General features: G+C 68.7%; 101 protein-coding genes, 1 tRNA gene and 2 pseudogenes (2 of these 104 running past the window's edge). 36 read left to right on the top strand and 68 right to left on the bottom strand.

The window, feature by feature from the left end; genetic code table 11:
* The 8 genes from BW730_RS04270 to BW730_RS17995 form a co-directional block, all read left to right on the top strand.
* A protein-coding gene (locus BW730_RS04270; protein WP_158522469.1) for an RNA polymerase sigma factor crosses the window boundary here: on the top strand, positions 1 to 179 show its end. It extends 370 nt beyond the left edge of the window; only the last 179 of its 549 coding nucleotides appear in the window; the start codon falls outside the window, past its left edge; the stop codon is at positions 177 to 179.
* Entirely contained in the window at positions 172 to 2,211 is a 2,040-nt protein-coding gene (locus tag BW730_RS04265) for a beta-propeller domain-containing protein (protein ID WP_077685174.1), read from the top strand. Before BW730_RS04270 ends, BW730_RS04265 begins: the two co-directional genes overlap by 8 nt.
* A 46-nt stretch (positions 2,212 to 2,257) precedes the next feature.
* Positions 2,258 to 3,247: a Gfo/Idh/MocA family protein gene (locus tag BW730_RS04260; RefSeq protein WP_077685173.1), complete on the top strand. Its 990-nt coding sequence runs from the start codon at positions 2,258 to 2,260 to the stop codon at positions 3,245 to 3,247.
* A 298-nt stretch (positions 3,248 to 3,545) separates the two neighbouring features.
* Entirely contained in the window at positions 3,546 to 4,268 is a 723-nt protein-coding gene (locus BW730_RS04255; RefSeq protein ID WP_077687513.1) for an ATP-binding cassette domain-containing protein, read from the top strand.
* Positions 4,261 to 5,520, top strand: coding sequence for a hypothetical protein (locus BW730_RS04250; RefSeq protein WP_077685172.1), 1,260 nt, complete (start codon positions 4,261 to 4,263; stop codon positions 5,518 to 5,520). Before BW730_RS04255 ends, BW730_RS04250 begins: the two co-directional genes overlap by 8 nt.
* On the top strand, positions 5,517 to 5,927 hold the full coding sequence (locus tag BW730_RS04245) for a hypothetical protein (RefSeq protein ID WP_077685171.1): 411 nt from the start codon (positions 5,517 to 5,519) through the stop codon (positions 5,925 to 5,927). The genes BW730_RS04250 and BW730_RS04245 overlap by 4 nt, the downstream gene beginning before the upstream one ends.
* A complete protein-coding gene (locus tag BW730_RS04240; RefSeq protein WP_077685170.1) occupies positions 5,927 to 6,136 on the top strand; it encodes a hypothetical protein in 210 nt (69 codons plus the stop codon). Before BW730_RS04245 ends, BW730_RS04240 begins: the two co-directional genes overlap by 1 nt.
* 871 nt (positions 6,137 to 7,007) lie before the next feature.
* Positions 7,008 to 9,821, top strand: coding sequence for a tetratricopeptide repeat protein (locus tag BW730_RS17995; protein WP_158522468.1), 2,814 nt, complete (start codon positions 7,008 to 7,010; stop codon positions 9,819 to 9,821).
* 289 nt (positions 9,822 to 10,110) lie between these two features.
* Here BW730_RS17995 and BW730_RS04225 read toward each other — a convergent pair whose 3' ends face one another.
* Both BW730_RS04225 and BW730_RS04220 read right to left on the bottom strand, forming a co-directional pair.
* Positions 10,111 to 12,408 carry a ComEC/Rec2 family competence protein gene (locus tag BW730_RS04225; RefSeq protein WP_077685167.1) on the bottom strand — a complete coding sequence of 766 codons (2,298 nt, stop codon included), beginning with the start codon at positions 12,406 to 12,408 and terminating at the stop codon, positions 10,111 to 10,113.
* A complete protein-coding gene (locus BW730_RS04220) occupies positions 12,405 to 13,277 on the bottom strand; it encodes a ComEA family DNA-binding protein (RefSeq protein WP_077685166.1) in 873 nt (290 codons plus the stop codon). The genes BW730_RS04225 and BW730_RS04220 overlap by 4 nt, the downstream gene beginning before the upstream one ends.
* 640 nt (positions 13,278 to 13,917) lie before the next feature.
* Between BW730_RS04220 and BW730_RS04210 the strand changes: the two genes are divergently transcribed.
* The 3 genes from BW730_RS04210 to BW730_RS04200 all read left to right on the top strand — a co-directional run bounded on the left by BW730_RS04210 (position 13,918) and on the right by BW730_RS04200 (position 20,074).
* Positions 13,918 to 17,925 (top strand): YobI family P-loop NTPase, encoded by a 4,008-nt coding sequence (locus BW730_RS04210; protein ID WP_145952718.1) that lies wholly within the window; start codon positions 13,918 to 13,920, stop codon positions 17,923 to 17,925.
* 327 nt (positions 17,926 to 18,252) lie between these two features.
* Positions 18,253 to 19,563 carry an ISL3 family transposase gene (locus BW730_RS04205; RefSeq protein WP_145952651.1) on the top strand — a complete coding sequence of 437 codons (1,311 nt, stop codon included), beginning with the start codon at positions 18,253 to 18,255 and terminating at the stop codon, positions 19,561 to 19,563.
* Positions 19,564 to 19,789: 226 nt separating this feature from the next.
* Positions 19,790 to 20,074: a hypothetical protein gene (locus tag BW730_RS04200; protein ID WP_077685163.1), complete on the top strand. Its 285-nt coding sequence runs from the start codon at positions 19,790 to 19,792 to the stop codon at positions 20,072 to 20,074.
* 141 nt (positions 20,075 to 20,215) lie between these two features.
* On the opposite strand, the gene leuS is transcribed toward BW730_RS04200, so the two are convergent.
* The 3 genes from leuS to BW730_RS04185 all read right to left on the bottom strand — a co-directional run bounded on the left by leuS (position 20,216) and on the right by BW730_RS04185 (position 24,647).
* A complete protein-coding gene (leuS, locus tag BW730_RS04195; RefSeq protein WP_077685162.1) occupies positions 20,216 to 22,684 on the bottom strand; it encodes a leucine--tRNA ligase in 2,469 nt (822 codons plus the stop codon).
* A gap of 101 nt (positions 22,685 to 22,785) precedes the next feature.
* Complete coding sequence (locus BW730_RS04190) at positions 22,786 to 23,706, bottom strand: carbohydrate kinase family protein (RefSeq protein ID WP_158522467.1); 921 nt, start codon at positions 23,704 to 23,706, stop codon at positions 22,786 to 22,788.
* A 50-nt stretch (positions 23,707 to 23,756) separates the two neighbouring features.
* Complete coding sequence (locus BW730_RS04185) at positions 23,757 to 24,647, bottom strand: DUF4192 family protein (protein WP_077685160.1); 891 nt, start codon at positions 24,645 to 24,647, stop codon at positions 23,757 to 23,759.
* An 83-nt stretch (positions 24,648 to 24,730) separates the two neighbouring features.
* Between BW730_RS04185 and BW730_RS04180 the strand changes: the two genes are divergently transcribed.
* Positions 24,731 to 25,363, top strand: a complete 633-nt coding sequence (locus tag BW730_RS04180; RefSeq protein WP_077685159.1) for a hypothetical protein — start codon at positions 24,731 to 24,733, stop codon at positions 25,361 to 25,363.
* Here the strand turns inward: BW730_RS04180 and BW730_RS04175 are convergent.
* The 4 genes from BW730_RS04175 to BW730_RS04160 form a co-directional block, all read right to left on the bottom strand.
* Positions 25,360 to 26,301 carry a hypothetical protein gene (locus BW730_RS04175; protein WP_077685158.1) on the bottom strand — a complete coding sequence of 314 codons (942 nt, stop codon included), beginning with the start codon at positions 26,299 to 26,301 and terminating at the stop codon, positions 25,360 to 25,362. The two genes, BW730_RS04180 and BW730_RS04175, sit on opposite strands and share 4 nt — an antisense overlap.
* A gap of 116 nt (positions 26,302 to 26,417) precedes the next feature.
* Positions 26,418 to 27,587, bottom strand: a complete 1,170-nt coding sequence (locus tag BW730_RS04170; RefSeq protein ID WP_226997064.1) for a L,D-transpeptidase family protein — start codon at positions 27,585 to 27,587, stop codon at positions 26,418 to 26,420.
* Positions 27,588 to 27,713: 126 nt separating this feature from the next.
* Complete coding sequence (locus BW730_RS04165) at positions 27,714 to 28,610, bottom strand: 3-methyladenine DNA glycosylase (RefSeq protein WP_145952717.1); 897 nt, start codon at positions 28,608 to 28,610, stop codon at positions 27,714 to 27,716.
* Complete coding sequence (locus BW730_RS04160; protein WP_077685156.1) at positions 28,607 to 29,299, bottom strand: M48 family metallopeptidase; 693 nt, start codon at positions 29,297 to 29,299, stop codon at positions 28,607 to 28,609. The genes BW730_RS04165 and BW730_RS04160 overlap by 4 nt, the downstream gene beginning before the upstream one ends.
* Positions 29,300 to 29,427: 128 nt before the next feature.
* Between BW730_RS04160 and BW730_RS04155 the strand changes: the two genes are divergently transcribed.
* The gene (locus BW730_RS04155; protein ID WP_145952716.1) at positions 29,428 to 30,675 is read left to right on the top strand and encodes an inorganic phosphate transporter; all 1,248 of its coding nucleotides are present in this window, start codon (positions 29,428 to 29,430) and stop codon (positions 30,673 to 30,675) included.
* On the top strand, positions 30,672 to 30,968 hold the full coding sequence (locus tag BW730_RS04150) for a hypothetical protein (RefSeq protein ID WP_077685155.1): 297 nt from the start codon (positions 30,672 to 30,674) through the stop codon (positions 30,966 to 30,968). Before BW730_RS04155 ends, BW730_RS04150 begins: the two co-directional genes overlap by 4 nt.
* 1 nt (position 30,969) lies before the next feature.
* Here the strand turns inward: BW730_RS04150 and BW730_RS04145 are convergent, their stop codons facing one another.
* Positions 30,970 to 31,854: a LysR family transcriptional regulator gene (locus BW730_RS04145; protein WP_077685154.1), complete on the bottom strand. Its 885-nt coding sequence runs from the start codon at positions 31,852 to 31,854 to the stop codon at positions 30,970 to 30,972.
* 98 nt (positions 31,855 to 31,952) lie between these two features.
* Here BW730_RS04145 and BW730_RS04140 point away from each other — a divergent pair, with 98 nt between their 5' ends.
* Positions 31,953 to 32,921, top strand: a complete 969-nt coding sequence (locus BW730_RS04140) for a YeiH family protein (RefSeq protein WP_226997063.1) — start codon at positions 31,953 to 31,955, stop codon at positions 32,919 to 32,921.
* On the opposite strand, the gene BW730_RS04135 is transcribed toward BW730_RS04140, so the two are convergent.
* Entirely contained in the window at positions 32,907 to 34,613 is a 1,707-nt protein-coding gene (locus tag BW730_RS04135) for a cation:proton antiporter (RefSeq protein WP_077685153.1), read from the bottom strand. The genes BW730_RS04140 and BW730_RS04135 overlap by 15 nt on opposite strands.
* A 149-nt stretch (positions 34,614 to 34,762) precedes the next feature.
* Between BW730_RS04135 and BW730_RS04130 the strand changes: the two genes are divergently transcribed.
* Together BW730_RS04130 and BW730_RS04125 are read left to right on the top strand one after the other, a co-directional pair.
* Positions 34,763 to 35,137, top strand: a complete 375-nt coding sequence (locus BW730_RS04130; RefSeq protein WP_077685152.1) for a Fur family transcriptional regulator — start codon at positions 34,763 to 34,765, stop codon at positions 35,135 to 35,137.
* A gap of 5 nt (positions 35,138 to 35,142) precedes the next feature.
* Complete coding sequence (locus tag BW730_RS04125) at positions 35,143 to 35,376, top strand: YgaP-like transmembrane domain (protein ID WP_077685151.1); 234 nt, start codon at positions 35,143 to 35,145, stop codon at positions 35,374 to 35,376.
* Between the two features lie 64 nt (positions 35,377 to 35,440).
* Here BW730_RS04125 and BW730_RS04120 read toward each other — a convergent pair whose 3' ends face one another.
* Positions 35,441 to 36,085 (bottom strand): NAD(P)-dependent oxidoreductase, encoded by a 645-nt coding sequence (locus BW730_RS04120; protein WP_077685150.1) that lies wholly within the window; start codon positions 36,083 to 36,085, stop codon positions 35,441 to 35,443.
* Between the two features lie 130 nt (positions 36,086 to 36,215).
* On the opposite strand from BW730_RS04120, the gene BW730_RS04115 reads away from it, so the two are divergent.
* Genes BW730_RS04115 through BW730_RS04090 form a run of 6 tightly spaced genes read left to right on the top strand, consistent with a single transcriptional unit; the run spans position 36,216 to position 41,230 of the window.
* Positions 36,216 to 36,575 (top strand): winged helix-turn-helix transcriptional regulator, encoded by a 360-nt coding sequence (locus tag BW730_RS04115; protein WP_077685149.1) that lies wholly within the window; start codon positions 36,216 to 36,218, stop codon positions 36,573 to 36,575.
* A gap of 2 nt (positions 36,576 to 36,577) precedes the next feature.
* Positions 36,578 to 37,396, top strand: coding sequence for an ATP-grasp domain-containing protein (locus BW730_RS04110; protein ID WP_077685148.1), 819 nt, complete (start codon positions 36,578 to 36,580; stop codon positions 37,394 to 37,396).
* 60 nt (positions 37,397 to 37,456) lie between these two features.
* Positions 37,457 to 37,828 (top strand): ArsR/SmtB family transcription factor, encoded by a 372-nt coding sequence (locus BW730_RS04105; protein ID WP_077685147.1) that lies wholly within the window; start codon positions 37,457 to 37,459, stop codon positions 37,826 to 37,828.
* On the top strand, positions 37,825 to 39,465 hold the full coding sequence (locus BW730_RS04100) for a SulP family inorganic anion transporter (RefSeq protein WP_077685146.1): 1,641 nt from the start codon (positions 37,825 to 37,827) through the stop codon (positions 39,463 to 39,465). Before BW730_RS04105 ends, BW730_RS04100 begins: the two co-directional genes overlap by 4 nt.
* A 17-nt stretch (positions 39,466 to 39,482) precedes the next feature.
* A complete protein-coding gene (locus BW730_RS04095) occupies positions 39,483 to 40,220 on the top strand; it encodes a DUF2332 family protein (protein ID WP_077685145.1) in 738 nt (245 codons plus the stop codon).
* Positions 40,217 to 41,230 carry an NAD(P)H-dependent flavin oxidoreductase gene (locus BW730_RS04090; protein WP_077685144.1) on the top strand — a complete coding sequence of 338 codons (1,014 nt, stop codon included), beginning with the start codon at positions 40,217 to 40,219 and terminating at the stop codon, positions 41,228 to 41,230. The genes BW730_RS04095 and BW730_RS04090 overlap by 4 nt, the downstream gene beginning before the upstream one ends.
* Before the next feature lie 40 nt (positions 41,231 to 41,270).
* Here BW730_RS04090 and BW730_RS04085 read toward each other — a convergent pair whose 3' ends face one another.
* The 12 genes from BW730_RS04085 to BW730_RS04020 form a co-directional block, all read right to left on the bottom strand.
* Positions 41,271 to 41,690: a hypothetical protein gene (locus BW730_RS04085; protein ID WP_145952715.1), complete on the bottom strand. Its 420-nt coding sequence runs from the start codon at positions 41,688 to 41,690 to the stop codon at positions 41,271 to 41,273.
* Positions 41,691 to 43,088: 1,398 nt separating this feature from the next.
* A complete protein-coding gene (locus tag BW730_RS17990) occupies positions 43,089 to 43,667 on the bottom strand; it encodes a hypothetical protein (protein WP_145952714.1) in 579 nt (192 codons plus the stop codon).
* 1,311 nt (positions 43,668 to 44,978) lie between these two features.
* The gene (locus BW730_RS04070; protein WP_077685140.1) at positions 44,979 to 45,254 is read right to left on the bottom strand and encodes a metal-sensitive transcriptional regulator; all 276 of its coding nucleotides are present in this window, start codon (positions 45,252 to 45,254) and stop codon (positions 44,979 to 44,981) included.
* An 8-nt stretch (positions 45,255 to 45,262) separates the two neighbouring features.
* Positions 45,263 to 46,927 (bottom strand): FAD-dependent oxidoreductase, encoded by a 1,665-nt coding sequence (locus BW730_RS04065; RefSeq protein WP_237267986.1) that lies wholly within the window; start codon positions 46,925 to 46,927, stop codon positions 45,263 to 45,265.
* 32 nt (positions 46,928 to 46,959) lie between these two features.
* Positions 46,960 to 47,343 (bottom strand): thioredoxin family protein, encoded by a 384-nt coding sequence (locus BW730_RS04060; protein ID WP_077685138.1) that lies wholly within the window; start codon positions 47,341 to 47,343, stop codon positions 46,960 to 46,962.
* Positions 47,344 to 47,413: 70 nt separating this feature from the next.
* Positions 47,414 to 48,079 carry an AroM family protein gene (locus BW730_RS04055; RefSeq protein ID WP_077685137.1) on the bottom strand — a complete coding sequence of 222 codons (666 nt, stop codon included), beginning with the start codon at positions 48,077 to 48,079 and terminating at the stop codon, positions 47,414 to 47,416.
* Entirely contained in the window at positions 48,076 to 48,924 is an 849-nt protein-coding gene (locus tag BW730_RS04050) for an ABC transporter ATP-binding protein (RefSeq protein ID WP_077685136.1), read from the bottom strand. Before BW730_RS04050 ends, BW730_RS04055 begins: the two co-directional genes overlap by 4 nt.
* Positions 48,921 to 49,760, bottom strand: coding sequence for an ABC transporter ATP-binding protein (locus BW730_RS04045; protein ID WP_077685135.1), 840 nt, complete (start codon positions 49,758 to 49,760; stop codon positions 48,921 to 48,923). The genes BW730_RS04050 and BW730_RS04045 overlap by 4 nt, the downstream gene beginning before the upstream one ends.
* Before the next feature lie 3 nt (positions 49,761 to 49,763).
* Positions 49,764 to 50,705 (bottom strand): DUF1177 domain-containing protein, encoded by a 942-nt coding sequence (locus BW730_RS04040; protein WP_077685134.1) that lies wholly within the window; start codon positions 50,703 to 50,705, stop codon positions 49,764 to 49,766.
* Positions 50,706 to 50,722: 17 nt separating this feature from the next.
* The gene (locus BW730_RS04035; protein ID WP_077685133.1) at positions 50,723 to 52,003 is read right to left on the bottom strand and encodes a M20 family metallopeptidase; all 1,281 of its coding nucleotides are present in this window, start codon (positions 52,001 to 52,003) and stop codon (positions 50,723 to 50,725) included.
* Positions 52,004 to 52,040: 37 nt separating this feature from the next.
* Positions 52,041 to 54,551 carry an ABC transporter substrate-binding protein gene (locus tag BW730_RS19055; RefSeq protein ID WP_226997062.1) on the bottom strand — a complete coding sequence of 837 codons (2,511 nt, stop codon included), beginning with the start codon at positions 54,549 to 54,551 and terminating at the stop codon, positions 52,041 to 52,043.
* Positions 54,544 to 55,551, bottom strand: a complete 1,008-nt coding sequence (locus tag BW730_RS04020) for an ABC transporter permease (RefSeq protein WP_226997061.1) — start codon at positions 55,549 to 55,551, stop codon at positions 54,544 to 54,546. The genes BW730_RS19055 and BW730_RS04020 overlap by 8 nt, the downstream gene beginning before the upstream one ends.
* Before the next feature lie 205 nt (positions 55,552 to 55,756).
* Between BW730_RS04020 and BW730_RS04015 the strand changes: the two genes are divergently transcribed.
* The gene (locus BW730_RS04015; RefSeq protein WP_226997060.1) at positions 55,757 to 56,587 is read left to right on the top strand and encodes an IclR family transcriptional regulator; all 831 of its coding nucleotides are present in this window, start codon (positions 55,757 to 55,759) and stop codon (positions 56,585 to 56,587) included.
* A 249-nt stretch (positions 56,588 to 56,836) separates the two neighbouring features.
* Here BW730_RS04015 and BW730_RS04010 read toward each other — a convergent pair whose 3' ends face one another.
* Positions 56,837 to 57,097 (bottom strand): hypothetical protein, encoded by a 261-nt coding sequence (locus BW730_RS04010; protein WP_077685129.1) that lies wholly within the window; start codon positions 57,095 to 57,097, stop codon positions 56,837 to 56,839.
* 1,100 nt (positions 57,098 to 58,197) lie between these two features.
* Here BW730_RS04010 and BW730_RS04005 point away from each other — a divergent pair.
* Positions 58,198 to 59,421: an HNH endonuclease signature motif containing protein gene (locus tag BW730_RS04005; RefSeq protein ID WP_077685128.1), complete on the top strand. Its 1,224-nt coding sequence runs from the start codon at positions 58,198 to 58,200 to the stop codon at positions 59,419 to 59,421.
* 197 nt (positions 59,422 to 59,618) lie between these two features.
* Here the strand turns inward: BW730_RS04005 and BW730_RS04000 are convergent, their stop codons facing one another.
* The 10 genes and pseudogenes from BW730_RS04000 to hemE all read right to left on the bottom strand — a co-directional run bounded on the left by BW730_RS04000 (position 59,619) and on the right by hemE (position 70,056).
* Positions 59,619 to 60,434 carry a GIY-YIG nuclease family protein gene (locus tag BW730_RS04000; RefSeq protein WP_077685127.1) on the bottom strand — a complete coding sequence of 272 codons (816 nt, stop codon included), beginning with the start codon at positions 60,432 to 60,434 and terminating at the stop codon, positions 59,619 to 59,621.
* A 119-nt stretch (positions 60,435 to 60,553) separates the two neighbouring features.
* Positions 60,554 to 61,510, bottom strand: coding sequence for a DUF6884 domain-containing protein (locus tag BW730_RS03995; RefSeq protein ID WP_335340881.1), 957 nt, complete (start codon positions 61,508 to 61,510; stop codon positions 60,554 to 60,556).
* A 459-nt stretch (positions 61,511 to 61,969) separates the two neighbouring features.
* Positions 61,970 to 62,045: transfer RNA gene (locus tag BW730_RS03990), tRNA-Ala, on the bottom strand.
* A gap of 102 nt (positions 62,046 to 62,147) precedes the next feature.
* Positions 62,148 to 63,818, bottom strand: coding sequence for a hydroxymethylbilane synthase (gene hemC, locus BW730_RS03985; RefSeq protein WP_158522466.1), 1,671 nt, complete (start codon positions 63,816 to 63,818; stop codon positions 62,148 to 62,150).
* A 34-nt stretch (positions 63,819 to 63,852) separates the two neighbouring features.
* Complete coding sequence (hemL, locus tag BW730_RS03980; protein ID WP_077685125.1) at positions 63,853 to 65,166, bottom strand: glutamate-1-semialdehyde 2,1-aminomutase; 1,314 nt, start codon at positions 65,164 to 65,166, stop codon at positions 63,853 to 63,855.
* The gene (hemB, locus tag BW730_RS03975; protein ID WP_077685124.1) at positions 65,154 to 66,119 is read right to left on the bottom strand and encodes a porphobilinogen synthase; all 966 of its coding nucleotides are present in this window, start codon (positions 66,117 to 66,119) and stop codon (positions 65,154 to 65,156) included. Before hemB ends, hemL begins: the two co-directional genes overlap by 13 nt.
* Before the next feature lie 28 nt (positions 66,120 to 66,147).
* On the bottom strand, positions 66,148 to 66,765 hold the full coding sequence (locus BW730_RS19050) for a uroporphyrinogen-III synthase (RefSeq protein WP_237268016.1): 618 nt from the start codon (positions 66,763 to 66,765) through the stop codon (positions 66,148 to 66,150).
* Between the two features lie 123 nt (positions 66,766 to 66,888).
* Positions 66,889 to 67,773, bottom strand: a pseudogene (gene hemC, locus BW730_RS19045) (hydroxymethylbilane synthase); the annotation flags it as partial.
* Positions 67,770 to 69,053 (bottom strand): protoporphyrinogen/coproporphyrinogen oxidase, encoded by a 1,284-nt coding sequence (locus BW730_RS03965; RefSeq protein WP_077685122.1) that lies wholly within the window; start codon positions 69,051 to 69,053, stop codon positions 67,770 to 67,772. The pseudogene hemC (BW730_RS19045) and the gene BW730_RS03965, both read right to left, overlap by 4 nt.
* A pseudogene (gene hemE / locus BW730_RS03960) lies at positions 69,050 to 70,056 on the bottom strand (uroporphyrinogen decarboxylase). The gene BW730_RS03965 and the pseudogene hemE overlap by 4 nt, the downstream one beginning before the upstream one ends.
* A gap of 35 nt (positions 70,057 to 70,091) precedes the next feature.
* Here hemE and BW730_RS03955 point away from each other — a divergent pair.
* The 4 genes from BW730_RS03955 to BW730_RS03940 are packed head-to-tail and all read left to right on the top strand — an operon-like array spanning position 70,092 to position 73,909.
* Complete coding sequence (locus tag BW730_RS03955) at positions 70,092 to 71,381, top strand: glutamyl-tRNA reductase (protein WP_145952713.1); 1,290 nt, start codon at positions 70,092 to 70,094, stop codon at positions 71,379 to 71,381.
* On the top strand, positions 71,378 to 72,424 hold the full coding sequence (locus BW730_RS03950) for a ferrochelatase (protein WP_226997058.1): 1,047 nt from the start codon (positions 71,378 to 71,380) through the stop codon (positions 72,422 to 72,424). The genes BW730_RS03955 and BW730_RS03950 overlap by 4 nt, the downstream gene beginning before the upstream one ends.
* On the top strand, positions 72,421 to 73,140 hold the full coding sequence (gene hemQ / locus BW730_RS03945; protein ID WP_077685119.1) for a hydrogen peroxide-dependent heme synthase: 720 nt from the start codon (positions 72,421 to 72,423) through the stop codon (positions 73,138 to 73,140). The genes BW730_RS03950 and hemQ overlap by 4 nt, the downstream gene beginning before the upstream one ends.
* Before the next feature lie 25 nt (positions 73,141 to 73,165).
* A complete protein-coding gene (locus BW730_RS03940; protein WP_077685118.1) occupies positions 73,166 to 73,909 on the top strand; it encodes a hypothetical protein in 744 nt (247 codons plus the stop codon).
* 24 nt (positions 73,910 to 73,933) lie between these two features.
* Here BW730_RS03940 and BW730_RS03935 read toward each other — a convergent pair whose 3' ends face one another.
* From BW730_RS03935 to BW730_RS03890, 11 genes are all read right to left on the bottom strand, one after another.
* On the bottom strand, positions 73,934 to 74,533 hold the full coding sequence (locus BW730_RS03935; protein WP_077685117.1) for a histidine phosphatase family protein: 600 nt from the start codon (positions 74,531 to 74,533) through the stop codon (positions 73,934 to 73,936).
* 4 nt (positions 74,534 to 74,537) lie between these two features.
* On the bottom strand, positions 74,538 to 74,921 hold the full coding sequence (gene rsfS, locus BW730_RS03930) for a ribosome silencing factor (protein WP_077685116.1): 384 nt from the start codon (positions 74,919 to 74,921) through the stop codon (positions 74,538 to 74,540).
* Complete coding sequence (gene nadD, locus BW730_RS03925; RefSeq protein ID WP_077685115.1) at positions 74,908 to 75,576, bottom strand: nicotinate-nucleotide adenylyltransferase; 669 nt, start codon at positions 75,574 to 75,576, stop codon at positions 74,908 to 74,910. The genes rsfS and nadD overlap by 14 nt, the downstream gene beginning before the upstream one ends.
* The gene (locus BW730_RS20045; RefSeq protein WP_257787354.1) at positions 75,573 to 75,701 is read right to left on the bottom strand and encodes a hypothetical protein; all 129 of its coding nucleotides are present in this window, start codon (positions 75,699 to 75,701) and stop codon (positions 75,573 to 75,575) included. The genes nadD and BW730_RS20045 overlap by 4 nt, the downstream gene beginning before the upstream one ends.
* A 46-nt stretch (positions 75,702 to 75,747) precedes the next feature.
* Positions 75,748 to 76,989, bottom strand: coding sequence for a glutamate-5-semialdehyde dehydrogenase (locus tag BW730_RS03920; RefSeq protein WP_077685114.1), 1,242 nt, complete (start codon positions 76,987 to 76,989; stop codon positions 75,748 to 75,750).
* Between the two features lie 51 nt (positions 76,990 to 77,040).
* A complete protein-coding gene (locus tag BW730_RS03915) occupies positions 77,041 to 77,637 on the bottom strand; it encodes a PQ-loop repeat-containing protein (protein ID WP_077685113.1) in 597 nt (198 codons plus the stop codon).
* A 57-nt stretch (positions 77,638 to 77,694) separates the two neighbouring features.
* Positions 77,695 to 78,789 carry a glutamate 5-kinase gene (gene proB / locus BW730_RS03910; protein WP_077685112.1) on the bottom strand — a complete coding sequence of 365 codons (1,095 nt, stop codon included), beginning with the start codon at positions 78,787 to 78,789 and terminating at the stop codon, positions 77,695 to 77,697.
* On the bottom strand, positions 78,779 to 80,296 hold the full coding sequence (gene obgE / locus BW730_RS03905; protein WP_077685111.1) for a GTPase ObgE: 1,518 nt from the start codon (positions 80,294 to 80,296) through the stop codon (positions 78,779 to 78,781). Before obgE ends, proB begins: the two co-directional genes overlap by 11 nt.
* 104 nt (positions 80,297 to 80,400) lie before the next feature.
* Positions 80,401 to 80,652, bottom strand: a complete 252-nt coding sequence (gene rpmA / locus BW730_RS03900) for a 50S ribosomal protein L27 (protein WP_077685110.1) — start codon at positions 80,650 to 80,652, stop codon at positions 80,401 to 80,403.
* Between the two features lie 12 nt (positions 80,653 to 80,664).
* The gene (gene rplU / locus BW730_RS03895) at positions 80,665 to 80,973 is read right to left on the bottom strand and encodes a 50S ribosomal protein L21 (protein ID WP_077685109.1); all 309 of its coding nucleotides are present in this window, start codon (positions 80,971 to 80,973) and stop codon (positions 80,665 to 80,667) included.
* A 126-nt stretch (positions 80,974 to 81,099) separates the two neighbouring features.
* Positions 81,100 to 82,776, bottom strand: coding sequence for a ribonuclease J (locus BW730_RS03890; protein WP_077685108.1), 1,677 nt, complete (start codon positions 82,774 to 82,776; stop codon positions 81,100 to 81,102).
* A 30-nt stretch (positions 82,777 to 82,806) separates the two neighbouring features.
* On the opposite strand from BW730_RS03890, the gene BW730_RS03885 reads away from it, so the two are divergent.
* Complete coding sequence (locus tag BW730_RS03885) at positions 82,807 to 83,331, top strand: GNAT family N-acetyltransferase (protein WP_077685107.1); 525 nt, start codon at positions 82,807 to 82,809, stop codon at positions 83,329 to 83,331.
* Here the strand turns inward: BW730_RS03885 and BW730_RS03880 are convergent.
* Genes BW730_RS03880 through BW730_RS03865 form a run of 5 tightly spaced genes read right to left on the bottom strand, consistent with a single transcriptional unit; the run spans position 83,328 to position 87,116 of the window.
* Positions 83,328 to 84,776: an NAD-dependent succinate-semialdehyde dehydrogenase gene (locus tag BW730_RS03880; protein ID WP_077685106.1), complete on the bottom strand. Its 1,449-nt coding sequence runs from the start codon at positions 84,774 to 84,776 to the stop codon at positions 83,328 to 83,330. The genes BW730_RS03885 and BW730_RS03880 overlap by 4 nt on opposite strands.
* Positions 84,773 to 85,273: a zinc-binding dehydrogenase gene (locus BW730_RS19040; RefSeq protein WP_226997057.1), complete on the bottom strand. Its 501-nt coding sequence runs from the start codon at positions 85,271 to 85,273 to the stop codon at positions 84,773 to 84,775. Before BW730_RS19040 ends, BW730_RS03880 begins: the two co-directional genes overlap by 4 nt.
* Positions 85,228 to 85,902, bottom strand: a complete 675-nt coding sequence (locus BW730_RS19035) for an alcohol dehydrogenase catalytic domain-containing protein (RefSeq protein ID WP_226997056.1) — start codon at positions 85,900 to 85,902, stop codon at positions 85,228 to 85,230. The genes BW730_RS19040 and BW730_RS19035 overlap by 46 nt, the downstream gene beginning before the upstream one ends.
* Positions 85,899 to 86,291: a transcriptional regulator gene (locus BW730_RS03870; protein WP_077685105.1), complete on the bottom strand. Its 393-nt coding sequence runs from the start codon at positions 86,289 to 86,291 to the stop codon at positions 85,899 to 85,901. Before BW730_RS03870 ends, BW730_RS19035 begins: the two co-directional genes overlap by 4 nt.
* Positions 86,292 to 86,300: 9 nt before the next feature.
* Positions 86,301 to 87,116 (bottom strand): N-acyl homoserine lactonase family protein, encoded by an 816-nt coding sequence (locus BW730_RS03865; RefSeq protein WP_077685104.1) that lies wholly within the window; start codon positions 87,114 to 87,116, stop codon positions 86,301 to 86,303.
* A 113-nt stretch (positions 87,117 to 87,229) separates the two neighbouring features.
* On the opposite strand from BW730_RS03865, the gene BW730_RS03860 reads away from it, so the two are divergent.
* Positions 87,230 to 89,035: a helix-turn-helix domain-containing protein gene (locus BW730_RS03860; RefSeq protein ID WP_077685103.1), complete on the top strand. Its 1,806-nt coding sequence runs from the start codon at positions 87,230 to 87,232 to the stop codon at positions 89,033 to 89,035.
* Here the strand turns inward: BW730_RS03860 and dapB are convergent.
* The 5 genes from dapB to BW730_RS03835 form a co-directional block, all read right to left on the bottom strand.
* On the bottom strand, positions 89,032 to 89,772 hold the full coding sequence (gene dapB, locus BW730_RS03855) for a 4-hydroxy-tetrahydrodipicolinate reductase (protein ID WP_077685102.1): 741 nt from the start codon (positions 89,770 to 89,772) through the stop codon (positions 89,032 to 89,034). The two genes, BW730_RS03860 and dapB, sit on opposite strands and share 4 nt — an antisense overlap.
* Positions 89,773 to 89,846: 74 nt before the next feature.
* Positions 89,847 to 90,824, bottom strand: coding sequence for an ABC transporter permease subunit (locus BW730_RS03850; protein ID WP_077685101.1), 978 nt, complete (start codon positions 90,822 to 90,824; stop codon positions 89,847 to 89,849).
* Positions 90,824 to 92,359, bottom strand: a complete 1,536-nt coding sequence (locus BW730_RS03845; protein WP_077685100.1) for a sugar ABC transporter ATP-binding protein — start codon at positions 92,357 to 92,359, stop codon at positions 90,824 to 90,826. Before BW730_RS03845 ends, BW730_RS03850 begins: the two co-directional genes overlap by 1 nt.
* Positions 92,360 to 92,384: 25 nt before the next feature.
* On the bottom strand, positions 92,385 to 93,353 hold the full coding sequence (locus BW730_RS03840; protein ID WP_077685099.1) for a substrate-binding domain-containing protein: 969 nt from the start codon (positions 93,351 to 93,353) through the stop codon (positions 92,385 to 92,387).
* 176 nt (positions 93,354 to 93,529) lie between these two features.
* Complete coding sequence (locus BW730_RS03835; RefSeq protein WP_077685098.1) at positions 93,530 to 94,084, bottom strand: D-alanyl-D-alanine carboxypeptidase family protein; 555 nt, start codon at positions 94,082 to 94,084, stop codon at positions 93,530 to 93,532.
* A 133-nt stretch (positions 94,085 to 94,217) separates the two neighbouring features.
* Here BW730_RS03835 and BW730_RS03830 point away from each other — a divergent pair, with 133 nt between their 5' ends.
* Positions 94,218 to 95,372 carry a sensor histidine kinase gene (locus tag BW730_RS03830; RefSeq protein WP_145952711.1) on the top strand — a complete coding sequence of 385 codons (1,155 nt, stop codon included), beginning with the start codon at positions 94,218 to 94,220 and terminating at the stop codon, positions 95,370 to 95,372.
* The gene (locus tag BW730_RS03825) at positions 95,369 to 96,031 is read left to right on the top strand and encodes a response regulator (RefSeq protein ID WP_077685096.1); all 663 of its coding nucleotides are present in this window, start codon (positions 95,369 to 95,371) and stop codon (positions 96,029 to 96,031) included. The genes BW730_RS03830 and BW730_RS03825 overlap by 4 nt, the downstream gene beginning before the upstream one ends.
* Positions 96,032 to 96,103: 72 nt before the next feature.
* Here BW730_RS03825 and BW730_RS03820 read toward each other — a convergent pair whose 3' ends face one another.
* Complete coding sequence (locus BW730_RS03820) at positions 96,104 to 98,308, bottom strand: polyribonucleotide nucleotidyltransferase (protein ID WP_077685095.1); 2,205 nt, start codon at positions 98,306 to 98,308, stop codon at positions 96,104 to 96,106.
* A gap of 241 nt (positions 98,309 to 98,549) precedes the next feature.
* Here BW730_RS03820 and BW730_RS03815 point away from each other — a divergent pair, with 241 nt between their 5' ends.
* Positions 98,550 to 101,891, top strand: a complete 3,342-nt coding sequence (locus BW730_RS03815; protein ID WP_077685094.1) for a bifunctional proline dehydrogenase/L-glutamate gamma-semialdehyde dehydrogenase — start codon at positions 98,550 to 98,552, stop codon at positions 101,889 to 101,891.
* Between the two features lie 18 nt (positions 101,892 to 101,909).
* Here the strand turns inward: BW730_RS03815 and yjfF are convergent, their stop codons facing one another.
* The 5 genes from yjfF to rpsO form a co-directional block, all read right to left on the bottom strand.
* The gene (gene yjfF, locus BW730_RS03810) at positions 101,910 to 102,902 is read right to left on the bottom strand and encodes a galactofuranose ABC transporter, permease protein YjfF (protein ID WP_077685093.1); all 993 of its coding nucleotides are present in this window, start codon (positions 102,900 to 102,902) and stop codon (positions 101,910 to 101,912) included.
* Entirely contained in the window at positions 102,899 to 103,966 is a 1,068-nt protein-coding gene (locus BW730_RS03805) for an ABC transporter permease (RefSeq protein WP_077685092.1), read from the bottom strand. Before BW730_RS03805 ends, yjfF begins: the two co-directional genes overlap by 4 nt.
* The gene (locus tag BW730_RS03800; RefSeq protein WP_077685091.1) at positions 103,963 to 105,501 is read right to left on the bottom strand and encodes a sugar ABC transporter ATP-binding protein; all 1,539 of its coding nucleotides are present in this window, start codon (positions 105,499 to 105,501) and stop codon (positions 103,963 to 103,965) included. The genes BW730_RS03805 and BW730_RS03800 overlap by 4 nt, the downstream gene beginning before the upstream one ends.
* 32 nt (positions 105,502 to 105,533) lie before the next feature.
* Positions 105,534 to 106,553: an ABC transporter substrate-binding protein gene (locus tag BW730_RS03795; RefSeq protein WP_077685090.1), complete on the bottom strand. Its 1,020-nt coding sequence runs from the start codon at positions 106,551 to 106,553 to the stop codon at positions 105,534 to 105,536.
* Between the two features lie 218 nt (positions 106,554 to 106,771).
* A complete protein-coding gene (gene rpsO / locus BW730_RS03790) occupies positions 106,772 to 107,035 on the bottom strand; it encodes a 30S ribosomal protein S15 (RefSeq protein WP_077685089.1) in 264 nt (87 codons plus the stop codon).
* Between the two features lie 229 nt (positions 107,036 to 107,264).
* On the opposite strand from rpsO, the gene BW730_RS03785 reads away from it, so the two are divergent.
* A complete protein-coding gene (locus tag BW730_RS03785) occupies positions 107,265 to 107,744 on the top strand; it encodes a GNAT family N-acetyltransferase (protein ID WP_158522465.1) in 480 nt (159 codons plus the stop codon).
* A gap of 1 nt (position 107,745) precedes the next feature.
* Here the strand turns inward: BW730_RS03785 and BW730_RS03780 are convergent, their stop codons facing one another.
* The 5 genes from BW730_RS03780 to BW730_RS20255 all read right to left on the bottom strand — a co-directional run bounded on the left by BW730_RS03780 (position 107,746) and on the right by BW730_RS20255 (position 113,295).
* Positions 107,746 to 108,672 carry a bifunctional riboflavin kinase/FAD synthetase gene (locus tag BW730_RS03780; RefSeq protein ID WP_193432361.1) on the bottom strand — a complete coding sequence of 309 codons (927 nt, stop codon included), beginning with the start codon at positions 108,670 to 108,672 and terminating at the stop codon, positions 107,746 to 107,748.
* On the bottom strand, positions 108,669 to 109,532 hold the full coding sequence (truB, locus tag BW730_RS03775; RefSeq protein WP_077685086.1) for a tRNA pseudouridine(55) synthase TruB: 864 nt from the start codon (positions 109,530 to 109,532) through the stop codon (positions 108,669 to 108,671). The genes BW730_RS03780 and truB overlap by 4 nt, the downstream gene beginning before the upstream one ends.
* Positions 109,529 to 109,966 (bottom strand): 30S ribosome-binding factor RbfA, encoded by a 438-nt coding sequence (gene rbfA / locus BW730_RS03770; RefSeq protein WP_145952710.1) that lies wholly within the window; start codon positions 109,964 to 109,966, stop codon positions 109,529 to 109,531. The genes truB and rbfA overlap by 4 nt, the downstream gene beginning before the upstream one ends.
* The gene (gene infB / locus BW730_RS03765; protein ID WP_077685084.1) at positions 109,966 to 112,776 is read right to left on the bottom strand and encodes a translation initiation factor IF-2; all 2,811 of its coding nucleotides are present in this window, start codon (positions 112,774 to 112,776) and stop codon (positions 109,966 to 109,968) included. Before infB ends, rbfA begins: the two co-directional genes overlap by 1 nt.
* Before the next feature lie 156 nt (positions 112,777 to 112,932).
* Complete coding sequence (locus tag BW730_RS20255) at positions 112,933 to 113,295, bottom strand: YlxR family protein (RefSeq protein ID WP_077685083.1); 363 nt, start codon at positions 113,293 to 113,295, stop codon at positions 112,933 to 112,935.
* A gap of 2 nt (positions 113,296 to 113,297) precedes the next feature.
* On the opposite strand from BW730_RS20255, the gene BW730_RS03755 reads away from it, so the two are divergent.
* Positions 113,298 to 113,867, top strand: coding sequence for a hypothetical protein (locus tag BW730_RS03755; protein WP_226997055.1), 570 nt, complete (start codon positions 113,298 to 113,300; stop codon positions 113,865 to 113,867).
* Positions 113,868 to 113,937: 70 nt separating this feature from the next.
* On the opposite strand, the gene BW730_RS03750 is transcribed toward BW730_RS03755, so the two are convergent.
* Positions 113,938 to 115,343, bottom strand: partial view of an LTA synthase family protein gene (locus tag BW730_RS03750; protein ID WP_077685082.1) — the 3' portion only. Its footprint extends 469 nt past the window's final position; the window shows 1,406 of its 1,875 coding nt (coding positions 470-1,875); the start codon falls outside the window, past its right edge — the gene reads right to left on this strand; the stop codon is at positions 113,938 to 113,940.

Raw genomic sequence — 115,343 nt, 5'->3', positions numbered from 1 at the left:
CGATCCGGGCGCTTCCCGAGACGCTGCGCAGTGTCGTGTACCTGTTCTACTTCGAGGATCTGAGCGTCGCGCGGATCGCGGAACTGCTGGGGGTGGAGCAGGGCGCCGTCCGGGTGCGCCTCTCCCGCGGCAGGGCGCGACTGCGCGACCAACTGCTGGGAGGGCTGTTCGATGAATGACGACATCTTTCGCGAGATCAAGGACCAACTGCGCCCGTCGCCCGAGGTGCGGGCCGCGCTGTCGGCGCAACTCGACGCCGAGCAGGCCGAAGCGGTCGCGCCCCGCCCGCGTCGCCGCTGGGCCTGGGTGGCGGGCGCCGCGGCCGTCGCGATGGTCGCAGGGGTCGCCGTCGGGGCGGGCCTGACCCGGCGCGAGAGCGACCACTCCGATCCCCCGTCGCTGCTGCCGAGCGCCGCGCCGATCCCCTCGAAGGTGCAGATCCGCGACGCGTCCGACTATGCGCCCGTGTTCGCCGCCATCGAGCGATCCCTGACTGCGGCCCGGGACAGCGGCCAGTGGACCGACGTCGGCGGGCCGCTGCCCGTCGCCGCCCCGGCCGACGGCGCCGCCTCCGAGTCGGGATCCTCGCCGCAGGGCGGCTACTCGGCCGAGGGCACCTGGCGGACCAACGCGCAGGTCGCGGGCATCGACGAGGGCGACATCGTCAAGAGCGACGGCAGGACCATCTTCACCGCCTCGGGCGGTGACGTGGTCCTGGTCAGTGCCGACGGGGCCGACACAACCCAGGTCGCCCGGATCGACACCACCGCCTCCGAGACAGGCGCCACCGAGGGCGCCGTGCAGGGCCCCGTCGTCGATCTGATGCTGCATGGCACCACGCTTATCGCCCTCGTCACGGAGTACACCCCGCGGCTGTCCGAGTTGCCGCCGAGCGAGCCGTTCGCCTATGTCCCCTACGACGCCACCCAGACAAGGGCGCTGCAGTACGACGTGTCCGACCCGACCCGCCCGCGGTTCGTGAGCAGCCTCGGGCAGAGCGGCGCCTACGTCACCTCGCGGCTCTCCGACGGCATCGTCTACCTGGTCACCGACTACACGCTCGCCGACCCCAACGCCGTCGACGCGGAGGATCCCGCGACCTTCGTGCCGCAGGTGTGGAGCGGCGACGACGCCGCGCCGGTCAAGGCAACCGACTGCTGGTTGATGCCTGGCCCGACGGGACCCCGCTATTCGGTGCTGAGCAGCATCGACCTCGCCTCGGGCGGCCGCATCGACACGCAGAGCGTGCTCGGCGGCTCGGACGCCGTCTACATGGGAACCGACGCGCTCTACCTCGCTGGCGCCACCTACGAGGGCTTCGACGCGGTCCCCGCCGATCTGGACCAGGCGATCGGGCTGCAGAGGGTCGACCAGACGACCCACCTCGTCCGGGTCGCCACCGACAAGGGCTCGCTCGAGGCCACGGCCGAGGGCTCGGTCCCCGGCGCGGTGCTCAACCAGTTCGCGCTCGACTCCTACGAGGGGCACCTCCGGATCGCCGTCACCATGAACGGCAGCACCGCAGGCGGGGGCTGGGGCAGCTACCCCGGCCTGTTCGTCCTCGATTCCTCGCTGAAGATCGTCGGGTCGCTCTCCCGGCTTGCGGTCGACGAGTCGATCCAGTCGGTGCGCTTCGACGGGCCCGTCGGCTACGTTGTGTCGTTCCGCCAGGTCGACCCGCTGTTCGCCATCGACCTCTCCGACCCGCAGCACCCCATGGTGATGAGCGCCCTGAAGATCCCGGGCTTCAGCACCTACCTGCATCCGTGGTCGGAAACCCGCCTGCTCGGCCTCGGGATGGACGCCGGCGAGGACGGCATCGTCAGGGGCATGAAGCTCACGATGTTCGACACCTCCGACCCGTACGACGTCACCGAAGCGACCACCATCCGGGTCCCGTTCGACGACGCGGAGGCGCTGCGCAACCACAAGGCGGTCTTCGTCGACGTCGCGCGGGGGCTGATCGGGTTCGACGCCACCACGATGGACGCGAAGGGGAGGCAGACCCATCGCTACGTGATGTACCGCTACGACGGCAAGGAGTTCGCCCTCCTCGACAAGCTCGACGTCCACCAGCCTCCGGTCGACCGGCAGGGCGGCGCGCGCGGACTGAGTATCGGGGAGTTCCTGTACGTCGTCACGGGTGCCGGGATCGACGTCTACTCTGCGGATTCGCTCGACGAGGTGACGGGCCGCGAGTTCGGCCGCTGACCGACCCCCTAGACTTCCTGCGAGCCATCAAACTCAAAGGAGAGCCATGTCCAGCCCACTTCGTTTCGGCATCCTGGGTGCCGCAGGCATCACCCCGTCGTCCCTCATCGCGCCCGCCGCGCTGAACCCCGACGTGGAACTGGTCGCCGTCGCGGCGCGCGATCGTTCCCGCGCGGAGGCGTTCGCGGCCGAGCACGGCATCGGGCGGGTCGAGGACAGCTACGAGTCACTGCTGGCCGCTGACGACATCGACGCGATCTACATCCCGCTGCCCAACTCGGAGCACGGCCGCTGGACGAAGGCCGCCGTCGACGCGGGTAAGCACGTGCTGGTGGAGAAGCCCTTCGCCTCGAACGGCACCGAGGCTGAGGAGGTCGCGGCGCACGTCGCCGGCAGCGGCCTGGTGGTGATGGAGGCCTTCCACTACCGCTACCACGCGCTGATGTCCGAGGCGATCGCGCTGGTCCGGGACGGCAAGGTCGGCGACCTGGTCGACGTGAGCGCCACGTTCGACGTCAATCTGCCTGACCGCAGCAACATCCGCTACATCTACGACCTGGCTGGCGGCGCGACGATGGACCTGGGCTGCTACAGCCTGCACTTCGTGCGCAGCATCGTCGGCGAGGAGCCGGAGGTCGTCTCCGCGACGTACCGCCCCTCCACCGACGACCGGATCGACGAGGCCCTGACCGCGGAGCTTCGCTTCCCCAGCGGCGTCACCTCGACGGTGTCGAGTTCGCTGCTCGAGGACGTGGAGTGCCAGTCAGCAACCATCGTCGGCACCGAGGGCGTGCTGAAGGTGGAGGGCTTCGTGAAGCCGCAGGAGGGCAACTCCCTGACGCTGTACACCGACGCGGACGGCGCGACCGAGATCGAGGTCCCGGAGCGTCCGACCAGCTACGACTGCCAGTTGGACATCTTCGTCGCGGCGGTCCGCGAGGGCCTTCCGGTGATCACCGACGCCGCGGACGCGGTGAAGATGATGCACGCCATCGACGCCATGTACGTGGCCGCGGGGCTACAGCCGCGCGAGTAGGCCGCGACCCCCGAAGCCGGAGATCGGACAGGTCGGCGGACCGGCCCCCGTGCGGCAGAGGGAGATGAGCGAGATGATGCCTTCGGGCTGCGCGGCTGTCAATCAGACCGGTCGATTGATACCCAAAAGGTACTTCTCGTGGGATAGGTCCTTGCCAAGGGGTGGTTAGGCTGCTTGGATCTGCCCATGATCCGACGAACCCGACGCGGCGTTCCATCACGGGTGCCGCCATCACCGTGATCTTCCTGGCCCTCGCTAACATCCGCTCGGGTTGGTCGAACTCGAGGTCAGACTCCTGGTGACGCGACCATCCGTGTCTCTGGTCGATGTGACCAGGGCCTATCCGGCCTTCACGCTCGGTCCCGTCTCGACAACATTCACGCAAGGTGTCACCGCCCTGCTCGGCGCGAACGGGGCAGGCAAGTCGACGCTCATGCGCCGGATCGTGGGTGCCGAGAGTGGTGGGGGAACCGTGACCGACGAGGAAGGTCACGAGCCCTCCCCCGGTTACCTTCCGCAGGACTTCACCGCGCCGAAGCAACTGACGGCAACCGACTACCTGCGCTTCGTGGCCTGGTGCCGGTCGACGCGGCGTCGACCACTCGGGAGGGCCGATGTCGGGCGCGCCCTCGAGTCCGTGGATCTCACATCGAAGGCGCGCTCGAAGGTTGGTGCGCTGTCCGGAGGCATGCTCCGTCGCCTTGGCGTCGCACAGGCCTTGATCGGTGGCTCGAGGATCCTCGTCCTGGATGAGCCGACGGTGGGTCTGGATCCCATCCAGCGCGGCGAGCTACGCAGGCTCCTCAAAGTCCTCGGCCGCACCCACGTCGTGATCGTCTCGACCCATCTCAGCGAGGATGTCGCGGCGGTTGCGGAGTCGGTGTCCGTGTTGAGCGGCGGCAGGCTCGTGTTCGACGGGGACCTGGCCGGGCTCGTCCAGATCGCGGGCCGGACGGACGTGACCGCCGAATCGGTCGATCTGGCCTTCTCACGCGTGGTCGACAGCGGCGTCGATGCGTAGCGCCCTCCTGTCGTGGCTGTTCCTGGTCCGACTCTCCGCCCTGCGTGGACTGGGCCTTGTCTCCGCCTGCTCCGTGGCCGCTGCCGTCTTCGCGACGACCCAGCGCGGGGCGCCTTGGCGCGGCGACCTGGTGTGGACGATCGACTGGCTCTCGGTCGGGTTCGTCATCTGCGGCCCTCTCGTGGCCGGCGCTGCTGCCCTTGACGTCGGGCGGATGGCCCGCAGCACCCTGCATCTGGAGGGCATCTGGCCCTGGCGGTCACCTGGCCTGGGGGTCGCGATCGGGCACGCGAGCCTGGCGTGCATCGGTCACTTGGTCGGGCTCGCGGCGGCCCTGATCATGAGCCTGCCTCCGGTCGGGGACCCCTTCGCTTGGCTCGCCGTCCTGGTTCAGCTCCTCCTGCTGGTCCTGTTCGTCAGCCTCGGCGCGGCGGTTGGTCGGCTGACCCAACCCGTCCTTGCTGGGCTCGTGGCGTCCTCCGCTGTGCTGTTGCTCATCTACTTCTTCGGATCGCCGAGCGACCAGATCACGATCCTCAATATGGGCCAAGCGACTCTTCCACGCATCGGGTACGCGTACCACTGGACCTATCTCGCCGCTCAGGCCGTCATCATCGTCGTCCTGATCGTCGCGTTGTGGATCCTCCGCCCCGCGTCGCCGACCGGTTCCCGGCACGTTGGCTGGGGCCGGATGCTGGTATCGGTCGTGCTCGTCGTGGCCTCGGTGGGCCTCGGCCTGGCCACCACCCTGAGTCGGCTCGTCCCCACGGGTCGACCGCCCACCTACTGCGGCGCCGTTCAGACCCGACCGGTGTGCTACTACCCGGAGCATGCCCGGGTGAGCGACGGGTTCAGCGAGACACTCTGGGCGATCGTCGAGATGACGGAGCACAGCGACTACCGGGGCCTGCTGCCGCAACGGTTCGCCGAGGTGAGCCAAACCTGGGCGCCCACCGACCCGGAGACGGCCCCTTTCGTACTCGGCGACGAGCAGTTGACGGGAGGCCCACCCGACGTGACCGCCATCCTGCAAGGCATCGTCGAGCCCGTGCACTGTGCGCAACTGGCCACCGACGCCTTACCCTCCGAGCGCTACGGAGTGGACCTGCAAGGGCTCGTCAGCACCTGGGAGTCGGTGGTGACAGAAGACACCTCAATGCTCGTCGGAGACCCCATGTCGGCCGAGGAGGCACTTGCGCTGCGGGACCAGTTCGCCACGTGCAGCTACCCGTACTTCACAGAGCCCTCGTGAGCTACCTGCTGGCAGGGTCGGGATTCCGGGCCACCTACCCGCCCCTCCTCGCGGCCCTGATCATCACCGCCGCGTTCCCCCACGGAACCATCAGCCAGATCGGCCCCTTCCCGCTGCAGCCCGAACTGCGGGTCCTGCTCAGCGTCCCCATCCTGTGTGCCCTTGCGACGGCAATCAGTCACAACATGACCGGCTCACGAGTCATCCGTCACTCCGCGCGCGTGCACCTGTTGCGGCTCCTGTCGATCCTCCTGGCGGCCACCGTGTCCGGATCGATTCTCGCGGCTGGCACCTACCTTGGCGGTCTTGAGGTGGGCGGGGCCCTGCTGCGCAACTACCTGTGGTTGTCCGGTGTCGCGATGGCGACGTCGGCACTGTTTGGCGTCGTGTATGCCTGGTTCCCCTGATGGGAGCGTTCGGGTTGGCACTGGTGTTCCCGGCCGACACCAGCGACTGGAGCCTCTACGGGTTCCTGTTCCGCGAGACTGCAACGTTCGCACAGGTGGGCGTGGCCGCTGCGTTGTTCATGGTCGGTGCGGGTCTGCTTGTGGCGAACCCGCGCCATCACGGCTACCTGCCAGGACGCAGACGCGCCGGTGAAGACTTCCGAGCTTGACTGCTCGCCCCGGTCCCCCGATCCGATCCTGACGACCAGGCCACAGGCGACCTGACGTCAGAGCGACCACGGTAGCTCAAGCGAGAGATGCATCTGACTGTCGCGATCCGCGCTTTCCGCTGCCTCTCCCCCAGGAGGCCTTGCTGGGCCCAAGCGGGGCTCTGGCCAACACGGCATCACCCTGCCGTCAGGGCGCCAGCGCTGCAGCCGAGCGCGGCGGAGTTCCCACCAAGTTGGTGCGGCGGGCGACTGCCCAACCCTGCGCCAGGTCGCGGCATCGTTCTGACGCAAGGGACGGACGGGTGTGCATGGAGGCTCTCGCGCGACGAATGCAGGGCCGCGAAGGCAACGTCAGGATCATGATCGCGCCCCTTCTCTGCCGGGAGCCGTCTCGGTCAGCCATCGCGGTGTTATGTCACGCGTCACAGGGATCGAACCCAGTGGCGTGACAGACGAATCTTGGTGACACGAGAAGACGCCGCTGGCGCAAATGAGAAAGGTACTTGGCCATGCCAAACAACAACAGCATCCCGAAAGAGGGGCGAGACTTCGTGTCGCTGCAGCGTATGGGTCGCAAGGGGCCTGCGAAGTGTCCATCGCAAAAGCGTCGCTTTCGCGACCATGATGAAGCGACTGCAGTGCTTCACAAAGCCAAGAATGCACGCACGATCGCAAGACTTGATCAAACCGACACACGACGCAGGGAGCAACGCAGCTACGAGTGTGCCCGGTGCCAGGGATGGCACGTCACTTCGCAGAGCACTTGGACAAGGGACGTGGGTAACTGATCATGAAGGTTCTGTACCTTATGCTGAGGTCGGCGTGGCAGGCATGTGCCGATGTGATGCTCTGTCGGAAAGGTCAAATGGCGATGGATCAGAAGAGTGCCATCTCAGCGTGGTGGACGGCACTTCTAGCCCACGAAGGTCCAAGCCTTCAGGGGCTTGCCGAGAAACTGGAGGCACAGGCGTGGCGCCTCGGTGCTTCTGAGGTGCCCAAGGTGGAGCGCAACCATGTCGCGAACTGGCAGAAGAGGGGCACCTTTCCCCCTTCGAGTCAGTACCTCCAAGCAGCGGCCCGCCATATGATGAACGAGATGGCGCAGGCGCAAGGGGCCCCCGAGGATGCTGGTGAGTGGAATGACGTTGACCGCCTCTACCACTCATGGCAGATGGCCAAAGACCGCAGAGCTACTGCAGCGAGTCCACGCACTGCCGAGGCAAACAGCCGAAAGGCGAGCCGTCTTGAGGAGGTGTTGAGCGGGCCGGTCAGCCAGTTGGTGGGCGATGCATCTGCCCCCGACGGACTCAAGGAGGGGTTTCGGCAAGGCTCATGGCTGACTGGCGGCGAGACGCCCGAGTACGCACCCAGGGCCGTCGATGCGTATCTGGATGAACGGCTCAGCGTCTCTTCCGGCGGAGCGTTCGTCGTGATTGTGGGGCCCCCTAAGTCGGGCAAGACACGCACCCTGCTCGAGGCTCTGCGACGGAATGTACCGCACAGGCTGCTGTGGCAGTTGCGTCCGGTCGAGGGCGCGCTGGCGGCCGTCATGAAATCAGTGGAGACCGACGGTGGGCGTGAGGGCCTCCACCGGCCAGAGGACATCACTCTCTTGATAGACGATATGCAGCGCCATGATTTTCGTGTCGAACTCACTGCAAAAGCTCTTTCGGACGCGGTCCGCGCAGGCCTTCTTGTCGTCGCAACACTTCACGACAGCACGCTCGCCAATATGCGCTCCGAACTCGAGGGCTTCACATTCCCGGACGGAGTCCGGCTCGGCGCGAACCTCCATTTGCTCGAGTTGCTTGATGAATCAAGCATTCGCCTCGAACCCGAGTTGAACGAAGAAGAGGCGCTATCCCTCCCAATGGATCTAGCGCTCCAAGCTGTCGTCCATGAGATTCCGACCGAGAAGATCGCTCGACTGCCAGAACTCCTGGCGGCCGTTGATGCGCTCATTGCCCGCACCCTTCAGGGTTTCCACGACAAGCAGCACCCTGAGCGGGCAGCTCTAGTTATTGCCGCAATCGATGCTCACCACATCTACCGCGAGGGCGCATCACAACTACAACTTCTTGAACTGATGCAGTTGGCCTTCACGTTCTTGCATCCCACCAAGTTGTGGCATGATCACCTCTTCCCTCCTGCATTTGATTGGGCGACCGATCCTATTGGAGGACACGGGTCAGTGCATGCCATCCTGGAGCGAGCTCGCACGCCACCAGAAACCTTTGCAATGTTTGATGCTGCCATCGAGAAACTGTCTGATCAGATCTGGGACTCAAGGCACTTGCTGACGCATGCCAACCATTTGGAGGGACATGCATGCCTCGCTCTCGCCCGCTCCACTCCGGAGTCCTCGGTAAAGTTCACATGGTTGCGGCGCGCGCTTACCCTTGGTGAGCCAGCCGCAGCTTTCGAAGTCGCACTTTCACCAAGATTTCGCGGCCTTGAAGAACAAGAAGCTGTAGAGCTGACCAAGCAGGCCCTCTTGGCTGGGGAGGCCCACGGTCCAGTCTCGCTGAGCATCCTCTTCGGAGACAGACACAAGCCCGAAAAGCAGATCACCTGGCTACTGAAGGCAGCCGAACATGGACTGCTCGGGGCTCTGGTGAGTGCGGCTCGGCTGCTCATCGATTTGGGGCGACCTGATGAGGCGGAGCACTGGTTGGCGCTCGGGGCTCGGGCGGGTTCGGCAGTGTGCGCCAACGCACTGATCGGTGTTCTGACAAGGCGCGGAGCCCTCGATCCGGGTGGACGATGGCACCGGCTCTGCGTTCGCGAAGGATTGGCCACGGCCACACTAGCCAAGATCGCAATAGCAGGGCTTCAAGACCTATCGGCCGATGAGTTTGCGACCCACGAGGAGCTAGTCGTTAGTGCTGCGAAGTTCGGACACGTGGAAGCTCTCCGCTGCGCAATCCATCATCTTGAGCAGCGAGGCGACTTGCTAGCTTCGAATGAGTTGCGAACCCAGCATGACGATACGGTAACACCCGAGCGTCAATTTGAGCGCGGTGCCTACTACTTCCACGAGGGACGCCTGACCGAAGCCGAAGACTGGCTGAGTCGTGCTGCCCAACAGGGTCAACCAGATGCAATGCTCATGCTGGCCCAGATGTCGGCTCAGCGTGGGGATGAAGCGGGGTGGATGCACTGGACCTCTGCTGCCGCAGATCTCGAAGACCCGCAGGCTATGTGTGCGCTCGGTATCGCCAAGCAACACAGTGATCCCACTGAGTCGCAGCGTTTGCTTGCCTCATCGGCGGACCGTGGAATACCAACGGCAATGACCGCAGTCGCCCTCGGACAGTACGTCCGACATGAGTTTGAAGAGGCCAAGGACCTGTGGATCGAGGCGGCCAGATGCTTTGATCGCGAGGCATACTTCTGGCTAGGAATCCTTGCCTCAGAGCAAGGCAACACAGACGAGGCCCAGGACTGGTACCTCAGAGCCGCCAACGCTGGAGACCCTCAAAGCATGCTCTACCTCGCTCGTACTTTGGGCCGTGAGCGTCCCAGTTTGGCGCGCCACTGGGCCAAAATGGGGGCAACCGCCGAAGGCCGTCAGATGACGCCTGAGTTCGCCGATTTCCTTGGAGAGATCTATCTCGTCTTGGAAGATCAAGAGAGTGCAGATAAGTGGGCAAAGAGAGCCCACGAACTTCGCAAGGAGGACTGACAACACAGCCAATCTCACAAAGTCTTGCTTGGAGTGGTTGTGGATGGGTTGCATCATCTGGCGCTGAAACGCTCGAAAGCCCCGCGACCCCACCGACGGGTCCACCCTCGTCATCAGAGCACACATTTTCTTCGACGGACAAAGCATCTGGGGCTATGCGAACGTCTCAGGGGCTCATAGCTCGCTTGGTGTGATCCCAGTCATCCTGCTCGAGGCCGGAGATCGCGGTCGTCGACGGACTCTTGTCACGCTGTGCACGGTGTGGCGGGCGGCGCGGCGTCTTCCCTAGTCATCGGGGCCTCACTATCGGCGCAATGGTCAACGAATCCCCTCTGCGGCCGAGCGCGATGGTGCCCTGCGTGTCGGTACGGGCGACAGACATGCCCAACCCGGTCGCCAGGTCGAGGGCTGCCTTCGCCGGGTGGCCGTAGTCGTTGTCCTCGCCCGCGCTCGCGACGGCCATCCGGGCGGCGGAGGCCTCGAAGAAGCGAGGCTCCTGCCTGGCCGAACCGTGGTGCGGCAGTTTCAGGACGTCGACCGCCAGGGGCAGCCCTGCCGCGCGGGCCGAGCGCAGCGCCTCGCGCTGCCCAGCCGGCTCGGCGTCGCCTGCCAGCAGCACCCGGACGCCACCCGAGGTGGCAACCCCGACGACGGACGCGTCATTCTCCGCAGACCCCTCGCCCTCGGGGTCGGACGCGACGGGAGCGGACGGCACCGAGACGCTCACCCACTGCGCCTCCCCCAGCGCGATCCGCTCCCCCTCGATGGCGGAACGGACCCGTCCGCCAGCGCGCCCTGCCGCCTCGGCCAGCCACGGCGGGACTGGGCCCTCTCGGACGAGGATCAGGCCGGGCCGGAAGCGTCGGATCACCTCCTCGGCGCCGCCCACGTGGTCGGCGTGGTAGTGCGTGAGGACAAGCAGGGGCAGGCGGTCGACGCCGAGCGAATCGAGGCACGCCAGCGTCGGGCCGGGCTCGGGGCCGGCATCGACGAGCATCGCGGCGTCCGGACCGGCACGGATCGCCGTCGCGTCCCCCTGCCCCACGTCGCAGAACGCCACACTCCACTCCCCCGGCCAGCCGAGCGGCACCGGGCGGACGGCGCTGGCGACCACCAGGATCACCGCGAAGGCGACGCCGCCCCACGGCGAGCGGAGCAGACGTACCAGCACGACGGCCACGGCCGCAGAGGCCAGCGCCACCAGGGCGACGCCAAGGAGGCTCGAACTCCACTCCCAGGTGGCCGACGGCAGTGCCGCGCCTGCCGAGGCGATCCACACGATGGGTTGGCTGCACCAGCCCGCGACCCAGCCAGGAACGGTCGCGACCGCGCCCAGCGGGCTGAGCACCGCGGCGAGGAGGCCGAGCACCGTCGTCGGCCCGACGAACGGGGCCGCGAGCACGTTGGTCGCGACCGCGACGACGGAGACCTGCTCGCTGATCGCCGTCACGATCGGCTGGGTCGCCAACTGGGCGGCGAGCGACACGGCAACCGCCTCTGCCACCCATCGGGGGCACCAGCGAAGCAGCGCGTCGCGGAACCGGGGGCCGAGCAGCACGATCCCGGCGCAGGCGGCCACCGACAGCGCGAAGCCGACAGAGCGCGACAGCCACGGGTCGAGCCAGATCAGCACGGCCACCGCGAGGCACAGCGCCCGGATGCTGCGCCTGCCCCGCCCCGACCCGATGGAGGCCAGGGCGACCAGGCCCATCGCGGCGGCCCGGAGCACCGAGGGCTCCTGCCCGCAGACCAGGATGAAGAACCCCACGCCGGCGACGGCGCAGCCCCGCACCCACCAACCGCGCACCCCGATGACCCGCACCGTCGGCACCAGGACCCCGACCAGGAGAGACAGGTTCGCCCCGGAGACCGCCATCAGGTGGGTGAGCCCGGTGGCGCGGAAGTCCTGGCGCATCCGGTCGTTGACCCGGGAGGTGTCCCCGACCACGAGTGAGGGCACCAGCGCAGCCTGATCGGGCGGAGAATGCGACACAGCCTCCCGCAGCCCAGCGCGCATCGCGTTGGCTAGGGCCTGGAGCGGGCCTGGTGCCTCGATGCGGGCGCCGAGTTCGCGGACACTCAGCAGCGCGGCGGCTGGGTCGTCCGGCTCGGCGGGCGCGAGTCGGACGCGGGCGGGATGCACGGCCCCTGGCTCGGCGCGGAGCAGCGCCTCGCCTACATCCCCCGTTGCGAACAGCACCACGGGCACCGACGTCGTTACCTCCCGGGAACGGGCCCGCAGGCTCAAGAGGTCCGCCGAGGCGACCACGACCTCTGCGCGGCGCAACGGCTCGGAGGTCAGGCGCACCTCGGCCGTGCCCGCGGCTCGGTCGGCCGCCACCTCGGCCACGGCGGAGTGGTTCCGCTGCCAGACGCGCACCCCGGCCGTCAGCGCCGTCACCACGACGACCAGCACGACGACAGCGGCCCAACCGCGGCCGGCGCGGACACACAGCAGGGCGACGAGGCCCAGCCCCGCGAGCAACGCGAAGACCGCCTGCGCCCCCGGTTCCCACCCGGACGTGGCGATCAGGCTGGAGCCCCACACCGCGACTGCGACGGGAAGCAGGCGCCAGTCGTTCCTCATGTCGTCACCAGTGGCGCCAACCGCTGATACGTCTTCGGGCCGACGCCGTCGATCTCCTGCAGTTCCTCGACCGCCGTGAACCTGCCGTGCTCTTCGCGCCAGGCGATGATCGCCGAGGCCATCACCGGCCCGACGCCCGGCAGATCCTCGAGTTGCGCCTGCGACGCGGCATTCAGGTCGAGCGGGCCTCCCGGTGTCGCCGATGATCCGGCGCCTTCAGTGGTGGCGCCGTCGTTGACCTCGCCGAGGGGATGGCTGGTCGTGCCGATCCTGATCTGCATCCCGTCGGTAACCGGTGCCGCGAGGTTCAGGTCGGCCGGATCCGCGTCGGCCGTGAGTCCGCCCGCCGCGGCGATCGCCTCCTGCACGATGGTTCCGTCGCGCACCCTCACCACGCCCGGGCTGGCGACGGCCCCCGCGACGTGCACCCGCAGCACCGCAGGCGTCGGGCTCGGCGTGGGACCGGCCTGGGCGCTGGGCGGGGGCGTCGTTGCCGCCGGGGTGCTGGGCAACAGCGGAACCTCGGTCGCGGCGCTCCTGCCGAGCGCGATGAGCGTCACCGCCACGGCGGCGACCAGCAGCAGGGCGACCACGATCAGGTGCTTGCCGGTCACCGTCGGCAGGGCTCCGCCGAGCCGGAACCGTGAGGCGGCGGCCCCTTCCGCCGCGGGAGCATCAGCCTCCGAGACGGCGTCGGCGCGCTCTGCCTGCCCGGCTTGCGCGACCTGTTCCTCCTTGGGTTGCTCGCCCTGCCCGCCCGGCCCGGACTGCTCGGTCTGCCGGGCTGCCCTGCGCGCGCCACCGAGCGTCGGCTGGCCCGCGCTGATGTAGGCCAACCGCGCCCGCGCGACCTCGGAGAAGCGTTCCATGCCCCGTTCTTCGCCGCGCCGAAGCGTCCTTGTCACCCGGAACGGCACCTGTGGACGGCTAGGAACGGCATCAGCGGGATCGGCAACCGATCTGGATGTCCTTGTCGAGCCTGCTACTTGCGGCGCGAATCTAGTTCCCGTTTCATACCAACCCACCGAGGTCGTGTCTGAAGGAGTCGATGTCCTCTCGCATCTCGGCTACTGGGCTGTACTGATATGTCACCATCCGGATGCTTGACCCTTCAGTCCGGCTGTGGAAGTAGCTCGTGTACTGCGCCGTCTCTGGAGCCGTGCGCAGTTGCACAAACTGCCTGAGCCGCAGCGGGGACTGCGAACCGTCCTTCACGAGGTACAGTTCCCCTCCAGCATCAGATCACCCACAGCGAATGTGCTCGTCGCAAACGGGGAACGTGTGCCCATTGCTACCTCGGCCTGTTGCCGGAGCCCATCGGGTTTGCGACTGATCACACTCACCCAGTAGCGGGCTCCGCTTCTACCCACTCATGAGGCCCTCGGCCCAAGGCGTGGAGATGCATGACGAACCGGCTTCTGCAGGCACACCGGCAGGCTCGCTACGACGACCTGAGGGGAACGCTCAGAGACGCCATCGCATGTCTGACGCTTCCGCCATACTGTGCCTGTGTCAGAGACCACCACCAGCGCCGCCTCGTCACCTTCTACTCTCGGCGACGAGCAGACCAACGAGCCAGTTGTCAGTGATTCTGCGTCGCCAGATCACGTTGCATCTGAGTCGCTTGAGGCTCTACAAGCAGTCGACGGTGCCAGGTCGAAAGTCCCAGAAGGAGTCGCGGCAAGGGATTTCGAGCTCAGGACGTTGGGATCAACCTTCGACAAGGGTGAGCATCGCCTCTACGTCGACCTGCTTGAGCGGGCTGTCACTGGACCCAAGAACCTGAACATCGCCCTCACAGGCCGCTACGGCACCGGCAAGTCCAGCGTGCTGGACCAGTTCGTCGTTAACCACCAGGACGACACAGTCCGGATCAGCATCAACACGCTCGGACCCGATCCGTCACAGGACCGGACGAACCGCATCCAGAAGGAGTTGGTCAAGCAACTGGTCTACCTGCCCAAACGGGGCACAATCCGAACATCACGCTTTGCCCGCCCGCCACTGCCCCAGCTGTGGAAGGACGTCGTACTGGTTGTCATTGCCGCGCTGCTAGTGACCGGCACCCTGTGGTTGTTCGGTGTTCGACCGACCCTATGGTCTGATGGCACGTCCTGGCTCACTGGCCATCTCTGGGGACTGCTAGCCATGTTCGTCCTGTCGATCATCGCCGCCGCGTTGGCTCGATGGATGATTGGGGATCGGGCAATCGTCGAAGTTAGTGCCGCAGGGGCCGCTGTTGCTCTGGGCAAAAAGTCCGACAGCTACTTCGACGAGTACTTGGACGAGATCGTCACCTTCTTCGAAGTGAAGAGCCCAAGGTACGTTGTGTTCGAGGACCTCGACCGGTTCGAGGATCCACAGATTTTTGACTCCCTGCGTGAGTTGAACACCCTGATCAACACCCGCCCCAGATCATTGATCACCCGTGCCCGCATCAAGCTTATTCGCCGACGACTGAAGAGCCGTACTAAAGGCGAAAGGCTCACGCTCAAGGCACTCATGGCTCCTGAGCCGATCCGTTTCATCTACGCGATCAAGGACAGCCTGTTCGAGAAGCTTGGAACGACACCGAAGCGTCTACCCGCCGGCACGGAGCAGGCTGACACGGCAGAACGCGCAAGCGATGGCAAGCCATCTCTCGAAAACGACGCTGCAACTCCAAAGCAAGGCGGCGACAACACCGCAGGCAGCCGGGACACGTCCCACACGACCAACAGTGGCGCTGAAGACCTTGCACGCGTCGAAGTGGAGCGCGCCAACCGGACCAAGTTCTTCGAGATCGTGATTCCGATGGTCCCATTCATCACTCACGTCAACGCCCGCGACCATCTCGTGTCGGCGCTGGAAGAACACGGTCTGCCAAGAGACACCGTGAGCCGCGGCCTACTCGACCTTCTTGGTAGTCACACCACCGACATGAGGCTGCTGCTCAACATCTGCAACGAGTTCGTCGTCTTCGCCTACAGGCTCCTCTGGACGCCCACCCCAGCGCCCGGCATGACGGAAGATCACCTGTTCGCACTTGTCGCGTACAAGAACTTCCATCTCACCGATTTCGAGCGCATCCCACAGCAGACCAGCACCCTCGACGTGCTGGTCATGAAGCACCGCGAATCAGTCGACACGATGGTCAAGGACCTCCTCAGTCAACGGCAAAATCTGGATGCGGACAATTCTCTCAGCCGCAAACAGGCCTCTCTGGCCAGAAGTTGGGGGGACCGTCTCCATGCATTCCTGAAGGCGGACGCGCGGCAGTCCACCTACGTACTAGCAGCGGTCGTCAACGGAGTTCATTACAATGCCGATGAGTTCCGGGGGGTTTCTATGTGGCGAGCTGCTGCCGACCCGGACGGGGCGGGAGTCAGTGTCGGGCGCGCAGGATTCACGAAGGAACAGCTCGAGGCGATCTTTCCTCACAGCACCGATCCTCAGACCTGGCGCGATATCCATGTGGAGGAACTCGAGGCTGAACGTCGCCAGATCGATCGAAAAGTAGAAGTGATCCGCGCGGCTGATTTCAAAGACTTGATCGACCTAACATCAAGCGAGTCTCCGTCGCACGGTTTCGACCAGATCATCGAAGAGGTCCTTCAGTCTGACCTCGCCCGCCAACTGGTGCGCCGCGGGTACATCACCAAGTTGTTCGCGGTATATGCGGCGAAGTTCTACCATGGTTTCTCGGGGGCCGACGTTGCCGACTACTACAACCGCCATGTGATACCGGGGACGATGGACCTAAACCACGTGTTCACCACACAGAACGCCATCACGCACCTTCTTGAACAGGTGCCTGAGCACTTCACGAGCACACCGAGCGTGCTCCACGTGGACATCGTCACTCACCTAGTCCGGGAGGACGTCCATGAGACTGAGACCCCGGATCGCGTGTCGGGTGCTTCCGAGGTCGCGGCCTACATCGCGTCAAACCCGAGCGAGGACGCCAAGCAGTTCCTCTACAGGTTCTTCCTGAGCGACTCAACGCCCAGAAGCGACTTCGTCGGCCTCCTAGCTGAAGTGCCCTGGGCCGGACTGTTCGATTACCTCGCCACGTCCGACGAAGCCACGATGCGGAACCCGGCCGCTGAGGTTGCTGCCCAACAGATCCTGGGCCTCGACACGAGGCGGTGGTTGCTCAGCCACGCCCTCCTCGTTGCGCACGCTCCGAAGCGTTACGCACTCAATGACGAGACCCGCGCGTTCCTCAAGGAGTCGTATCCCGGCATCGAGGCATTCACTCAAGATCAAGGGGATGCCACGGATGTGGTGTTCTCCTTCGCCCGGGACGCCGGGATTGTCGCGTTCGACCTGGGCGTCCTGAGTGTGCCCATGAGAGAACTCTTCGTCGACGCACAGATGTACGAACTGACAGTCAGCAACCTCAACCTGGCACTCGGCACCGGGGACGACCCGACCCTGGACAACGTCGAGACCTCGGCGGCTGTGCGCTCGTACGTCCACGAGCACATCAGCGAGTACCTCGATGTCATGGCTCGGGAAGCCCCCGGAAGTTGGGTGCTGGAGAGTTCGGATCTACTCGCAGCGCTTCTCGAGGAACACCTGACAGACTGGATGCCAGAACAGTTTGCTCGACTTCTGGAACGTGTCAGCTCCGAAGCCGCGCTGCCGGACATCACCTCTGTCGATATGCAGACCTGGCCCTGGCTCCTGTCCGCGCGGGCTGTCACCCCCACTCCCGCCAATGTCGCAACGTACTGCGCCAAACGGGGAGCCGACGACGCACTGGCAGCCTTCCTGGTGGACGGCGAATCGACGATTGCGTGGGCAACGCCTGACGATCCGAAAGACGGCCTCACCGCTGACGAGACCACCGACCTGGCGATCAGCATCTTGAACGCTCAGCTGACGACATCGCACATGGTCCAGCTTGTCTCAACCCTCAGACCACACACTCCGCTGCCGGTGGAACGGATGGAGGGGGGCGAGGATGATCTGTACTCGATGCTTTTGACTGCAGGCCTCATCGAGGACACGGCTCAGTCCTTCGCACACTTCCTCGCGACGGGCTGGGCATCCGTATCCGAAGCCGTCAGAGCCCACCCAGGGGTTGCCAAGTTCATCAGTCCGACCCTCGTCAGCGCGCACCTTGTCGACATGCTGGCAGACGAGAACCTTCCAAGGAACGTCGGTGAGTCCGTGGTCGCCGGCATGGCTGAGTATGCCCAGTCGAACGAGGCGATCCGAGCTGTCGGACGGTACGCGTTCACCAACAAGATTCCGGTCCCCTCCGACCAGCTCGGGCGGCTCGCAGCTGCGCTTGACTTCACCGACCATGCCCTTTACCAGTTCGATCTCAACGACTCGCTACCGCCCGACGAACTCGTAAGCCTCCTGATCTCAGTTGGGGAGCCGTTCAGTAATCTTGGCACCCCAGACACAGAGTTCGCGATGCCGGCCGGGCAGTGGGCGCGCAAACTCATGATCGCCTCCGGAAGGCTGGACGTGTACGTGTGGTCAGCCGAGCTAGACAAGAGTTCGTCAAGGTTCTGCCTCTGAGTGAACAGGAGTAGTCCGCCTTCGCCCCGCTCCTTCAGTCCTCGTTCGCGACACACGACGGCTCGGAACTGACTGCGGCGGAGCCGTCAGCCAGGCCGGTGTGGTTCGCCCGCTGGGCCTCGGCACCCCAGTGTGTCAAGACGCTTGAGGCTCTCCTGTCGGGCGATCGGCTGGACGGGAACCTGCAATGGCATGGCGAGTCGTGGCCGGAAAGCGGCTCTTCCCAATTGAGGGTGTAGGTAGGGGTTCCGGCGTGGCGGCTGGATAGAGGGGTCGAGGCCTCCCGAAGATGGAAGTTCCTAAGCTGTCCATCTGGAAGACCTCGACGTGTTCAACGCTACCTTCACCGCGCCTGATCTGACGACCTTCTGCCGCCTCGACGAGCTCGGGTTGGAGGTGACTGGCCAACACGTGACCGCGCGCCGGGCGGTGCTGGAGTGCCGCGTCACGGATGCTGATGACTGGTGCCACAACTGTGGCGGGCGCGGTTTGGTGCGTGACACGGTAATCCGAGGCCTGGCTCACGAGCCCTTCGGTTGGAGACCCACTGTGCTGCGGGTGCGGCTGCGCAGGTACCGGTGTGTCGAATGCGGTCATGTGTGGCGCCAGAGCATGGACCGGGCCGCTGAACCGAGGGCTCGGCTGTCGCGGCGTGGGGTGCGGTGGGCGCTCGAAGCTATCGTGTGTCAGCACCTCACCGTGGCGAGGGTCGCCGAAGGGCTGGCGGTGGCGTGGGACACCGCCAACGATGCGATCATCGCCGAGGGTCGTCGGGTGTTGATCGATGATCCGTCCCGGTTCGACCAGGTCACCGTGCTCGGGGTCGATGAGCATTGCTGGCGTCACACCCGTGCCGGGGACAAGTTCGTCACCGTGATCATCGACCTGACCCCGGTAGCGGCTGGGACTGGCCCGGCACGGCTGCTCGACATGGTCGAGGGCCGCTCGAAACAGGTGTTCAAACGCTGGCTCGCTGCCCGTCCAGCCGCCTGGCGGGCCGGCGTGGAAGTCGTGGCGATGGACGGGTTCACCGGCTTCAAAACCGCCGCCGCCGAGGAACTCCCCGACGCAGCTGCGGTGATGGACCCGTTCCACGTCGTGCGCCTGGCCGGGGAGGCTGTCGACAAATGCCGCCAACGCGTCCAACAAGCCACCATGGGGCATCGAGGCCGCCGCGGGGACCCGCTCTATCAAGCCCGCCGCACCCTACTCACCGGCGCCGATCTACTCACCGACAAACAAGTCACACGGCTCGAAGACCTGTTCGGCGACCAGAACCACGTCGAGGTCGAAGCCACGTGGGGCATCTACCAGCGCCTCGTCCAGGCCTACCGCTGCAAAGACCGCACACTCGGCCGCCACCTCATGGCCAGCGTGATCGATGCGATCGCCACCGGCGTCCCCGCTGAGCTGACTGAACTGGTCCGCCTGGGTCACACCCTGAAACGCCGCGCGATCGATGTGTTGAACTTCTTCGACCGGCCCGGCACCAGCAATGGTCCCACAGAAGCCCTCAACGGCCGCCTCGAACACCTCCGCGGCTCCGCTCTCGGGTTCCGCAACCTGACCCACTACATCGCCCGCTGCCTCCTCGAAGCCGGCGGATTCAGACCCCGCCTACACCCTCAAATCGGATGAGCCCGGAAAGCTGAAGGGCAACATGGCCGTGGCTGTGGGTCGCACTGCCTGGCTCTGCGTGCCGAACGCACCCGACGCGTCAGAGCACGAGTCTCGCTGGTTCAAGACGGAAGGCGTCGACTTTCCGGCCTTTGGAGCAACACGTCCGCTCTTCTGGCTTCAGGGAGCAATCTCAGCGAACTCGGGACCCGACGGGGCAATCGTTGGCCTACTGTCCCACGATGCGGTGATCGCGAACGTGACCGATGAAGCCCCAGAGGCGCTTGAAGAGGGCTGGCTCATGATCAGGAACATGCTGGGGCCAGAAGCAATGAATGCGATTGGCTATGAGGTGCGCCTTGATTCACTGGGGAGGATCGCGTCGGCGAAGATCGAGGTGAGAGCCGGCGATCCTAGTGCGTACGAGTACACCTACCCGCTGGAGCCAGTGCGGATCACCCCACCTGACACCCAGGCCGGCGAAGAGAGCCTGCAGGCCCTCTTTGCAGATCTCGATGGCCAGGATGTCTGACCGTCTACTAGTACAGGTCACCGCGGGCTCGTGGACGAGAAGCTTGCGAACCTCGGTGGGCTGACCCGCTGAGCGACCGCCCTTGCGACAAGACAGCGACGCCCGGATCGGCAACCGATCCGGGCGTCCCTGTCTAGCGCACTACTTGCCGGGCACGAGGCTCAGCATCTTGGGCAGCCGGGCGATCACCTTGATGACCTCCCGGCCGTCGAGCGAGCGCTGCACGCCGTCGTCGGCGAGCGCCAACTCGAGCGCGGCCTCCTCCGTGATGTCGGCGGCCACCTCCAGCTTTGCGCGGATCTTGCCCTGGATCTGGACGACCATGGTCGCCGTGTCGTCGACCGTCAGGGACGCGTCGGCGACCGGCCACTGGCTGTTGGCGATCGACGGGGGCAGGCCGATGGCCGCCCACATCTCTTCGGCCACGTACGGGGCGACCAGGCTGAGCGACTGCGCCACAAACATGACGGCCTCGCGCACGGCCGGGTCGGCGGCGCCTGCAGCGCCGTCGATGGTCTTGCGCGCGGCGTTGACAAGTTCCATGGTGCGGGCGACCGCCACGTTGAAGCGGCCGGAGTCGAGCAGCGTCGACACCTCGGTGATCGCCTTGTGCGTGGCCTTGCGCAGGTCCTTATCGCCGGAAGCGAAGTCGATCCCGACCGGGGAGGCCACGTCGGAGGCCAGCCGGTAGGCGCGCTGCAGGAACTTCAGGCTCGACGCGGGCGACATGTCCGCCCAGTCGATGTCATCCTCCGGCGGTCCGGCGAAGATCATCGTGAGCCGGACGGCATCGACGCCGAACTCGTCGATCTGCTTGCCGAGGTCGACGCCGTTGCCGAGCGACTTACTCATGGCCTTGCCCTGGTTGATGACCTGGCCCTGGTTGAGAAGCCGCAGCATCGGCTCGTCGAAGTCGACCATGCCGAGGTCGCGCAGCACCTTCGTGAAGAAGCGCATGTACAGCAGGTGCAGGATCGCGTGCTCGACGCCGCCGACGTACTGGTCGACGGGCATCCAGCGGGCCACGGCCGCGGAGTCGAACGGGCCGCCCTCGAAGCCGGGCGAGCAGTAGCGGAAGAAGTACCACGACGAGTCGACGAAGGTGTCCATCGTGTCGGTGTCTCGGCGCGCGGGCCCGCCGCACTTGGGGCAGGTGGTCTGCACCCAGTCGGTCGCCGAAGCCAGCGGCGAGGTGCCCTTGGGCGCCAACTCCTGGCCGCGCAGCATCGGCAGTCGCACCGGCAACTGGTCGTCGGGAACCGGGACCTCGCCGTCGACGTCGCAGTGCACGATCGGGATCGGGCAGCCCCAGTAGCGCTGGCGCGACAGCAGCCAGTCGCGCAGCCTGAACTGCACCGTTCCGGTGCCGCGGCCCTCGGACTCCAACTGGCCGGTGATCTTGGCGACGCCGGAGGCCTTGTCGCTGAGCCCGTCGAGCAGGCCCGAGTTGACGTAGGCGCCGTCGCCGCTGGTCGCGACGCCGGTCTCCGCGGGGTCGGTGCCGTCGACGTCGATGACCATCCGGACGGGAAGGTCGTAGGCGCGGGCGAAATCCAGGTCGCGCTGGTCGTGCGCAGGCACCGCCATGATGGCGCCGGTGCCGTAGTCGGCCAGCACGTAGTCGGCGGCCCAGATCGGGATCTGTTCGCCGTTGACGGGGTTCGTGGCGGAGCGGCCGAGCCACACGCCCGTCTTGACGTGTTCGGTCGACTGGCGCTCGATCTCGGTGGTCTTCTTAACCTCGGTCAGGTAGGCGTCGAAGGCCTCACGCTGCTCGTCGCTGACCAGTTCCTGGGCCAGGTCGGAGTCGGGGGCGACCACCATGAAGGTCGCGCCGAACAGCGTGTCGGGGCGGGTCGTGAAGACCGTGATGGGCTCTTCGCGACCCTGGACGGTGAAGTCGACGTGCGCGCCCTCGGAGCGGCCGATCCAGTTGCGCTGCATCGCGAGCACGTGCTCTGGCCAGCCGCCCTCCAGTTGCGACATGTCGTCGAGCAACTGCTGGGCGTAGTCGGTGATCTTGAAGTACCACTGGTTGAGCTTGCGCTTGGTCACCTCGGCGCCGCAGCGCTCGCAGTGCCCGTTGACGACCTGCTCGTTGGCCAGCACCGTCTGGTCCTGCGGGCACCAGTTGACGTAGGAGTCCTTGCGGTAGGCAAGGCCACGCTCAAAGAACCGCAGGAACAGCCACTGCGTCCAGCGGTAGTAGTCCTCGTCGGACGTGTGCAGGCGGCGCGACCAGTCGAGGCTCAGGCCGTAGCGCTTGAAGGAGCGCACCTGGGTCTCGATGTTGGCGTAGGTCCAGTCGGACGGGTGGCTGTCTGCGCGGATCGCGGCGTTCTCGGCGGGCAGGCCGAAGGAGTCCCAGCCGATCGGGTGCATCACGTCGTAGCCCTTGAGGCGCCAGTAGCGGGCGAGCACGTCGCCCATCGCGTAAGCCTCGGCGTGGCCCATGTGAAGGTCGCCGGACGGGTACGGGAACATGTCGAGGACGTAGCGACGCTCGCGGCTGCCGTCGTCAAGCGGCCGGAAGGTCTCGTCCTTCTCCCAGAAGGCCTGCCACTTCTCCTGCGCCTGGACCTTGTCGTACTGACCCGGCTCTTGGCTCACTTAGATCTCCTGCTTTCGCACTCGTCCGCGCGCACACATGCGCACGAAGGCCCAAATATAGCGCTGGCGCGCCGTGTCGCCCCCATGCCGGGGCGGGCGTCTCACCCGAGGAAGGCGTCGACCTCGGCGCGCGTCGGGGGCTTCGCGCCCTGCCGGGTCACGACGATCGCGGCGGCCGCCACGCCCCTGTTCAGGGCCGCCTCGAGATCCGAGGGATCCTCGGCGTAGGCGGACAGGAAACCAGCCATGAACGTGTCTCCGGCGCCGACGGTGTCGACGACCTCGACCTTGTGTCCCGGGACCTGCGCGATGCGGCCGTCGGGGCGCACCGCCGCGACGCCGTCGCCGCCGAGGGTGACGATGAACATCGCGAGCCCGTACTCCTCGGCCCACGCCTGCGCGTAGCCGAGCGGGTTCTCCTCGTCGTCGACGAGCCACGCGATGTCCTCGTCGCTGGCCTTGACGATGCCCCCGCCGCGGCCGACCGCGGCCATCAGGTCGGAGACGAGCGCGAAGTAGTTCGCCCTGTCGGGAAGCGTCGACGGGCGCACGTTGATGTCAAAGCTCGTGGCGGCGTCGGTGCGTGAGACGAAGTCGAGAACGTGCTTGGCGCCGGGACCGATCACGGAGCCGATCGAGCCGAAGTGCAGCCAGTCGCCCTCCTCGAGTTGCGGGAACTCGGCGGCCTGCCAGTTGAAGTTCGAGGTGCCGTCGAAGTGGAAGTTGTAGCTGGCCTTGCCCTCGTCGTCGAGCGACACCACGGCGACCGAGGTGGGCTCGTCCGTGGTCACCGAGAGGTCGGTGTTGACGCCGGCCGCCTCGAGATGGCTGCGGAGCTGACGCCCGAACGCATCGGTGCTGAGCCTGCCGAGGAAGTGGGAGTCCTCTCCCAGCTTGGCAAGGGCGGCCGCCGTGTTCAGCGGGCCACCTCCGGATCGGGCGATCCAACGGCTCTCCTCGGGGGAGATGCTCTCTTCCGGCATCAGGTCGATCAGGGCCTCGCCGCACACCACAAAACGCATGGGCCAAACCTTACGGCACCGCTGACAGGCCGCGACGCCACCCCGACGGCTCATCCGTCCCACAGCCTGGGAGGGACCCCGTCGCGGTGCAGCCGGAACAGCAGCCCGAGGACTGGATGGTCGGGCGACCTGCGCGCCAACTGTTCGAGACACGACGCATGCGCCGCTCCCCTGCCGGAGAGCCAGGAGGCGAGCGCCAGGAGCGCGAGCAGGTTCGGCTCGTGGCGCTCCGGGCAGACCGAGCGGGCCTCCACGAGTCGCTCCCAGTAGGCGTCGGCGGAGCTCATGGTCAGTTGCGTCAGCACCGCCGAGAACCGGTCCTCATCGGCCAGCAGCACGGCGAGTTGCAGCGCGTCGGGGTCAGAAAGCGGGCCTCCCTCGGCAAGCGCCTGGAGCCTCCGCAGCCCCCGCGCGCTCGACAGCCGCGCCACCGAGCGCTCCGCCGACAGCACCACATGCTCAGCCGGAGGTGCAGAGGCCCGGACGGGGACGAGGGCCTCGTCGCGGTCGTCGCACACGACGAGGCCCTCGTAGACGGCTTGGGCCGCGACTGAACTGGTGTCGAAGCGGTAGCGGACCGGCTCACCCGGCGAGGTCAGGCTCCAGTAACTCCTGCCGTCCGTGAGCAGCGCCTCGATGACGTTGTGCGGCCCGATCACGTCGACCAGTTCGGACACCGCGATCGAGGCGAGATCCGGGTCGCCGTAACCGAGCACCACGAACTCGCCCGCGCCCACGTTCTCGGCGGAGGTGAGGATCTGGTCGGCGATCCGTTCGAAGGCCGTGGAGAACCAGTCCAGGTCGGCGCGGGCGCAGAACTTGACGCGTGCGCCGTCCAGGGCAAGGACGACGCACGAGTCGTGCGGGTGGAAGCCGAGCATGATGGCGGGCAGCGCGAGCAGGTCGGCGCGGCTGGTGCCGCGGATCAGTGGTGTCGTCATGCCTCTTTCTCCGGCGCCACCGCCGGAAAGTTCCAAGCCATTGTCAGGCTGTGGACAACCGCGCTGGGTAGGCTTGCCTCATCATGAGCAACTCGCAGTGGCCGCAGAACAACTCGCCGTGGGCGTCGCAGGATCCCAACTGGCGCCCCACCGAGTTCCAGGACGCCCAGGGCCGCGACCCGCGTGCCCCGTTCGGGCAGCAGCCGACGCCTCCGCCGTCGTACCAGGACCTCGAACCGCCGAAGCGTCCGAGTTCGTCGCTGTGGATCGTGCTGGGCGCGGTCGCCATCGTCGCGGCGATCATCGGCGGGATGCTGCTGCTCGGCGGCGGCGACCCCGAGGCGACGGCGAGCCCGACGCCCACGGCGCAGTCGTCGGTCGCGCCGAGCCCCGAGCGCACCGGCAACTGGATCCCGTTCGAGGGCAACGGCAACGGCACCTTCGAGATCGTGAGCTACTCCTGGTCGGGCGACGTCCTCACCGCGAAGATCAGGGTGGACGTGCAGGACGGGGAGTACGGGTTCAGCCTCTTCGCGTTCGCCAACGGCACCCGGGCCAGCTACGACCCCGACGATCCGAGCGGGTTCACCGTGCGCTCAGGCAGCCCGTACGAGGGCGAGGTCTCGTTCCACATGCCCAACGCCGATTCGACGATCGTGCTCGCGACCCCGTCGGGTCGCACCGCGCTGAACGCGCTGCCGATCAAGGCAGGCTAGGAGCCGCTGGCCCCGGTTGCCTCGGCGGTCGCGGAGGCCCGCTCGCGCTCCTCGACGGCGTCGGGGTGTTCCTTCGAGAGAATCACGACGCCTGCCACGGCCACCGCGCCCGTCACGGCCATCCCGAGCATCGGCCAAGGCCCCATGGCGCCGCCCTCGCCGAGCACGATCAGCCCGAACAAGACGGCGACAAAGGGGTCGACGGTGGTCATGGTGCCGACGGTGATCTCGGCCGGGCCAGAGGCATAACCCTGCTGAATCATCCAGACACCCAGCCCGTAGCAGGCAAGCATCATCGCGACCGAGGCGATGAACGTCCAACTCGTCAACTGGTGGTTGTGCTTCTGCACCAGGTCCATCGCGTGCTTCATGAGGCCAGATGCCAGCCCGTAGAACGTGGCACCGACGGCAGACCAGAGCATCGCCTTCGCCCACGGGGCCGCCCTGGTGGCGAAGAAGGACAGCACGGCGCAGACGGCGCACACGACCAGGAAGGAGATCAGCACCGGCTGGAACGTCACCTCGCGGTCACCCTTGGCGAACAGCGACGAGAAGACGGTGAAGCCGATCACGCCCGCGACCGTGATACCGACGGCGATCCAGACCTTGTGGCTGACCTTGTGCTTGTGGATGCGCGCCGCGAGCAGCACCGACCACGGCACCGCCAGGATGCCGACCGGCTGCACCACCGACACGGGCGCGAAGCTGAGCGCGGTCAGGTGGATCGCGGCGCCGAGGAACACGAACAGCAGGCCTAGCAGCCACTTGCGGATCTTGAAGAGGCTGAGCAACCCCTTGATGGAGAGCTGGTTCGACGAGGCCACCGCGTTCGGATCGAACGTCGACTTCACGCCGAGACTCTGGAGGATCGCACCACTGGCGAAGAGGAACGAGCCAACCACCTGCATGGCGATGGCGAGCGCGATTTCGAACGTCACTGACGGTCCCTTTCCGGTCGTTTCGGGAGTGAGCTTAACCCAGTCAGGTGGCCAAGCTCATGGGACCGGGGTCGCGATCCTTATCGCCCTCTGGTGGGGGTGAACCCCTAGCGGGCCTAGCCGGTGTAGACCACGACCTTGTCTCCAACACTGACCGCGTCGAACAGCGCCGCGACCTTCTCCTTGTTGCGGACGTTGACGCAGCCGTGGGAGGAACCGTTGTAGCCGCGGGCCGCGAAGTCGGACGAGTAGTGCACGGCCTGGCCGCCGCTGAAGAACAGCGCGTACGGCATCTTCGAGCCGTACAGCTTGGACACGTGGTTGCGGGACTTCCACCCGACGGAGAAGACACCGTTGCGGGTAGGCGTCAGCTCCGAGCCGAAGCGCACGTCCATCGACATCTGGATCGTGCCGTCGACCACGAGCGCCAGCTTGCGCTGCTTCTTCGAGATGCACACGACGCGGCCCTGCAGGCAGCGGTCGTCGAGGTTCATCGACGAGGGCTTGGGCTTTGCGACCACGTTGTTGAGTTCGTCGGTGGTTGGCTTGCGGGTCATGGCAGTGAGGCGGTCAAGCGTTCGCTGGTCGACCTCGCCCGTGACGGGGATCTCGCGCTTGCCCTGGAACCCCTTGACAGCGGAGACGGTCTTGGCGCCGTAGACGCCGTCGATCTTCGGCTCGTACCAGTCGAGTTGCTTGAGGCGCGCCTGCAGGTCCTTGACCTTGTCGCCCTTGTCGCCGGAGGACAGCAGCGCGGGGCCGGCCGTGAGCACGTTGTGCATCTCGTCCTTGGTCGGCTGGCGCGTCATCGAGACCAACTTGTCCCAGGTGGCCTTGTCGACCTCGCCGGTGGCCTTCATCCCGCGCTTGGCCTGGAAGCCCTCGACGGCGAGCCGGGTCTGGTCGCCGTAGCTGCTGGTGATCTTGCCCTCGAACCACTCCAACTGGAGGAGCCGGTGCTGCAGTTCGCGGACCTGCTCGGTGTCGTCGCCCTGCTTCATCATGGCGGGCGCGGCCGGCTCGGCCTCGGGGGTCTCCGACTCGACCGGCTGTGCGGGATCGTCGGGGATCTCCTCGGCGGACGGCTCGACGCTCGGTTCGGGCGTCGGCTGTTCCGCGGGTGCCTCAGTGGGGGTCACCTCGGGCGTCGCGACGCTCGGCACCTCGGTCGGCTTCGGCTGATCGGCCGGCGCGGCGCCGATGTTCTGGGGTGCGCAGGCGGCCAACGCGAGCGACGCGACGGCGACGATCGCGACGAGCCCACGACGGGCGGTCGAAGAATTCACGTGTGACCTCACAGGGGGAAGGGCGGTGACAGGCCTAGGGCAGCATACGACGCTATCGCACGCGTCCCGTGTTCCTGCGTCGGGGTGTCGCTTCATGGCCTGACCTTTCGATTGGTGTGACACCCCCTATACGCCGCGAGACGCCGGAATGGTTGCGTCGGATCGGGCGACGAGCGCGTCGACGACGCCGATCAGGGCCGCGCGGAGCGGCGCCGCGCGCTCCGCAAATCTCCGCTGGCTAGCCGCGTAACTGGCCCGCCCCTCGGAAGTCTCGACGCGGATCGGCTCGAGCCCCCAAGAGGTCAGGTCGTAGGCGGAGGCCGCCATGTCGACCTCGCGGATGTCGCGGGCGAGCAGGAAGGTGTCGAAGAGCAGTTCCGACGGCACGGCCGGCGACAGCTTCCCCGCCCACCGATAGAGATCCATGTTGACGTGTAGGCAGCCGGGCTGGTCAAGGTCGGGCTGGGTCTCCCGCGTCGGGGTCAGCAGGTTCAGCGGACGCGCGGCGGGGGTGAAGAAGCGGAAGGCGTCGAAGTGCGAGCAGCGGCAGCCGACCTCCTCGACGATCGCGGCCAGTTCATCGGGCGGGAAGCGGAGCTTCAGGTAGGGGTGCCGCGTCTCGCCCTGCTCCAACCGGTAGACCATCGCCCACTCGTGCATTCCGAAGCAGCCGAACCTGGGGGTCGCGGCCGCGCTCGCCCTGAGCAACCGCTCGGCGGTCGCGACCGTGCGACCCCGCTTGGCCATGAACCCCGCGACGTCAAGCGTGACCGACCCGTCTCCGTGGGCCGCGTGGAACGGGTGGCCGAGCAAGGCCTCGCCTGCGTCGACGGCGTGCCCGACGCCCGGGTGCCACTGCAGGAGGTGGCTGGGGCGCAGGGTGTAGTAGTGGAACAGGAAGTCGTCGATCGGATGCTTGATGCCCCGGTCACGGCGGGCGATGACGTCGGCAAGTTCCGGCTCAACCCTCGCGCGGTGCCGCGCCGCCCTCTCGCGCCACTCGGACTCGCGCAGCACGTTCACGGCTGCCCCCGCAGCGCGGCGCGGCGCCTGCGCCAGTCGGGAAGGTGCCTGTCCATCACGGCGGTGAACCGCGGGCCATGGCCGCGCTCCCACAAGTGGGCCAGTTCGTGCACGAGCACGTACTCCAGGGCGCTCGGGTCGTGCTCGGCGAGCGCCACGTTGAGGGTGATGGCGCGGCTGCGCGTGTTGCAGGTTCCCCACCGCGACGTCATCCGGCGCAGCTTCACCTCGCTGGCCTCCTTGCCCATCCGCGCCTGCCAGTCGGTCGCCAGGTCGGGAAGCCGATCGCGCAGTTCGCGGCGGTACAGGGCGTCAAGCGCTCGCGCCAGGCCGTCGTCGTCGGGGCCGGTCAGGGAGATCACCTGCCCGTCGAGCCGGGCCGACGCACGCGGCCCGTCCGTGACCCGCAGTTCGCGCCACTGGCCCCACAGCCGCGCCCTGCCGCCGTCGACCAGTGGCTCCTTGACGGGACTCGCCATCCGGACCCGCTGCTGCGACCGGGCGATCCACGCGGAGTTGGCCTCGATGAACGCCTTGACGCTTCGCTCGTCGACGTGTCGGGGCACCGAGATCGCAAGCCTCCCGTCGGGAGCGAGCACCCTGAGACGCAGGTTCTTGACGTCCTTGTAGGTCACCTCGACGGCATGACCACCATGGCTCAGCAGGTACGAAGTGGGACGGCGGCGCATGCACGAAATGGTAGACGCGCCGGGTGACACTCTGCCCCACCCCTTGTCAGGGGCATTGTGATCGTTCGAATCGCTGAAGTCCGACCCCGATGATGAGATTTTGCCCAACACAGAGCAAACTAGTGCCCGTGCCCCCCGAACTGGTCGTGCTTTGTCTCGTCGTCGTCACCGCACTGGTGTTCGACTTCACCAATGGATTCCATGACACCGGTAACGCGATGGCTACCTCCATCGCCACCGGTGCCCTCAAACCCAAGGCCGCAGTCGCACTGTCGGCAGGCCTGAACCTCATCGGAGCGTTCCTGTCGGTGGAGGTCGCCCTGACCGTCACCAACGCGGTCGTCCGCATCCAGGACTCGACGGGGGCGCCGAGGCCTGAGTTGCTTGCCGACGGAGGGCAGGCCTTGCTGCTGATCGTGCTCGCTGGCCTGGTCGGCGCGATCCTGTGGAATCTCCTGACCTGGCTGTTGGGCCTTCCCTCCAGCTCGTCCCACGCGTTGTTCGGCGGCCTGATCGGCGCCACGATGGCCGGCCTCGGCCCCGCGGGCGTCAAGTGGGTCGGCGACGGCACCAAGCTCGACGGCGTCGTCGGCAAGGTCATCCTCCCCGCGCTGCTCTCCCCCGCGATCGCCATCGCGGTCGCCGCGGTCGGCACCTGGCTGATCTACAAGATCACCAACAATGTGGCGGCCAAGTACCGCGACTCCGGCTTCCGCTGGGGCCAGATCGGCTCGGCATCGCTGGTCTCCCTCGCCCACGGCACCAACGACGCGCAGAAGACGATGGGCGTCATCACCCTCGCTCTCATCGCCACCGGTTCCTGGACGAACCTGCATCAGGTCCCGTTCTGGGTGAAGCTCTGCTGCGCGCTTGCCATCGCGCTCGGCACCTATATCGGCGGCTGGCGCATCATCCGCACGCTCGGCAAGGGTCTCGTCGAGATCAGTTCCCCGCAGGGCATGGCCGCCGAGTCGTCCTCAGCCGCGGTCATCCTGGCCTCCAGCCACCTCGGCTTCGCCCTGTCCACGACACACGTCGCGACCGGCTCGATCCTCGGTAGCGGCCTCGGCAAGCGCGGCGCGAAGGTCAACTGGAGCGTCGCGGTGCGGATGCTGATCGCCTGGGGCGTGACACTGCCCGCCGCCGCTGCGGTCGGCGCGCTGACCTGGTTCATCGGCCACACCATCGGCGGCCTGGCCGGCCCCATCGTGATCTTCCTGATCCTGGTTGCGCTCTCCTCCTGGATGTACGTGCATTCGCGTCGCAAGCCGGTCGACTCGAGCAACGTCAACGACGAGTGGGTCGAGGACGTCACCAACCGGACGCTGCCCGAGCCCGTCGGAGCAGGGGTCAAGGCCTCCAGGAGCAAGCGATGAACAACCTGTGGCTCGCCCTCGAGGGCGCATGGCACGTGCTGCTTGCCGGGCTGCTGCTCGGCGCTGGCCTGCCAACCATCTTCGCGCTGGGCGTGCGCGCGCTCTCTTACGGCGTCGGGGCCGACGTCGACGCCACCGACCACACGCCGCATCCGGTCGGCAAGGTGCTCGCCGGGGTCTGCTTCGGCATCGTGATCCTCGCCATCGTGGTCGGCATCGGCACGATCGTCGCGAGCGGTCTCGGCATGCGCGTCGTCTTCGACGGCATCATCCCGACCTTCCAGACGAAGTGACTCAGCCGAGGGCGACCCTGAGCAGGGCCCGCGCGGCGGGCGACGGGCGCCGCTCGCGCCACACCGCGCACAGTTGACGATCCAGATTCAGCCCGGGCACCCGGACGGCGACCAGGCCTCCACGCACGAGCGAGGAGGCGACGGCCAGTTCGCTCAGCACCGCAGGCTCGGACCCGGTCAACGCGCCCGCCCTCACCGCGGCGTTGCTTCCCAACTCGAGCGCCGGTCGCACCGGGTGCAGGTCGGCGAGCGCCTCGTCGAGCGTGATGCGCGTCCCGGAGCCGGGCTCCCGCACCAGCAGCGGGGTGGCAGCGAGCTCCTCCGCCTCAACGAAGCCGCGGGCGGCCCACGGATGCTGCGGCGCGACCACCACAACCAACCGGTCGACCGCGACCGGCCGCGACCTCAGGCCGTGCCTGATGGTCGGGGTCTCCACGAACCCGAGCGCGCAGCGTCCGGTGGCCACCTCGTCGAAGACCTCTTCGCTGTTGCGCACCCGCAGGCTGATCTCCAACTCGGGATGCTGCCGTCGGGCCGTCGCGAGCCAGGCGGGCAGCAGGTGTTCGGCGATCGTCATGGACGCCGCGACATCCAGGTGGGTGCGCAACTCGGAGTTGATGCTGGACGCCTCCGCCAGGAAGGCCTCCGCCGAGGAGAGTACGTCGCGCGCCCTGTCCACAAGGCCCTCCGCCTCGGGCGTGAGGCTCGAACCACGGGGGTGCCGGATCAGCAACCGGACGCCGAGCCTCGCCTCAAGCGCCGTCAGGGCACGGCTCGCGTTGGGCTGGGCCATGTCGACGGCCCGGGCGCCCGCCCCGATGCCGCCGTGGTCGGCGACTGCCACGAGCAGGTTCAGGGTCTCGAGATCGGGCCATGTGGTGTGCATATCGAAATGATATGTCCTGATGCGGAAGTGCCGTCTACTGCGAGCGTGAGAGATCGGGAAGGGTGGTCATCATGACGACGACCGCCACGAGAACCCGCATGCCAACCCACCTGCTCCCCGGCCTCGCGCTGGCGGCATCGGCCGTGGTGGTGTCCTGGTTCATGAGCAGGCTGGGCGTCAGCGCCCTGCTGGTGGCGATCGTGCTCGGCGTGATTGTCGGAAACGCGGTCCGGCTTCCCGCCTCGCTCGAGCCTGGCATCGCGTTCGCCTCGAAACGCCTCCTCCGGGCAGGCATCGTGGTGCTTGGCCTGCAACTGACACTCGGCGACATCTGGGCGCTCGGGCCGGGCATGATCGCAGTGGTGATCGCGGTGGTCACGATCGGGATCCTGAGCACCTTGTGGATCGGGCGCAGGCTCGGCGTCTCGCCGACCCAGACGCTACTGATCGCCTGCGGCTTCTCGATCTGCGGCGCCGCGGCGGTGGCCGCCATCGACGGGGTGATCGACGCCGACGACGACGAGGTCGTCACCGCGGTGGGCCTCGTGGTCGCGTTCGGGACCGCAATGATCGGGCTCGTCCCGCTGCTGGCCGGCCTGGTCGGCCTCTCCCCCGCCCAGACCGGCCTGTGGGCGGGCGCCTCGATCCACGAGGTTGCCCAGGTGGTCGCGGTCGGCGGGTCGCTTGGCGCAGCGGCGCTCAGCGCGGCCGTGATCGTCAAACTGGCCCGCGTGCTGCTGCTTGCTCCGGTGATGGCCGTGATCAGCGTGCGGCGCCGCCGGCAGGGCTCGACGACCGGCAAGCGCCCGCCGATCATCCCGCTGTTCGTGGCAGGCTTCCTCGCGATGGTCATCCTGCGCTCGGTCGGCCTGGTCCCGGACGTCGTGGTCGGGGCGGCCTCGACGGTGCAGACCGTGCTGCTCTCGGCCGCGATGTTTGCCCTCGGCACCGGCGCCCGGTTCGCGGCGTTCCGCAAACTAGGCGCGGGTCCGTTCGTGCTCGCCGCCATCTCGACGGTGATCGTCGGGGCCGTCGGGCTCACGGGAACGCTGCTAGTGGGCGCCTAACTGGCCGTCGAAGCGGGCCGCGTTGATGTCGAGCAGGTGCTGGGCACGGTTGATGGTCGAGGACCGGTAGGTGCCCGAGGCCCGCGCGTCGAGCAGGGCCGCCTGTTCGGCGTCGACGATCAGCCGCTGCAGTTCCAACCCCTCGCGGAACCTGCGCGGGGCTGCCTCCCAGTCGCGTTCCTCCTCGTCGCCGATCTGGGCTAGCGCGATCGCCCGCACCGTTGCGATCACCTCAGGATCGAAGGGGGTCCCGTCGTGCTGGTGCAGGGTGGCGCTGTCGAGGACATCGGAGGCCGACTCGCGCAGTTCCTGCAGCAGGATGCCGAGTTCGCGGGCCTCCTCCTCCCTGCTCGTGCCGCGCACGCCGAGCGCCCCGATCAGCCACGGCAGGGTCGCGCCCTGGCCGACCAGCGTGATGATCGCCACCGTGAAGGCCACCAGCATCAGCGCAGACCGGTTGGGCACGTCGTGCGGGAGCGACTGTGCGGCGGCCAGCGTGACCGCACCGCGCATTCCTGACCAGGCGATCACGGCGCCGCCGCGCCATCCGAGCCCCTCGTTGGCGTAGAAGGTGGCGTCGGCGTGCCTGCGACGCAGGAAGCGCTCCGCGTTGCCCTTGCGCCTGTCATCGCCGAAGTCGCGCTCCTCGAGTCGCTGCATGGCGTCCTCCAGGTGGTGGACGCGCTCGCGCCCCTTACGCTGCGAGCGCTTCAACGAGGCGATCACCGGCACGACGAACACGACGCGCACGACGATGAGCACCACGGTCGCCAACAGGCCCAGCCCGATGGCGTGCCAGACGTCGAGATCGGCATCGATGACGTCGTCGAGCAGCACGTGGAGTTGGTAGCCCATCAGCAGGAACACGCCGCTCTCGAGCAAGTGCTGGATCGTGCGCCAGTTCGTTCGATCCGTCATCCGATCGTGGGGGGTGAACCGCTTTGCACCCTTCGCGCCGGTGATCAGTCCCGCCACCACGACCGCAAGCACACCGGAGGCGTGCAGTTCCTCGGCCGGAATGTAGGAGGCGAACGGCACCACGAAAGAGATCGACGTCGTGAGCACAGGCTGGTCGACCTTCGCGCGCAGCCACACGCTCGCCAGCCCCATGACCGCGCCGATCGCGATGCCCACCGCGACCGCGTAGAGGAAGTCACCCGCGACGCCGAGCACCGAGATCCCGGCGGTGGCGCCGAGGGCGGTGCGCAGCAGTACGAGCGCGGTGGCGTCGTTGACGAGGCCCTCGCCCTCGAGGATCGTGACGAGCCGGTTCGGCAGGCCGAGCCGCTTCCCGACCGAGGTCGCCGCCACCGCGTCGGGCGGGCTGATCACCGCACCGAGGGCGAGGGCGGTCGGCAGGCCGATGTCGGGGAGGATCCAGTAGATCACCAGGCCGCTGACCAGGGCCGAGACCACCACCAGGCCGACGGAGAGTGCCCCGATGGTGCGGAAGTCGCGCCTGAAGTCCATGGTCGGCATCGCGACCGCCGCCGAGTAGAGCAGGGGCGGGAGCACGATCATGAGGAACCATTCGGGTTCGATCTCGATGACCGGCATCCCGGGGATGTAGCTGCACCCCACGCCGACGAGCACCATCAGCACCGGCGACGCGACGCCGATCCTGGGGGCGAGACTCGAGACCAGCACGATCACCAGGACTGCAGCCACCACAAGCAACGCCGCATCACCCATGCGTTCACCTCACTCCGACTAGGGGCTCCATCTTGCCTCGCCGGACAGCCTCCGCACTGTCGTGACCGACAGGTAGGCTCCAATCAGCGTCAAGACTTAGCAAATGTGAACGATTGACGTATGTGAATTATTTACTCTAAGGTGGAGCCATGGCCACGATCCAGACCCGGACGGTCCTCGAGGCGCTCGCGCGGCTGCAGCACGCGACGAACCTCGAGCTCCATGCGGCGCTTGAATCGCAGCTACCTGAGCTGTCCCTCACCTCACTGCACCGCATCACGGCGCGACTCCTTGAGCGCGGCGAGATCGGAGCAGTGCCGACGGACGCGCGCCAGGCGGTGCTCGACACCCGACCGGAGACGCACGACCACTTCGTCTGCACTCACTGCGGCGGCATCGTCGACGTCACCCTGCCGGCGAGCGCCCTGGACGCGATCCAGGAACAACTCGGGACCCACCTGGCCGAGGACGGCTTGGTAATCCGTGGCCGGTGCGCCCAGTGCCGCGCCAAACCTGAGGAGTGATTCAGATGCGTTTCGCCCAGTTCATGTCATCCACCGCGGGCCGTGCCCTGCGGATCGTCGCAGGCGTCGCCCTGCTCGCCGCAGGCATCACGATCCTGGTCGCCGGAGGCTCGATCGCCCTCGGCGTGGTCCTGCTCGCCGTCGGCGCGCTGTTCACGGTGGTCGGCGCGCTCAACGTCTGCCTGCTCGCCCCGATCTTCGGGGCCTCCTTCGATGGCAGGAAGGTCGCGGGCAGCTAGTCGGGGATGTCGCGACCGGGGCGACCAATTGGGGGGCGTCCCGGCCGTGACCCTCTCCCCCCCGTCAGTACGCGACGCCGAAGCGCGCGCGCCGGTGCGCCGGCTCCTCGATCTCGTCGACGACGGCCTTTGCGAAGTCGGCCCCGGAGATATTGGAGATACCGTGCTCGTCGCTGAGCAGCACGTCACCGCCGATCCTGTAGGACCCCGTCCGCTCGCCCGCGTTAGCGCCGCCGAAGTTCGCGGCAGGGCTCACGTAGAACCAGTCCAGTGCCTCGTCGGAGGCGCGCAGGTCGCCGAGGACGTCGCCCATCTCCCTCGCCTCGGCGAGGAAGGCGTCGGGGAACCCAGGGGTCTCCGACAGGGCTGGCCCCTCGGGTGCGACCAGCAGCGACCCGGCTCCCCCGACCACTCCCAGCCTCTTCCCGGCCCGCTGGGCGACCTCGGCGAGGCGCCGCACGACGCCACGCAGTTCGCCCGCGAGCGGGCCTCGGGGCGCAAGGGCCTCGACCACGACGTCCGCGCCGTCGACAGCGCTCGCGAGGGTCGCCTCGTCGGCGACGTCACCGGTGACGTAGCGAACGCCGGCAAGGCTCTCCCGCGGCACATGTCGGGCCACCACCGTCACGTCGTGCCCGCGGGAGGCCGCCTCGCGCGCGATGTTGGAGCCCGCGTATCCGGTGCCGCCGAGAACGGTGATGCGTGTCATATCTCAGTTCCTCTCCTGAAGAATCGCTTCCATCCGAAGCCGTTGACACTTACTCTAGGTAAGTAACGATGCGTTGTGAAGTACGCACCACAAGGTAAGCAGCTTTCCGTTTGGTGCCTGAGGAGGACCGATGCAGTGGAACCCCTATGACCGCAACTGCCCGAGCCGGCGACTGCTCGACCGGATCGGCGACCGCTGGACGGTGCTGATCGTCGGCATCCTCGCCGAGGACGGCCCCCTGCGCTTCGGCGAACTGGCCAGGCGCGTCGACGGGATCTCGCAGAAGATGCTCACCCAGACGCTGCGCCACCTGGAACGCGACGGGCTGGTCAAGCGCACGCTCTACCCACAGGTGCCCCCGCGGGTCGACTACGAACTCACCGCCGCCGGGCACTCGCTGCGCGTCCCGCTGCAGGCGCTGGAGGACTGGGCGATCGCCAACATGCACCACGTCGAGGCGGCACGCGACAGCTACGACAAGGCGGGATGAGGATGCGGTTCGTCTACCCCAACTCCCTGCTGAACCCCAAGGCCGTCGACGAGTTCTTCGCCGACGAGGCCGCCGCCGTCGACGGGCCGAGGGTCGCGCTGTGGGACGCCGCAGAGGGCCGACTCCTGGAGCGCCAACTCCCCGTCGCGGGCGAGACGATCGCCTACCGGGGCTGGATCCTGGGCAAGGACGGCTACCGCAGGCTCGCCGACGCGATCGAGGCCAAGGGCGCTACCCCCTGGGTGAGCGCCGACGGCTACGCCCGGTCACAGTTCCTCGACGGCTGGATCGACGCGATGGAGGGTGTGACCCCGCGCTCCGTTGTGGCACCCCTCGACATCCCGGACGAGAGGCTCGCCGACATGGTGGCGGACCGCCTCGGCGACGGGCGTTACGTCGTGAAGGGCCTGAGCAAGTCGGCCAAGGACGACTGGGCCAACGCGATGTACGTCAGTTCCCCCCTCGACCTGCCACGGGTTGTCGGGAACTTGCGCGAGCGGATCTCCGGAGAGGAGGACGCGCTCGTGGTGCGGGAGTTCGTGCCGCTGCTGGCCGACGAATTGCGGCTCTGGTGGGTTGAGGGCGCCTGCGTGCAGACCCGCAACCACCCGCAGAGCAGGCCGGACGTCCTGGACACCACGGAGCTTGACGGTTTCGTCCGGGTGCTCGGCGAACGCGTCGCCGACCTGGCGGTGCCCTTCGTGACCACCGATGTCACGCGCGACCAGGATGGACGGTGGTGGCTGGTCGAGGTCGGCTCCGGCTGCGTCAGCGAGATGCCTGCCGGCATGGGCGTCGACGACCTGTTCGCCCCACGCTAAGCCTGCCTGCGGTCGCCCGACGGCTTCACGATATGATGAAATCAACATATCGGAGGTGTCGTGGAGAACTACCTTGGGGCGCAGCGGCCGCTGTACGAGGTCAAGGCCAACCTGTTCAAGGGCCTGTCGCATCCGCTGCGGGTGCGGATCCTCGAGGTGCTCGCAGGCGACGACGAGGTCGGCGTCACCCGACTGCTCGCCGACACCGGACTCGAGCCGTCGCACCTGTCCCAGCATCTTTCGGTGCTGCGTCGGCACCGCCTCGTCGCGTCCGAGCGCCGCGGTAGCCAGGTCTTCTACCGGCTCGCGTACCCCCAGATCGCCGACCTGTTGAGCGTCGCCCGGACCCTGCTCGGCGAGGTGCTGCACGACACCGCACGCCAACTCAGCGCCACCGCCGAACTGCCCCTGACCCCGGCCGCCGACCGGTGAGCGCCGTCCTCGCCAGGGCGGCCGCACTGCTGCCGAACTGGCGCGACTACCGTGACGTGCCCCGGACCTGGCGGCGGGACCTCCTCGCGGGCGTGACGGTTGGCATCGTCGCGCTCCCCCTCGCCCTCGCGTTCGGCGTCAGTTCCGGCGCGGGCGCGGAGGCGGGCCTCGTCACCGCGATCGTCGCAGGCGTCGTCGCGGCGGTGTTCGGCGGGTCCAACGTGCAGGTGTCCGGACCCACAGGGGCGATGGTCGTGGTGCTCGGGCCGATCGTCGCCTCGCACGGCGTGGGTGCCCTGACGGTGGTGAGCGTGCTCGCCGGCGTCTTCGTCATCGTGGCCGGGGTGCTCCGTCTCGGCCAGTCGGTGGCGCTGATCCCCTGGCCCGTGATCGAGGGCTTCACGCTCGGCATCGCCGTGATCATCTTCCTGCAGCAGGTGCCAGCCGCCGTCGGAGTCTCCCCGACCGGCGGCGAGAACGCGTTCCTGGGCGCGGTGTCGGCGATCGCCTCGGCGGGTCCTGCGGCCCTCGTTCCGCTCGCGCTCGTCGCTGTGGTGGCCGCCGTCATGACGCTCGCGCCGCGGCTGCACCCGTCCATCCCCGGCTCGATCGTGGCCATCGTCGTCGCGACGCTGGTCGCCGTGCTGCTGAGGCTCGACGTGGCCGACATCGGCGCCCTTCCCAACTCGCTGCCTGCGCCCAGGCTGCCGGAGGCGTCGCTGCAGACGTTGCAGGCCCTGGTCGGCCCGGCGCTGACGGTGGCCGCGCTGGCCGCCATCGAGTCGCTGCTCTCGGCCCGGGTCGCCTCGGCCGTCTCCGACACCGGCGCCTACGACGCCGACCGGGAACTGGTCGGACAGGGCCTCGCCTCGGTCGCCGCGGGGCTGTTCGGTGGCATGCCAGCCACCGGCGCGATCGCCCGCACCGCCGTCAACATCCGCTCCGGGGCACGCACCCGGCTCGCGGCGCTCGTGCACGCCGCGCTGCTGCTCGGGGTCGTCTATCTGGCAAGCGGGGCCGTGTCGACGATTCCGCTCGCCGCCCTGTCCGGAGTGTTGATGGTGACGGCGGCGAAGATGGTGCCGCTTCGCACCGTCGCGATCATCCTCCGGTCGAACCGGTCGACGGCCGCGATCTTCGTGCTGACGGCGCTCGTGACCGTGAGCGTCGACCTCATCTACGCGGTGCTGATCGGCGTAGTGGTGGCCGCCTTCTTCGCGCTGCGGGCCATGGCGCGCACCTGTGGCGTGCACCGGCAGGCCCTTCCCTCCCCTGCCGTTTCTGGGGATGAGCGGATCGCGCTGCTGCGGCTCGACGGGGCGCTGTTCTTCGGCGCAGCCGAGCGGGTCCTGAGCCGCGTCGAGGCCGTCGACGGCGTGAGCGTGGTGATCCTGCGGATGTCGCAGATCCAGTACCTGGACGCCACGGGGGCCCAGGCGCTGACCGAACTCGTCGGCCATCTGGAGCGGCGGGGCATCACCGTCCTCATCAAGGGCATCCGCGCGACCCAACTCCGCCTCGCGGACAGGGTCGGCGTGATCGGCTCGCTGCGCACCGGCAAGCACCTGTTCGAGGACCTCGACGCCGCCGTCGAGCACGCCCGTAGTCACGTCTACCGGGAGTCCCTGGCGGCGTGAGGCGCTAGCGTCGGGGCATGCAGGAGCAGCTGGGCCGCGTCGCACCCCTGGCGCCGCTGGTCGCGGAGGCCGCGCGTCGGTTGGGGGTCGACAGGGTCGCGCTGATCGATGTGAGTCGCCCGGCGGGGTTGAACCTGGTCGTCGACCTGGCGCGCGTCGACTACTCCACGGGTGTGAGCCTCGGGTCGCCCGGATCGCCGGTGCGAATCACCGCCGACGTCATCAGGCGCGCCGCGCCGCCATCGACGGCCCTGCCAACGGTGGTGCGGCGCATCGTCCTGGCGCGCTCCCCACTCGACCTTGGCTCCGCCTCGGATCGGTTGTTGGCCGTCGAATCGTCGCCGGTTGAGCGGCGGGAGGTCGCGAGGGCGCAGGTCGACCTGCTGTCCGGCCACGACGTCGTCAGCGTCCCTGGAGACCCCATCGAGATGCTTCCTTCCGCCGTCGCCGCCCTGCCCGCCGGCGTGGCACCCATCGTCATGACGACCTGGGCCGTCTCCGCGCTGGCGGCGTCACGGCGGGCCGCGCTGCTTGCCGCGGTCGCCTCACTCGCCCGGGAGCGCCGGATCGCGTGGGTCTCGGTCGAGGGTGTGGGCGTGGCGCCGTCGATTCCCACGTTCGGCGACCGTCCCGCCTCCGGGCACAGCATCCTTGGAGTGGCGGTGTCGTCGGGCGGGCAACTGCGCTTCGACGCCGTCGGACGGTGCTGGCAGCGCGGGGCGAAAGTGGCCTGGCTCGGAGAGGATGTGCGATGAACGGGATCTTGGGGACGCGGTTGCCGGTGGTTGCCGCGCCGATGGCCGGAGGCGCGACAACGGTGGCGCTGAGCCGCGCCGTGCTCGGCGCCGGTGGGTTTCCGTTCCTGGCGGGCGGCTACAAGAGCGTCGGGGCGATGGCCGCGGAGATCGACGCACTGCGCGGCGAGCGGTTCGGCGTCAACCTGTTCGTGCCCGGGACCCGGCCTGCCGATCCGGCGGCGGTCGAGGCTTACGCGGCGCGACTCCGCCCGGAGGCCGATGCTCTCGGCGTCGCGCTCGGCGTGCCGCCCGAAGCCGATGACGACGGGTGGGACGCGAAGATCGGCTTCCTGGTGTCGCACCCGGTGCCCGTGGTGTCGTTCACGTTCGGGCTTCCGTCGGGCGAGGTCGTGGCGGCGCTACGGTCGGCCGGGTCTCGCGTGGTTGCCTCGGTGACCAGCGCCGACGAGGCGCGGCAGGCGTCCGCCGTCGGGGTGGACGGCGTGGTCGCCCAGGGCGTCGGAGCGGGCGGGCACAGCGCGATCTTCGACCCCCTGAACGGGGTGCCCGGCACGGCGACCGAGGACCTGGTTCGGGAGATGCGCGCGGCGGTCGACCTACCGGTGATCGCAGCGGGCGGGGTCGACGGCCCGGATGCGGTGCGTCGACTACTGGACGCCGGAGCCGAGGCGGTCGCCGTCGGGACCTTGCTGCTGCGCACCCCGGAGGCGGGCACGTCGGCGACGCACCGCGCGGCGCTTGCCGACCCGCGGTGCTCGGAGACGACGCTGACCCGGGCGTTCACAGGGCGCCCCGCGCGGGCGCTGCGCAACGAGTTCATCGACAGGCACGACGCTCACGCGCCGGACGCCTACCCCGCGGTGCATCACCTGACCTCGCCGCTGCGGAAGGCGGCGTCGGCGGCCGGCGACGCGGAGCGCGTCCACCTGTGGGCGGGCACGGGATGGCGCAGCGCCCCGGATCGCCCGGCGGCCGAGGTGATTGCCTGGCTCGCCGGAGCCGGGTAGCGGGACCGGGTCTCGGGTGGGTTGCTCAAGTGGTCGGGGGTCAGCGCTGGGTGACGACCGACTGCATCTCGCCGATCAGCACGTCCGCCTCACGGGTCAGCGAGAACGGAAGGCTTCCCGACTCTCCGCCGCCTGACCAGTCGACCGCCCAACGGGAGGTCACCGCGACGGTGTATCGGCCGTCCTCGCCATACACGTAACCGCAATCGGGCGACGCGACGTTGCGACCGCCTGTAGCAGCCTCCGACCAGGGCGTGCCACGACCGCACGAGACCACGTCACCGGTCCCCATGTCCCACTCCACGCCGGTCACCGTCGCCGTCAGGGTCACGGTCACCCCGCGCTCCGCGATCGAGTCCGTGATCGGCCCCCACTGCCCCTCCGATGTCACGGCCGCCCACATCCAAGCGTTCCAGCCGACGTAACCCATCCGCTCCGTCGAGTCGCCTCTGGGAAACATCCCGATCTCCGGAGCCTCAAACTCGATCGAAGCAAGAAGCCGCAGCGCCAACTCCTCCGGATCAGGCGGAGCCAACTCCGGAGGACCAGGCAACCACCGCAACACCGTCTCCCCGGGATTCGCAATGTCACCGTAGATCGCCCTCGTGCAGGCATAGATCGCGCCAGAGTCCCTTCCCGCCCAAATCGGATCAGATCGTGGAGGTTGTGGGTCAGCAAGCCGGCACCAAGCGCTTGTTGAGTCGCTCCAGTCCCCGAGCGCAGTCAGGCACGGGACCGACCGCCCGTCGTGGCTGCACTGCCTGGGGGCCGAAGCCTCCTCCTCAGTACCCAAACTCGTCCCTTGTCCGCCGGCTGAGTCACCGGGCGAACTTGCCGAGGACGTTCCCTGTAGCGTCACCCCCAGGCGGCACTCCCCACTCACCTGAACAACCACGCACCCTGGCAGCTCGGCACTTGCGGGCTCAGGAAGAGCAAAGGTCAGCATCACACTGACGAGCAGCATTCCGAGCAGCCGTCTCAACACTGAGTGGACTCGCTTCGGATCTGTTCCACTCGCCATGAGTGGTCCGGCATCTTCCGCAGGGTCACTTTCTCGCGAAGCTCACCGGAACGAGTGAGGCGGTCCCCCGTCGTTGTGTCAAACACACGTAGCGAGGACAAGTCGACGCAGTAGGCGATAGTTGCGTTGTCTGAGCCGACGATGTCGACCGCTACGTCACGAAATTGTCTTCCGCCCTCACTCCGGATTCCCTCGGCTCTGAGTTGCTCGATTGTTGCGAGGATCCCGTTGGACTCCTCCCCTGTGGTCACGTGTTGAGTCTCCGTCAGTTCGGTCAAGGACGGGTCGGCGACGAATTTCTCATACACACGCCAATACGCCTGCCACCCCTCGATGATGGCAGCCGACTCAGCATCGCCCGTCGGCAGATCCGCCGGGAAAGAGGCAGGAGCCGACGGCGCCACACTCGCACTCGGTGTCGGCGACGGGGTGGGAGCGGCCGTTATCGACGGAGACGGACCCTCACCACTGGACTTCACCGGAGTCGGCGACTGCCCGCCACCCGGACTGCAAGCCACCAGCAGCAGCACCGCCACCGTCGCACCCAAGAACCGCATCCCCCCACCTCCCTTGGCCGAGACAAGCACCCATTACACCAAGTCAAAGAGCATTCGGGTAGCTGGAGTCGCGAATGTGTGGATAACTCGATACTGCGGTCGAACCGGATCGACACATTGGAGCACCGCGGAGTGGGGAGGATCGCCGGTGCGCAGGGCCGGCGGACTCACCCGGTCGCACTATGGGCAGGTCCGTCTGGCTGAGCGAACTCAGCGGCGCCCTTCCAGCCCGCGAGGAGCACTGCCGCAATGCCCAGGAGCACCTTCAGACATGGCTTGCCTAACACTGAACCTGCTCATTGCGTATCTGCGCGACCCTCCAGATGTTGTCCAGACCTCGCTCCAAGCGAGCGTGTTCAAGAAGGGTCCCTGAACGAGGGAACGGCTCCCCGCTGTCGACCCGCACGACCCGCACCGAGGCAAGGTCGATGCAGTAGTCGAGCTTCGCCTTGCCTTCCTCCGTGACGTCGACAACGATGTCGCGAAACACAAAGCCTCCTTCACTGCGAAGGCCGGACTGACGAATTGAGGCAATGGCATCAAGAATGCCGTTGGCCTCCTCACCTGTGGTCACGTATTGCGTCTCGGTGAGGTCAGTCAGGGACGGGTCGGCAGCGAACTTCTCATACACACGCCAATACGCTTGCCAACCCTCGATGATGGCAGCCGACTCAGCATCGCCCGTCGGCAGATCCGCCGGGAAAGAGGCAGGAGCCGACGGCGCCACACTCGCGCTCGGTGTCGGCGACGGGGTGGGAGCGGCCGTTATCGACGGAGACGGACCCTCACCACTGGACTTCACCGGAGTCGGCGACTGCCCGCCACCCGGACTGCAAGCCACCAGCAGCAGCACCGCCACCGTCGCACCCAAGAACCGCATCCCTCACCCCCATGGCCGAGACAAGCACCCATTACACCAAGCCGACAAGCACTTTGACAGGAAGAGACCCGAATCTGTGGATAACTCGCAGAACAGAATCGGGCTGTGAGGTGCATAGAACGAACGCAGATGCACTGGACCGACTTGGCGGTAGGTCGCGAGAGATTTCGACGCGGGCTGCGGCCGCCGCGCGGCGCACCCGGCTCCATCGGAAGGCGGCACCACCTGACCGCATCGGAGTCCCCGTCAGGTGCTGGCGGACCCAAGTCCCTGGTGATCTCACGAGGATTTCGACGCGGGCGGCGGCCGCTTCGCGGCGCACCCGGCTCAATCAACGCGACACGCGCACCCGGACCATTCAGCAAGGGTGGCCACGCCACCAGCCGAACGCGACGGACAGGAAATACGGCCGTGAGCCCACGTCGCCCCGACCGCGCAGCACGCCCACCCCGACCAGGCAGGAACTGGCCTCACGCCTAGACCAACGCGACCCGCGCGGGGCGACCGGGCGGCGCGCGCCGCGGTCGCGAAACCCGCGGTGCACAACACCCGACCACAGCGCGACCACCCAGGCGGGCAGACGGGGACGGGAGACGGGCGGCCTCAGCAACCCGCCCCGCACCAGAACGTGCACGACGAACAACCCCCGACGACAACGCAGCCCGACTCCCGGCACCGGCTGACCGCACCGACAGGCCAGCCATGATGGCCGAGACCCTGGAGATCTCACGAAGATTTCGACACGGGCAGCGGCCGCTACGCGGCGCACCCGGCTCAATCAACGCGACACGGGCAGCGGCCGCTGCGCGGCGCACCCAGCTCAACCAGCAGCCGCACCGGCTGACGGCACCCCCACAAGAAGTCCCCAGCAATCTCACGAAGATTTCGACGCGGGCAGCGGCCGCTGCGCGGCGCACCCGGCTCAATCAACAAAGAAGAAGGAGCCGGGCGACCACGCCGCCCGGCTCCAACGATGATCGATCTGAGGTCAGCGACCGAAGATCTTGCCCAGCAGTCCACCGGACGAGGGCGCCTTAGCGTGGCCAGGGCACCACTTGCCCGCGGGCACCGTGGCTTTGACGGCGTCGATGTGCTGGCCACAGCCAGCCCAAGTGGTCTTTCCGCAGGTCCTGCAAGCAACGGGACGGCACATGATGGTTCTCCTTCAAGATGGTGATGCTCAAACGGTGATGAGGTTGGTCCGCCGACTCTGCGACGGTGGGCTCATGGAGCCCGTGACCGGACATTCCGGCCGATCGGGGCCGCCAGGGATACTGGCGAGCCGGTGGTTCAGGCCAAGGTCAGGAAGAGCTTCTCCAACTCCTCGGTGGTGATGTCATCGCTGCGGTTGACACCCTCAGGGTCGACGACGCAGTCCCGCATCGCCGTCGCGATGATCGCGAAGCCCGCCTTATCCAGAGCCGACGACACCGCCGACAACTGGGTCACGACGTCGCGGCACGAGCCCTCGCCCTCGACCGACTCGATGACGGCGTTGAGCTGCCCGCGAGCCCTCTTCAGGCGGTTGAGGATCCGCTTGCGCGCGGCCTCGTCAGTGGTGGCCATATCTACTCCTACTTCGTCAGGACGGTGTCGGCCCGGTCGTACTTCGTCAGGACGCTGTCGGCCCGATCGCCCAGCGCGGCCTTCAGGGTGAGGATGCCTCCCGACAGCGACGCGGAGTCGAAGCCGGACTGGGTGAGGACGCGGTGTGCGATGGCCGAGCGGACCCCGGAGGCGCACAGCACCCGCACCGGGCGACCTGCCGCAGCCTCGCGGACCTCGTCGAGCCGGTCCCGCAGTTCGGTGTGGGCGATGTTCAGTGATCCGGGGATGTGCCCCGTCTCGTACTCCTGCACGCTACGCGCGTCCAGGATCAGAGCCTCGGCCCCGACATCGTCGAGGTCCTCGGCGTACCACAGCCTGAGCGTGTCATCGAGCACGTTTGCGGCGACCATGCCAGCCAGGTTGACGCCGTCCTTGGCCTGGCCGTAGGGCGGCGAGTAGGCGAGGTCCAGGTCGATCAGTTCGGGAGCGGTCATCCCTGCCCGGATCGCGGTGGCGAGCACGTCGATCCGCTTGTCGACGCCGTCGAGGCCGACGGCCTGGGCGCCGAGCAGCCGGCCGTCACCCGCCGCGATGTGCAGCACCAGCCGCACCTGGCTCGCGCCCGGGAAGTAGCCGGCGTGCTGGTTCGGGTGCAGGTGCAGCGTGCGGTAGCCGATCCCGGCGGAGTCGAGCGCCACGCGGTTGGCGCCCGTCATCGCGGCGGTCAGCGAGCCGACCCGCACGATCGCCGTGCCGACAGGCGTGGGGATGGGGCGCGCCGACCCCGGGCGGACGATGTCGTCGGCGACCAGGCGACCCGCGCGGTTCGCGGGGCCGGCCAGCGGCACCGGGCGTCGGATGCCGGTGACGGCATCGGTGGACACGACGGCGTCGCCGACGGCCCACACGCCAGGGGCGGAGGTACGACCGTGCTCGTCGACGACGATCGCGCCGCGCTCGCACTCGATGCCAGCGGCCTCGAACGGGGCGGTGTCGGGGCGCACGCCGACCGACAGCACGATGAGGTCTGCGGGGATCCGGGTCCCGTCACCCAGCACGACCACGTCCTCGTCGGCGCCGCGCTCGATGGCGGTGGCCGCGACGCCGTCCCTGACGGTGATGCCCATGGCGCGCAGTTCCTGCGTGACGAGGTAGGCGAGCTCGGCCTCCAACGGGGGAAGCACGTGCGGGGCGAGTTCCACGACGGTGGTCTCGAGCCCGCGGATCGCGAGCGCCTCCGCGGCCTCCAGACCGATGAACCCGGCGCCGAGCACGACCGCCCGGCGGGCACCATCGTCGACGGAGGACTTCATGGAGACGGCGTCGTCGACGGTGCGCAGCGTGGTCACGCGCGGCGAGTCGAGCCCCTCGATGTCGGGGCGGATCGCCTTGGCGCCGGGCGACAGCACGAGCGCGTCGTAGCCGATCTCCTGCTCGCCGTCGGCGGTCCTGGCCTTGACGACGCGGCGCCCGGTGTCGATCGCGGTGACATCGTGGCCGGTGCGGACGTCGAGATTGAGGGCCGCCTTCAGCGAGGCGGGGGTCTGAACGAGCAACTTGTCTGCGTCGACGATCTCTCCGCCGACGTGGTAGGGCAGCCCGCAGTTGGCGAACGAGACGTGCTCGCCGCGCTCGAGGACGATGATCTCGGCGGACTCGTCGAGCCGCCTGGCGCGCGCGGCGGCGCTCATGCCACCCGCGACTCCTCCGACGACGACGAGCCTCACAGGTCGGCTCCGTCAACGGCGAGTTGCTGCTGCGCGATCTGGGCGTGGACCTCGTCCATGTCGAGTTCCTTGACGGCGGTGATGAGTTCCTCGAGGTCGGGGCCGCGGAGGGCGCCGGGCTGCGCGAAGACGATGATCCCCTCGCGGAAGGCCATCAGCGTGGGGATCGAGGTGATCTCGAAGGCGGCGGCGAGTTCGCGCTGCGCCTCGGTGTCGACCTTCCCGAACACGATGTCGGGGTGCTTCTCGGAGGCCTTCTCGAAGATGGGGGCGAAGGAGACGCATGGGCGGCACCAGCCGGCCCAGAAGTCGAGCAGGACGATGTCGTTGTCGGACACGGTGTCAGTGAGTGTGTCCTTGGTGATTTCTCGGGTTGCCATGACAACCACGATATACCCCCGGGGGTATATCGCCAATTCGGCTTCGCCGTGGGCGCAACGGCCAAGTCAGTCAGGCGTCCAGGACCCTGCTCACCGCCAACGAACGCGCGGTGTAGACCGGCAGGTCGGTGGCCGTCGACATCAACTGCGCCATCCTCTCGGAGTAGCCGACGCAGTCCAGGAACAGCGCATCGGCGCCCTGTGCGCCCGCCACGATCGCCGCCGCCACCAGTTCCCCGAGGCTCGCCGTGTAGGGGTTCGCATCGACGACGATCACGTCGAGGCCGTGGTCGGCAAGCCACCTCTCCCGGATCGGACCGCGCTGCGACGACTCGGGGACCACCACGCCGAGGCGCGAGAGCCGCGCCAGGTCGCGCGCCGCCGCCCGGGCCAGGTCCTCGGCCGTGTGCAGCTGCACCGTGGAGGTCAGCCCCGGAAGCCGCCCCGTGCACATCAGCAGGACGGTGTCGGCGCCCTCACCAACGGCCCTGTCGATCGCCCGCTGGACGTGCGGAAGGACCCGGGACTCCCCCATCGTCGCGCACGATCCGTCACGCAACCGGGACACGACGGTGTGCTCGCCCTCTCCGGGGCCGAGCGCCGCGATCTGGTCGGCGTCCAGGTCGTCGAGGGCGCCGTGCTCGATGACACGGTGCCCCTTGAGCAGGTCGAGGACGTCGGCCGAGATGTCGACCCGGGGCGCCTGCCCGATGGTCACCAGCGCGATGGTGCTCATGCGTGTCCCTCCAAGCCTGCGGCGATGACCGCGCGACGCTGGGCGCGGTTGACGTTGACGGACGGGTCGGGGATCGGGACGGCGGCGATCAACGCCCGGGTGTACGGGTCCTGCGGGTCGCCGATCACCTGGCCGCACGACCCGGCCTCGACGACGCGTCCGGTGTTCATCACGATCACGTCGTCGGCCATGAACTCGACCACCGCGATGTCGTGTGAGATGAACAGGTAGCTGAGCCCCAGGTCGTCCTGCAGGTCCTTCATCAGGTTGAGCACCTGCGCCTGCACGGACACGTCGAGCGCGGAGACGGGTTCGTCGCACACGATCAGCCTGGGCCGCAGCATCAGCGCCCGGGCGATCCCGATGCGCTGGCGCTGGCCACCCGAGAACTCGTGCGGGTACCGGTCGGCGTGCGCGGCCTCCAGGCCGACCCGTTCGAGGATGTCGCCGACGCGGGAGGTGATCTCGGCCCGGGACAGGTTCTCGTGGGCGAGCAGCGACTCCGCAAGCAGTCGTCCGACGTTCCAGCGCGGGTCGAGCGAGGCGTAGGTGTCCTGGAAGACGATCTGCATGTGGCGACGCTGGCGGCGCAGTTCTGCGGGCGAGGCGGCCGTGATGTCGACGCCGTCGTAGACGACGCTGCCTGCGGTCGGCTCGATCAGACGCAGCACGCAGCGACCGGTGGTCGACTTGCCGGAGCCTGACTCGCCGACGATGGCGAGCGTCCGGCCCACCTCCAGGTCGAAGGACACGTCGTCGACGGCCCGGAACGGCTCGGCTCCCCGGCGCGAGCCGCGGCGGTGGAACTCCTTGACGAGCCCCTTGACGCTGAGCAGTGCATTCATGTCGACAGTCCTGAGTCCGAGATGACGGGCAGCCGATCCTTGCCGGCGTTGCGGGTCGGCATCGATTCGAGCAGCGCCCGGGTATAGGGGTGCGACGGGGAGTCGAACAGCGCGTGGACTCCGCGCCTCTCGACGACCTCGCCGCGGCGCATCACGACGACCCGGTCGCACGACTGCGCGACCACGCCCAGGTCGTGCGTGACGAGCAGGATCCCCATGCCCTGGCGGTCCTGCAGGTCCTGCATCAGGTCGAGGATCTGCGCCTGCGTCGTCACGTCGAGGGCGGTGGTCGGCTCGTCGGCGATCAGCAGGTCGGGCTTGCACGACATCGCGATGGCGATCATCGCGCGCTGCCGCATGCCGCCGGAGAGATGATGCGGGTAGGAGGCGGCGATCTCGGCGGCGCGTCGGATCCCGACCATCTCCAGGAGTTCGATGACGCGGCCCTTCGCCTCGGAGCGCCCCAGCCTCAGGTGTCGTCGGAGAGGCTCGGCGATCTGGTAGCCGATCGTGAAGGCCGGGTTGAGCGCCGTCATCGGTTCCTGGAAGATCGTGCCGATCCGCCGCCCCCGCACCTCGCGCATCCGCTTGGGGCTGAAGCCTGCCATGTCCTCGTTGCCGAGCAGGATCCGCCCGCCGACCATCGAGACGGCCCTCGTCGGGAGGAGTTGGATGATCGACATCGCCGTCAGCGACTTGCCCGATCCCGACTCCCCCACCACGCCGACCGTCTCGCCTCGCGCGATGTCGAACGAGACCCCGTCGACGGGGAGGCTGGTGCCGCGTCGCGAACGCACCTCAACCTGCAGGTCCTCGACCCGGAGCAGCGTGCTCATGGCTCAGCCCGCCCCGAGCGTCTGCAGATGGGTCGCCTCGCCGTAGAGCGTGACGAGGTGGTCGAACTGGCCCTCGTCGTAGAAGGCGACCTGGCCGGTGCCGTAGTACTTGGCGGTCTCGACGGCGAGCCTGGCAGCCAGTTCGATGTCGGTGGCGTGGCTGGCGCCGGTGGCGCAGCCCGCGACGGGCACCTGCGTGGTGATCGCGACCCCGACGACGGGCACCGCGGCGGCGACCGCTGGCTGCAGGATGGAGTTGAGGTGGTGCAGGTCGTTGCCGTACGGGGTGATGTCCTGGGTCGCCAGCGCGAACACGACGGCAGGCACCCCCGTGACGGTCTCGACCATGGCGATCAGGTCCTCGCTCGCCCGGAGGATGTAGCCCTGCTTGACGGTCGGGGAGATCGCGATGCCTCGATGGTTGATGCTCCGGTTGCCCTTGGTGGTGTCGATCGAGAGGATCGCGTCCATCCTCGGGTCGACCTCGTGGCTGTTCATGGTGACCATGTCGACCGGCGACCCCATGAACGGCACCGGGTCGTGGGGCTCGGTGGGCGCCCAGCCGGTGACGTGGGTTGCGACGATCACGTCGCCCGCGAGCCGGTCGCCCCTCGCCGCCATCCGCAGCAACTTGGCCGCGGCGGTCAGCGCGGCGGCCGCGCCGTCGCCGTCGGAGACGAAGCCGAGCCGCTCGGGCCGCGCGCCCGCGCCGCCGAGCCTCCCGATGATGCCGAGCGTCGGGGCGTCTCCCCCGCCGGCGGCCCCGCGGAGCCCGGGGACGAGCACCCGGACGAAGTCGGTGGAGAGGTCGTCCCTGCCGGGCACGTTGACGACCGTGATCTCCGCGCCGGGCGCGCCCTGGGCCCGCAGATAGTCGGCGAGCGCCTCGCCGGAGGTCGTCGGCGAGTCGAGCAGATCGACGACGTCGAGCACGTGGTTGAGCATCTGGGAGTTCTCCTTGTTCAGTCGGTGAGGCCGAGGTAGCGCACGACGGTCAGCGCGTACACCTTGGCGGCGAGCACGATGTCGTCGACGTGGGCGCGCTCGTCGAAGCCGTGGATGGTGTGCGGGTCTGCGGGCCCGTACTGCAGCACCGGGATGTGGTGGGCGCGGAAGGTGCGGGCGTCGGAGGAGGCCCACTGCAGCACGCCCTCCGCCTCCGGGTCGTGCAGTTCGCGCAGCACCCCGACGAGCGTCGCAACGATGGGGTCGTCGGTGCCCGTCCAGTTCGCCTCGCTCGCGAAGCCGAGCGGCTCGACGTCGGCCTCGATGCCCTCCTCCGCGAGGATCGCCCGGACCTTGTCGAAGACCTGTTCACGGGTGAGCCCGATGGGCACGCGGGAGTCGCAGTCGACGACGCAGGTGTCGGCCACGACGTTGGTCGAGGTGCCGCCCCGGACGGTGCCGATGTTGAGGCTGACGCGCTCGAAGATCTCGCCGACGCCCGCGCCGAAGCCCTCCCGCTCCTCCGCGTACCGCTTGGAACTCTCGATCAGCGGGCGGACGTCCTCGGGAGCGTTGGGGGTGAGCTCCCACAGGCGTTGCAGCGCGACGATGGCGCGCGCGGCCAGCAGGTTGGCGCTGGTGCCGTGCAGCGGTTGGAGGCTGCCGTGCCCCGGGCGACCGTGGATGGTCAGCCGAAACCAACTGCTGCCCTTCTGCCCGATGGTCGGGTGGGCCCTCTCGGAGGGTTCGGCGATGATCGCCCCGGTCGCCCCGTCGACGACACCCCTGGCGAGCAGCCAGTCGGCCCCGCGGTCGCCGCCGGTCTCCTCGTCGGGGACCGCCGTCAGCGACAGCCGACCGCGGAGCGGAACGCCGAGCCGGTGGAGCAGCACGTAGACGTGGATCAGGCCTGCCAGGCCCGCCTTCATGTCGCTGGCGCCGCGTCCGCGGAGCCATCCGTCGACGACGTCACCGGCGAACGGCGGGAAGCTCCACCTGGTGACGTCTCCGACGGGGACGACGTCGTGGTGGCCGGCGAGGACGAGGTGCCGCTCGCCCTCGCCGACGGTTCCGGAGTGGGCGACCACGCTGACCCGCCCGTCGCCCGCGTCGTGGCTCTCGTTGGAGAGCCCGGCGTCGGCGAGGTGCCCGGCGATGACCGCAGCTACGTCGGTGCAGTCACCGTCGGGGTTCTCGCTGGGGGTGCGGATCAGGAGCCCTGCCAGGTCGAGGAGTTCGTGGCTCGTCTCGTCGATGCCCGCAAGGATCCGCTGCTCCCAGTCTTGGGGGGTGGTCATGTGATCGCCTTTCGCGTCGGTGTTGCCTGCGTGGGTGCTACTTGGTGGTGCTCAACTGGAAGAACCGGATGAGACCGTCCGGGTAGGACGTGTAGCCCTGGATGTCGTCGCGGTGTGCGACGGCGATGTTGTATTCGTAGAGGTAGGCCCATGGCGCGTCGGCGCTGATCAACTGCTGCATCTCGCCGTACATCTCGTTGCGCTTGTCGACGTCGGGTTCGGCGGCGGCCGACTTCCACAGTTCGTCGACGCGCGGGTTGTTGTAGTTGGCGTAGTTGCTGGTGCCGCCGGAGCTGAGCAGCAGGCCGAGGTGGTATCCGGGGTCGTTGACGAAGGACGTCCAGCGGGTGATGTAGGACTGCACGTTCTTGCCCGCGAGGGCCTCGAGGAACTGGGCGCGGGCCATGTTCTGGATGTTCATGGTGACGCCGATCTTGGCGAGCTCGGCCTGGATCAGGACCGCGTCGTCGTTCCAGTCGGAGAAGCCGGAGCCGAGGGTGAAGTCGAACTCGAAGCCGTCGGGATAGCCCGCCTCGACGAGCAGCGCCTTTGCCTTGTCGAGGTCGTGGGTCGCCTGGTAGCCCTCGTCGGTGAACCCGGGCGTCGAACTGGCGACCGCGGAGCGCAGCGGGCTGGCCTGGCCCTTCATCACGTCGGTGATGAGCTTGTCGTATGGCACCGCATAGGTGATCGCCTGGCGCACCTTCGGGTTGTCGAACGGGGCGACGTTGGAGTTCATGGCGAAGAACAGGATCTTGTTGCTCGGGCGGGAGTCGACGACGATGCCGTCGGTGCCGTCGAGGCCCTCCAGGTCCTTCGGCGCGATCTCCAGAGCGACGTCGACCGAGCCCTTCTGGAGCAGTTGCAGCCGGTTGGACGCGTCGGCGATGAACTTCATGTTGACGACGCCGACGGGCGGGGCCTCGCCCCAGTAGTCCTCGTTGCGGGTCAGCTTGGCCGAGGTCGCCGGGTCCCAGTCCTCGATGACGTAGGGGCCGGAGCCCGCGGTGTTCTTCGAGAGCCACTCTGCGCCGCCGTTGCTCTCCACGAGGTCCATGTCCATGATCGAGAACGAGTACATGGGAAGGATCTGCAGGAACAGGTGGTTCGGGGAGGTGAGGGTGATCACGACGGTGCCTGGCTCACCCTCGGCGACGGACTTGATGCCCGCCATGCCGTAGAGGAAGCTGGCCGACGCGGACGAGGCGATGTGCTCGAAGCTCTTCACGACGTCGGTGGTGGTCAGCTTCTTGCCGGACTGGAACGTGATGTCGTCGCGGATGGTGAAGGTGTAGACGGTGTTGGTGTCGTCGACGCTCCACTCGGAGGCGATCATCGGCGCGATGGTGGCCGTGTCGGAGACCCGCTTTCCTCCCTCCTCCTTCGTGCCGTAGGTGACGAGTTGGTCGTAGGCGGCCAGCACCAGGGTGTCGCTCGTGCCGTCGTTGGCCTCGGACGGGTTGAGGGTCTTGCCGCCCTCGGAGTAGGCGATGGTGAGCGGGCGCGACTCTGCGCCCGCCGCGCCGCTTCCGGTGGTTTCCGGGTTGGAGTTGGCGCTGGGCGCGCATGCCGCGGCGGTCAGCGCTACCGCAGCGAGGATGCCCGCTAAGCGGATCCTGGTGTTCATATGCGTGGCCTTTCGTGGTTTCTGGGGCTCTTGGGGTAGTCGTCGGTCATCGCGCGGAGGTGCGCAGCCTGGGGTCGAGGATGTCGCGGAGACCGTCCCGAGGAGGTTGAAGCCGAGGATCGACGAGGCGATCGCGAGGCCGGGGAAGAAGGTCATCCACCATTCGCCGGAGATGATGAAGCCGCGTCCGTCGGAGATCATCACGCCCCATTCGGCGAGCGGGGGTTGAGCGCCGAGGCCGATGAAGCTCAGCGCGGCGGCCGTCAGGATCGCGTAGCCCATCCCCAGCGCGCAGCGCACCATGATCGGCACGAGGCCGTTGGGAAGGATGTGGCGGAACAGGATCACGGCGTCGGTCAGCCCGATGGCGCGGGACGCCTCGACGAACTCGCGTTCACGCAGCGACACCGTCTGGGAGTACATGATGCGGGCGAACTCTGGGATGCCGACGATGCCGACGGCGATCATCGCGGACGAGAGGCCGGGGCCGAGAGCGACGGCGAGCGCCATGGCGAGCAGCAGCGACGGGAAGGACAGCAGCATGTCCATCAGGCGCATCAGGACCATGCCGAGCGCGCCGCGGAAGTAGCCGGCGATCGCGCCGATCGGCAGGCCGATCGCGAGCGAGACTGCCACGGCGATCAGGCCGGTCCAGAGCGACACGCGCGCCCCGGCGAGCACCCGGGAGAGCAGGTCGCGGCCGTAGTTGTCGGTGCCGAACCAGTGCGCGGCACTCGGTGGCTGCAGCAGGGGGCCGACGTCGGTGGCGTTGGGCGGGTACGGCGTCCAGACGAGCGTGACGAGGCCGCCGATCGTCCAGATCGCGATGATCGCGGCGCCGACCATCGCCGACGGGTTGCGCAGCAGCAGCGTCAGTGCGCCGGTGCCGGTGGTGCGTTCGCGGGCCGCGGTGTCAGGCATTTCGCACCTTCGGGTCGAAGATCGGCTGCAAGAGGTCGACCAGCAGGTTGACCACGAGGTAGATCACGGCGGCCATCAGCGTCATCGCCTGGACAGGCGCGTAGTCGGTCGCCTCAATGGAGTGCACGACGTAGCCGCCCACTCCGGGCCAGGAGAAGATGGTCTCTGTGATGACGGCGCCGCCGAGCAGGTGCCCCAGTTCGAGGCCGACGATGGTGACGATCGACGGGCCTGCGTTCTTCAGCGCGTGCGCCCCGACCACCTTGCCCGGGCCCATGCCCTTGGCCTGAGCGGTGCGGATGTAGTCCTGGCCCAGCACCTCCAACATGGCAGAGCGGGTCATTCGCGAGATGATCGCGGTGGCGCCTACCGAGAGCACCATGGCGGGCCAGATCAGGTGCGACAACGAACTGGCCAGCGCGACCGAGTCCCCCGTGAGGAGGCTGTCGAGGACGTAGAAGCCGGTGATCGTCGTCGGAGGGTTGACGGTGTCGGCGATCCGTCCGACCGGCGCTGGCATCCAGCCGAGCGAGCCGTAGAAGATCGAGATGACCAGCAGGCCGAGCCAGAACAGCGGCATCGAGGCGCCGAGAAGCGAGATGATGCGGGTCGCGTGGTCGGCGAGCCTGCCTCGCTGGGTCGCACCGAGGATGCCGAGCGGCACCCCGACGAGGATGCCGATCGCGAGGGCCGCGAGACCGAGTTCGACGGTGGCCGGGAAGCGCAGCGCGAAGTCCTCCGCGACGGGTCGCCCGGTGTGCCAGGCGAAGCCGAGGTCGCCGCGCAGCAGGCCTGCGAAGTAGTCGACGAACTGTTCCCAGACGGGCTTGTTGAGGCCCATCTGCTCGCGGAGCTTCTCCACGACGCTGTCCGCCGCGTTCTCCCCGGCGAGCGTGCGCGCCGGGTCGCCGGGCAGCACCCGGGTGATCAGGAAGATGCACACGATGACGCCCAGCAGGGTGGGGACCATCGCGGCTATCCGCCGGAGAATGGTGCGCACTGTTGCTCCTTCGCTGGACAGTGGTTCCCCGCTCGGCGTGGTGGGCGACCAGGGGGACGAGATTGCACAACTATTGATTTCCAACCCGTCTAGCGCAACGCATTCTCTGTATATGAGAGACTTGGGAAAAGAAACCGCCCTTCAGGCGTGCGTCGCGGGGTCGCGGCGGCCGGGGGCGCACCCTTTCGAGTCGAAGGAGACATCCGTGACGGCAACCTCAGGGCAGAGCAGCGCGGGCACTCTGCAGACGGTCGACCGCGCGCTGAGCATCCTGCTGTCGTTCACCGGCGCCCGCACCGACTGGGGCGTGATGGAACTGGCCCGCGAACTGGACCTGGACAAGTCGACGGCGCAACGCCTGCTCGCGACCCTGGCCAAGCGCGGCTTCCTGCACGCCGATCCGACCACGCGTCGCTACCACCTCGGGCCTGCGCTGTGGCGGATCGCGTCGACGTGGGAGCGCCGCGGCGGCATGGCCCAGTTGGTCGAGCCGTTCCTGGCCTGGCTGGCCGTGGAGTCGCGACGGACGGCGGTGTTCGCGGTGGCCGACGGCGCCTATGTGCGCTGCGTCGCCGCCGTCGATGGAGGGGCTGGCCCGATGCGCAACCACCCGTTGGTCGGCGAACTGTACCCGGCGCACGCCGGCGCCACCGCGAAGGCCTACTTCGCGACCCTGGACGCGGCCACCAGGCAGGCGCTGATGTACACGATTCCCTTGGCGAAGTTCAGCGACCTCACCTCGGACGACGCGACGGCGATCGAGGCGCAGATGATCGAGGTCGCCGAGCGCGGGTGGGCCTACTCGGAGGGCGAGTACGACAAGAACACGCGCGCGGTCGCCGCCCCGGTGTTCATGCTCGGTCGCCCGGTCGGCTCCGTGAGCATCGGCGAGCACAAGCGCGAGAACCTGGGCGACATCCGCGACCACGTCGCGGCGACGCTGCGCACTGCGGAGCGGATCGGCGCCCTGCTGTCATCGAGGGCGGTCCCGCCGGCCGACGACGACGCCCGGCGCCCGGAGACTGGCACCTCGTGACGGCCAGCCGACGGGACCAGAAGACGAACCCCCCGAAGCCACCACCGCACATGGTGCGGCCCGAGAGCGTGCTGGCCGACCTCGGCCGGCGGTGACACAGCCAGACCCCGATGTGAGAGACCCTTGCGCCGACGGCGTCGACCCTTGGCAAGCCCTTCAGCGTTCGCTATCTCCCTGACCCGGGCGCCACGCCCCCACGTCACAGCTTCCACTGACCTGATCTGCGTCTGATTCGTCCGACCCGAGACCCTATTCCGGAGGCAGCAGATCATCAGGGAGACGACGACTTGGCATCATCTCGGCAGGAAGCTGAGTCTGCGCATCAAGCAACTGAAGTTGAATCAACTTGCCATCAACAAAGGTCAGGATCGCTGTGAGCTCACCGTTCTCGAAAACCGGGATGTCAGTCAGCGTCCCCACCTTGGGGAAAGCGGCGAAGGTGATCGCAGCAGCGTTCGCGCTCGGGTCATAGTCAACCTTCACCTCCGCCTCATCAGACCACATCTGCACACCGATCCTCGATCATCTGAGTGACACTCTCCGGCAACTCCCTCGAGGAGCCTTCGCGGCGGGCCGCGCAAAGCGCCTTCGTCGAACCCCGCCGAAGCAACGAAGGGGACCAACGTTCACCTTGCCTGAACACCATGCTCACACCTCTCTGGCGACGAGTCTCATTGTCCGATCAGGCTACAACTGATACGACCGACTCCTTCGGGCCCCAGAACCCCCACCGCCTCTTGAGACGGCGCGAAGCGATAGCCCTAAGGTCCGCAGAGGCGGGCTCGAGCACTACCTGTGCCATCAACCTCGTCGATGCTCTCCGCCGCGAAACTCGCCAACCGCTGCGACTCAGCGGGCCCCCTGGGCTCAGCCAAGGGACTTCCGCGCCGGTGTGGCGTGGCCGCCTCATGGCCCACCCCAACTTCGCACACCAACGTGCGACCACTCACACACCGAAGGCCGCGGTGAAGCCCGCCTGGCGCTCTTCCACAACCACAGAAGCGGGCCGAGACACCCATGCACCGCGTCCCCCTGCGAGGCCAGAAGCACCGCGCAGGCAGCCTGCACGCCATCGCCAGCGAAGGGCTCAGCGGGCAACACATACAGGTGGCGTACGAAATGACGCTGCACCAGTTCGGCTGCCAGTCCGTCTCCACGGCATTCGAGAGCTCCAATCGCTCGCACAGGCGGCTGGGCCGATCTTCATCGAGCACGGTTGGCCTGTCCGGTCGACTGGGATCAGCCCAAACCACCGCACGCGGGCCACAGTGGGCGCCGCCCGCTAGGCGACCCCTTAAGCATCATCTCCGCCTCGTCCGGGCAGACGACCCTGCGACCCGGCGGAGAGATCACCCACGCACCCGGGAACCGACCTAGCCCGCCAGTGGGCAACGCCGTTCCTTGATCCGGGCTGAGGCCGCGGGCCGACTCGAAGCGTCGGCAACCCACATCGCCCGGCGACTACATGCGACCGACAGGCAAGGGACCCTCGGCAGGCTCGGAGCGATCACCTCCAGCCGCCAAGCTCAGAGGCATTCACGCGCATCAGGAAGTTTGCGGATTTCCGGGAAACCCCTCGTCAACGAAATAGAACGGGTGTACGATTAAGCATGGACCTGATGGAGTACCCGAGCATCGAGCAGTGGGAGGTCGCGTCCCGCCGGGCCGAGCTTCTCGCCGGTCAGCTCGCGCAACTCCACGCCGAACTCGTCGATCTCACCGCCCAGGTCATCGCAACCAACGCTTGGGCCGGCGAGGGCATCGTCTCCCCCGAGCACTGGCTGATGCTGCGCTGCGCGCTCTCCCCCGTCCGCGCCCGCGAGATCGTCACCATCGCCCGCCGCCAAGGCGACTTCCCCGAACTCGAGCGACGTCTCCACTCGGGCAGCATCAGCGTCGACCAACTCGCGGTCGTCGCCAAGCACGTCCCACTCAGCCACGCGCACGCCGTCACCGGCTTCGTCGAGGCCGCGACCGTCCCGCAACTGCGCCGAGTCCTTCCGCGCTATCACTTTCCAGCCGAGGATGTCGCGCCTACCCAGGACGAGGAGCTACCCTCCGGCACAGTCACCGCGATCGATGACGGTCCCACCCTCAGCATGGGCACCCAGGACGGCCGCTTCCGCCTGCACTTCGAGGCCGACCCGCTCGACGGCGCGCTCGTCGAGACCGCACTCCGCGAGGCCAAGGACGCGCTGTTCACCGCGGGTGACGCCACCGCCACGCTGGCCGACGCGCTCCTCGAGATGGCCTCCCGCTCCCTCACAGCCGTCGAGTCCCCCTCCCGACGCGACCACTACAAGGTGCTGGTCCACCTCGAGACCGACGGACGCGGTTGGATCAAGAAGCAGGGCGCCCTCCCCCGCCACCTGCTCCGGAAACTAACCTGCGAGGGCACCGTCCGGCCCGTCTGGCTCGAGAACGCGTCCCCGGTCTCCGTCGGACGGGCCATGCGCATCGTCCCGAGCCGCACCCGGGCACTCGTCGAGGACCGCGACCAGGGCTGTCGCTACCCCGGCTGCACCACCACCCGCTTCCTGGAGAACCACCACCTGACCCACTGGGCCGACGGCGGAGCCACCGACATCGAGACAGTGCTCTCGCTCTGCCCGCGCCACCACCGCGAACATCACCAGGGGAACTTCACCATCGAAGGCACCCCGACCACTCCCGACGGGCTCACCTTCCTCGGCCGCTACGGACACCCGATCCGGCCGGCACTCCCCCACGACCCGCCGGCGCCAACGCACCCGCCGCCCGAGGCCCAACCCATCCGAGGCTGGCCCTTGGACACCCGCTACCTCGACTTCGGCCCGCCCATCACCGCCGCCTAGCCATCCCGCCCTTGGCCGGCGGCGCGGGGCATCAGGCGCGCGCTCTCTCGACATCCCGGCCTAACGAGGCCGAAAGCCACCCCGGTAACCGGCACGTTCCTGCGGACGGTCGCCCCGCTCCCCGAGCCTGTCGAGGGGTCCGCGCACTCGCGCCTTCTACGACGGTTCATCGCATCCGCCGCCGACGCCCTCTGCGCCTAGTTGCGATTAAGCCCATGCGCACGGGTGTCGAGCGCCCGCTTGAAGTGAGTCTCGGCGGCGTCGACCACCTTGGTCGGCGTGGCCGGGTCAAACACCCTCAGGACCGAGTAGCGGAAGCCTGTTGGATCCATTCCGCGCAACTCGACATTCCCGCCATGTCCATTGGCCGCGTACGCTCTCCACCGCTGGCTGATCGACTCCGCCCCATCGGCCTTACCCACGTACTGCCTGCCATCTCGGGTGTCGGTGATCAGGTAGATGCCGACAACTGACGAGAGAGCTGTTCGCCACGACGCGTACCGGTGTTCCCTCATGACCGCCTGGAGCTGGACGTAGTCGAGGATGAGCCGGTCGAACCCAGGAAACGGAATCGGCTGGGCGTCCGCGATCTCAACGACGGGATAGACCGCTGCCGTTGCGCCGTTGACGAACCACCTTCGTGGGACTCGCCAGCCGATTACGAGCCGCTCCCACAGATCGGCGAGATGCTGCTGCGTGTGCGCGAGGTCGAAGTAGCGAAGCTCTTCGTCGCGCGAGACCTCTCCACGGTTCTCCAGGACGGACCAGAGGCGGGCTCGATCGCCACCTTCTTTGATGAAGACGACCCAGAGTCTCGGAGGATTTGCCGGGAATCCCAGGGGGCTCACCGACTGCTGGCCGGTGTACGCAAGGATCTCCTCGGCTGTGGAGTCGGCATGTAGCCCGAGGCGCCCGGTGTCCTCCTGCTCACGCGTGAAAGCGTGCCGGATGACAAGCACGTCAGATGGATCGATCCCGGCGTCGTGCAGGATTGGGCCGAGCGTCAGCGCCACGTTGTCCTCCTTCGGAGCCGCGCAATCCCGTTCAGAGAGCCTGAGCCGCGGCAGTTGGCCTTCTACTACCTGTCTTATCCAACACCATGCCGCTCCGCCTGCACAGATGGCCAGCGCGCTCAGCCCTCGGTCGAGGCCGCGTGCTCTTTGCGTAGCTCGGAGAGCCGGGCTCGGAGTGGCGTTTTCGGCATCTTCGCCAGGTTGAGTGGCGGGTCGAGTTCGGCCAGCACCGCGGACTCGAGAGCACCCAGAGAGTCCGCGTCTGCGACCGGGACTGCGAGGACCCGAAGGTGCGCGTGCATCCATCGTGTGAGCTCGGTCTCGCTGACGGCTTGTGCTCCAAAGGTCTCAGCCAGCACCGAGAAGAGGCTGAGCCTCAGGGTCGAGAGATCGCGGCGCTTGCCGAGATGCATCGTCGCGATCCTCCCCCAGAGAGTGTTGGACGACAGAGCCCCGCCGCTGCGCGTGGCGCCTGCAAGGCCTGCGTAGATGAGTCCCGGCTCGATGTCATGGCCGAGCCCATCGCTGAGGTCGCGAGCTCCAGAGTCATCGACCCACCAGCTGTATACACCCGGAGACCGAAGGCCCGCCCCCTGCAGCGCAAGGATGCGATCAGGGGTGAGAGCCTTCGGCTGTTCCCGAAGCAGGGCTGTTACCTCGGAGATCGGCGCCGGCTCTGCCGCCCGCTTCACGTACCAGGAGAGCCTGTGCCCGAAGGACAGTCCCTGAAGCTGGTCCAACACGGTAGCCCCGCGCAGCGTGAGCGGCTCATGTGCAGCCATCACATAGGCAGACCCGGCGTGCACATCAACGGTCACACCTGAGAGCGAACCAAGCTTGGCCTCCAACTGTTCGGCGACCTTGGTGCCCCATCTGGCTCGGTACTCGCGGCCCATCTCCGGGAGGTAGCAGTCGTAGGGCTCCAGCCAAGCGTCCGGGCTGACCAGGCCGTGCTCTGCGGAGAGGATGAACCAGGGCAGTCCGGAAGCGAGCGCATATGACCGCATCTTCCCGAAGTAGTCCGAGGTGTACAGGTCCCTTGCTGCGGCCCCGTGGGGAGCTTGCTCTTCACACACCCAACAAGCACGACGTCGGCCTGGACGGGCACCGGTCGCGGTTGGGGAGCCCGCCGCTGACGACCGCCCTTGGCGATCGGCGAAGGAGCGATCTTCTCCCTCCCCTTTCCGACGACCAACCCGAGCTTGAGCAGGAGTCGCCTGGCGTTCTGCGACTGGAACTCGTCGTTCCGAAGGCCGGTGGCGAGCGACATGACCTGCTTGACCGGCCAGCGATCGCTGTCGACTTCGACCCAGTACTGGCTGATGTCGTCGGGGCGCGCCTTGGCCAGGTTAGTAAGCACGTCCTGGTGCGACAGCTCAAACCGACGCCCCGCCAATGTGAACGAGATCGTCGTCATCGTCGCACTCCCCTGTGCCTCGGCCTAGTTTGCCGCCGACTGTACCCGGCTCAGACCGCTCTCTGGAAGGACGAAACAGCCCCCGACTGGCGTGTGCCTGTCGGGGGCTGTTTCGGTCTGGTGGAGCTAAGGGGATTCGAACCCCTGGCCTCTTCCATGCCATGGAAGCGCGCTACCAACTGCGCCATAGCCCCAGGTCGTCTTGCGGCGACTCGAAGAACTCTAGCGCACTTCGTCTGACATGGAAAATCGGGCCTGGGGTGGTTCCCAGGCCCGATTTTCACGCTCAGAAGCCGCTAACTGCGGCCCTTCTTCAAGGTCCGGGCAAGGGCCGCCACGCCGAAGTGATCCTTCGACATCGCCACGTCCAGGACGGGCACCCCGGCGGCCTTGAGGGCGTCGGCGGTCGGCTCGTCCCAGGCGAGGACCGAGACGTCGTCGCGGTGGCCGAGCAGGTTCACGTAGGCGTCGGCGAGCGACGGCTGGCTGAGCAGGATCGCGTCCCAGGCGCCGTCGTCCCACTTCTCCTTCAGCTCGGGGTAGATCTCCTCGACGTCAGCCATCGTGTAGATCTCGCAACGCTCGACGGTGTAGCCCTTCTGCCGCAGGCCGTCCTCCAGTTTCGTGGAGAGTTGGTCGGCGCACACGATCACGACCCGCTGCTCGCCTTCGGCGACGGGGAACGCGTCGACAAGGGCGACCGAGCTTGCGGTGCCCTCGGGGCTCAGGTCGACGCTGTAGCCGGCCTCCTCGACGACCTGGCGGGTCGTGCTGCCCATGGCTGCGATCTTCTTGGTGTCGGGGATGTCCCAGCCGCGCTCGCGCAGCGCCCACATCGTCTGGGCCGACGGGATGACCACCCAGTCGCCCCACGGCATGATGTTGTCGGCGTTGACGAGCTTTGCCTCCTGCAGCGTCGCGGTGTCGACGCGCAGGTCGTTGGAGCGCATCGTCTGCGCGAGGCGACCCTCCTGGCGCGGCAGCAGGACGCGGATGCGGTCGTCGTCTGCGGCGCTCTCAATGAAGATCGACTCGTCGTCGTGCTCCTCCGACAGATCGATGTTGGCGATCGCCTCGGGCGAGAAGAACCGCTCGGCCTTGCGCTGCAGCAGCGCGTGGGCGACGTTGTGGCCGGTGCGCTGCGCGTGCAGTTCGGAGGTCGGCAGGCCGATCTCCAGCACGACGCGCTTGGTGCCGTCGACGGAGAACACGCCCGCCTTGAGGCCGAGGATGCCGCGACGCGACGCGAGCGCCCCGACGGGGGCGACGTACGTGGTGCCGAGGCCAGTCAGCACGGCGCGCTCGGCGTCGATGCAGATCCGGGTCTCGATGTCGTCGAACTCGTCGAGCGCCTTGACCAGGTCGGTGTCGTCGGCGCGGCACTCCAGCGCAAGCGCGCCCTGGCCGGGCGCGGGCAGGATCGGCAGGTACTCGGAGACGCGGTCCTCGAGGCCGAGCGCCTTCAGGCCGGCGGCCGACAGCACGACGCCGTCCAGGTCGCCCGGCTCGAGACGGCGCAGCCGCTCCTCAAGCGTGCCGCCGACGTCGATGAACGTCAGGTCGGGGCGGAGCGCGCGCAACTGCGCCATCCGCCGCAGCGACGTGACACCGATGCGCGACTTGCGCGGCAGCGCCGACAGCGGGACGCCCTTCAAGGTCACGAGCGCGTCGCGATGGTCGCCGCGGGCGAGCACCGCCGGGAACGTCAGCCCGTCCGGCTCGTCCGTCAGCGGAATGTCCTTGATCGAGTGGACGACGACGTCGCACTCCGCGGAGCGCAGCGCCTCTCGCAGTTCCTTCGCAAACACGACGACGGAGTACCCGTCGGGCATGTGGTTCGAGTCGGCGCCTGATGTCGCAACACGCACGACCTCGACCTCATGCCCCGCGCCCCGCAACTGCTCGGCAACCCTTTCGGAGCGTGCCAGCGCCAGCGCGGACCCGCGCGTGCCCAATCGAAGCTTCACCATTGATCCTTCCCTCTTGCGACGACCAAGCTTCTCATGAATGCGCGGCCGCCCGCGCGGCCCCCGGAAGAGCCTCGACAATCCGACCCATAGCCACGTCGTCGTGCGCGGCGGACAGGAACCATGCCTCGAAGGCCGACGGCGGCAGCGCCACCCCGGAATCGAGCATGGCGTGGAAGAACCGGGCGAACGCCGCCTGGTCCTGGGCCTTGGCGTCTGCGTAGTTCGCGACGGGCCCCTCGCGGAAGAACACCGAGAACAGGTTGCCCGCCGTCGAGATGTGGTGCGGCACCGAGGCGGCGGTCAGCGCGTCGGCGACCGCTGCCTGCAGTTCGAGCGAGCGGGCGTCGACGGTGGCGTAGACGGCGTCGTCGGCCAGTCGCAGCGTGGCGAGCCCAGCCGCGGTGGCGAGCGGGTTTCCCGACAGGGTGCCTGCCTGGTAGACGGGTCCGACGGGGGCAAGCAGTTGCATCAGGTCGGCGCGGCCGCCGAGCGCCGCGAGCGGCATCCCGCCGCCGATGACCTTGCCGAAGGTGACCAGGTCCGGCGCGTAGCCGCCGTCGAGCCCGAGCCAGCCGCCGGGGCTGACGCGGAACCCGGTCAGCACCTCGTCGACGATCAGGAGCGCCCCGTGGCGGGCCGTCAGGTCACGCAGCGCGGCGTTGAAGCCGGGCTGCGGCGCCACGACGCCCATGTTGGCAGGCGCGGCCTCCGTGATGACGGCCGCGATCCGGTCCCCCGCCTCCGCGAAGACCCGTTCGAGCGCGTCCAGGTCGTTGTAGCCGACGACGATGGTGTCGCCCGCAGCGGCCTTGGTGACGCCAGCGGAGCCGGGCAGGCCCTGCGTCGCGACTCCGGAGCCCGCCTCGGCGAGCAGGGCGTCGCTGTGGCCGTGATAGCAGCCCGCGAACTTGACGATGGCATCGCGCCCGGTCGCCGCCCTCGCCAGCCGGATCGCCGTCATGGTGGCCTCGGTTCCGGTCGACACGAACCGAACCTGCTCGGCGACCGGCACCCTGGATCGCACCACATCGGCCAGTTCGACCTCGGCGGCCGTCGGGGCGCCGAACGACAGCCCCCGCGACGCCGCGTCCTGCACCGCCTCGACCACCTCGGGGTGCGCGTGCCCAAGCAGCGCGGGGCCCCACGAGCAGACCAGGTCGACGTACTCACGGCCGTCGACGCCGGTGGTGTAGGGCCCGGACGCGGACGCCACGAACACGGGGGTTCCGCCGACCGAGCCGTAGCCGCGCACCGGTGAGGACACCCCACCGGGGATCACCTCCCTGGCGTGCGCGAACAGGTCGTCTGTCACGTTCTCTGTCCCGTTGTGGGTCACTTCAGCCATCCAGCCAACTCCTCGGCCCAGTAGGTCAACACGATGTCGGCGCCCGCGCGCACGATGGCGGTGACGGACTCCTCGACGGCCCGGTTCCGGTCGATCCAGCCGCGCTCCGCTGCCGCCTCGATCATCGAGTACTCGCCGGAGACCTGGTACGCAGCCACGGGCACGTCCGAGACGGCCGCGACATCCGCGAGCACGTCCAGGTAGTAGCCGGCGGGCTTGACCATCACCATGTCGGCGCCCTCGGCCAGGTCGAGGACGGCCTCGCGCAGGCCCTCGCGGCGGTTGGCCGGATCCTGCTGGTAGCTCTTTCGGTCGCCTTGCAGCGAACTGGTCACGGCCTCGCGGAACGGCCCATAGAAGGACGACGCGTACTTGGCCGCATAGGCCAGGATCGCGACGCCGTCATGGCCCGCCTCGTCGAGCCCCTGCCGGATCGCGGCGACCTGGCCGTCCATCATCCCCGACGGCGACACGACGTGCGCGCCTGCCTCGGCCTGCGCGATGGCCATCTCGACGTAGGACGTCACGGTGGCGTCGTTGTCGACGGAGCCGTCGGGCAGCAGCAGTCCGCAGTGGCCGTGCGAGGTGAACTCGTCGAGGCAAGTGTCGGCCATGATGACGGTGGAGTCGCCGACCTCGTCGCGCAGCGCCCGGAGGCCGCGCTGCAGGATCCCGTCAGGGGCGAGTCCCTGCGCGCCCGCGTCGTCCTTGTCGGCGTCGTCGGGCACCCCGAACAGCATCAGCCCGCCGACCCCTGCCGCGACCGCAGAATCCGCGGCGCGGCGCAGCGAGTCGAGGTCGTGGCGGCGCACGCCCGGCATCGACGAGATCGTCGCGGACCGCTCGCCCACGAACATCGGGAGGACCAGTTGCGAGCCCCGCACCTCGACCTCGCGCACCAGGGTGCGCATCGCGGGGGTGCCGCGCAGCCTCCTCGGTCGAATCCTCGGCATCTCTCTCCTCATCACAGCGTCATCAACATCACAGCGTCGTCGCGATGGCGGCGATCACGCCGTCCGCGTCCTGCGTCGCCGCGACGGCATCGGGGGTCACACCCAACGCCACCAGCGCGGCCGCAGACGGCTCGCCGAGCGCCACCACGCTGGTCCCGGAGGGCCAGCCGAGCAGCGCGTCGACGGCCTCGGCTACCGATCCGGAGGTGACCACCACGACGTCGAACATCGCGCCCTGGTAGTCGCCCTTCACGGCCGCGGGCGCCGTCGGCAACGTCTCCACCGTATACACATCCACGGGAGTGACGACGTGGCCCTTGGCCAGCAGCCCGCTTGCCAGTTCCCCGGAGGCCCGCGCGGAGCCGGGAATGAGGATCCGGTCCGAGCCCTGCGGCCAGGCGTCGAGCAGCGCGCGGGCGCTACCAACGCCGCCTGCTGGCATCCGGTCAACGGTGAGCCCGTGCGCGACAGCGGAGCGAGCGGTGCCTGAGCCGACCACGGCGATCCGGGCGCCCTCCGGAAGCGTCAGCCCAAGCCCGTCGAGGACATCGAGCGTCGCGGGCGAGGTGAGCGCTACCCAGTCGGCGTCCGTCGGCCAGTCGGTCGGCCGGATCGCGACGGTGCGTTGCAGCGGGACGGCGACCACCTCGGCGCCCGCCGCGCGGATGCCGTCGGCCAGCGCGCCGTCCGGGCGGGGTAGCAGCACCCGGGTGCCCGCGAGCACCTCCGGTCCGCCCCACAGAGACGACTCGTCGTGCAGGTCGGCCAGGCGCGACTCGCGGTTCGCGGCGAGGTCCGCGACCCCTGCGGCCCCGTCGGCCAGCAGCAGGTCGGCCGCCGCCCTTCCTGCGCCCGCGCCGAGGTCGACCGTCGCGCGGACCGCGGAGGACCCGTCGAGCGCGAAGACGCCCGCCTCCAACTGACCGGACCGGCCGAACGCGGCGATCGGGGCGGCGCAGCCCCCGCCGAGCGCCGCGAGCAGGTCCCGCTCCGCGGTCACCGCGAGGCGGGTCTCCGGGTCCTCGAGCGCGGCGAGGGCCTGTGCGACATCGGCGCGGTCGGCGCGGCACTCGAGCGCGAGCGCGCCCTGGCCCGGGGCCGGAAGGATGTCGAGGGCGTCGGTGGCTGCCTCCGACAGGCCGAGCCGGGCGAGGCCGGCGGCGGCTAGCACGACGGCGTCCAGGTCGCCCTCGGCGACGCGCGCCAACCGGGTGCCGACGTTGCCGCGCACGTCGACGTAGCTGAGGTCGGGTCGCAGCCCCCGCAACTGCGCGACGCGGCGCGGCGATCCGGTCCCGACGCGGGCGCCGGGCGGCAGGGCGGCGAAGGTGAGACCGTCCCGGGCGCAGAGTGCGTCGCCCGGGTCGACCCTGACCGGGATCGCGGCGATCGCCAACCCGTCGACCGGCTCGACCGGGAGGTCCTTCAACGAGTGGACGGCGAGCTCGCACGCCCCATCGAGCAGGGCGGTGCGTAGTTCCGCCGCGAACACGCCCAGCGATCCGGTGCGGGCGAGCGAGCCCTGCGTGACGTCGCCCCTGGTCTTGACCCGCACGAGCGTCACCTCGTGGCCGAGCGCCCGGAGCCGCTCGGCGACCTGTTCGGACTGCGCGACGGCCAGGGCCGACCCGCGGGTGCCGAGGCGAAGCCTCACGAGACCACCCGCCGGGTGCCCGCGATCACGGACGCGACGCCATTGCCGTCGAGCCACGCACCGACCAGGTCGACGCCGACGCCTGCGGCCGCCTCGACGAGGTAGTCCCGGTTCGCGGCCTCGATCCGGGTGGGCATGGCATCCCAACCGACGGAGGAGAGGCCCTTGACCTGCGAGTCGGTGACCGCGACCCCGGTCAGCCTGGACGCGTCGGCCAGGATCTCTTGCCTGGTCGGGAAGACGTGCTCGGGGTACGAGACGCGCACCACCTCGAGGCCCGACTCGCGCGCCCAGGGCCACTTCGCCGAGTAGTGCGTCAGGGCCTTGGCGCGGACCTCGCCGCGGCTGGCCACCAGCACGCCGGAGCCGACCGGGTGCTCCCGCAGCGCCGTGTTGTCGAGCGCGAGGATCGCCTGACGGGCCTTGTTCACGGGCGGGGCGACGAAGACGACGCCGAGGTCGCGGAGCAGATGCTCCGAGACGGCTGCGGTGGTGGCGAGCACGATGCGCTCCGCCACCAGGTTCTCGCCGTCGTGGGTGTGCGCCGCGAGGCCGTGGCCGCTTCGCCGCAGGTGGGTGATGGGTGCGGCGGCGCGGATGTCGGCGCCGAGGTCCTCGACGCGGTCCACCAGCGTCTCGATGAGCCGGAACATCCCGCCGACGGGCTGCTCGACCGCGGAGCCTCGATGGGCCTTCTGGCTGGCGACCGCCGCGATGAGCGAGCCCTCCGCCTGGATGGCCTCGTGGATGCCGGGCGCGACCGCGGCGAGGGGAAGGTGTTCCGCGCCGGTCGCGTAGATGCCCGTCGCGACGGGCTCGACCAGCTTCTGCAGCGCCCCCTCCCCCAGTCGGATGCGGGCCAGGTCGCCGATGGTGAGCGCCTCGCGACCGATCGCAGGGTCCATGGTCAGATCGGCGGCGAAGCGGGTGCGTTCCGCGTCTGTGAGCACGCCGAGCGCCGGGTCGTCGAGGTCGCCGGGAATGCCCAGCAGCCCGTCGGCCATCGGCCAGGCGCGCTTGGACCACCACACGTGGGGCGTGCCCTCGGGCGCCGCGACCTCGAGGCCGAGTTCGTCGCAGAGTGCCCGGCCGTGGCCGCCGCGCGTGGCGTAGGCCTCCGCGCCGGAGTCGACGAGCATGCCCGCCACCTCGACGGGCGCGATCATGCCTCCCCAGCGGGGCGCCGCCTCGCGGACCACGACGCTGTGCCCCGCCTGGGTCAGGCGGTACGCGGTGAGCAGGCCCGCGAGGCCGCCCCCGACGACGATGACGGCGCTCATAGCTGGTGCAGGAATGCGACCAACTCGGTCAGCACTCCGGGGTCGGTGGTGGGGGCACGCCGTGGCCGAGGTTGACGACGTGCGCTGGCGCCGCCCTTCCCCGGTCGACGACGTCGGTGGCGTGGGCCTGCAGCGCGTCCCAGCCTGCCGCGAGCAGCGCCGGGTCGATGTTGCCCTGCAGCGGAATGCCGGGCAGCAGCCAGGCGGCCTCGTCCAACGGGGTGCGGTAGTCGATGCCCATGGCCTCGACGCCAAGGGCCGCCATGTCGGTCAGGAGGTGCCTGGTCCCGGTGCCGAAGTGGATGCGCGGGACGCGACCCTCGACGGCGGCGAGCGTCCTGGCGGAGTGCGGAGCCACGTGGGTGCCGTAGTCGACGCGCGTCAGCGACCCTGCCCACGAGTCGAACAGTTGCACGGCCCGCGCCCCTGCGTCGACCTGCGCGGTGAGGAACGCCCCGGAGATGTCGGCGCACCAGCCGAGCAACCGCTCCCACGCATCAGGGTCGGCGTGCATCATGGCCCTCGCGGCGAGGTGGTCGCGGGAGCCGCGGCCCTCAACGAGGTAAGCGGCGAGCGTGAACGGGGCGCCCGCGAAGCCGATCAGGGGCGTGTCGTCTCCCAACTCGGCGACGACCAACCCGACGGCCTGCGCGATGGCCGAGGGGTCGCCCGCCTCGTGCGCAACGAGGCGGTCGACGTCGGAGGCGGTGCGGATCGGGTCGGCGATCACGGGACCGATGCCGGGCTGGATGTCGACGTCGACACCTGCCAGCACCAGCGGGGTCATGATGTCGGAGAAGAAGATGGCCGCGTCGACCCCGTGCCTGCGGACCGGTTGCAGCGTGATCTCGGCGGCCAGTTCCGGCTTCAGGCACGCCTCGAGGATGCTGGTGCCTTTGCGTGCTTCCAGGTACTCGGGCAGCGATCGGCCGGCCTGGCGCATGAACCAGACCGGGAGTCGGGCGGGACGGTGGCCGCTCAGTGCGGTGAGGAGTGAACTCATGGTGAGTCCGATTCTGCCGTACCCAGGGGCAGTGGTTGAATAGCACCACTGTGACGATGCGCATCTTCTCCATTCAGCACGACCGCCAGGGCCTCGCCGAGGTGGAGCGCATCAGTGCGTCGCTCGACGGGGCGGCCGACCGGCTGCGCACCTTCGACGGCGTCACCGGCGCTCTGGTGCTCAGCACCTGCAACAGGGTGGAGGTGCTGCTCGACACCGAGCCCGACCTCCCCAACTCCGGCCTGCGCGCTGCGCTCAACGAGGGCTTCGACATGGCGCCCGCCTGGGACCTCTTCCTTGGAGAGGCGGCCCTCGGGCACGTCTTCCGGGTCGCCGCCGGGCTGGACTCGATGGTCGTCGGTGAGCGTGAGATCGCCGGCCAGTTGCGTCGCGCGCTCTCGGAGGCGCAGGCCGCCGGGCACACCTCGCTTCCCCTCACGATCGCCGTCGACGAGGCCCTCAAGACCTCGCGGCGGGTCGCCAGGGAGACGAGCCTCGAGGGCGCCGGACGCACGGTTGTGGCCGCCGGGCTCGACCTGATCGCGCTGCCCGACTGGGAGCGCGCCACCGTGCTGGTGGTCGGCACCGGGTCATATGCAGGGGCGGTCGTCGCTGCGCTCAGGCACCGCGGGGTCGCCGACATCGCCGTGCACTCCTCGAGCGGCCGCGGCGCCGACTTCGCGGCGAGCCACGACATCGGGCACGTCGCCTCGCTCCCGGAAGCGGTCGCACAGGCCGACCTCGTCGTCACCTGCCGAGGACTCGGCACCCCCGTCATCGGGCCAGAAGACGTCACGGGCCCCGCCGCCTTCCTCGACCTTTCCCTCAAGCGCGACGTCGACCCGGCCGTCGCGCTGCTCCCGGGGGCCGCGGTCGTCGACCTGGCCGCCATCCAGGACTCGCTCGGATCGGGCATCGCGGAGGACACCCGCAGGGCGCAGGCCATCGTCAACGAGGGCATCGCGGACGCGTTGACGAAGCTTCGGGCCAGGGTGGTCGACCCGGCCGTCGTCGGCCTGCGCGAGGCCATGATGGGCCTCGTCGAGGACGAGGTCGCCCGGCTCCCCCAGCGCAGCCTCACCCACGACGACGCCGCCCTCGCGCTGCGCAGGCTCGCTACACGGCTGCTGCACATCCCGTCGACCCGCGCCAAGCTCGCGGCTGAGCGGGGCCGCACCGACGAGTACCTGCACGCCATGGCCGAGCTCTACGGCATCGGCGACGAACCCATCGACGCGACCGAACTGGAGGAGCAGTCATGCCCCGTGACCAATTTGAAGGTGTGCGACCTGGAGACGATCCCGTCGACGCAGCAGGCGATGTGAGCATCGCGCCGTACACGGCGGTCCTGTTCGCCTCCTACGGCGGCCCGGACAAACCCGCGGACGTGCTGCCGTTCATGCGCAACGCGACGGCGGGCAAGAACATTCCGGACGAGCGGCTGGTGCAGGTCTCCGGGCATTACGAACTGTTCGGCGGCCGCTCCCCTATCAACGAGCTGAACGCGGCGCTCATGGACGCGGTCCGCGCCGAACTGGCCTCCCGCGGCGTCGAGGTGCCGGTCGTGATCGGCAACCGCAACTGGCACCCGCTGTTCGCCGAGACCGTCGACGGGCTGGTCTCCGACGGGCACGAGCGGGTGCTGGGGTTGGCGACGTCGGCCTACCAGTCCTACTCGAGCTGCCGCCAGTACTGCGAGGACCTGGTCCGCGCCACCGACGGCCGCCCGCTGCGCGTCGACAAGGTCGACCCGTTCTGGGACGCGCCCGAGTTCGCAGAGGCCAACGCCCGCGCCCTCGTGGCCGCCGTCGGCACCCTGCGCGAGACGGTCGGAGACGCGCCGATCCGAGTGCTGTTCGTCACCCACTCCATCCCGATCGCCATGAACGAGGCGTCCTCCACCGGAGAGCCCGCCGCGCGCTACGACGCGCAGCACCTTCAGGTCGCCGAGGCCGTCGCGGCGCTCGCCTCCCGCGAGCTTGGCGAGGAGCTCGGCTGGGACTTGACCTACTGCTCCCGTTCGGGCGCGCCGCACGTCCCTTGGCTCGAGCCCGACGTCAACGAGCGGCTCGCCGGGGTGCAGGGCGAGGGCGTCGCCGGGGTCGTCGCGGCCCCCATCGGCTTCATCTCGGACCACATGGAGGTCGCATACGATCTCGACACCGAGGCGAGCGCGACCGCCGCGGACCTCGGCCTGCCCTACGTCCGTGCCGCCACGGTCGGCCCCGACTCGGGCTTCGCCTCGCTGCTGGTCGACCGGCTGCTCGAGCGCGCCGCCGTCGCGCGCGGTGAGCGGCCAGACGACACCATCTGCCGGTTCTCCACCGGTGCCTGCTGCCTGTCCCGACCCGAAGGAGCCACCCGATGACGACCAAGCATCCTGGACGCGACGAGCGCGACGAGGTCGACGTCGACCTCGAGGCCATCAACGCGATGCCGCTGTATGCCATGTACTCGGTCTTCGCGACCGCCTCCCCGCTGCCGGGCGACACCGAGGCGCTGGCCGCGGCTCAGGCCGACGTCGAGGCCACCGGCGTCACCATCCGCGGCTGGTACGACGTGGGCGGCTTCCGCGCCGACGCCGACCTGATGGTCTGGACGCTGGCCAACGACCCCGCCGACCTGCAGGCCGGCTACCACGCGCTGCGCCGCAGCGCGCTGGGCGACTACCTGGAGCCGGTGTGGTCCGTGATGGCCGTGCACCGCCCCGCCGAGTTCAACCGGCTGCACGTGCCGAGCTGCTTCGCGGGCTTCGCGCCGCGTCCGTGGCTGACGGTGTACCCGTTCGCGCGCAGCTACGACTGGTACTACCTCGACAACGAGCACCGCTCCAAGATGCTCTACGAGCACGGCGTCGCGGGCCGCGAGTTCCCCGACGTCGTCGCCTCCACGCTGTCGTCGTTCGCGCTGGGCGACTACGAGTGGATCCTGGCGTTCGAGGCCGACGAACTGCACCGGCTGACCGACGCGATGCGCCACCAGCGCGGCGTCGAGGCCCGGCTGCACGTGCGCGAGGAGACGCCGTTCTTCACGGGCCCGCGCGTCGAGCTCTCCGAGTGGATCGGGCGCCAACCGCGCGTCTAGGTCGCCGGGGGTGCATGGTTGAGCCATGGCGAAGGTGTCGATGGACGTTCTGATCGTCGGCGGAGGGCGACTCCGCGGAGACATCCTCGCGTCGCTCGAGAGGCGGGGACACACCGGACGGGTGGCAAGCAGGAGCACCGGGTTCGACCTGACCAGGCAACGCCTCCTCGACGCCGTCGAGCCAGCCGACGCCATCATCCAGGCCCCGGGGATCGCGACGACGAAGGCCGCGGCCGCCATCGGATTCTTCTCCGACGCGTCCCGGCAGTGCGCAGAGGCCGCAACCGCGTGGGGAGCACGCCACGTCCTCCTGTCTATCGTCAACTGCTCCGAGCCACAGAACCAGTCGTACGGCTACTACGCGGGGAAGGCCGCGGAGAAGGCCGCCGCCCTGCGTGCCAACCCCGACTGCCGCGTCGTGGCGTCGACCCAGTGGCACATGTTCGCGCAGCAGATGCTGGAGAGGCTCAGTTGGGGGCCGCTGGCCGTGGTGCCGTCGATGCGCATGCAACCGGTCGACCCGATCGCTGTCGCCGACGCCCTGGCCGCCTATGCCGTCGGGGAAATCGACGACGCCGGGGTCGACCTCGCGGGCCCTGAGGAGTTGTCGCTGCTCACCATGGTGAGGGCCGTCAAGCCGCGCGGGATGCTCGCCGTTCCGCTGGCCATCCCAGGGGTGATGGTCGCCTTCCGCAGCGGCGCGCTCGTCCCACGTCCGGGCACGGCGGAGATCGTCGGACGCAGCTTCGACGCCTGGCTGAACCGATGACGCGTCGCTGACCCGACAGTCAGGTCAGGCGCCCACGTTGTGCGACAGCAACCGCCACGCGCCGTGGTCGAAGCCGAGCGTCGAGTAGTGCGCGTTGCCGAGGCCGCCCAGCACTCGCCCCTTGAGGCCGAGCAGCGCGTGCAGCACGCGGTTGAGCAGCAGGCCGTGCGAGACGATCAGGACCGTCTGGCCGGGATGGTTCGCCGCGATCTCCTCGATGGAGGGAAGCGCCCTCCCGACAACCTCGGCGAGGGTCTCGCCCGTCGGTGAGCGGCGGAAGTCGACGCCGTTGGCGTACATCTCCTCGTATCCGGGCATCGAGGCGATGATCTCGTCCCACGTCAGCCCCGACCAGGTGCCGACGTCGATCTCCATCAGTCGCGGGTCGAGCCCGATCTCGGCGTTCGGGGCGACGATCTCGGCCGTGCGCAGCGCCCTCGACAGCGGAGAGGCGTAGACGGCGTCGAAGCGGTGGCCGCGCAGCCGGGCGTGGGTCGCCTCGGCCTGCGCAATGCCCTTGGCGTTGAGCGGGACGTCCGCGTGCCCCTGGAAGCGACGCTCGGCGTTCCAGTCGGTCTGGCCGTGCCGCAGCACCACCAGGTCGGTCGTCGGGTCGTGCGCCACTGGCTTACTCGTCGTCGGAGGGCTCGGGGGCGTCGATGTCGAGTGGAATCTCGGGGCAGTCCTTCCAGAGGCGCTCGAGGCTGTAGAGCGTGCGCTCCTCGGTGTGCTGCACGTGCACGACGAAGTCGATGTAGTCCAGCAGCACCCAGCGGTTCTCGCGGTCGCCCTCGCGGCGGACCGGCTTGACCTTGATCTTGAGCAGCGCCTCCTCGACCCCGTCGACGATCGCGCCGACCTGGCGCTCGTTGCCCGCGGAGGCGATCAGGAAGACGTCGGTGATCGTGAGTTGCTCCGACACGTCGAAGGCGACGACGTTGTCGGCGAGCTTGTCTGCTGCGGCCTGCGCGGCCACCCGGACGTTGCTCAGGACGGGATCAGGAACGGTCATGCGGAACCTTCGAGTCGATGGCGGGATACAGCCCGCGCTTGGCGATGTACTGGACGATGCCGTCGGGCACCAGGTACCAGATGGGCTGCTGCGCGCGGACGCGGTCGCGGCAGTCGGTGGACGAGATGGCGAGCGCGGGGACCTCGAGCAGGTCGACGCTGCCCTCCGGCAGGTGCGACAGGTCGTTCTCGGTGAGCGGCACCCCCGGGCGCGTGACCCCGACGAAGTGTGCGAGGTCGAACAGTTCCTCGGCCCCGCGCCAGGTGAGGATCTGACGCAGCGCGTCGGCGCCGGTGATGAAGAACAGTTCGGTGTTCTCGCCTCGCTCGGCGCGCAGGTCGCGCAACGTGTCGACGGTGTAGGTGTCGCCCGGCCGGTCGATGTCGACGCGGGAGACGGAGAAGCGCGGGTTCGACGCCGTCGCGATCACCGTCATCAGGTAGCGGTCCTCCGCCATCGAGACGTCGCGGTCGCGCTTCTGCCACGGGACGCCGGTCGGGACGAAGACCACCTCGTCGAGGCCGAACTTGGCTGCCACCTCGGAGGCGGCGACCAGGTGGCCGTGGTGGATCGGGTCGAAGGTGCCGCCCATCACCCCGAGACGGTAGGGGCGGCTGCGCCCGGCGCGCGCGAGCGCGAGTTCGGTGGAGGTCACTTCGACTGCGGGCGTCCCGACCCCATGCCGACGATCCACAGCAGGGCGAACAGCAAGATGCCAAGCACGATGGCGCCCATCACCCAGCTGGGCACGAGCGGCGCGGTCTCCAGAAGAAGGCTCATGGCACGCGATCCTAGCAACGAGTGCGCCCCCGACGCGCACTTTGCCTCACGCGCGGACCTGCCCGTCGCCCTCGATGACGTACTTGGAGCTGGTCATCTCCACCAGGCCCATCGGCCCGCGCGCGTGCAGTTTCTGCGTCGAGATACCGATCTCGGCACCGAAGCCGAACTCGCCGCCGTCGACGAACCGGCTGGACGCGTTGACCAGGACGGCCGCCGCGTCGATGCCCGCCACGAAGCGGTCGGCGACGTCGCGGTCGCGCGTGATGATGGTCTCGGAGTGTCCCGTGGTGTGGCGGCGGATGTGGTCCATCGCCTCCTCGAGCGAGCCGACGACCTTGGCCGCCAGGTCGAGCGACAGGTACTCCTCGTCGTATTCGGTGGCGGTTGCGGCGACCACGTCGTCGGAGAAGACGCGGGTCGCGTCATCGCCGTGCACGGTGACCCCGGCCCCGGCAAGGGCCGCCAGGGCGCGCGGCAGGAACGCCTCTGCGACGTCGCGGTGCACCAGCAACGTCTCGGCCGCGTTGCACACCGACGGGCGCTGCACCTTCGCGTTGAGCAGGATCGCGACGGCCTGGTCGAGGTCGGCGGCCGCGTCGACGTAGAGGTGGCAGTTGCCGGTTCCCGTCTCGATCACGGGGACTGTCGAGCCCTCGACGACGGTGCGGATCAGGCCCGCCCCGCCACGCGGGATCAGCACGTCGACGAGCCCGCGGGCCCGCATCATGTCGCCCGTGATCTCGCGGCCCCCTTCCACCAGGTGCACGGCGTCGGGGGTGATGCCCGCCGCCTCGAGGCCGCGGCGCAGGGCCGCGACGGTGACGCGGTTGGTGATCAGCGCGGACGACGAGCCGCGCAGCAGGGCGGCGTTGCCGGACTTCAGGCAGATGCCCGCGGCGTCGGCCGTGACGTTGGGACGCGCCTCATAGATGATGCCGACCACGCCGAAGGGGACGCGCACCTGCGTGACGCGCACCCCGTTGCCGAGCCGCCAGCCCCGTACCGCGTCGCCGATCGGGTCGGGAAGTGCCGCGAGGTCGCGCAGGCCCTGCACCATGCCCGCGATCCTCGCGGGGGTCAGGGCGAGGCGGTCGACGATCGACTCGTCGGTGCCCGCGTCGCGGGCGGCCTGGACGTCGACGGCGTTCGCCGCGAGCAGGTCGGCCTCGGCCGCGGCGACGGCGTCGGCCATCGACTGCAGCGCCGCGTCCTTTGCGTCGCGGGTGAGGGTGGCGAGTTCGATGGAGGCCGCTCGCGCGGCTTCGGCCTGGTCGACGAATTCCATGCGGCGGATTCTAGCGGCCGCGCCGCGGCGGCCCTTCCCTCGTCCGGCGCCTCAGACGGCCAGCGCCACCCTGGCGCGCGACTGTCGCACCAGGCAGACGATCAGGTTGACGGTGGCGATCGCGACCATGCCGCCCGCGCAGATGATCAGGGCCCAGTCGTTGAACGCGATCCCGAAGATGAACCAGAGGCTCTGCCCGAACACGAAGATCGCCAGGAATCCCGCCGAGACGCCCGCCGGGTTGGAGGTGGTCAGCAGCGAGCGCAGTTGGGCGACCTGGCCGATCAACTGCGGGACGACCACCACGAGGCCGAACACGACGGCTCCGAACATCACCTCGACCCCGACCAGGGCGGCCGCGAGCAGCAGCGGAAGCACCAGTTGCGGCAGGATCGCCTGCAACCTGTCGCGCAGCACGAAGATCAGGATCCAGAACGACATGGCGGCGCCGATGACGTTGGGAATCTGCATCTGAGGGGCGCCGATCAGGAAGCCGTGCACGCCCCAAGCGCAGGTGGTGGCTGCGGTGATCTGCCACAGCCGCATCGACACGCCGAGGCTGCTGCTGGCGCGCACGATGCGAAGGAGTTGAGGGATGCCTGCGGACAGGCCGATGGCGGCGGCGACCCACCCGAAAACGTCAATCACACGACCAGCGTAGGAGGCCCCCACCCGTGCGGGCTAATCGCCCCGGGTGAGGCGTGCTCAGTCGGCGAGCACCATGTGGTCGCGGTGCACGACGGGGCGCAGGCTGCGGTGCCCTGCCTCGTCGCTCGAGTGCCCGAGTTCGCGGACCAGGTCGGCGCTGGAGTAGCCGACGAAGCCCCTCCCGACCGGCTCTCCGTCTGGTCCGACGATCTCGATCGGCTCTCCCTCGGCGAACGCTCCCCTGACCTCTGTGACGCCCGCCGCGAGCAGCGACGCGTGCCTGGTCGTCAGGGCCCTGCGGGCGCCCTCGTCGACGTGCACCCAGCCGCGTGGCTCCGCCGCGAACGCCAGCCACAGCAGGCGTCGGGGGCGGCGCTTCTTGCGCGCGGGGAAGAACGTCCCGACGTCGTCTCCGACGAGCGCCTCCCCAAGGTGGTCGACGTGGCCGAGCACGACGCTGACGCCCGCCTGCGTCGCGATGTCTGCCGCGATCAGTTTGGTGCGCATCCCCCCGGTGCCGACCTTCGAGCCGACCCGCGAGGTGTCGACGTCCAACTCGGAGATGTCCTCGACGCGGTCGATGCGCCGCGCACCCGGTGTGTCGGGGTGGGCGGTGTACAGGCCGTCGACGTCGCTCATCAGCAGCAGCGCATCGGCTCGCACCAGGTGGGCGATCAGCGCTGCGAGCCGGTCGTTGTCGCCGAACCGGATCTCGTGGGTGGCGACGGTGTCGTTCTCGTTGACAATCGGCACCACGCCGAGCCGGAACAGCCGCGAGATGGTGTTGAGCGCGTTGCGGTAGGTCCTCGGCCGCACCACGTCCTCGACGGTGAGCAGCAGTTGGGCCACCAGCAGGCCGTGCGTGGCGAACGCGTCGGAGTAGGCCCGCACGAGCAGGCCCTGACCGACGGCGGCCGCCGCCTGCTGCGTCTCGAGGTCGCGCGGGCGCCTGCGCAGGCCGAGCGGGCCGAGCGCGGCGGCGATGGCTCCGGAGGTGACGAGCACCACCCGGACGCCCCTCGCGTGGCTGGCCGCCAGCAACTCGGCCAGTTGCGTGATCCGGTCCGGGTCGAGGCGCCCCTTGGCGTCGGTCAGGGAGGAGGAACCGACCTTGACGACGACGCGCTTGGCGCCCTCGACCTCAGGCCTCATCCGGCCCCTTGTCTTCGCGAGGGGCGTTGTCGGCCGGGGTGACGCCGGTGGTCGCCCAGTCGACCGCGGCCTTCGCGGCGTGGTACTCGGCGTCCATCTTCTTTCGACGGGTGATGGCGGGCCGCTCGGTCTCCTGCCTGACGTCCTCGCCGCGGCGGCTGAGGATCTCGGCGCCGATCTCGATCTGCGGCGCGAAGTCGAACACCACGGCGTCCTCCCCTCCGATCGCGACGGCGTCGCCGGGGCGGGCGCCGATCTCGAGCAGCTTGGTCTCGATCCCGATCCGGTTGAGCCGGTCGGCCAGGTAGCCGACCGCCTCGGCGTTGTTGAAGTCGGTCTGCCTGATCCAGCGCTCGGGCTTCTCGCCCTTGACGCGCCAGACGAAGCCGCCCTCGCCGTCGCCCTTCTTGACGATGGTGAACTCCTCCACGGCGCCCTTCTTCGACGCGACGGCCTTCGGGCGGATCACGGGGCGCGGTTCGGACGGGGGCAACGCCGCGCGGCGGGCCGCGACGATGTCGGCCATCGCGTACTTCAGCTCGTTGAGCCCCTCGCCGGTCTTGGTGGAGATCACGAAGATCGGGAAGCCGAACCGCTCCAGTTCCGGCTTGGCGATCTCGGCGAGCTCGTGCGCGTCGGGGAGGTCGACCTTGTTGAGGGCGATCAGGCGGACGCGGTCCTCGAGGCCACCGTGCGCCTCTAGTTCGGCCTCGATGACCTCGAGGTCGTCGACCGGGTCGCGGCCCGGTTCGTAGGTGCCGAGGTCGATGACGTGGACGATGGCCTGGCAGCGCTCGATGTGGCGCAGGAAGTCGAAGCCGAGGCCGCGTCCCTCCGAGGCCCCCTCGATCAGGCCGGGCACGTCGGCGACCGTGTAGGTCACGTCGCCCGCCACCACGACGCCGAGGTTCGGCACGAGCGTCGTGAACGGGTAGTCGGCGATCTTGGGCCGGGCGCGGGAGATCGCGGCGACGAGCGAGGACTTGCCCGCGGACGGGAAGCCGACGAGGCCGACGTCGGCGACGACCTTCAGCTCGAGCTGGATGAGGTGCGCGTCGCCCTCTTCGCCGAGCAGCGCGAAGCCTGGGGCCTTGCGGGATGCGGTCGCAAGCGCCGCGTTGCCGAGGCCTCCCCTGCCGCCCTGCGCGACGACGAGTTCGTCCCCCGGGGTGGTCAGGTCGGCAAGCACCTGGCCGGTGTCGACATCGGTGACGACCGTGCCCGCTGGCACGGGCAGCATGATGGTCTCGCCGCGGGCGCCGTGCTGGAAGTCGCCCTTACCCGGCTGGCCGTTGGTGGCCTTGCGCACCGACTGACGGTGGTATTCGACGAGGGTCGACAGCGAGTCGTCGACGCGCAGGATGATGGACCCGCCCTCGCCGCCGTTGCCGCCGTCGGGGCCGCCGAGCGGCTTGAACTTCTCGCGGTGGATGGAGGCGCAACCGTGCCCGCCGTTACCGGCCTGGACGGTCAGCTTGACGCGGTCTACAAATGAGGGGATAGCCATAGCGCGGCCAAGTCTATCGTCCGGGGAAAGAATCCTGGGAAAGCACAAAGGCCCGCCCCGTTGGGGCGAGCCTTGGTGATGAAGTGGGTGTGTTGCCGCTCGGATCAGGCGGGAACGATGTTGACGACGCGACGACCGCGCTTGACGCCGAACTCCACGTGACCCTCGACGAGCGCGAACAGCGTGTCGTCGCCGCCACGGCCGACGCCGTCGCCGGGGTGGAAGTGGGTGCCGCGCTGGCGGACGATGATCTCGCCTGCGCCGACGAGCTGACCGCCGTAGCGCTTCACGCCGAGGCGCTGAGCGTTCGAATCACGACCGTTGCGCGTCGAGGACGCGCCCTTCTTGTGTGCCATGTCTGATCTCCCTCAGGCCTTGATGTCGGTGACCTTGACCTGGGTGTACCGCTGACGGTGCCCCTGGCGCTTCTTGTAACCGGTCTTGTTCTTGTACTTCAGGATCCGGATCTTCGGGCCCTTGGTCATCCCGAGAACTTCGGCGGTGACGGACACCTTGCCGAGGCCCTTGGCATCAGAGGTGATCTTGTCGCCGTCGACCAGCAGCAGCGGCTGCAGGGTGACGGAACCGCCGACCTCTTCGGACACCAGATCGATGTCCAGGACGTCGCCGACAGCAACCTTGTGCTGACGACCACCGTTGCGCACAATCGCGTACACGACTGACCTACCTTCGTTCTCAATAAGTTCATGGGTGCCCCAGCCAAATGCAGGAACATTCAGGGGCAAAGCACCGATGGACTACTTTACGTGCCGTGGGCGGGCCGGTCAAACCGGCCCCCGCGGTCAGGTGGTGACGACCACCGGAACGATCATCGGGCGGCGCCTGAGCGACTTGGACACCCACTGCCCGACCGCGCGTCGCGTGACCTGCTGCAGTCGGTGCGAGTCGTCGACGCCGTCGCGCATCGCGTCGGTCAGCGCGTCCGCGACCCGCTTCTTCGCGTCCTTGAACACCGAGTCGTCCTCCGCCAGGCCACGGGCCTGGATCTCGGGGCCGGAGACGATCGAGCGGTTGTGCAGGTCGACGACGGTGATGACGGAGATGAAGCCCTCCTCGCCGAGGATCCGACGGTCCATGATCGAGTCGGAGATGTCGCCGACGAAGGAGCCGTCCACGAAGATGTAGCTCGCGTCGATCGAGCCGACCTTGCGGGCCTTGCCCGCCTTGAGGTCGATGACGTCTCCGTCGGCCGCCACGATCACGCGCTCCGGCTTCATGCCCGTCTTCTCGGCGAGCTTGCCGTTGGCGATCAGGTGACGGACCTCGCCGTGCACCGGCATCGCGTTCTTCGGCTTGAGGATGTTGTAGCAGTACAGCAACTCCCCGGCCGACGCGTGGCCGGAGACGTGCACCAGAGCGTTGCCCTTGTGCACCACGTTGGCGCCCAGCTTGGACAGCCCGTTGACGACGCGGTAGACGGAGTTCTCGTTGCCGGGGATCAGCGAGGACGCGAGCAGCACGGTGTCGCCGGGGCCCACCTCGATGACCGGGTGTTCCTTGTTGGCGATCCTGCTGAGCGCGGCCATCGGCTCGCCCTGCGAACCGGTCGAGATGATCACGACCTCGTTGTCCGCGTACTTGTCGATGTCCTTCAACTCGATCAGCGAGCCCGCGGGCACCTTGAGGTAGCCAAGGTCGCGGGCCGTTGACATGTTGCGCACCATGGAGCGCCCGACGTAGACGACCTTGCGGCCGTGCTTGGCTGCCATGTTCATCACCTGCTGCACGCGGTGCACGTGCGAGGCGAAGCAGGCCACGATCAGCTTGCCCCCTGCCGCGTCGAAGACGCGTGCGATGGCGGGCTCGACGTCGATCTCAGGGGTGGTGAAGCCGGGCACCTCGGCGTTGGTGGAGTCGGCCATGAACAGGTCGACGCCCTCCTCGCCGAGCCGCGCGAAGCCGCGCAGGTCGGTGATCCGGCCGTCCAGGGGCAACTGGTCCATCTTGAAGTCGCCGGTGTGCAGGACGAGGCCTGCGGAGGTGCGGATCGCCACGGCCAGCGCGTCGGGGATGGAGTGGTTGACGGCGAGGAACTCGAACTCGAAGTTGCCGACCTCCAGGATCTCGCCCTCCTCGACGGCGTCGAGGTTGAAGTTGCGGATCCGGTGCTCGCGCAGCTTCGCGGCGAGGAAGGCAAGCGTCAGCTTGGAGCCGAATACGGGGATGTCGGCGCGGCGCTTGAGGAGGTAGGGCACGGCGCCGATGTGGTCCTCGTGGCCGTGGGTCAGGACGAGGGCGACGACGTCGTCGAGGCGGCCGTCGAGGTAGTCGAGCGCAGGCAGGATCAGGTCAACGCCGGGATGGTGGTCCTCTGGGAACAGCACGCCGCAGTCGACGAGCGCGATCTGGCCGTCGATCTCGAACGCCGTCATGTTGCGCCCCACGTCGCCGAGCCCTCCGAGCGGGACGATCCGCAGGGTGCCGGGGGCGAGCTTGGGGGGTGTCTTGGCGTCGGTCATGGGGCCAAGGCTAATGGATACGATGGGCGCATGTCCGTCTCAGACACCGTCCGCCTCGCCCTACCCTCCGAAGCCGTCGACCTCGCGCGCATCCAGCGTCGAGCGTGGTCGGAGACCGAGTCCCTCTCCAACGCAGTGCAGGCCACGGGCGCCGACGAGGCGAGCCGCGCCTGGCATGAGGCGATCTCGCGGCCACCTCTCGCCCACTTCCGGGTGCTGGTGGCGATCGGCGATCCCGGTGTGGTCGGCTTCGCGGTGACCGGCCCGAGCGGCGATCCGGACGCGGGCGAGCGCACCGGCACGATCGGCGAGTTCATCGTCGACCCGAAGCAGCGCCACAAGGGTCACGGGTCGCGGCTGATCAACGCGGCGGTCGACACGCTCCGCACCGACGGCTATGAGGTCGCCACGATCTGGGTTCCCGCGGCCAACGACGCCCTGCGGGAGTTCCTCGTCGCGGGAGGCTGGGCAAGCGACGGCGCGCACCAGGAGGTCGCCGTCGATGAGGAGGGCACCCACGTGAAGTTGGTGCGCCTCCACACCGACATCTCCTAGAGCGCGATCCCCAGGTACTTGATCTCGAGGTACTCCTCGAGCCCCTCATGCGAGCCCTCGCGGCCGAGGCCGGACTGCTTGACCCCTCCGAAAGGCGCCGCCGGATTCGACACGACGCCCGTGTTGACGGCGACCATGCCGCTCTCGAGGCGTTCCGCGGCAGTGACGACGCGGGAGATGTCGCGGGAGTAGACGTAGGCCATCAACCCGAACTCGGTCTCGTTGGCGAGCTTGATCGCCTCGTCGTCGGTGTCGACCGTGACGATCGGTGCGACCGGGCCGAAGATCTCCTCGCGCAGCAGGCGGGCGGTGCGGGGCACGTCTGCGAGCACCGTCGGCTGGAAGAAGTGACCATCCCCGTCGATAGGGGCGCCCCCGGTGAGCACCTTGGCACCCTTGGCGACGGCGTCGTCGACAAGTTCCTTCACCTTGGCGACGGCGTCGTCGTCGATGAGCGGGCCGAGCGTGGTCGCCTGGTCCATGCCCGGCCCCACGACCAGTTTCTCCACCTCGGCGACGAGCTTGGCCGTGAACTCCTCGACGATCGACTCGTGCACGTAGAACCGGTTGGCGGCGGTGCACGCCTCGCCGTTGTTGCGGAACTTGGCGGGCATCGCGCCGGCGACTGCCTGGTCGACGTCCGCGTCGGCGAGCACCACAAATGGGGCGTTGCCACCCAACTCCATCGACGTGCGAAGCACTCCGTCGGCGGCCTCCTTCAGCAGCGTCCTGCCGACCTCGGTCGACCCTGTGAACGTCAGCTTCCGCAGCCGCGGGTCCTCCATGATCGGCTTCGACACCGCGGCCGAGTTCGAGGACGTGACGCAGTTGACGACGCCGTCCGGCACGCCGGCATCCTTCAGCGTCTGCATCAGGTACAGCATCGTCAGCGGCGTGAGCTTGGCTGGCTTGATGACGACGGTGCAGCCCGCGGCCAGCGCGGGGCCGATCTTGCGGGTTCCCATCGCGAGGGGGAAGTTCCACGGCGTGATCGCGTACACGGGCCCGACGGGTTGCTGCATGGTGAGCAGCCGGTTCCCGCCGAGCGGCGCCGTCGTCCAGCGCCCCTCGATCCGGCAGGCCTCCTCGGAGAACCAGCGGAAGAACTCGGCGCCGTAGGCCACCTCGCCGCGCGCCTCGGCGAGCGGCTTGCCCATCTCGAGCGTCATGAGGGTCGCAAACTCGTCGCCGCGTGCCACGATCAACTCGTAGGCGCGGCGCAGAATCTCGGCGCGTTTGCGCGGTTCGGTGGCCGCCCAGTCGTCGGCGACCCAGCAGGCCGCGTCGAGGGCGGCCTTCGCGTGCATGGGGCCGGCGTCGCTGACCTCCGCGAGCACCTCGCCGGTGGCGGGGTCGTGCACCTGGAAGGTGTCGGCCGTGGAGACGAAACTCCCCTCGATGAACTGCCCGAACGGCACCTTCGCCAGGACGTCTTCTCGGTTCATGCTTCCTCCTCGTCGAACATGATCACCTGGCGGATCGCCAGCCCATCTGCGAGCTGATCCATGGCCTCGTTGATCTGATCGAGCCGGATCCGCGAGGAGATCAGCCGCTCAACGGGGAGCTTACCTTCGCGCCACAGGTCGGCGTAGCGAGGGATGTCCCGCGCCGGGACCGCCGAGCCGAGGTAGGACCCGATGATGGTGCGCGCCTCCGCCGTGATCGTCAGCGGGGAGATCTCGCTGAGCGCGGTGGGCGCAGGCAGGCCGATCGTGACCGTCCTGCCTCCGACGGCGGTCGCCTTGAAGGCGGTCTCGAACGCGCGGGGGTGCCCCGCGCACTCGATCACGTGGGTGGCCTTGATGCCCTGCTCCGCCACCTGCTCCGGCGTGTAGGCCGCGCCGGCCCCCCACTGCCTCGCGAGCTCGAGCTTGGAATCGAGTGCGTCGACGGCGATCACCTCGCCGATGTCCAGGCTGAGCGCCGTGAGCAGCGCGGCCATACCCACTCCCCGAGCCCGACGATCATCACCGAGTCGCCCGGTTGCGGGTCGGCCGCATTGAGGACCGCCCCTCCGCCGGTGAGAACGGCGCAGCCCAGCACGGCCGCGATGTCGGGCGGCACGTCGTTGCCGACCGGCACCGCGGAGGCGCGGTTGACGACCACCCTGGTGGCGAACCCCGAGACCCCCAGGTGATGTTTGATCTCCTCGGGGCCGTCGGGGCCGTCGCGGTGCAGCAGGATCCGCTCACCCATCAGGACACCTGCGTTGTTGGCCGCCGAGCCAGGCGTGCAGGGAAGCCTGCCGTCCTGGCCGCAGTTCTGGCACTCCTCGCAGCGCGGCAGGAAGCACATCGCCACCCGGTCGCCGACCGCGACGTCGACGACGCCCTCCCCGAGTTGCTCGACGATGCCAGCGGACTCGTGCCCGAGCAGCATCGGGACTGGCCTCACCCGGTTGCCGTCGACCACGGACAGGTCAGAGTGGCAGATGCCCGCCGCCTCGATCCTGACGAGGATCTCGCCGGGACCCGGTGGCTCGAGTTCGACCTCCTGGACGGCGATCGGCCGCGACTGCGCGTAGGGGCGGGGCCTGCCGATCTCCTCCAGCACAGCGCCGGTGATCCTCACGATTCCTCCTTGCCGAACGCCGCCTTGGCGACCGTCGGGACGAGGTCGTCGCCGGCCCGTAGCGGGCGGCCCGCGAAGGCGCCCTCGTGCGCCAGGATCGGTCGGCGGTCACCCGCGAGTTCCGGGTACCTCTCCTCAAGCCGTTCCCTCTTCGTCATGGCGCCGTGCCAGGCCTTGAGCGTTGCGGGATCGCCCTGACCGGTGCCGTGCCAGGTGGTGGGCATGTCGTCGCGGCCGGGCCCCGCGTTTGCCGCGCCGCCCAGGTTCAGCCTGCTCGGCACCCGCGAGGTGGACGCCCCGCACCCGCAGTCGGGGTTGGGGTCGAACATGGAGCCCAAACACGCCTCGAAGCGGTGCCCCGCGGTGCATGCCAGGTCGTAGATGATCATCGCGCGCCCCTAGTTGTAGTAGCCGTTTGGCGCGAGCGTCAGCGACTTTCGCTGCTCGGGGTCGTGCCCGAAGATCATCTCGGCACCGGTGCGCTCCTGGATCCTGCGCAACTTGTCGACCGACTCGAGCCACTGGACAGAGTCCCAGACGATCCCTGCGCCGATCGCGGGCGGCCCCCAACTCGCGCCGAGGTAGACGGCGTCGGAGGTGAAGATCTTGGTGCCACCCTCGGGCAGGTCGACCTGCAGGCTCATGGTTCCCCAGGTGTGGCCGGGTGTGGAGATCACCGAGACACCTGGCACGATCTCGGCGTCTCCGTGCACCGCCTCCAGCGGAAGTCCCTCGAAGTCGGAGACGATGTGGGCGCCCTTGCTGTACCCATCGATGGTCTTGACTCCCTCGATCTCGTCGGCCTGGGCGAGGATGCGCGTCTTGCCGTTGTCGAACATCCGGGCGTTGGCGGCGTGGTCGAAGTGCAGGTGGGACAGCACGAGCACGTCGATGTCGTCGGTGGTCAGTTCCAGGTCGGCGAGAGCGGTGTCGAGGTACCCAGGCCCGGCAGGGTCCTCCTGCACCGGGAAGAAGTCCTGGAACCCCGTCGGCCCCCAGCGCGTCTCCCAGTCGCGGGGAACGCCGGTGTCCCACAGGATCCGCCCAGCGGGCGTCTCGATCAGGACGGCGTGTGTGGGGCACTCGGCCCACACCGCAGGCTTGTCCTTGTGGTGTCGGTCGGTGATGGTGTTGCCGGCCTGGAGCAGCAACCACGTGTGGTCGCACTCCATCACGCCGGTCGAGAGGATGTGTAGCTTCATGGGATCAGTCATTGATCCGGCTCCTTTCGGCTCTGGAAGGATGGGCGTCACTCTAGGAAGCCGTCGCACCGCTCCTCAATGTCTGGATCGCACATTCTCACGAGCCCGACGTGTGAGAATCGACCATGACCGATCTCGCCATTGCCCGGCTGCTGAGCGCGCTGGAGGGTGGCCTTCCCGGCGACCTGGAGCGAGCCGTCGACGACGCGGGGCTCTCCCCCGACGCCGCCGCCTCAGCGCGGCGAGTCGCTGCGACGTGCGCCGCCGCCGCTCGCTCCCGGTTGCTGGTCGACACCCTGTACGACACGGCAACCGACCTGGCAGGCATCGCCGATCCCGATCAGGTCCTCGCGGCCATCGCGCAGCGCACCCGGGCCGTGACCGGCGCCGACATGGCCTACGTCAGTCTCAATGACCACGCCACCGGCGAGACCTACATCTGCCAGTCGGACGGCGTCAGGACACGGGAGTACGCCACCATCCGGATGCCGCTCGGCACCGGGGTGCTCGGCAAGGCGGCGACAGGCATGGCCGTGGTGTCGACGTCGGACTACGTCGACGACCCGACGATCGTGCACCTGGACCCGATCGACGCGATCGTCCGACTCGAGGGCGTCAAGTCGATCCTCGGGGTGCCGATGAACGTGCAGGGACGGATCCAGGGCGCGCTGCTGATCGCGGACCGCCGCCAGGTCGACTACCCGGCGGAGACGCGCGAGATTGTCGACGCGATCGCACGGCAGGCCGCCGTCGCCATCGACCACAGCGCCCGTCTCGCGCACGTGACTGCAGCGCTCGAGGAACTCGGCGCCAGAGAGGACGCGGGGCGGGCTCGGATGGGTGCGATGCAGTCGCTTCTCGACTTCGACCGGCGCCTCGTGGAGGCCGTCGGTGCCCGCGACCAGGCGGGCATCGTGGGGTTGCTGTCGGCCGTCTACGACGCCCGCGTCGACGTGCTCTCCCCGGACGACGATCCGGGCGACCCGATACTGAGGGCGGCGATCACCTCGGCGGTCTCGTCGGGGCTCCCCTTCCCTGTCTCGACTCCCGGTGGCCAGGCCACCATCTGCGCGGCCCAGGTCGGTGGCAGCCACCACGGCACCGTCGTCGTGCACACCGCGATCCCGGTCGCCGAACGCGATGCCCTCGAACACGCGGCGGTCCACCTCGGCCTCGCGGCGCTGATCGACCGGATCGAGGCCGACGCGGAGCAGCGCTCGCAGTACGAACTGCTGGACGACTGCATCTCCGGTCGAGCCGAACCCGGTGCCGCCCTGCGCGCTCGGATGACCAGGCACGGCGTCGACCCCCGAAAGCCCTTGATGATGCTCGCGATCCGCACGTCGCTGCCCGACGCCCTGCCGGTGGTCCGACGGGCGCTGCGTGCCCCAGCACTGGTCGCCGAGCACGGGGGGCACCTGTGCGCCTTGGCGCAGACGGCCGAGCCGTGTGCGCGGCGGGTCTGGGCCGCGCTGGCCCCGGCTGACCCGGACGCACAGGTCGGCTCGTCGCGGGTGCACGGCAACCTCGGCGACATTCCGCGGGCACACCGCAGCGCCGACACCGCGCTGGCGAGCCTTCGCCTCCTCGGCGGTGAGGTGCTCGACGGTGACACCATCGGCTCGCTCGGCGCCCTGCTCGAGGCCGAGCAGGCGGGCTCGCTGCCGCGGGGCGTGCGGGCGCCCGCGCTCCCGTTGGTCGACTACGACGCCGGGCACGGCACCGACCTGGTGCGCACTGCTTGGGCCGTGCTGGAGTTCGGGCCGCAGTTGCCCGCCGCGGCGGCAGCTCTGTTCATCCATCCCAACACGCTGCGACAACGCATGCACCGGATCGCCACGCTGCTGGGCGAGGGCTGGCAGGCGGGTGCGGGTCGGCTCGACCTGCACCTGGCGCTGCGGGCGCTCATGATGGAGCGCTCGCGGGGCTAGACGCCCAGCACCTGCTCCATCTCGAGGGTCAGTCCTGGATGTCCCACGATGTAGCGGACGCCCGCGACCACGCCCGGCATGAACGAGACCCTGTCGTAGGAGTCGTGCCGGATGGTCAGCGTCTCCCCTGTGCTGCCGAGCAGCACCTCCTGGTGCGCCACGAGCCCCTGGAGCCGGACGCCGTGGATGTGGATGCCGTCGACGACCGCGCCGCGGGCGCCGTCGTCGTGCACGGTCGCGTCTGGCACCGGGCCCATGTCGGCCTCTGCGCGCGCCGCCGCGATCTTGCGGGCGGTGGTCGCCGAGGTGCCCGAAGGCGCGTCGGCCTTGTTGGGGTGGTGCAGTTCGATGATCTCCACGGACGGGTAGAACGGCGCCGCCTTTGCGGCGAACTGCATCATCAGGACGGCCCCGATGGAGAAGTTGGAGGCGATCAGGATGCCGACCTTCGGGTGCTCGGCCACGAGCGCCCTGACCTGGTCGAGGCGCTCCGGCGTGAAGCCGGTGGTGCCGATCACCATGTTGATGTCGCGCTCGACGCACCAGGCGATGTTGTCCATCACCGCGTCGGGGTGTGTGAAGTCGACGACGACCTGGGCGCGCTCGACCTGCTCCCTCGGCTCCCCGAGATCGGAACCGCCGATGACGGTCATGCCCTCGGCCCGCCCGACGGCGTGCACCACCTCGCTGCCCATCCGCCCGCTGACACCGAAAACCCCGACCTGAATCTCACTCATTGGTCTCCTCCGTTCACAACGCCCAGTCAACCAGCGTCAGGTCGACTGCACAATGCCGCGGCGGAGCGGACGGCTCACCCCTTCCGGCCGAATTGCCTCAGGCTGTCGAGCGTCACGGCGAGCACGATGACGACGCCCTTGATGATCAACTGGTAGAAGAACGGCACGTTCATCAGCACCAGGCCGTTGGAGAGCACGCCGATGATCAGCGCGCCGACCAGGGTGCCGAGCACGCGCCCTCGACCACCGGCCAGTGCTGTGCCGCCGAGCACGACCGCCGCGATGGCGTCCAACTCGTAGTTGGTGCCCGCCGTCGGCTGGGCGGAGAGCACGCGGGCCGAGAAGATGATGCCCGCCAGGCCCGCGGCAGCACCCGCGATGGTGTAGACGAGAAGCAGCACCCGTTTGGTGTTGATGCCTGCCAGTCGAGCGGCCTCGATGTTGCCGCCGACTGCGTAAACGTGGCGCCCGAACCGGGTGCGTTCCAGCAGGAACCAGAAGACCACGTAGACGACGACCATCACGACCACCGGCGTCGGGATGCCAGCGACGGCGCCGTTGCCGATGCCACGGTAGGCGAGGTCGGATGCCACGAGCGGTTGACCGTCGAGCAACGAGTAGGCCGTGCCACGCAGATAGGTCATCGACCCGAGCGTCACGATGAACGCGGGCAGGGCGAGCCATGCCACGAACGCTCCGTTGATCAGACCGGCAAGGGCTCCGGCCGCGATCCCGCCGAGGATCGCGATCGGCCCAGGAGCCCCACTCGTTGCGAGCAGGACACCCGCGACGCCCGCCACTGCGAGCGTCGAACCGACGGACAGGTCGATGCCGCCGGTCAGGATGATCATGGTCATGCCTGCGGCCAGGATGGCGTTGATCGATACGGCCCTCGCTACGTTGACGGCGTTGTCCACCGACAGGAAGTTCGGGGCCAGGAACGCCATCACGACACACATCAGGATCAGGACGGCGAAGATGCCGACCTTGTCCCACCAGTAACTGAAGGTCGCGGCGCCCGATCGGGGCTGCTCGATAACTGAAGCGGTCATCACATGTTCCTTGGGGTGTCGTCGGCGAGCACGCCGGTTGCGAATTCCATGACCTGCTCCTCGGTGGCGCTCGGCCCGTCAAGTTCGCCGACCAGTTGCCCGCCCCGCATCACGAGGATGCGGTCGCTGATGCCGAGCACCTCCGGCAGGTCGGAGGAGATGACGAGAACGGCCGTTCCTGAGGCCGCGATGTCGTTGATGATGCGGTAGATCTCGCTCTTGGCACCGATGTCGACCCCCCGGGTCGGCTCGTCGAGGATCATCAGCGCCGGATGCTCCAGCATCAGGCGCCCGAGCACCAGTTTCTGCTGGTTGCCTCCCGAGAGGCTGCGCGAGTCGACCATTTGCGAGGCGGCCTTGACGCGGAGCTTCTCGAACACGCCCGCGACGGCCTGTTTCATCTTGGCGAACTGGATCACTCCACCTGGGCTGAACTGCTTGAGCGTCGACATGGCCGTGTTGTCACGCACCGACATGTCGAGGAACAGCGCCTGGTCCTTGCGCGACTCGGGCAACATCCCGATGCCCTGGGCGACGGCCTCCCGGGGGTCGCGTGTAGAGACAGGCCTGTCGTCAAGAACGACGGTGCCCCCGGTGCGTCGGTCGGCCCCGTAGATGAGCCGGGCGACCTCGGTGCGTCCGGCCCCGATCAGCCCCGCCACCCCGACGATCTCGCCGCCGTGCACCTCGAAGTCGACTGGTCCGATGCCCCCCGGCCCGGTCAGCCCCTCCACCGTCAGGCGAACCCCTCCGGTGTGCGGCTCGCGGTGCCCGTACAGGTCCTCGACGTCGCGTCCCACCATCATGCGGACGATGTCGTTGGGGGTGACCTTGACATCGGGATCGCGCATCTCGCGGGTGCCGACCAGTTTCCCGTCGCGGAACACGGTCACCCGGTCCGCGAGTTCCCACACCTCCTCCATGCGGTGCGAGATGTAGATCAGCCCCATGCCCTTGTCGCGCATCTCGTTGATCAGTTCGAAGAGCCGCTCCGACTCGGACATCGACAGCGCAGCCGTCGGCTCGTCGAGCACCAGGACCTTGACGTCCTCGGCCACCGCCCTCGCGATCTCCACCATCTGCTGCATGCCGACGCTGAGGGTGCCGATCGGACGGCGCGGGTCGATCCTCGTCGCCCCGACCCGGTCCAGCTTCTCCCTGGCCTCGCGCACCATCCTGCGGCGGTCGAGGACCCCGAGTCCGTTGACGGGCTCGCTGCCGATTGCGAGGTTCTCGGCGACGGTCATCTCGGGCAGGGTGTTGAGCTCCTGATGGATGATGCCGACGCCCGCCGCCATGGCGTCGCGTGGCGAGGACAGGACCGTAGGAACCCCGCCGATCCTGATCTCGCCCTCATCCGGGGTGTAGTTGCCCGAGATGATCTTCATCAGCGTCGACTTGCCTGCGCCATTCTCGCCCATCAGGGCGTGCACCTCTCCCGGCCGGACATCGAAGCTCACGTTGCTCAACGCCTGGGTGGCGCCGAACCGCTTGCTGATGCCCTGGACCGAGAGGAGCGGTTCGATTGCGCTCATCGTCTCCTCCTGCGAAGAACCGGACTCACCAGCCCTTGTAGTCCTTGACGTCGTCACGGGTGACGAGCGTCGGCTCGAGGAGCGTGATCCGCTCTGCCGGCTTGTTGCCCTCGACGATGCCCTTACCGACCTCGTATGCCTTCTTGGCCATGCCAGCGGGGTCCTGCGCGGGGGTCGCCCAGAAGTTGGACTTCGGGTCCTCCAGAGCCTTCACCGCCTCGGGCGAGCCGTCTACGCCGACGACGGTGATGCCGGTGCGGGACGCCTGCTGGATCGCCAGGTCGGCTCCAAGGCCTTCCGGATCGTTGATGGCGAAGATGCCCTGGACGTCCTTGTTGGCGGTCAGCATGTCGGTAGCAAGTGCAAGGCCGGAGGCGCGGTCGTTCTTGCCTGCCTGACGCGCGACGATCTTGACGTCGGGGTTGGCGGTGATGACCTCTTCGCAGCCCTTGACCCGGTCCTGCGGGGCGGTGGTGGGCGTGCCCTCGATGAACAAGATGTTGCCCTTGCCGCCGATCTTGGCGACCAGCGCCTCGCACGCCTGCTTTCCTGCGAGCACGTTGTCGGTGGTGACCGCGGCGTCGGCACCGGTCGCGTCGACGTCGACGGCCACCACGACGATGCCTGCGGCCTGCGCCCGTGCGACGGCCGACCCGATGCCCTCGCTGTCGACGGCGTTGAGGAGGATCAACTGGACCCCCTGCGAGATGAACGCATCGATCTGATCGTTCTGGGTGCCGAGGTCCTGGCGTCCGTCCTGCACGTTGACCTCGAAGCCCTGAGCCTTTGCCTCCTCCTGCATGCCGGTCTGCATGGCGGCGAAGAAGGGGTTGGAGATGTCCTGGAGCATGAGGCCGACCTTCGTGACCTTGCCACCTCCCCCGCCAGAACCGCCGGCGTTCGGCTTGGTCTCGTCGCCGTTGGTGCACGCCGCCGTCGTCAGCACGACGGCCGCGAAGACGCCTGCCAGGAGCTTCTTCGGGATGATCTTCATTGGTTCCCCTTGGATCGGTAGTAGCAGTCGCCGCGATGTCGGCGGCACTTCGATCCTAGGTAGGTCCAAGCTAACGTTGTCGGTTCTTTATCGAACTGTTATCTGCTGAGAACATGGATTCACTGCAGAGTCCTCCACCCATTGCGTCGCCCGCGGGACAACGTTGACCTTGCTGCTCACCAGTCCACGGACGCGTCCGGCTTGAGGTCGGGGCAGCGGTCGCCGACGGCTCCGGTGACCTCGAAGTGCCACCACTCGTTGGCGTAGGTGCGGCACAGGCCGTACTCCTCGGCGCGGGCCTCCAGCCACGTCGCGCCGGCGTAGGGCGTGATGTCGACCGCCGACCCTGCCACGTGCGCCGAGTGCTCCGGCGGAAGCACGATCCGCCGCGCCTCCTCGACGCCGTGTTCGGCTACCGCGTCGTCGTAGAGACGACGCTGCTCCTCTGCGGAGCGCCACCCGGAGCGGATGCCCAACTCGATGCCGTCGGCGCGGGCGGCCTCGGCTGCGGCGTCGAAGCGGGCCACGATCTCCGGAGTGAGCGCCGTCGGGGTCGCCTTCGCCGGGGCGACCTGCTGCGCGGGACCCCACCCCGCGAGGCGCGACCCGATCAGCAACCCCGTCCCCGCAAGGGTCGCGGCCACGACCCCGAGCGCGATCGACCGCGCCGCCAGCAGGCGCCGCCTGCCCCTGCTCCGGTAGACACGCGGCCGATTCGACGTGCTGTACATGGCTCTGTCCTCCTGTGGCTAGTTCTCCCTCAGCCTCGCGGCGGGGGCCCTCACCGACATCAGCCCCGCGGTCAGAGCGATCCCAGCCCTGGGGCGGACGACGCCACGACCGTGGGCCCCTAGAGTGTTTGACGTGCCTGCCCCCACCCGATCCCAGGCGATCACCGATGCGGTGGTCGGCGGAGCCGTCGGCGCGCTCGGGTGCCTCGCCGTGTGGGCACTCTCCGAGACCAGGTGGTGGTATCCGAGCGACTGGACGCTGCGTGGCTACCTGTGGGCCGTCGTGGCGCTCGGGGTCGTGCTCGCGCTGCGGAGGGCCTCCCCCGGCGTCGCAGCGCTGCTCGCCTTCGGGCCATACGCGTACCTAATTCCTGACTTCGAGCCGACCCTCGTCCATCACCTGCCCGTCGCGCTCGGGGCCTACGCGGTGGTCCGCACCGGGGCGCTGCGCTGGTACGTGGCCCTGGGCGCCGCCATCCTCGCGACCCTGCTGCTGTTCACGTATGCGATGAGCTTCATGCCAGACCCGTCCGAATTGGCCCAACTGCTCGCCGTCACCTGCTTCGCGGTCGCGCTCGGGCAGACCATGTGCCGCCTGGAGGTCACCCGCGCCCAGTTGGAGCAGCGCAACGCAGAACTCGTCGCGCTGCAGGGCGCCGAGGCCGAGCGCGCCGTCACGGCGGAGCGGAACCGGATCTCGCGGGACCTGCACGACATCGTCGCGCACCACGTCACCGCGATCGTGGTACGGGCGCAGGCGGCGCTGCACGTCAGCCGATCCCGCCCGGAGAAGGCGCCCGAGGCGCTGGAGTGGATCGTGTCGGAGGGCAAGGACTCGCTGGCGGCGATGCGGTCGATGGTCTCGGTGCTGCGGGCAGATCAGGAGGCCACCGAGGACCTCGGCACCTCACTCGAACGGGTCGCGCAGCGGTTGCGTAGCGGCGGCCTTGCGATCCGCCTCGAGGTGCCGCAGCCATCCCCCGAGGCGACGCCCGCCGTGCGCCAGGCGGCGCTGCGGATCGCGCAGGAGGCCCTCACCAACGTCGCGCTGCACTCCGGGGCGCGCGAGGCGAGCGTCGAGGTGACCCAACCCGACGGTGCGTTGCGGTTGACGATCACCGACCCCGGCCCTCGGCTGCCAGGAGAGCGACGCGAGGGCAACGGGCTTCGCCACATGCAGGAACGGGCCGACGGGGTGCGGGCGCGGCTGTCCTGCGGCCCGCACGGACCGGGCTGGCGCGTGCTCGCCGAGTTCCCTGCCAAGTTCCCCGAAAGGAGGGCCCCATGACCGAACCCCGACCGCTTCGCGTGGTGATCGCCGACGACCAGGCCATGATCCGCTACGGCCTGCGGATGATCTGCGACGACGCGGACGACCTCGAGGTCGTCGGCGAGGCGGGCGACGGGCAGGCCGCGATCGCGCAGGTGCGCCGCACCCACCCTGACGTGGTGTTGATGGACGTGCGGATGCCCAATCTCGACGGCATCCAGGCCATCGCTGCCATCCTCGCCGACCCGACGCTCGGCTCCCCCGCGTGCCTGGTGCTGACCACCTTCGACGACGAGGACTACCTCGCCGGTGCGCTGGCGGCAGGCGCCTCCGGGTTCCTGTTGAAGGACGCCGACCCGGAGTCGCTGCTCGTCGCGATCCGTCGGGTCGCTGCGGGCGACTCGGTCCTCGATCCCGCCGTCACCGCCCGGGTGGTGAGCGGATACGTGGCGCAGCGCAGGGTCCGCGACGACCGGATCGGCCTGCTGTCGGCCCGCGAGATCGAGGTGCTGCGCGCCGTCGCAGACGGGCTGTCCAACGTCGACGTGGGGCTGCGGCTGTACTGCTCGGAGGCGACCGTGAAGAGCCACGTGCGCTCGATGCTGACCAAGCTCCAGATGAGCAACCGGGTCCAGTTGGTGATCTTCGCCTACGAGTCCCGGCTGATCTCCACCTGAGTGGCCGGGCACGCGAAGAGGGCGCCGAGAGCATTGCTCTCGGCGCCCTCTTTCAGGACCTGGAAGTCCGCGTCACTCCCCGGCGGTCTCCTCGGTCTCCTCCACGACGGGGACGAGCGAGAGCTTGCCGCGGTCGTCGATGTCGGAGATCTCGACCTGGAGCTTCTGGCCGACCGAGACGACGTCCTCCACGTTCTCGACGCGCTGGCCACCCGCGAGCGGGCGCAGCTTCGAGATGTGCAGCAGGCCGTCCTTGCCCGGCATCAGCGACACGAACGCACCGAAGTTGGTGAGCTTCACGATCGTGCCGAGGAAGCGCTCGCCGCGCTCGGGCATGTGCGGGTTGGCGATCGCGTTGATCTGCGCGACGGCGGCCTCGGCCGCCTCGCCGGTCTCCGCACCCACGTACACGGTGCCGTCGTCCTCGATCGCGATGTTCGCGCCAGTCTCGTCCTGGATCTGGTTGATGATCTTGCCCTTCGGGCCGATCACCTCGCCGATCTTGTCGACCGGGACGCGCAGCGAGATGATCCGCGGCGCGTAGGGGCTCATCTCGTCGGGAGCGTCGATGGCCTCGTTCATCACGTCGAGCAGGGTGTGACGGGCGTCACGGGCCTGCAGCAGCGCCTTCTGGAGCTCGATGGCGGGGATGCCGTTGAGCTTGGTGTCGAGCTGCAGGGCGGTGACGAAGTCACGGGTGCCCGCGACCTTGAAGTCCATGTCGCCCAGCGCGTCCTCGGCGCCAAGGATGTCGGTCAGCGCGATGTACTTGGTCTCGCCGTCGACGTCCTCAGACATCAGGCCCATGGCGATGCCAGCGACGGGGGCCTTGAGGGGCACACCGGCGTTGAGCAGCGACAGGGTGGAGGCGCACACCGAACCCATCGACGTCGAGCCGTTGGAGCCGAGGGCCTCGGACACCTGACGGATCGCGTAGGGGAACTCGCTGCGGTTCGGCAGCACCGGGACGAGGGCGCGCTCGGCGAGTGCGCCGTGCCCGATCTCGCGACGCTTCGGCGAACCGACGCGGCCGGTCTCGCCGGTGGAGAACGGCGGGAAGTTGTAGTTGTGCATGTAACGCTTCGTCTTCTCAGGCGAGAGCGTGTCGATCTTCTGCTCCATGTCGAGCATGTTCAGCGTGGAGACGCCCATGATCTGGGTCTCGCCGCGCTGGAACAGCGCCGAGCCGTGCACGCGGGGGATGATCGCGACCTCGGCCGACAGCTCGCGGATGTCGACGGGGCCACGGCCGTCGATGCGGACGCCCTCGGTGAGGGTGCGGTGCCGCACGATCTTCTTGGTCAGCGCCTTCAGAGCGGCGGAGACCTCGCCCAGGCGGTCGCCGAAGCGCTCGGTGAGCTGCTCGGTGACGTCCTGACGGATGGCGTGGGTGGCGTCGTCGCGGTCCTGCTTGCCAGCGATCTTCATGGCCTCAGCGACCTTGTCGGCGGCGAGCTCAGAGACGGCATCGAAGACGTCATCCTGGTAGTCGCGGAAGACCGGGAAGTCGTAGGTCTCCTTGGGCAGCTTCGCGGCGAGCTCAGACTGAGCGTCGCACAGCGCCTTGATGAACGGCTTGGCGGCCTCGAGGCCCTTGCCGACGACCTCTTCGGTCGGGGCGGTCTTGCCAGCGCGGACGAGGTCCCAGGTGGACTCGGTGCCGCCGGCCTCGACCATCATGATCGCGACGTCACCGTCGGCGAGCACGCGGCCCGCGACGACCATCTGGAACGCGGCAGTCGCCGACTGCTCGACGGTCGGGAAGCCGACCCACTGGTCGTCGATCAGCGCGACGCGGACGCCGCCGATCGGGCCGGAGAACGGCAGGCCAGCGATCTGCGTCGACATGGACGCGGCGTTGATCGCGACGACGTCGTACAGGACGTCGGGGTTCAGCGCGAGGACGGTCACGACGACCTGAACCTCGTTGCGGAGGCCCTTGACGAACGCGGGGCGAAGCGGGCGGTCGATGAGGCGGCAGGCGAGGATCGCGCCCTCGCCCGGGCGGCCTTCGCGACGGAAGAACGAGCCGGGGATGCGTCCCGCGGCGTACATGCGCTCCTCGACGTCGACCGTCAGCGGGAAGAAGTCGATGGCGTCGCGGGGGGTCTTCTGAGCGGTCGTCGCCGACAGCAACATGGTGTCGCCGTCGAGATAGACCGCGGCCGAGCCGTCGGCCTGCTGCGCGAGCGCGCCGGCCTCGAAGCGGACGACGTGCTTGCCGTGTGCGCCGTTGTCAATGACGGCCTCAGCGAATTCGATGCCTGGTCCTTCCACGGACAGGCTCCTTTCGGTTGGGTGCGCCCAACCCGCGCAGGGACTTGTTCCCCGCCGCATCTGCCGGTCTTCGATCGAGATCCGCGGGGGCATGAGCACCCGAAGACCACTACCGAGGACCAGACGGACACCGGATTATGGGCGGCTGGACTAAAACTTACGAACGATATGTGATTGTGCGGCCACCATCCTACCGGTTCCCCCCAAGATCGGCCGCATGCTCGCAGATACCATGGCCCCCATGCCGATCAGTCCATTGAGCGAGACAGTCAACGATGCCGCCGCCACCGCAAGGCGCTGGGCCGACGAATGCCGCGCCTTCCCTGAGCCCCGCACCGCGAAACTGTTGGCCGACGTGCTCAGCCACGAGGGCGGGCTGCGCTTCACCCTCGACTTCGTCGACCAGGTGCTGCGACCGGAGGATCCTCGGGTGGCGGCCGCCGCGCTCAGCAGGCTCGCCTCGCAGCGCGTCGACTTCCTGCCCGCCCCGCTGCGCATCGGCCTGCGCCAGGTCGTCGGCCGCGCACCGCTTCCGCTGCTTCCCGTGGTGCGGCGCGTCTTCACCGCGATGGTGGGCGACCTCGTCGTCGACGTCGGCCGCTCGCTCGGCCCTGCACTGAAGCGGCTCACCGCTGGCGGCGCCGACCTCAACGTCAACCTGCTCGGCGAGGCGGTACTCGGCGAGAAGCACGCCGCCCGGCGCCTCGACGCGACCATGGCGCTGCTGGGTCGCGACGACATCGACTACGTCTCCATCAAGGTCTCCGCCGTGCTCGGCGCCCACGCCCCCTGGGGCGAGGCGGCCGCCGTCGACAACGCCGTCGAGCGGCTTCGGCCCCTGCTTGCGCTCGCGGCGCGCACCGGCAAGTTCGTCAACCTCGACATGGAGGAGTACCGCGACCTGCACCTGACCCTCGACGTGTTCGAGCGACTCCTGTCGGAGCCCGACCTCCTCGGCCTGCGGGCCGGCGTCGCGGTGCAAACCTATCTGCGCGAGTCGCCCCTGGTGCTGGACCGGATCGACGAGTTCGCTGCGGCGCGGGTGGCCAAGGGAGGCGCCCCCGTCAAGGTCCGCCTCGTCAAGGGCGCGAACCTCGCCATGGAGCGGGTTCAGGCGGAACTGCACGGGTGGGAACTGCCCGTGCTCGACTCCAAGGAGGCCACCGACGCCTCGTTCCTTGACGCGCTCGACCGCTGCCTCGTCCCCGAGCGCGCGGCACGCGTCAACGTCGGGGTCGCGAGCCACAACGTGTTTTCGCTCGCCACGGCCTGGGAGTTGGCGAAGGCGCGCGGGGTGACCGACGCCGTCGACATCGAGATGCTCTCGGGCATGGCGGTGCCGCTGCAGCGCGTCATCATGCGCGAGGCGGGCAGCCTCCGCCTGTACGTGCCGGTGGTGCCGCGCGACGAGTACGACGCGGCGATCTCCTACCTGGTGCGCCGCCTCGAGGAGAACGCCGCCCCCGAGAACTTCATGTCGGGCGCCGCGAACCTCGGCACCGATGCCGCGTTCCTCGACCGCGAGGAGCGGCGGTTCCGCGCGGCGGCCGCGCACGAACCCCAACGCCCGACCGGCTGGGCGGAGCAGCACCGCTCCCCCATCGGCGCGGCCTTCTCCAACACGCAGGACACCGACCCCGCGCTGACGACCAACCAGCGGTGGGCCGAGTCGATCCGCGCCGCGCTGCCCGCCCCGACGCTCGGAGCGGCGACGCTGGCGGCGGCGACCCTCGATGACGAGGCGGGCGTCGACGCCGCGATCGCCCGTGGCGTCACAGCCGGGGACGCCTGGGCGGCGCTCTCGCCCGCCGAACGGGCGCGTCACCTGCACCGTCTCGGCGACGAACTGGAGGCGGCCCGCGCAGAGTTGATCACCGCGGCGGCCGACGAGGTCGGAAAGCTGATCGACCAGGGCGACGTCGAGGTGTCAGAGGCGTGCGACTTCGCGCACTACTACGCGGGCCTCGCCCTGGATGAGGTCGACGGGGCGACGCACGTGCCGCCGCGCCTGACGCTGGTCGCCTCGCCGTGGAACTTCCCGATCGCGATCCCGCTGGGCGGTGTCGCCGCCGCGCTGGCCGCCGGGTCCGCCGTTATCCTCAAGCCCGCCTCGCCAGCCAGGAGGATCGCAGCGCTGCTGGCGGAGGCCTGCTGGCGCGCTGGCATCCCGCGCGACGTCGCCCAACTGGTCGTCGTCGACGACGGGCCGCTGGGCCGCTCGTTGGTGACGGACGCGCGCATCGAGCAGGTCGTGCTGACCGGCGCGGCCGAGACGGCGGAGATGTTCCGCTCCTGGCGACCCGACCTGCCGCTGCTCGCCGAGACCTCCGGCAAGAACGCCGTCGTCGTGATGCCGTCCGCGGACCTCGACCTGGCCGCCGCCGACCTCGTGGCCAGCGCGTTCGGGCACGCTGGGCAGAAGTGCTCGGCCGCCTCGCTCGGCATCCTGGTCGGCTCGGTGGCGAAGTCGCGCCGGTTCCGCGACCAACTGATCGACGCCGCCGCATCGCTGACGCTTGCCTGGCCAAGCGACCCGTCCGCCGAGCTCGGGCCCCTGACGGAACTCCCCGGCGACAAACTGCTGCGCGGACTCACCGAACTCGGCCCCGGCGAATCGTGGCTGCTGAAGCCGCGCCAGATCTCCGAGCGGCTCTGGCGTCCTGGCATCCGCACCGGGGTGCGCCCCGGAAGCGAGTTCCACCAGGTCGAGTACTTCGGCCCGGTGCTCGGCCTCATGGAGGCCGGTTCGCTCGATGAGGCGATCGCCTGGCAGAACGGCACCGCGTACGGCCTGACCGCCGGCATCCACTCCCTGGAGGCGGGCGACGTGCAGACCTGGATCGACTCGGTCCAGGCGGGCAACCTCTACGTCAACCGCACCATCACCGGCGCCATCGTGCGGAGGCAGCCGTTCGGCGGATGGAAGCGCTCGGTCGTCGGCCCCACCACCAAGGCGGGCGGCCCGAACTACCTTGCGGCATTCGGCCGGTGGGAGCCGGCGCCGACCAGGGCAGTGAGCCCCGAGGCCACCGACCCGGCGCTCGCGCGCCTGGTGCGCAGCGTCGGCGACCTGGGCGGCGACGGGTTCGCCGCCGTGGTGGCCGGAGACGAGGCCGCCGCGCGCACCACATTCTGGGCGAGCCACGACCCGTCGGCGCTCGCCTCGGAACTCAACGTGCTCCGCTACCGCAGCGTCCCCGTGACGGTGCGCGTCGAGGGCGCCGACCTGGCGTCCGTGCTGCGCGAACTCTCCGCCTCGGTCGCGGCGCGCGGCAAGGTCTCCTTCTCGTTCCGCGACGAACCGTCGGAGCGTCTCGTCGAGGTGCTGGAATCGCTGCGCGTGCCGTCGGACGTGGCCACCGACGAGGAGTTCGACCGCACCGCCTCAGGGCGGATCCGGTTCCTCGGCGACCGCGACCTCCGTTCGGCCCTCGGCGGCGACATCTCCGTGACGGTCTATGACGGGCCGAGCCTGCCCGCCGGTCGGATCGCGATGCTCCCCTACCTGCGCGAGCAGGCGGTGTGCGTCACGAACCACCGGTTCGGGCATCCAAGCCCATTGACGCCACACCTCAGCATCTAGCCGCGCCCGGCGATCGGGCTACGCCCTCCGCCTCGACAACAGTCGCTGCAGGACCACGAAGATCAGCAGCAGCGCGCCGATCACGATCTTGGTCCACCAGGAACTGAGCGTTCCCTGGAACGTGATGATGGTCTGGATCAGGCCGAGGACAAGCACGCCGAGCAGCGAGCCGAGCACGAAGCCTGCGCCGCCGGTCAGCAGGGTGCCTCCGATCACGACGGCCGCGATGGCGTCGAGTTCCATGCCGACCCCGGTCAGCGCATACCCGGACTTGAGGCTCATGGCGAACAGCACGCCGCCCAGGCCCGCGCAGGTGCCGCTGATCACGTAGGCCAGGATCTTGGTGCGCGTCACGGGGAGGCCCATCATGATCGCCGACGGCTCGCTCCCGCCGATCGCATACACGGTGCGGCCGAAGCGGGTGTAGTGCAGCACCAGGAAGGCGACGAGCACGACGATGAGGGCGATGCCGACGGCTGTGGTGATCCGGAAGTCACCGAACTTGATGCGCCACCCGACGAACCGGTCGAACCCCTTGTTGGCGATGGGGATCGACAGCGGGGCGATCAGGAAGCACAGCCCGCGGGCCAGGAACATGCCCGCCAGCGTGACGATGAACGGTTGGACCCGGAAGTAGTAGATGATCGCGCCGTGCATCAGGCCGAACAGCGTGCCCGCCGCGATCGCGATGGGCAGCACGAGCCACATGTTCCAGCCCGCCTGCAGCAGCGTGGCGACGATGATGCTCGACAGTGCGAGCACCGCCCCCACCGACAGGTCGATGCCGCCCGTGATGATCACGAACGTCATGCCGACGGCGAGCACGATCAGGTGCGCGTTGTTGATGAACAGGTTGCCCATCGTGCGGGGGGTCAGGAAGTTCGGGTACAGCGCTCCGCCGATCACGACCATCAGGATCACGACGGTCAGGGTGCCGAGCACCGGGAGATATCTCACGTCCAGGCCGCGCCGACGCCGCGTCGGCGCTTCGACCAACTGATCGGTGGTCATGCCACCGCCTCCTTCTTCCTGAAGGCGGTGCGTCTGCTCCACGCCTCGAATGTGGTTCGGGCCCGCGGCGACTGCAGCAGCATCACGATCAGCACGATGATGGCCTTGAACAGCGGGGTGACGAGCGGTGAGATGCCGAGCATCGTGACGGTGAGCGTCAGGGTGGAGATCACCAGGACGCCGACGAACGTGCCGCTCAGGGAGAACTTGCCTCCCGAGAGTGCGGTGCCGCCGATGACGACCGCCAGGATGGCGTCCATCTCGATCATCATGCCCGCGTTGTTGGCGTCGGCGGCCATCACGTCCGCCGAGCTGAGGATGCCCGCCATGCCCGCGAACAGGCCGGACAGGACGTAGACCATCCAGATGATGAGCCTCGACCACACGCCAGCGATGCGGGCCGCGTCGGGGTTGATGCCGACCGCCTCGATGAGCATGCCGAGCGCGCCCCTGCGGGTCAGCAGCAGCAGGACGACGAACACGACCACCGCGATCCAGCCCGCTACAGGCAGCCCGAGCAGCCAGCCGGAGCCGAGCCACTTGTAGGGGGCGCTGTTGACGGTGGTGATCAGACCACCGGTGATCAGCATGGCGATGCCGCGGCCCGCCGTCATCAGGATCAGGGTCGCGATGATGGGTTGGATGCCGAGCACCGCCACGAGGAGGCCGTTGAGCAGGCCGAGGACCGCCGAGAGCGCAAGCGCGATCAGCACCGCGACGGCGACCGTCGCGGGGGACGCGGGGTCGGGTGCGCCGGCGATGTAGGAGAGCGCGACGGCTCCGGAGATCGCAAGCACCGCCCCGACCGACAGGTCGATGCCGCGGGTCGCGATCACCAGCGTCATGCCGAGCGCGACAAGCATCAGCGGCGCGGAACTGCGCATCAGGTTGATCAGCGAGCCGAACAGGTGGCCGTCGAGCCAGGTGATCTTGAGGAAGTTGGGGCTGGCGATCGTGTTGGCGACGAACAGCGCAAGCAGCGCCACGAGGGGCCAGAACAGGTTGCTGGAGGTGATCCTCTTCCCGAGCCCGACGCGCCTGTCGTGGCCGTAGCGTTCGCTCATGAGGCCTTCCCCCCTTGTGCGATGAAGGACACGATGTCGCTCACTTCCAGGTTGCCGTCGTTGTCGAGTTCGCCTGTCTTGCGCCGGTCACGCATGACGGCGATGCGGTTGCTGAGGCGGAGCACCTCTTCGAGCTCCGCCGAGATGAAGACGACCGCCATGCCGTCTCGCGCAAGCTCGGCGATGGTCTTCTGGATCTCTGCCTTCGCGCCGACGTCGATGCCTCGCGTCGGCTCGTCCAGCAGCAGCAGCTTAGGCTGCATCGCGAGCCAGCGGGCCAGCAACACCTTCTGCTGGTTGCCGCCGGAGAGGTTGCTGATCCGGGCGTTCGGGTTGGGGGGCATGATGTTGAGCGCCTCGATGTACTTCGCGACGACCGCGTCGACGGTGCCCTTCGGCAGTTTCCTGAGCCAGCCGCGCGAGGCCTGCAGGCCGAGGATGATGTTCTCGCGCACCGTCAGGTCGCCGATGACGCCCTCGCCCTTGCGGTCCTCCGAGGAGTAGGCGATCTTCCTGTCGAGGGCCGCGCGGGGGTTGCCGAGCCTCGCCGCCTTTCCCTCGACCGCGGTGGTTCCCGCGGTGGTGGTGTCGATCCCGGCGAGCAGGCGAGCCAGTTCGGTGCGACCGGAGCCGAGCAGCCCAGCGAGGCCGACCACCTCCCCGGAGTAGACGTCCAGGTCGAACGGCTCGACCGAGCCCGCCCTGCCGAGGCCGATGGCCCGCACGTATGGCTCGGCGTCGTCGTCGCGGGCATCGACGCGCAGGTCGCCGAGCGCCGCCAGCGAACGACCGATCATCTCCGAGATGAGGTGCTCCTGGTCGAGGTCGGCTGTTCGATGCTCCGCGATCAACCTGCCGTTGCGCAGCACGGTGACCCGGTCGGAGATCTCGAAGACCTGGTCGATGAAGTGCGACACGAACAGGATCGCGACGCCTTGGTCGCGCAGGCTGCGCATCACGCGGAACAACTGTTCGACCTCGCCCGAGTCGAGCGACGAGGTCGGCTCATCGAGCACCAGGATCCGACAGTCGAATGACGCTGCCCTGCAGATCGCGACCAACTGCTGCACCGCGAGGGAGTGCGAGCCGAGCGAGGAGTTGGCGTCGATGTCGAGGCCCATGTCGCTCAGGTGGCGCTGCGCCTCGCGGCGGGTGGCGCGCCAGTCGATAGACGGGCCGCGCCGCACCTCCTGCCCGAGCATCACGTTCTCCGCGACGCTCAGGTTCTCGCACAGGTTGACCTCCTGGTACACCGTGCTGATGCCCGCGGCCTGCGCCTGCAGCGGGCTTGAGAAGCTGACCGCCCTCCCCTCGACGACGATGGTCCCCGCGTCGATGCCGTAGATGCCGGTCAACGCCTTGATCAGCGTCGACTTGCCCGCCCCGTTCTCGCCCATGAGGGCGTGGACCTCGCCCGGATAGAGTCGAAAGTCGACCTCCTCGAGCGCCTTGACTCCCGGGAACTCGATGGAGATGCCGGTCATCGAGATCACCGGCTCATCGCTCACCACCCGGGCGAGATCCTCCGCCACCATGGGCTACCCCACTTCCTTCCGCCGCTGCCTGCTCAGTACTTGCGGTCCGGGAGGGCGGCCTTTGCCTGCTCCTGGTCGAAGGCCTCGTCCTTGACGACGATGCGCTTCTGGACGCTCTCGCCCGCGAGAACCTTCTTGGCGATGTCGGCCAGATCGGGGCCGAGCAGCGGGTTGCACTCGACGATGTAGTTGATCTTGCCGTCGGCGAGCGCCTGCATGCCGTCCTTGACTGCGTCGATCGTGATGATCTTGATGTCGACGCCTGGCTTCTTGCCCGCCGCCTCGATGGCCTCGATGGCGCCGAGCCCCATGTCGTCGTTGTGCGCGAACACCATGCCGATCTGGTCGCCGTGCTTCTGCAGGAAGCCCTCCATCACGGTCTTGCCCTCGGTGCGGGTGAAGTTGCCCGTCTGCGAGTCGATGATCGTCAGGTCGCTGCCCGCGATCGCCTTCTCGAAGCCCTCCTTGCGGTCGATCGCGGGAGCCGCTCCGGTGGTGCCCTGCAGTTCGACGATCTTGAGGCCCTGGCCCTTGTACTGCTCGACCGCCCACTTGCCTGCGGTGTCACCCTCGAGGACGAAGTCCGAGCCGATGAAGGAGACGTACAGGCTGTCGTCCTGCGAGTCGACCGCGCGGTCGGTCAGGATGACGGGGATCTTGGCCTCCTTCGCCTCCTGAAGCACTGCGTCCCAGCCGGTCTCGACGACGGGCGAGAAGGCGATCACATCGACGCCCTGCGAGATGTAGGAGCGGATCGCCTGGATCTGGTTCTCCTGCTTCTGCTGGGCGTCGGAGAACTTCAAGTCGAAGCCGTTCTCGGCGGTGAGGGTCTCCTGGATGGACTTGGTGTTGGCCGCGCGCCAACCCGACTCGGCGCCGACCTGGGAGAAGCCGAGCACGATGGGGCCGGCCTTGTCGCCGCCACCGCCTCCGGTGGCGGCCGGGCTGCCCGCGGTTCCCGGGTCCGTGTCGTTGCCGCAGGCGGCCAGCGGCAGGACGATGGCGCTCGCGGCGAGTCCGCCGAGGAAGGTGCGCCGGTTGAGGTTGGTCATGATTGCTCCTTTGCAGTCCGGCGGAACCTCACTGCCCCGCCTAGCGACCCCCGATCGCCCAAATGTGACCGGGAACATTAGGGATTCTTCGCGTAAAACCGACGACTGGCAACCACCTCGCCGATTTAGTTATCGAAACGTTAACCAGGCCGCGCGGAGCCTCCAGAAGACGCAAAACAGGGCACCCCGAAGGGTGCCCTGTTGAGGAAGATCTGAGGTCAGCGACGAAGGCCGAGGCGAGCGATCAGCTCGCGGTAGTGCTCCACGTCGTTCTTCGCGACGTAGTTGAGCAGACGGCGGCGCTGGCCGACCATCAGCATCAGGCCGCGACGGCTGTGGTGATCGCCCTTGTGCTGCTTGAGGTGCTCGGTCAGGTGCGAGATCCGCTTGGTAAGCAGCGCGATCTGCACGTCGGGCGAACCGGTGTCGCCGGGCGCGGTCGCGTACTCTTCGATGATCTGCTTCTTGGTTTCAGCGTCCATGTCGGGACTCCTTAGTTCGCTGCACGGCGCCCCACTCGCGGATGCTTTCGGGGCTCTTACGAGGCCGTGGCCGATCTGACGGCAACCTGAGTACTTTAGCACCGCGCCTCCGCGCAGCACCAATCCACGCGGGGCAGGTCGGGTGTCCAAACTCCCGCACCCCTGTGACTGGGCAATGGCAGGCGCTAGGGTAGCCTCGACGCTTAGCGACCAAAGGGAGGCACCGGCTATGGCCATCAGCGTGCGACGAGCGACCGCCGACGACCTTGAGAAGCTGCGGGCCCAACAGGCCCGCCCGGAGTTGAATCTCGTCGACAAGCACTTCCAGGCCCAGGAGGCCGGATCGCTCATCTTCGCGGTGGCCTTCGACGGCGAGGATCCCGTGGGAACGGCACTCCTCGATCTGGAGAGCCCGGAGTACACCCCCGAACTGCGCAACATGTACGTCTACCCGTCGGCCCGCCGCGGCGGCGCGGGCCGTGCGCTCAGCAGTTTCATCGAGGACGAGGCGAAGGCCGCCGGCTACACCGCCGTCTACCTCGCGGTCGACCCGAACAACGAGAAGGCCGTCCCGCTGTACGTCTCGCTCGAGTACCACCCCACCGGCGAGCACCTGTTCGTCGAGGATCCCGAGATCACGCAGGTCGAGGACGACGTGCAGGCCAGCAAGCACTACGCCGTCTACAAGAAGTCGTTGACCGTCCGCTGACTCACGCGACGCCCAGGCGGAGCTTCGCGGCCGCGACGTCGGCGCTCATCTGCTCGATCAGGGCCTCCACGCCGTCGAACTTGACCTGGCCACGCAGCCGGTCCACGAAGTCGACGGCGATCTCCACGCCGTACAACTCCAGGTCGGTGCGGTCGATCACATAGCTCTCGACGCGGTGGTCGGCGCCGTCGAACGTCGGGTTGGTGCCCACCGAGATCGCAGCGGCCATCGGCTCCGCGCCCGGCTCGTCGAGCCTGGTGACCCATCCGGCGTAGACGCCGTCCGCGGGCACGGCGAGGTCGCCGGGGACGCTCAGATTGGCGGTCGGGAAGCCGAGTTCCCTGCCGCGCTGGTCCCCCACCACAACCACGCCGCGGTACTCGAACGGGCGACCGAGGTGCCGTGCCGCCTCCGCGACGTCGCCCTGCTCCAGGAGTTCGCGGATGCCGGTCGAACAGGTCACCTCGTCGTCGATGGCCTGCAGCGGCATGGCGCACACCTCGAAGCGCCCCTCGCCGAGCTCAGCGAGAGTGCGGACGTCGCCCGCGGCCCGGTGCCCGAAGCGGAAGTTCTGCCCGACCACGATCCTGGCCGGGTGCAGCGGCATCAGGAACCGTTCGACGAACTCGCCAGGGCTGAGCGCCGCGACGTCGCGGTTGAACTGGATGACGCGGACCTCGTGCGCGCCAGCCTGCTTGAGAAGTTCGATGCGGCTGCGCAGATCGGTCAGCAGTTTCGGCGCCAACTCGGGGCGGAGCACGCTGACGGGGTGTGGCCAGAAGGTGACCACCACGAGCGGCAGGTCGACCCCTCGGCATGCCTCCTGGAGCACCGAGCGGTGCCCGCGGTGCACGCCGTCGAAGTTGCCGATCACGACGATGGTGCTGGTCACTGGGTTCTCCACAGCAGACAAATCTGGCACGCTCACACGAGCACCGCAAGGGGGCGAGAGCCCTCCGCCGTCGGCTGGTACAGCGCGAGCAGGGAGCCATCGGGTGCGATCATGCCGGTGGGGTTTGCCGGAACGGGGCGGGCGATGGGGCGCCCGAAGCCGATGTCGGTCGCCTCCTCCGCGGTGACGTCCAGCACGGGGAAGCTGAGCCGGGCCGCGTCGGCCATCGACATCAGCGCGGGGGGCTCGTCGCCGAGCGACACGGCGTCGTCGAGGCTGTAGCCGCCGATCCTGGTGCGCCTGAGCGCCGTCAGGTGGCCGCCGACGCCCAGTGCCGCGCCGAGGTCGCGCGCGATGGCGCGCACGTAGGTTCCTGAAGAGCACTCGACGTCGAGGTCGACGTCGAGGAAGCCGTCAGAGGCCCGCACCTCGAGGACGTCGAGCCGGCTGATGGTCACGGGGCGCGACTTCAGTTCGACGCTCTCCCCCGCCCGGGCCAGCGCGTAGGCGCGCTTCCCGTCGACCTTGATGGCCGAGACGGAACTCGGCACCTGGGAGATGTCTCCGCGTTGAACCTCGAGCGCCGCGTCGACCTCGTCGAGGGTGAGGTGCGAGGCGTCCCCGACAAGCGTCAGGTCGCCGTCGGCATCGTCCGTGCTGGACGAGGCACCGAGCCGCACGGTCGCGAGATAGCGCTTGTCGTGCAGCGCGAGGTGACCCAGCAACCGCGTGGCGCGGTTGACGCCGAGGATCAGCACGCCGGTCGCCATCGGGTCGAGGGTGCCTGCGTGGCCGATCTTGCGGGTGCCGAGCAGGCGGCGGAGCATGCCCACCACCTGGTGGGAGGTGACCGCCGACGGCTTGTCGACGATCACCACCCCAGAGGCGGAACTCACTGAATCTCGTCCTCGGTTTCCCGGGGCTTCCTGTACGGGTCGGCCTCACCCGCGAACTCCTTGCCCGCCGAGGCGGCGGCCGACGCAGCGTCGGTCGCCTGCACCTGCGCGAGCAGGTCCTCGATGTGGCGGGCGGTGTCCGGGGTGGCGTCGAGGACGAAGGCCAGCGTCGGGGTGAACTTCAGCCCCAACTGCTGACCGACGGTGGAGCGGAGCAGGCCCTTGGCCGACTCCAGCGCCGCCGCGGTGCCCTTGCGGGCCTCCTCGTCGCCGAGCACGGTGTAGAAGGCTGTCGCCTCGCGGTTGTCGCCCGTGAGACGCACCTCCGTGATCGTCATGAAGCCAAGCCTTGGATCCTTGATCCGGTTCTGGATCGTGGACGCCAGGATCACCTGGATCTGATCTGCCAGCTTGGCGTTACGCGGTCCTGCCATCATTCGCGCTCCTTCTCCACCATCTCGTACGTCTCGAGGACGTCACCGATCTTGATGTCGTTGTAGTTCGCGACCGTCAGACCACACTCGAAGCCCTCGCGGACCTCGGTGACGTCGTCCTTCTCGCGACGCAGCGACGCGATCGAGGTGTCGGCAATGACGACACCATCGCGCAGCAGGCGTGCCTTGGCGTTGCGGCGGATGAGGCCGTCGAGGACCATACAGCCTGCGATGTTTCCGAACTTGGAGGAGCGGAACACCTCGCGGATCTCCGCGTGACCGCGGGTCTCCTCGGCGTAGATCGGCTTGAGCATGCCCTTGAGCGCGGCCTCGATCTCGTCGATGGCCGAGTAGATGACCGAGTAGAAGCGGATGTCCACGTTCTCGCGGTCGGCAAGCTGGGCGGCGTGCGGCGTGGGCCGGACGTTGAAGCCGATGATGACGGCCTTCGACGCGGCGGCAAGCGACACGTTGGTCTCCGTGATCGCACCGACACCACGGTCGATGACGCGCAGCGACACCTCTTCGCCGACCTCGATCTTGCTGAGGGCGTCCTCGAGGGCCTCGACCGAACCGGCGCCGTCACCCTTGAGGATGAGCAGCAGCTCCTGCGTCTCGCCCTTCTCGAGCTGCTCGAACAGCTGATCGAGGGTCTTACGACGGCTGGTCTTGGCCTGCTGTGCCGCACGCATCCGCGACTCGCGCTTGTCTGCGATCTGGCGGGCCATCCGGTCGTCGTCGACGACAAGCATGTTGTCGCCTGCGCCGGGCACGGAGGTGAGGCCGAGCAACTGCACCGGCATCGACGGAGGAGCCTCCAGGACGCTGTCGCCCTGATCGTTGATCAGTGCGCGGACGCGGCCGTGGGCAGAACCCGCGACGATCGAGTCGCCGATCCGCAGCGTGCCGCGGTGCACCAGGACGGTCGCGACGGGGCCGCGACCCTTGTCGAGGTGCGCCTCGATGGCCACGCCCTGGGCGGGCATGTCCGGGTTGGCGCGCAGGTCGAGGGCCGCGTCGGCCGTCAGCACGATCGACTCGAGCAGCTCCTCGAGGCCCTGGCCGGTGACGGCCGAGACGTCGACGAACTGGGTGTCGCCGCCGTACTCCTCGGGCACCAGCCCGAACTCGGAGAGCTGACCGCGAACACGCGTCGGGTCGGCGGTGTCCTTGTCGACCTTGTTGACCGCAACCACGACGGGCACGTCGGCCGCCTTAGCGTGGTTGAGTGCCTCGATCGTCTGGGGCATCACACCGTCGTCGGCAGCGACCACCAACACCGCGATGTCCGTGGACTTCGCGCCACGGGCACGCATGGCGGTGAACGCCTCGTGACCCGGGGTGTCGATGAAGGTGATCTTGCGCTCGGTGCCGTCGACCTCGGTCTCGACCTGGTAAGCGCCGATGGCCTGCGTGATGCCGCCTGCCTCCCGACCCTGAACGTTCGAGTTGCGCAGGGCGTCGAGGAGCTTGGTCTTGCCGTGGTCGACGTGACCCATCACGGTCACGACCGGCGGGCGGGCCGCCAGGTCGTCCTCGTCGCCGATGTCCTCACCGAACTCCAGGTCGAAGCTCTCCAGCAGCTCGCGGTCCTCATCCTCAGGCGAGACGACCTCGATGCGGTAGTCGAGCTCCGCGCCGAGCACCTCGAGGGTGTCGTCGGCGACCGACTGGGTTGCGGTGACCATCTCGCCCAGGTGGAACAGCACCTGCACGAGCGACGCCGGCTCGACGCCGATCTTCTCGGCCAGGTCGGTCAACGAGGCGCCGCGACGCAGGCGGACGGTCTGGCCGTCGCCCTTGCGGACGCGCACGCCGCCGATCGACGGGGCCTCCATCTGATCGAACTCTTGCCTGCGCTGCTTCTTCGACTTGCGTCCACGCTTGCCGCCAGCACCGCCGCGGCCGAACGCGCCCTGCGTGCCGCCGCGACCGCGGCCACCGCCGCGACCACCGACGGGACCACCCATGGGCGGGCCACCGGCACCGGGACGGTTACCGCCTGCGCCACCGCCGCCACCGGGGCGACCGCGACCGGGACCGCCCTGGCCGGGGCGCGACGGGCGCGCACCGATCGCGGCGTTGGCCGTCTTGGGCATCATGGCCGGGTTGGGGCGCGGCATGCCGGGAAGGCCGCCGGTGCCACCGGGACGGGGCATCCGCTGGTCGCCCTGGCCGGGGCGCGCGGGGCCACCCTCGCGACGCTGACCGTCGGGACGGTTGCCCGGACGACGCTGCTGCGTTCCCATCCCCTGAGCGGGGGCGAAGGGGTTGTTGCCGGGACGCGGGGCTCCAGGCTTGCGCGGGCCGGGCGTCGGGGCTCCGCCGCCGGGGCGCGGCGTCGGGGCTCCTGGGCGCGGGCCGGGGGTAGCCGCGGGACGGCTGGGAGCCGGCGCCGCGGGGCGAGGGGCCGAGGGACGCGCCGCCGGGGTCGCCGGCTTGGTGTCGCTGGCCGCCGCCGGGCGCGGGGCCGGGCGGGGTGTGCTGGGACGGGGCGCCTCAGCGGCCGGCGGTGCCGTCGGCTCGGGGGCGCCGGGGGTCGCGGCCGGTGCGCTGGGGGCGCTCGGCGCGGCAGGGGCCGCGGGCTTGGCCGCGGCGGGCTTGGGGGCAGGTGCCTCCGCCTTTGCGGCGGGGGCCTTGGGCGCGTCGGAGGCACCGTCGAACGCTTCGCGGATGCGACGCACAACGGGTGCTTCCAGGGTGGAGGACGGACCGCGAACGTATTCGCCCATCTCTCCGAGTTTTGCAAGGAGTTCCTTGCTGGTGATCCCGATCTCCTTGGCGATCTCGTGGACTCGAGGCTTAGCCACTACTCTCCTTCGTGGGTCCGACCTCCAAGGCCGGGGTCCCTAGTTCTGCTTGGTCATCGTTGGGTACTCATCGAGTGGTCATGAGCGTTAGCCCACCTTCTGGTTGCCGCCCTCTCGGGCGTGGAACGATGCACCTGCGCGGACGCAGGCCGCCCACTATCTTAACCCGCCGTCGCCCGAGCTTCCACCTGGCGCCCCAACGGAGGGGTCCAGGACCGCCCCTGAGCCGAAATTGCGCCGGATGGACTGGCGTTTCCCGGCCAGGTCAAGGCAGCCGTGGTGGACGTATCCGCCGCGCCCTGGGAGCCGAGGCGAGGTGCCGTCGACGACGAGGTCGCCGCGCCGCACCAGGCGTAACAGCTCCGACTGGGGCGCACGCCCGCGGCAGGCGATGCAGGTGCGTTCGGGGGTCACGGCCCTTGATCCTACGCGCTTTGCCAGCCTGGCCACAGCGCTACCACAGGCGGCGCCGTCACCTTTGACATCATCCGGACAGCCCGGATGAGCAGGAAGGAACATCAATGAGCAAGAAGATGATCATCGGCATCTCCGCCGCGGCGATGGCCGCGGGCATCGGTGTCGGCGCGACGTCGTTGGCGAACGCGGAGACCACCTCCCCCACCCCGTCGGCGACCGCCTCCCAGGCGCCCGAGAAGGGCGCCGACGACCAAGCGGGCGACAAGGGCGGCGGCCCCGAGCGGGGCGGTCACCGGGGAGCGGGTTTCGACACCGCGACGCTCGCCTCCAAGCTCGGCGTCGAGGAGACGGCCCTGAAGGACGCCCTCAAGGCCGCACGGGAGGCGACCCGCCCCGAAGAGGGGACCCGCACCGCCCCGACCGAGGCCGAGCGCATCGCGCGCGAGGCCGCGTTCGCCAAGGCGCTCGCGGAGCAGTTGACGCTCGACGAGCAGAAGGTCACCGACGCGCTGGCCGAGCTCCGGACCGCGGAGGAGGCGCAGCGGACCGCCGATCAGAAGGAGACCCTCGCCAAGGCGGTCACCGATGGCAAGCTCACTTCAAGTGAGGCCGACGCCGTCCAGAAGGCCCTCGACGCGGGCATCGTCTCGATGCGCGGCGGGCCAAGGGGCTGAGCACACAGCGAGGGGCCGCGGTCGGGGTCTCCCCCCGTCCGCGGCCCCTCGGCGCTGCTACTTGGGTGTGCTACTTCGACTCGTGGTACGCCGCGTAGGCGTTCTCTGCCTCCAGATACCACTTGAGCGCGATGTCGCTCTGCTCCGAAACCCAGCCCGAGTCGGTGCCCGCCGCCAGGTCGTTGGTCTCGTACGGATCGACGGACAGGTCGTAGACCTCGTCGCGCCGGTCGCCGAAGTGGTGGATGACCTTCATGTCGCCGTCCATGGTTGCGGCGCAGCGCCCCCTCGCATAACACGTGGCCACGACCGGGCCCTGCGGCTCGTCGCTCATCAGCGACGGCTTGTACTGCGTGTCGCTGACCAGGTCGAAGCCCAGCAGGTCGACGGCGGTGGGCAGCACGGCCAACTGGTTGGCGGGTCCCTCGATCAGCTTGCCCTCCTTGGAGGGGTCGATGATCAGGTAGGGGATGCGCAGACCCTCGTCGTAGATGGTGTTGTCGTGCTGGAAGACCCGGTGCTCGCCGAAGCCCTCGCCATGGTCGCCGGTGATGACGAAGACGGTGTTGTCGTAGAGGCCCAGTTCCTTGAACATGTCGAGGACGTGGCCGACGAACTGGTCCTGGTAGTGGATGCCGTTGAGGTACTTGTTCAGCAGCGGGTCGTCGACGAAGTCGATCAGGTCGAAGCCCTCGAGCGCGTAGTCGTGGTGGCCGGTGACGGTCAGCATGCCGAGCATGAACGGCTGACCGGAGTGCGCGACGAGCCACTTGCGGGCCGGGTCGAGCATGATGTCGTCCTCGTAGCCGAAGTAGTTGACGCGCCTGAATCCGATCGGGCTCATCTCGTCGACCGGTGTGAAGTCCTGGTAGCCGAAGTTGGCGACCGTGCCGCGCCTGCGCTCGAAGTTCTCGGTCGCGGACTGGAAGAACGCGGACGAGTAGCCCTGCTCCCCCAGCAGTTCGGGCAGGCACTTCGCGGGAAGGCTGCCAGGATCGGCCTCGCTGTTCTCGCTGTCGAGGGCGGGCGAGATGCCGCAGGTGACGGCGGTGAGCGCCTTGGAGGTGTGGGGCAGGACGGCGTAGCCGCGTTCCGGACGGATCGCGGATTGGGCGAGCGCGTCCATCACGGGCGTGACGCTCTGACGGGTCTCGGGAAGCGTCGAGGTGGCCCGGTGCGACTCGAGCGTGATCACGACCAGGTTCTTGTGCTTGCCGTCCCTGTCGACCAGTTTCGTCGCGTCGGGGGTGGGAAGCACCGTCGGATCGGCGAGTCCCTCCGGGTAGGCCATCGCCTCACGCACCGGCGTCACGGCCAACTGGACGGGGGCCGCGAGCGAGAACGCTGCAGAGACCGTCGGCGCGCTCCAACTGGAGAGCACCAGCAGCAGCGCGAGCACCGCAACGGCCGCCGCCTTGGCCTTCCTGCCCGGGCGCTTGCGCAGCAACCGGCTCACGAGCGGACCGAGCAGCGGGG

The sequence above is a fragment of the Tessaracoccus aquimaris genome (assembly GCF_001997345.1).
Classification (GTDB): domain Bacteria; phylum Actinomycetota; class Actinomycetes; order Propionibacteriales; family Propionibacteriaceae; genus Arachnia; species Arachnia aquimaris.
This window is presented reverse-complemented; position numbering and strand designations above follow the sequence as displayed.

Bases quoted from the DNA above. Each gene is read 5' to 3' on its own strand.
- BW730_RS04265 (WP_077685174.1), top strand. From the start codon at position 172: ATGAATGACGACATCTTTCGCGAGATCAAGGACCAACTGCGCCCGTCG.
- BW730_RS04260 (WP_077685173.1), top strand. From the start codon at position 2,258: ATGTCCAGCCCACTTCGTTTCGGCATCCTGGGTGCCGCAGGCATCACC.
- BW730_RS04250 (WP_077685172.1), top strand. From the start codon at position 4,261: ATGCGTAGCGCCCTCCTGTCGTGGCTGTTCCTGGTCCGACTCTCCGCC.
- BW730_RS04240 (WP_077685170.1), top strand. From the start codon at position 5,927: ATGGGAGCGTTCGGGTTGGCACTGGTGTTCCCGGCCGACACCAGCGAC.
- BW730_RS17995 (WP_158522468.1), top strand. From the start codon at position 7,008: ATGGATCAGAAGAGTGCCATCTCAGCGTGGTGGACGGCACTTCTAGCC.
- BW730_RS04225 (WP_077685167.1), bottom strand. From the start codon at position 12,408: ATGAGGAACGACTGGCGCCTGCTTCCCGTCGCAGTCGCGGTGTGGGGC.
- BW730_RS04220 (WP_077685166.1), bottom strand. From the start codon at position 13,277: ATGGAACGCTTCTCCGAGGTCGCGCGGGCGCGGTTGGCCTACATCAGC.
- BW730_RS04190 (WP_158522467.1), bottom strand. From the start codon at position 23,706: ATGCGTTTTGTGGTGTGCGGCGAGGCCCTGATCGACCTGATGCCGGAA.
- BW730_RS04185 (WP_077685160.1), bottom strand. From the start codon at position 24,647: ATGACGACACCACTGATCCGCGGCACCAGCCGCGCCGACCTGCTCGCG.
- BW730_RS04180 (WP_077685159.1), top strand. From the start codon at position 24,731: ATGAGCAACTCGCAGTGGCCGCAGAACAACTCGCCGTGGGCGTCGCAG.
- BW730_RS04160 (WP_077685156.1), bottom strand. From the start codon at position 29,299: ATGCGCCGCCGTCCCACTTCGTACCTGCTGAGCCATGGTGGTCATGCC.
- BW730_RS04150 (WP_077685155.1), top strand. From the start codon at position 30,672: ATGAACAACCTGTGGCTCGCCCTCGAGGGCGCATGGCACGTGCTGCTT.
- BW730_RS04145 (WP_077685154.1), bottom strand. From the start codon at position 31,854: ATGCACACCACATGGCCCGATCTCGAGACCCTGAACCTGCTCGTGGCA.
- BW730_RS04140 (WP_226997063.1), top strand. From the start codon at position 31,953: ATGCCAACCCACCTGCTCCCCGGCCTCGCGCTGGCGGCATCGGCCGTG.
- BW730_RS04135 (WP_077685153.1), bottom strand. From the start codon at position 34,613: ATGGGTGATGCGGCGTTGCTTGTGGTGGCTGCAGTCCTGGTGATCGTG.
- BW730_RS04130 (WP_077685152.1), top strand. From the start codon at position 34,763: ATGGCCACGATCCAGACCCGGACGGTCCTCGAGGCGCTCGCGCGGCTG.
- BW730_RS04125 (WP_077685151.1), top strand. From the start codon at position 35,143: ATGCGTTTCGCCCAGTTCATGTCATCCACCGCGGGCCGTGCCCTGCGG.
- BW730_RS04120 (WP_077685150.1), bottom strand. From the start codon at position 36,085: ATGACACGCATCACCGTTCTCGGCGGCACCGGATACGCGGGCTCCAAC.
- BW730_RS04115 (WP_077685149.1), top strand. From the start codon at position 36,216: ATGCAGTGGAACCCCTATGACCGCAACTGCCCGAGCCGGCGACTGCTC.
- BW730_RS04110 (WP_077685148.1), top strand. From the start codon at position 36,578: ATGCGGTTCGTCTACCCCAACTCCCTGCTGAACCCCAAGGCCGTCGAC.
- BW730_RS04095 (WP_077685145.1), top strand. From the start codon at position 39,483: ATGCAGGAGCAGCTGGGCCGCGTCGCACCCCTGGCGCCGCTGGTCGCG.
- BW730_RS04090 (WP_077685144.1), top strand. From the start codon at position 40,217: ATGAACGGGATCTTGGGGACGCGGTTGCCGGTGGTTGCCGCGCCGATG.
- BW730_RS04085 (WP_145952715.1), bottom strand. From the start codon at position 41,690: ATGTTTCCCAGAGGCGACTCGACGGAGCGGATGGGTTACGTCGGCTGG.
- BW730_RS04070 (WP_077685140.1), bottom strand. From the start codon at position 45,254: ATGGCCACCACTGACGAGGCCGCGCGCAAGCGGATCCTCAACCGCCTG.
- BW730_RS04065 (WP_237267986.1), bottom strand. From the start codon at position 46,927: ATGAGCGCCGCCGCGCGCGCCAGGCGGCTCGACGAGTCCGCCGAGATC.
- BW730_RS04060 (WP_077685138.1), bottom strand. From the start codon at position 47,343: ATGGCAACCCGAGAAATCACCAAGGACACACTCACTGACACCGTGTCC.
- BW730_RS04055 (WP_077685137.1), bottom strand. From the start codon at position 48,079: ATGAGCACCATCGCGCTGGTGACCATCGGGCAGGCGCCCCGGGTCGAC.
- BW730_RS04050 (WP_077685136.1), bottom strand. From the start codon at position 48,924: ATGAATGCACTGCTCAGCGTCAAGGGGCTCGTCAAGGAGTTCCACCGC.
- BW730_RS04045 (WP_077685135.1), bottom strand. From the start codon at position 49,760: ATGAGCACGCTGCTCCGGGTCGAGGACCTGCAGGTTGAGGTGCGTTCG.
- BW730_RS04040 (WP_077685134.1), bottom strand. From the start codon at position 50,705: ATGCTCAACCACGTGCTCGACGTCGTCGATCTGCTCGACTCGCCGACG.
- BW730_RS04035 (WP_077685133.1), bottom strand. From the start codon at position 52,003: ATGACCACCCCCCAAGACTGGGAGCAGCGGATCCTTGCGGGCATCGAC.
- BW730_RS19055 (WP_226997062.1), bottom strand. From the start codon at position 54,551: ATGCCTGACACCGCGGCCCGCGAACGCACCACCGGCACCGGCGCACTG.
- BW730_RS04005 (WP_077685128.1), top strand. From the start codon at position 58,198: ATGGACCTGATGGAGTACCCGAGCATCGAGCAGTGGGAGGTCGCGTCC.
- hemL (WP_077685125.1), bottom strand. From the start codon at position 65,166: ATGGCTGAAGTGACCCACAACGGGACAGAGAACGTGACAGACGACCTG.
- hemB (WP_077685124.1), bottom strand. From the start codon at position 66,119: ATGCCGAGGATTCGACCGAGGAGGCTGCGCGGCACCCCCGCGATGCGC.
- BW730_RS03965 (WP_077685122.1), bottom strand. From the start codon at position 69,053: ATGAGCGCCGTCATCGTCGTCGGGGGCGGCCTCGCGGGCCTGCTCACC.
- hemQ (WP_077685119.1), top strand. From the start codon at position 72,421: ATGACGACCAAGCATCCTGGACGCGACGAGCGCGACGAGGTCGACGTC.
- BW730_RS03940 (WP_077685118.1), top strand. From the start codon at position 73,166: ATGGCGAAGGTGTCGATGGACGTTCTGATCGTCGGCGGAGGGCGACTC.
- rsfS (WP_077685116.1), bottom strand. From the start codon at position 74,921: ATGACCGTTCCTGATCCCGTCCTGAGCAACGTCCGGGTGGCCGCGCAG.
- BW730_RS20045 (WP_257787354.1), bottom strand. From the start codon at position 75,701: ATGAGCCTTCTTCTGGAGACCGCGCCGCTCGTGCCCAGCTGGGTGATG.
- BW730_RS03920 (WP_077685114.1), bottom strand. From the start codon at position 76,989: ATGGAATTCGTCGACCAGGCCGAAGCCGCGCGAGCGGCCTCCATCGAA.
- proB (WP_077685112.1), bottom strand. From the start codon at position 78,789: ATGAGGCCTGAGGTCGAGGGCGCCAAGCGCGTCGTCGTCAAGGTCGGT.
- obgE (WP_077685111.1), bottom strand. From the start codon at position 80,296: ATGGCTATCCCCTCATTTGTAGACCGCGTCAAGCTGACCGTCCAGGCC.
- rpmA (WP_077685110.1), bottom strand. From the start codon at position 80,652: ATGGCACACAAGAAGGGCGCGTCCTCGACGCGCAACGGTCGTGATTCG.
- BW730_RS03890 (WP_077685108.1), bottom strand. From the start codon at position 82,776: ATGACCGACGCCAAGACACCCCCCAAGCTCGCCCCCGGCACCCTGCGG.
- BW730_RS03885 (WP_077685107.1), top strand. From the start codon at position 82,807: ATGTCCGTCTCAGACACCGTCCGCCTCGCCCTACCCTCCGAAGCCGTC.
- BW730_RS03880 (WP_077685106.1), bottom strand. From the start codon at position 84,776: ATGAACCGAGAAGACGTCCTGGCGAAGGTGCCGTTCGGGCAGTTCATC.
- BW730_RS19040 (WP_226997057.1), bottom strand. From the start codon at position 85,273: ATGGCCGCGCTGCTCACGGCGCTCAGCCTGGACATCGGCGAGGTGATC.
- BW730_RS03870 (WP_077685105.1), bottom strand. From the start codon at position 86,291: ATGATCATCTACGACCTGGCATGCACCGCGGGGCACCGCTTCGAGGCG.
- BW730_RS03865 (WP_077685104.1), bottom strand. From the start codon at position 87,116: ATGACTGATCCCATGAAGCTACACATCCTCTCGACCGGCGTGATGGAG.
- BW730_RS03860 (WP_077685103.1), top strand. From the start codon at position 87,230: ATGACCGATCTCGCCATTGCCCGGCTGCTGAGCGCGCTGGAGGGTGGC.
- dapB (WP_077685102.1), bottom strand. From the start codon at position 89,772: ATGAGTGAGATTCAGGTCGGGGTTTTCGGTGTCAGCGGGCGGATGGGC.
- BW730_RS03850 (WP_077685101.1), bottom strand. From the start codon at position 90,824: ATGACCGCTTCAGTTATCGAGCAGCCCCGATCGGGCGCCGCGACCTTC.
- BW730_RS03845 (WP_077685100.1), bottom strand. From the start codon at position 92,359: ATGAGCGCAATCGAACCGCTCCTCTCGGTCCAGGGCATCAGCAAGCGG.
- BW730_RS03840 (WP_077685099.1), bottom strand. From the start codon at position 93,353: ATGAAGATCATCCCGAAGAAGCTCCTGGCAGGCGTCTTCGCGGCCGTC.
- BW730_RS03835 (WP_077685098.1), bottom strand. From the start codon at position 94,084: ATGTACAGCACGTCGAATCGGCCGCGTGTCTACCGGAGCAGGGGCAGG.
- BW730_RS03825 (WP_077685096.1), top strand. From the start codon at position 95,369: ATGACCGAACCCCGACCGCTTCGCGTGGTGATCGCCGACGACCAGGCC.
- BW730_RS03815 (WP_077685094.1), top strand. From the start codon at position 98,550: ATGCCGATCAGTCCATTGAGCGAGACAGTCAACGATGCCGCCGCCACC.
- yjfF (WP_077685093.1), bottom strand. From the start codon at position 102,902: ATGACCACCGATCAGTTGGTCGAAGCGCCGACGCGGCGTCGGCGCGGC.
- BW730_RS03805 (WP_077685092.1), bottom strand. From the start codon at position 103,966: ATGAGCGAACGCTACGGCCACGACAGGCGCGTCGGGCTCGGGAAGAGG.
- BW730_RS03800 (WP_077685091.1), bottom strand. From the start codon at position 105,501: ATGGTGGCGGAGGATCTCGCCCGGGTGGTGAGCGATGAGCCGGTGATC.
- BW730_RS03795 (WP_077685090.1), bottom strand. From the start codon at position 106,553: ATGACCAACCTCAACCGGCGCACCTTCCTCGGCGGACTCGCCGCGAGC.
- rpsO (WP_077685089.1), bottom strand. From the start codon at position 107,035: ATGGACGCTGAAACCAAGAAGCAGATCATCGAAGAGTACGCGACCGCG.
- BW730_RS03785 (WP_158522465.1), top strand. From the start codon at position 107,265: ATGGCCATCAGCGTGCGACGAGCGACCGCCGACGACCTTGAGAAGCTG.
- rbfA (WP_145952710.1), bottom strand. From the start codon at position 109,966: ATGGCAGGACCGCGTAACGCCAAGCTGGCAGATCAGATCCAGGTGATC.
- BW730_RS20255 (WP_077685083.1), bottom strand. From the start codon at position 113,295: ATGTTCCTTCCTGCTCATCCGGGCTGTCCGGATGATGTCAAAGGTGAC.
- BW730_RS03755 (WP_226997055.1), top strand. From the start codon at position 113,298: ATGAGCAAGAAGATGATCATCGGCATCTCCGCCGCGGCGATGGCCGCG.